Annotated in this window: 112 protein-coding genes (1 of these 112 running past the window's edge); 41 read left to right on the top strand and 71 right to left on the bottom strand. The window is 46.6% G+C overall.

From position 1 onward, the window contains the following. Positions 1–786: the 5' portion of an FAD-binding oxidoreductase gene (locus tag OEZ43_10025; protein ID MDH5545921.1), read on the bottom strand. 186 nt of this gene lie to the left of the window's left edge; 786 of the gene's 972 nt are visible here — the first part of the coding sequence; its start codon is at positions 784–786; its stop codon lies off the left edge, out of view. Positions 787–797: 11 nt separating this feature from the next. After that, on the bottom strand, positions 798–1,166 hold the full coding sequence (locus OEZ43_10020) for a group 1 truncated hemoglobin (GenBank protein MDH5545920.1): 369 nt from the start codon (positions 1,164–1,166) through the stop codon (positions 798–800). A gap of 194 nt (positions 1,167–1,360) precedes the next feature. Here OEZ43_10020 and OEZ43_10015 point away from each other — a divergent pair, with 194 nt between their 5' ends. Next, positions 1,361–1,816, top strand: coding sequence for an Rrf2 family transcriptional regulator (locus OEZ43_10015; GenBank protein ID MDH5545919.1), 456 nt, complete (start codon positions 1,361–1,363; stop codon positions 1,814–1,816). Here the strand turns inward: OEZ43_10015 and cobS are convergent. The 9 genes from cobS to OEZ43_09970 all read right to left on the bottom strand — a co-directional run bounded on the left by cobS (position 1,813) and on the right by OEZ43_09970 (position 12,398). Next, positions 1,813–2,571, bottom strand: coding sequence for an adenosylcobinamide-GDP ribazoletransferase (cobS, locus tag OEZ43_10010; protein MDH5545918.1), 759 nt, complete (start codon positions 2,569–2,571; stop codon positions 1,813–1,815). The genes OEZ43_10015 and cobS overlap by 4 nt on opposite strands. Before the next feature lie 58 nt (positions 2,572–2,629). Then, positions 2,630–3,247, bottom strand: a complete 618-nt coding sequence (lexA, locus tag OEZ43_10005; GenBank protein ID MDH5545917.1) for a transcriptional repressor LexA — start codon at positions 3,245–3,247, stop codon at positions 2,630–2,632. Between the two features lie 95 nt (positions 3,248–3,342). Further along, a complete protein-coding gene (locus OEZ43_10000; protein ID MDH5545916.1) occupies positions 3,343–4,797 on the bottom strand; it encodes an O-antigen ligase family protein in 1,455 nt (484 codons plus the stop codon). A 7-nt stretch (positions 4,798–4,804) separates the two neighbouring features. Next, a complete protein-coding gene (locus OEZ43_09995; protein MDH5545915.1) occupies positions 4,805–5,545 on the bottom strand; it encodes a hypothetical protein in 741 nt (246 codons plus the stop codon). 8 nt (positions 5,546–5,553) lie between these two features. Beyond that, positions 5,554–7,764, bottom strand: coding sequence for a polysaccharide biosynthesis tyrosine autokinase (locus OEZ43_09990; GenBank protein ID MDH5545914.1), 2,211 nt, complete (start codon positions 7,762–7,764; stop codon positions 5,554–5,556). A 16-nt stretch (positions 7,765–7,780) separates the two neighbouring features. Next, entirely contained in the window at positions 7,781–8,326 is a 546-nt protein-coding gene (locus tag OEZ43_09985) for a polysaccharide export protein (protein ID MDH5545913.1), read from the bottom strand. Positions 8,327–8,609: 283 nt separating this feature from the next. Further along, positions 8,610–9,770, bottom strand: a complete 1,161-nt coding sequence (locus OEZ43_09980) for a glycosyltransferase family 4 protein (protein MDH5545912.1) — start codon at positions 9,768–9,770, stop codon at positions 8,610–8,612. Between the two features lie 142 nt (positions 9,771–9,912). Then, positions 9,913–11,148, bottom strand: coding sequence for a hypothetical protein (locus tag OEZ43_09975; protein ID MDH5545911.1), 1,236 nt, complete (start codon positions 11,146–11,148; stop codon positions 9,913–9,915). A gap of 35 nt (positions 11,149–11,183) precedes the next feature. Next, the gene (locus tag OEZ43_09970) at positions 11,184–12,398 is read right to left on the bottom strand and encodes a glycosyltransferase (protein ID MDH5545910.1); all 1,215 of its coding nucleotides are present in this window, start codon (positions 12,396–12,398) and stop codon (positions 11,184–11,186) included. 210 nt (positions 12,399–12,608) lie between these two features. Between OEZ43_09970 and OEZ43_09965 the strand changes: the two genes are divergently transcribed. Then, entirely contained in the window at positions 12,609–14,015 is a 1,407-nt protein-coding gene (locus OEZ43_09965; GenBank protein MDH5545909.1) for a hypothetical protein, read from the top strand. A gap of 196 nt (positions 14,016–14,211) precedes the next feature. Here OEZ43_09965 and asnB read toward each other — a convergent pair whose 3' ends face one another. From asnB to OEZ43_09950, 3 genes are all read right to left on the bottom strand, one after another. Next, complete coding sequence (gene asnB / locus OEZ43_09960; GenBank protein MDH5545908.1) at positions 14,212–16,179, bottom strand: asparagine synthase (glutamine-hydrolyzing); 1,968 nt, start codon at positions 16,177–16,179, stop codon at positions 14,212–14,214. Between the two features lie 206 nt (positions 16,180–16,385). After that, positions 16,386–17,063, bottom strand: coding sequence for a sugar phosphate nucleotidyltransferase (locus OEZ43_09955; protein ID MDH5545907.1), 678 nt, complete (start codon positions 17,061–17,063; stop codon positions 16,386–16,388). Beyond that, entirely contained in the window at positions 17,064–18,017 is a 954-nt protein-coding gene (locus tag OEZ43_09950) for an SDR family NAD(P)-dependent oxidoreductase (GenBank protein MDH5545906.1), read from the bottom strand. It abuts the gene before it with no gap. A gap of 111 nt (positions 18,018–18,128) precedes the next feature. Between OEZ43_09950 and OEZ43_09945 the strand changes: the two genes are divergently transcribed. Continuing rightward, positions 18,129–19,616: an oligosaccharide flippase family protein gene (locus tag OEZ43_09945; GenBank protein ID MDH5545905.1), complete on the top strand. Its 1,488-nt coding sequence runs from the start codon at positions 18,129–18,131 to the stop codon at positions 19,614–19,616. Here the strand turns inward: OEZ43_09945 and OEZ43_09940 are convergent. The 7 genes from OEZ43_09940 to OEZ43_09910 form a co-directional block, all read right to left on the bottom strand. Then, positions 19,588–20,526, bottom strand: a complete 939-nt coding sequence (locus OEZ43_09940; GenBank protein ID MDH5545904.1) for a glycosyltransferase — start codon at positions 20,524–20,526, stop codon at positions 19,588–19,590. The genes OEZ43_09945 and OEZ43_09940 overlap by 29 nt on opposite strands. 197 nt (positions 20,527–20,723) lie before the next feature. Next, entirely contained in the window at positions 20,724–21,938 is a 1,215-nt protein-coding gene (locus tag OEZ43_09935; GenBank protein MDH5545903.1) for a hypothetical protein, read from the bottom strand. Positions 21,939–22,309: 371 nt separating this feature from the next. Beyond that, positions 22,310–22,720 (bottom strand): hypothetical protein, encoded by a 411-nt coding sequence (locus OEZ43_09930; protein ID MDH5545902.1) that lies wholly within the window; start codon positions 22,718–22,720, stop codon positions 22,310–22,312. A 29-nt stretch (positions 22,721–22,749) separates the two neighbouring features. After that, positions 22,750–22,902 carry a hypothetical protein gene (locus OEZ43_09925; GenBank protein ID MDH5545901.1) on the bottom strand — a complete coding sequence of 51 codons (153 nt, stop codon included), beginning with the start codon at positions 22,900–22,902 and terminating at the stop codon, positions 22,750–22,752. Positions 22,903–22,958: 56 nt separating this feature from the next. Continuing rightward, a complete protein-coding gene (locus tag OEZ43_09920) occupies positions 22,959–24,386 on the bottom strand; it encodes a coproporphyrinogen III oxidase family protein (protein MDH5545900.1) in 1,428 nt (475 codons plus the stop codon). 46 nt (positions 24,387–24,432) lie between these two features. Next, positions 24,433–25,548, bottom strand: a complete 1,116-nt coding sequence (locus OEZ43_09915) for a hypothetical protein (protein ID MDH5545899.1) — start codon at positions 25,546–25,548, stop codon at positions 24,433–24,435. 2 nt (positions 25,549–25,550) lie between these two features. After that, positions 25,551–26,588, bottom strand: a complete 1,038-nt coding sequence (locus tag OEZ43_09910; GenBank protein ID MDH5545898.1) for a GGDEF domain-containing protein — start codon at positions 26,586–26,588, stop codon at positions 25,551–25,553. 348 nt (positions 26,589–26,936) lie between these two features. Here OEZ43_09910 and OEZ43_09905 point away from each other — a divergent pair, with 348 nt between their 5' ends. Together OEZ43_09905 and OEZ43_09900 are read left to right on the top strand one after the other, a co-directional pair. Then, a complete protein-coding gene (locus tag OEZ43_09905; protein ID MDH5545897.1) occupies positions 26,937–27,302 on the top strand; it encodes a hypothetical protein in 366 nt (121 codons plus the stop codon). Positions 27,303–27,522: 220 nt separating this feature from the next. Continuing rightward, positions 27,523–28,155 (top strand): hypothetical protein, encoded by a 633-nt coding sequence (locus OEZ43_09900; protein ID MDH5545896.1) that lies wholly within the window; start codon positions 27,523–27,525, stop codon positions 28,153–28,155. Here OEZ43_09900 and OEZ43_09895 read toward each other — a convergent pair. From OEZ43_09895 to OEZ43_09845, 11 genes are all read right to left on the bottom strand, one after another. Continuing rightward, entirely contained in the window at positions 28,152–28,757 is a 606-nt protein-coding gene (locus OEZ43_09895; GenBank protein MDH5545895.1) for a hypothetical protein, read from the bottom strand. The two genes, OEZ43_09900 and OEZ43_09895, sit on opposite strands and share 4 nt — an antisense overlap. Positions 28,758–28,903: 146 nt before the next feature. After that, positions 28,904–32,080, bottom strand: coding sequence for a hypothetical protein (locus OEZ43_09890; protein ID MDH5545894.1), 3,177 nt, complete (start codon positions 32,078–32,080; stop codon positions 28,904–28,906). 181 nt (positions 32,081–32,261) lie between these two features. After that, entirely contained in the window at positions 32,262–32,615 is a 354-nt protein-coding gene (locus OEZ43_09885) for an Hpt domain-containing protein (protein MDH5545893.1), read from the bottom strand. 137 nt (positions 32,616–32,752) lie between these two features. Further along, positions 32,753–33,607 carry a pseudouridine synthase gene (locus tag OEZ43_09880; GenBank protein MDH5545892.1) on the bottom strand — a complete coding sequence of 285 codons (855 nt, stop codon included), beginning with the start codon at positions 33,605–33,607 and terminating at the stop codon, positions 32,753–32,755. Positions 33,608–33,618: 11 nt separating this feature from the next. Then, positions 33,619–33,978, bottom strand: coding sequence for a DUF6488 family protein (locus tag OEZ43_09875; GenBank protein ID MDH5545891.1), 360 nt, complete (start codon positions 33,976–33,978; stop codon positions 33,619–33,621). A 172-nt stretch (positions 33,979–34,150) separates the two neighbouring features. Then, a complete protein-coding gene (locus OEZ43_09870) occupies positions 34,151–34,927 on the bottom strand; it encodes a DUF4395 family protein (protein MDH5545890.1) in 777 nt (258 codons plus the stop codon). Positions 34,928–35,054: 127 nt separating this feature from the next. Next, a complete protein-coding gene (locus OEZ43_09865) occupies positions 35,055–36,374 on the bottom strand; it encodes a SpoIIE family protein phosphatase (GenBank protein ID MDH5545889.1) in 1,320 nt (439 codons plus the stop codon). A gap of 24 nt (positions 36,375–36,398) precedes the next feature. Continuing rightward, on the bottom strand, positions 36,399–37,652 hold the full coding sequence (locus OEZ43_09860) for a ribonuclease H-like domain-containing protein (protein MDH5545888.1): 1,254 nt from the start codon (positions 37,650–37,652) through the stop codon (positions 36,399–36,401). Further along, positions 37,636–40,071: a DEAD/DEAH box helicase gene (locus OEZ43_09855; GenBank protein MDH5545887.1), complete on the bottom strand. Its 2,436-nt coding sequence runs from the start codon at positions 40,069–40,071 to the stop codon at positions 37,636–37,638. The genes OEZ43_09860 and OEZ43_09855 overlap by 17 nt, the downstream gene beginning before the upstream one ends. Before the next feature lie 116 nt (positions 40,072–40,187). Beyond that, on the bottom strand, positions 40,188–40,421 hold the full coding sequence (locus OEZ43_09850) for an ATP-binding protein (protein ID MDH5545886.1): 234 nt from the start codon (positions 40,419–40,421) through the stop codon (positions 40,188–40,190). 96 nt (positions 40,422–40,517) lie between these two features. Next, entirely contained in the window at positions 40,518–40,988 is a 471-nt protein-coding gene (locus tag OEZ43_09845) for a hypothetical protein (GenBank protein ID MDH5545885.1), read from the bottom strand. 261 nt (positions 40,989–41,249) lie between these two features. Between OEZ43_09845 and OEZ43_09840 the strand changes: the two genes are divergently transcribed. Continuing rightward, the gene (locus OEZ43_09840) at positions 41,250–41,612 is read left to right on the top strand and encodes a PilZ domain-containing protein (GenBank protein ID MDH5545884.1); all 363 of its coding nucleotides are present in this window, start codon (positions 41,250–41,252) and stop codon (positions 41,610–41,612) included. A gap of 7 nt (positions 41,613–41,619) precedes the next feature. Here OEZ43_09840 and OEZ43_09835 read toward each other — a convergent pair whose 3' ends face one another. The 4 genes from OEZ43_09835 to OEZ43_09820 are packed head-to-tail and all read right to left on the bottom strand — an operon-like array spanning position 41,620 to position 43,902. Beyond that, positions 41,620–42,021 (bottom strand): CBS domain-containing protein, encoded by a 402-nt coding sequence (locus OEZ43_09835; protein ID MDH5545883.1) that lies wholly within the window; start codon positions 42,019–42,021, stop codon positions 41,620–41,622. Further along, positions 42,018–42,368: a P-II family nitrogen regulator gene (locus tag OEZ43_09830; protein MDH5545882.1), complete on the bottom strand. Its 351-nt coding sequence runs from the start codon at positions 42,366–42,368 to the stop codon at positions 42,018–42,020. Before OEZ43_09830 ends, OEZ43_09835 begins: the two co-directional genes overlap by 4 nt. Further along, a complete protein-coding gene (locus OEZ43_09825) occupies positions 42,368–43,162 on the bottom strand; it encodes a DUF1538 domain-containing protein (protein MDH5545881.1) in 795 nt (264 codons plus the stop codon). Before OEZ43_09825 ends, OEZ43_09830 begins: the two co-directional genes overlap by 1 nt. Next, positions 43,162–43,902 (bottom strand): DUF1538 domain-containing protein, encoded by a 741-nt coding sequence (locus OEZ43_09820; GenBank protein MDH5545880.1) that lies wholly within the window; start codon positions 43,900–43,902, stop codon positions 43,162–43,164. Before OEZ43_09820 ends, OEZ43_09825 begins: the two co-directional genes overlap by 1 nt. A 214-nt stretch (positions 43,903–44,116) precedes the next feature. On the opposite strand from OEZ43_09820, the gene OEZ43_09815 reads away from it, so the two are divergent. Both OEZ43_09815 and OEZ43_09810 read left to right on the top strand, forming a co-directional pair. Further along, complete coding sequence (locus OEZ43_09815; protein ID MDH5545879.1) at positions 44,117–44,503, top strand: hypothetical protein; 387 nt, start codon at positions 44,117–44,119, stop codon at positions 44,501–44,503. Between the two features lie 171 nt (positions 44,504–44,674). Next, complete coding sequence (locus OEZ43_09810; protein MDH5545878.1) at positions 44,675–45,241, top strand: hypothetical protein; 567 nt, start codon at positions 44,675–44,677, stop codon at positions 45,239–45,241. 55 nt (positions 45,242–45,296) lie between these two features. Here the strand turns inward: OEZ43_09810 and OEZ43_09805 are convergent, their stop codons facing one another. From OEZ43_09805 to OEZ43_09780, 6 genes are read right to left on the bottom strand one after another with little or no spacing between them, the layout of a single operon-like run. Beyond that, positions 45,297–47,405: a hypothetical protein gene (locus OEZ43_09805; protein ID MDH5545877.1), complete on the bottom strand. Its 2,109-nt coding sequence runs from the start codon at positions 47,403–47,405 to the stop codon at positions 45,297–45,299. A gap of 24 nt (positions 47,406–47,429) precedes the next feature. Then, positions 47,430–48,119: a tetratricopeptide repeat protein gene (locus OEZ43_09800; GenBank protein MDH5545876.1), complete on the bottom strand. Its 690-nt coding sequence runs from the start codon at positions 48,117–48,119 to the stop codon at positions 47,430–47,432. A 10-nt stretch (positions 48,120–48,129) separates the two neighbouring features. After that, on the bottom strand, positions 48,130–49,248 hold the full coding sequence (locus OEZ43_09795) for a hypothetical protein (GenBank protein ID MDH5545875.1): 1,119 nt from the start codon (positions 49,246–49,248) through the stop codon (positions 48,130–48,132). A 15-nt stretch (positions 49,249–49,263) separates the two neighbouring features. After that, positions 49,264–49,944 (bottom strand): OmpA family protein, encoded by a 681-nt coding sequence (locus OEZ43_09790; GenBank protein MDH5545874.1) that lies wholly within the window; start codon positions 49,942–49,944, stop codon positions 49,264–49,266. Positions 49,945–49,950: 6 nt separating this feature from the next. Then, positions 49,951–50,790 carry a MotA/TolQ/ExbB proton channel family protein gene (locus tag OEZ43_09785; GenBank protein ID MDH5545873.1) on the bottom strand — a complete coding sequence of 280 codons (840 nt, stop codon included), beginning with the start codon at positions 50,788–50,790 and terminating at the stop codon, positions 49,951–49,953. Beyond that, positions 50,787–52,334, bottom strand: coding sequence for an SPOR domain-containing protein (locus OEZ43_09780; GenBank protein ID MDH5545872.1), 1,548 nt, complete (start codon positions 52,332–52,334; stop codon positions 50,787–50,789). Before OEZ43_09780 ends, OEZ43_09785 begins: the two co-directional genes overlap by 4 nt. A 318-nt stretch (positions 52,335–52,652) precedes the next feature. On the opposite strand from OEZ43_09780, the gene OEZ43_09775 reads away from it, so the two are divergent. Continuing rightward, entirely contained in the window at positions 52,653–53,528 is an 876-nt protein-coding gene (locus OEZ43_09775; protein ID MDH5545871.1) for a diiron oxygenase, read from the top strand. Here OEZ43_09775 and OEZ43_09770 read toward each other — a convergent pair. The 3 genes from OEZ43_09770 to OEZ43_09760 are packed head-to-tail and all read right to left on the bottom strand — an operon-like array spanning position 53,515 to position 56,485. Next, positions 53,515–54,402 carry an NAD-dependent epimerase/dehydratase family protein gene (locus OEZ43_09770; GenBank protein MDH5545870.1) on the bottom strand — a complete coding sequence of 296 codons (888 nt, stop codon included), beginning with the start codon at positions 54,400–54,402 and terminating at the stop codon, positions 53,515–53,517. The genes OEZ43_09775 and OEZ43_09770 overlap by 14 nt on opposite strands. A gap of 1 nt (position 54,403) precedes the next feature. Continuing rightward, positions 54,404–55,453 (bottom strand): LLM class flavin-dependent oxidoreductase, encoded by a 1,050-nt coding sequence (locus OEZ43_09765; protein ID MDH5545869.1) that lies wholly within the window; start codon positions 55,451–55,453, stop codon positions 54,404–54,406. A gap of 6 nt (positions 55,454–55,459) precedes the next feature. Next, positions 55,460–56,485, bottom strand: coding sequence for a hypothetical protein (locus tag OEZ43_09760; protein ID MDH5545868.1), 1,026 nt, complete (start codon positions 56,483–56,485; stop codon positions 55,460–55,462). Positions 56,486–56,549: 64 nt separating this feature from the next. Between OEZ43_09760 and OEZ43_09755 the strand changes: the two genes are divergently transcribed. Continuing rightward, positions 56,550–57,551, top strand: coding sequence for a DUF3445 domain-containing protein (locus OEZ43_09755; protein ID MDH5545867.1), 1,002 nt, complete (start codon positions 56,550–56,552; stop codon positions 57,549–57,551). After that, positions 57,548–58,516: a D-2-hydroxyacid dehydrogenase gene (locus tag OEZ43_09750; protein ID MDH5545866.1), complete on the top strand. Its 969-nt coding sequence runs from the start codon at positions 57,548–57,550 to the stop codon at positions 58,514–58,516. The genes OEZ43_09755 and OEZ43_09750 overlap by 4 nt, the downstream gene beginning before the upstream one ends. Here the strand turns inward: OEZ43_09750 and OEZ43_09745 are convergent. Further along, the gene (locus tag OEZ43_09745) at positions 58,513–59,001 is read right to left on the bottom strand and encodes a peroxiredoxin family protein (protein MDH5545865.1); all 489 of its coding nucleotides are present in this window, start codon (positions 58,999–59,001) and stop codon (positions 58,513–58,515) included. The two genes, OEZ43_09750 and OEZ43_09745, sit on opposite strands and share 4 nt — an antisense overlap. 320 nt (positions 59,002–59,321) lie before the next feature. On the opposite strand from OEZ43_09745, the gene OEZ43_09740 reads away from it, so the two are divergent. Both OEZ43_09740 and OEZ43_09735 read left to right on the top strand, forming a co-directional pair. Next, on the top strand, positions 59,322–62,300 hold the full coding sequence (locus tag OEZ43_09740; protein MDH5545864.1) for an Ig-like domain-containing protein: 2,979 nt from the start codon (positions 59,322–59,324) through the stop codon (positions 62,298–62,300). 183 nt (positions 62,301–62,483) lie between these two features. Further along, a complete protein-coding gene (locus OEZ43_09735) occupies positions 62,484–62,858 on the top strand; it encodes a PilZ domain-containing protein (protein MDH5545863.1) in 375 nt (124 codons plus the stop codon). Positions 62,859–62,884: 26 nt separating this feature from the next. Here OEZ43_09735 and OEZ43_09730 read toward each other — a convergent pair whose 3' ends face one another. Beyond that, positions 62,885–64,153, bottom strand: a complete 1,269-nt coding sequence (locus OEZ43_09730) for a TIGR04013 family B12-binding domain/radical SAM domain-containing protein (GenBank protein MDH5545862.1) — start codon at positions 64,151–64,153, stop codon at positions 62,885–62,887. A gap of 16 nt (positions 64,154–64,169) precedes the next feature. Next, a complete protein-coding gene (trxC, locus tag OEZ43_09725) occupies positions 64,170–64,601 on the bottom strand; it encodes a thioredoxin TrxC (GenBank protein ID MDH5545861.1) in 432 nt (143 codons plus the stop codon). A gap of 208 nt (positions 64,602–64,809) precedes the next feature. On the opposite strand from trxC, the gene OEZ43_09720 reads away from it, so the two are divergent. Further along, a complete protein-coding gene (locus OEZ43_09720) occupies positions 64,810–65,133 on the top strand; it encodes a c-type cytochrome (GenBank protein MDH5545860.1) in 324 nt (107 codons plus the stop codon). 44 nt (positions 65,134–65,177) lie between these two features. On the opposite strand, the gene OEZ43_09715 is transcribed toward OEZ43_09720, so the two are convergent. Next, positions 65,178–65,627, bottom strand: a complete 450-nt coding sequence (locus OEZ43_09715) for a secondary thiamine-phosphate synthase enzyme YjbQ (GenBank protein ID MDH5545859.1) — start codon at positions 65,625–65,627, stop codon at positions 65,178–65,180. Between the two features lie 115 nt (positions 65,628–65,742). Between OEZ43_09715 and OEZ43_09710 the strand changes: the two genes are divergently transcribed. Continuing rightward, the gene (locus tag OEZ43_09710) at positions 65,743–67,497 is read left to right on the top strand and encodes an HD domain-containing protein (protein MDH5545858.1); all 1,755 of its coding nucleotides are present in this window, start codon (positions 65,743–65,745) and stop codon (positions 67,495–67,497) included. Here OEZ43_09710 and OEZ43_09705 read toward each other — a convergent pair. Continuing rightward, positions 67,478–69,175 (bottom strand): Na+/H+ antiporter NhaC family protein, encoded by a 1,698-nt coding sequence (locus OEZ43_09705; protein ID MDH5545857.1) that lies wholly within the window; start codon positions 69,173–69,175, stop codon positions 67,478–67,480. The genes OEZ43_09710 and OEZ43_09705 overlap by 20 nt on opposite strands. Positions 69,176–69,439: 264 nt before the next feature. Here OEZ43_09705 and pbpG point away from each other — a divergent pair, with 264 nt between their 5' ends. The 3 genes from pbpG to OEZ43_09690 all read left to right on the top strand — a co-directional run bounded on the left by pbpG (position 69,440) and on the right by OEZ43_09690 (position 74,522). Further along, the gene (gene pbpG / locus OEZ43_09700; GenBank protein MDH5545856.1) at positions 69,440–70,393 is read left to right on the top strand and encodes a D-alanyl-D-alanine endopeptidase; all 954 of its coding nucleotides are present in this window, start codon (positions 69,440–69,442) and stop codon (positions 70,391–70,393) included. Positions 70,394–70,510: 117 nt separating this feature from the next. After that, complete coding sequence (locus tag OEZ43_09695) at positions 70,511–71,653, top strand: response regulator (GenBank protein MDH5545855.1); 1,143 nt, start codon at positions 70,511–70,513, stop codon at positions 71,651–71,653. Beyond that, positions 71,559–74,522: an ATP-binding protein gene (locus OEZ43_09690; protein MDH5545854.1), complete on the top strand. Its 2,964-nt coding sequence runs from the start codon at positions 71,559–71,561 to the stop codon at positions 74,520–74,522. The genes OEZ43_09695 and OEZ43_09690 overlap by 95 nt, the downstream gene beginning before the upstream one ends. Before the next feature lie 26 nt (positions 74,523–74,548). Here OEZ43_09690 and OEZ43_09685 read toward each other — a convergent pair whose 3' ends face one another. After that, positions 74,549–75,199 (bottom strand): class I SAM-dependent methyltransferase, encoded by a 651-nt coding sequence (locus tag OEZ43_09685; GenBank protein MDH5545853.1) that lies wholly within the window; start codon positions 75,197–75,199, stop codon positions 74,549–74,551. Between the two features lie 46 nt (positions 75,200–75,245). On the opposite strand from OEZ43_09685, the gene OEZ43_09680 reads away from it, so the two are divergent. The 5 genes from OEZ43_09680 (at position 75,246) to OEZ43_09660 (ending at position 81,028) form a co-directional block, all read left to right on the top strand. Beyond that, positions 75,246–75,473 (top strand): EexN family lipoprotein, encoded by a 228-nt coding sequence (locus OEZ43_09680; protein MDH5545852.1) that lies wholly within the window; start codon positions 75,246–75,248, stop codon positions 75,471–75,473. A gap of 170 nt (positions 75,474–75,643) precedes the next feature. Continuing rightward, on the top strand, positions 75,644–77,119 hold the full coding sequence (locus OEZ43_09675; GenBank protein MDH5545851.1) for a hypothetical protein: 1,476 nt from the start codon (positions 75,644–75,646) through the stop codon (positions 77,117–77,119). A 19-nt stretch (positions 77,120–77,138) separates the two neighbouring features. Then, on the top strand, positions 77,139–77,789 hold the full coding sequence (locus tag OEZ43_09670) for a VWA domain-containing protein (GenBank protein MDH5545850.1): 651 nt from the start codon (positions 77,139–77,141) through the stop codon (positions 77,787–77,789). Positions 77,790–78,599: 810 nt separating this feature from the next. Continuing rightward, positions 78,600–79,397: a response regulator gene (locus OEZ43_09665; protein ID MDH5545849.1), complete on the top strand. Its 798-nt coding sequence runs from the start codon at positions 78,600–78,602 to the stop codon at positions 79,395–79,397. A gap of 8 nt (positions 79,398–79,405) precedes the next feature. Further along, positions 79,406–81,028 carry an ATP-binding protein gene (locus OEZ43_09660; GenBank protein ID MDH5545848.1) on the top strand — a complete coding sequence of 541 codons (1,623 nt, stop codon included), beginning with the start codon at positions 79,406–79,408 and terminating at the stop codon, positions 81,026–81,028. A 48-nt stretch (positions 81,029–81,076) separates the two neighbouring features. Here OEZ43_09660 and OEZ43_09655 read toward each other — a convergent pair whose 3' ends face one another. Continuing rightward, positions 81,077–81,436 (bottom strand): hypothetical protein, encoded by a 360-nt coding sequence (locus tag OEZ43_09655; protein ID MDH5545847.1) that lies wholly within the window; start codon positions 81,434–81,436, stop codon positions 81,077–81,079. 268 nt (positions 81,437–81,704) lie between these two features. Between OEZ43_09655 and OEZ43_09650 the strand changes: the two genes are divergently transcribed. Continuing rightward, positions 81,705–82,166, top strand: coding sequence for a hypothetical protein (locus OEZ43_09650; GenBank protein MDH5545846.1), 462 nt, complete (start codon positions 81,705–81,707; stop codon positions 82,164–82,166). Between the two features lie 9 nt (positions 82,167–82,175). On the opposite strand, the gene OEZ43_09645 is transcribed toward OEZ43_09650, so the two are convergent. Continuing rightward, positions 82,176–82,433: a zinc ribbon domain-containing protein gene (locus OEZ43_09645; GenBank protein ID MDH5545845.1), complete on the bottom strand. Its 258-nt coding sequence runs from the start codon at positions 82,431–82,433 to the stop codon at positions 82,176–82,178. A gap of 78 nt (positions 82,434–82,511) precedes the next feature. On the opposite strand from OEZ43_09645, the gene OEZ43_09640 reads away from it, so the two are divergent. Both OEZ43_09640 and OEZ43_09635 read left to right on the top strand, forming a co-directional pair. Next, positions 82,512–83,024 (top strand): TlpA family protein disulfide reductase, encoded by a 513-nt coding sequence (locus tag OEZ43_09640; protein MDH5545844.1) that lies wholly within the window; start codon positions 82,512–82,514, stop codon positions 83,022–83,024. A 167-nt stretch (positions 83,025–83,191) separates the two neighbouring features. Further along, positions 83,192–83,599: a hypothetical protein gene (locus OEZ43_09635; GenBank protein MDH5545843.1), complete on the top strand. Its 408-nt coding sequence runs from the start codon at positions 83,192–83,194 to the stop codon at positions 83,597–83,599. A 40-nt stretch (positions 83,600–83,639) separates the two neighbouring features. Here the strand turns inward: OEZ43_09635 and OEZ43_09630 are convergent, their stop codons facing one another. Further along, the gene (locus OEZ43_09630) at positions 83,640–84,023 is read right to left on the bottom strand and encodes a DUF3135 domain-containing protein (protein ID MDH5545842.1); all 384 of its coding nucleotides are present in this window, start codon (positions 84,021–84,023) and stop codon (positions 83,640–83,642) included. 168 nt (positions 84,024–84,191) lie between these two features. On the opposite strand from OEZ43_09630, the gene OEZ43_09625 reads away from it, so the two are divergent. Next, on the top strand, positions 84,192–85,055 hold the full coding sequence (locus OEZ43_09625) for a DUF3025 domain-containing protein (protein MDH5545841.1): 864 nt from the start codon (positions 84,192–84,194) through the stop codon (positions 85,053–85,055). 64 nt (positions 85,056–85,119) lie between these two features. Further along, positions 85,120–85,482: a hypothetical protein gene (locus OEZ43_09620; protein ID MDH5545840.1), complete on the top strand. Its 363-nt coding sequence runs from the start codon at positions 85,120–85,122 to the stop codon at positions 85,480–85,482. A 1-nt stretch (position 85,483) separates the two neighbouring features. Here OEZ43_09620 and OEZ43_09615 read toward each other — a convergent pair whose 3' ends face one another. After that, the gene (locus tag OEZ43_09615; protein ID MDH5545839.1) at positions 85,484–85,741 is read right to left on the bottom strand and encodes a hypothetical protein; all 258 of its coding nucleotides are present in this window, start codon (positions 85,739–85,741) and stop codon (positions 85,484–85,486) included. Between OEZ43_09615 and OEZ43_09610 the strand changes: the two genes are divergently transcribed. The 5 genes from OEZ43_09610 (at position 85,736) to OEZ43_09590 (ending at position 88,844) form a co-directional block, all read left to right on the top strand. Beyond that, positions 85,736–86,068: a hypothetical protein gene (locus tag OEZ43_09610; protein ID MDH5545838.1), complete on the top strand. Its 333-nt coding sequence runs from the start codon at positions 85,736–85,738 to the stop codon at positions 86,066–86,068. The genes OEZ43_09615 and OEZ43_09610 overlap by 6 nt on opposite strands. Positions 86,069–86,081: 13 nt before the next feature. After that, entirely contained in the window at positions 86,082–87,086 is a 1,005-nt protein-coding gene (locus tag OEZ43_09605; protein ID MDH5545837.1) for a sulfite exporter TauE/SafE family protein, read from the top strand. Positions 87,087–87,096: 10 nt separating this feature from the next. Beyond that, a complete protein-coding gene (locus OEZ43_09600; GenBank protein MDH5545836.1) occupies positions 87,097–87,525 on the top strand; it encodes a hypothetical protein in 429 nt (142 codons plus the stop codon). Between the two features lie 2 nt (positions 87,526–87,527). Beyond that, a complete protein-coding gene (locus OEZ43_09595; GenBank protein ID MDH5545835.1) occupies positions 87,528–87,911 on the top strand; it encodes a DUF6164 family protein in 384 nt (127 codons plus the stop codon). Between the two features lie 123 nt (positions 87,912–88,034). Beyond that, the gene (locus OEZ43_09590; GenBank protein MDH5545834.1) at positions 88,035–88,844 is read left to right on the top strand and encodes a 2OG-Fe(II) oxygenase; all 810 of its coding nucleotides are present in this window, start codon (positions 88,035–88,037) and stop codon (positions 88,842–88,844) included. A gap of 36 nt (positions 88,845–88,880) precedes the next feature. On the opposite strand, the gene OEZ43_09585 is transcribed toward OEZ43_09590, so the two are convergent. After that, positions 88,881–90,089 carry an SEC-C domain-containing protein gene (locus OEZ43_09585; protein MDH5545833.1) on the bottom strand — a complete coding sequence of 403 codons (1,209 nt, stop codon included), beginning with the start codon at positions 90,087–90,089 and terminating at the stop codon, positions 88,881–88,883. 404 nt (positions 90,090–90,493) lie between these two features. Continuing rightward, positions 90,494–90,898: a hypothetical protein gene (locus OEZ43_09580; protein ID MDH5545832.1), complete on the bottom strand. Its 405-nt coding sequence runs from the start codon at positions 90,896–90,898 to the stop codon at positions 90,494–90,496. A gap of 11 nt (positions 90,899–90,909) precedes the next feature. On the opposite strand from OEZ43_09580, the gene OEZ43_09575 reads away from it, so the two are divergent. From OEZ43_09575 to OEZ43_09560, 4 genes are all read left to right on the top strand, one after another. Next, positions 90,910–91,503: a hypothetical protein gene (locus OEZ43_09575; protein ID MDH5545831.1), complete on the top strand. Its 594-nt coding sequence runs from the start codon at positions 90,910–90,912 to the stop codon at positions 91,501–91,503. Positions 91,504–92,025: 522 nt separating this feature from the next. Beyond that, positions 92,026–92,490: a chemotaxis protein CheX gene (locus OEZ43_09570; GenBank protein MDH5545830.1), complete on the top strand. Its 465-nt coding sequence runs from the start codon at positions 92,026–92,028 to the stop codon at positions 92,488–92,490. A gap of 38 nt (positions 92,491–92,528) precedes the next feature. Continuing rightward, positions 92,529–92,891: a response regulator gene (locus OEZ43_09565; GenBank protein ID MDH5545829.1), complete on the top strand. Its 363-nt coding sequence runs from the start codon at positions 92,529–92,531 to the stop codon at positions 92,889–92,891. A 459-nt stretch (positions 92,892–93,350) separates the two neighbouring features. Continuing rightward, on the top strand, positions 93,351–95,960 hold the full coding sequence (locus OEZ43_09560) for a PKD domain-containing protein (GenBank protein ID MDH5545828.1): 2,610 nt from the start codon (positions 93,351–93,353) through the stop codon (positions 95,958–95,960). 61 nt (positions 95,961–96,021) lie between these two features. On the opposite strand, the gene OEZ43_09555 is transcribed toward OEZ43_09560, so the two are convergent. Next, positions 96,022–96,951: a DMT family transporter gene (locus OEZ43_09555; GenBank protein ID MDH5545827.1), complete on the bottom strand. Its 930-nt coding sequence runs from the start codon at positions 96,949–96,951 to the stop codon at positions 96,022–96,024. A 293-nt stretch (positions 96,952–97,244) separates the two neighbouring features. Here OEZ43_09555 and OEZ43_09550 point away from each other — a divergent pair, with 293 nt between their 5' ends. Continuing rightward, positions 97,245–98,708: a type VI secretion system contractile sheath large subunit gene (locus OEZ43_09550; protein ID MDH5545826.1), complete on the top strand. Its 1,464-nt coding sequence runs from the start codon at positions 97,245–97,247 to the stop codon at positions 98,706–98,708. Here the strand turns inward: OEZ43_09550 and OEZ43_09545 are convergent. The 13 genes from OEZ43_09545 to OEZ43_09485 form a co-directional block, all read right to left on the bottom strand. After that, on the bottom strand, positions 98,702–100,459 hold the full coding sequence (locus tag OEZ43_09545; GenBank protein MDH5545825.1) for a multicopper oxidase family protein: 1,758 nt from the start codon (positions 100,457–100,459) through the stop codon (positions 98,702–98,704). The two genes, OEZ43_09550 and OEZ43_09545, sit on opposite strands and share 7 nt — an antisense overlap. Positions 100,460–100,508: 49 nt before the next feature. Then, positions 100,509–102,449 carry an ATP-binding protein gene (locus OEZ43_09540; GenBank protein MDH5545824.1) on the bottom strand — a complete coding sequence of 647 codons (1,941 nt, stop codon included), beginning with the start codon at positions 102,447–102,449 and terminating at the stop codon, positions 100,509–100,511. Positions 102,450–102,563: 114 nt separating this feature from the next. Further along, the gene (locus OEZ43_09535; GenBank protein MDH5545823.1) at positions 102,564–103,397 is read right to left on the bottom strand and encodes a phosphate/phosphite/phosphonate ABC transporter substrate-binding protein; all 834 of its coding nucleotides are present in this window, start codon (positions 103,395–103,397) and stop codon (positions 102,564–102,566) included. Between the two features lie 87 nt (positions 103,398–103,484). Beyond that, entirely contained in the window at positions 103,485–104,246 is a 762-nt protein-coding gene (locus tag OEZ43_09530) for a hypothetical protein (protein MDH5545822.1), read from the bottom strand. Next, entirely contained in the window at positions 104,246–104,764 is a 519-nt protein-coding gene (locus OEZ43_09525) for a TlpA family protein disulfide reductase (protein MDH5545821.1), read from the bottom strand. Before OEZ43_09525 ends, OEZ43_09530 begins: the two co-directional genes overlap by 1 nt. Beyond that, positions 104,764–105,324: a hypothetical protein gene (locus OEZ43_09520; GenBank protein MDH5545820.1), complete on the bottom strand. Its 561-nt coding sequence runs from the start codon at positions 105,322–105,324 to the stop codon at positions 104,764–104,766. The genes OEZ43_09525 and OEZ43_09520 overlap by 1 nt, the downstream gene beginning before the upstream one ends. Positions 105,325–105,370: 46 nt before the next feature. Next, a complete protein-coding gene (locus OEZ43_09515) occupies positions 105,371–106,945 on the bottom strand; it encodes an amidase family protein (GenBank protein MDH5545819.1) in 1,575 nt (524 codons plus the stop codon). A 197-nt stretch (positions 106,946–107,142) separates the two neighbouring features. Continuing rightward, positions 107,143–107,700 carry an archaemetzincin gene (locus tag OEZ43_09510; GenBank protein MDH5545818.1) on the bottom strand — a complete coding sequence of 186 codons (558 nt, stop codon included), beginning with the start codon at positions 107,698–107,700 and terminating at the stop codon, positions 107,143–107,145. Positions 107,701–107,905: 205 nt separating this feature from the next. Beyond that, complete coding sequence (locus OEZ43_09505) at positions 107,906–108,922, bottom strand: methyltransferase domain-containing protein (protein MDH5545817.1); 1,017 nt, start codon at positions 108,920–108,922, stop codon at positions 107,906–107,908. A 56-nt stretch (positions 108,923–108,978) separates the two neighbouring features. Continuing rightward, positions 108,979–110,073, bottom strand: a complete 1,095-nt coding sequence (locus OEZ43_09500) for a hypothetical protein (GenBank protein MDH5545816.1) — start codon at positions 110,071–110,073, stop codon at positions 108,979–108,981. Between the two features lie 155 nt (positions 110,074–110,228). Continuing rightward, the gene (locus OEZ43_09495; protein ID MDH5545815.1) at positions 110,229–111,362 is read right to left on the bottom strand and encodes a VWA-like domain-containing protein; all 1,134 of its coding nucleotides are present in this window, start codon (positions 111,360–111,362) and stop codon (positions 110,229–110,231) included. An 8-nt stretch (positions 111,363–111,370) separates the two neighbouring features. Next, positions 111,371–112,414 carry a MoxR family ATPase gene (locus OEZ43_09490; GenBank protein ID MDH5545814.1) on the bottom strand — a complete coding sequence of 348 codons (1,044 nt, stop codon included), beginning with the start codon at positions 112,412–112,414 and terminating at the stop codon, positions 111,371–111,373. A 155-nt stretch (positions 112,415–112,569) separates the two neighbouring features. Next, on the bottom strand, positions 112,570–112,920 hold the full coding sequence (locus OEZ43_09485) for a nucleotide pyrophosphohydrolase (GenBank protein MDH5545813.1): 351 nt from the start codon (positions 112,918–112,920) through the stop codon (positions 112,570–112,572). 67 nt (positions 112,921–112,987) lie between these two features. Between OEZ43_09485 and lepB the strand changes: the two genes are divergently transcribed. The 3 genes from lepB to OEZ43_09470 form a co-directional block, all read left to right on the top strand. Beyond that, positions 112,988–113,617: a signal peptidase I gene (lepB, locus tag OEZ43_09480; protein MDH5545812.1), complete on the top strand. Its 630-nt coding sequence runs from the start codon at positions 112,988–112,990 to the stop codon at positions 113,615–113,617. Positions 113,618–113,663: 46 nt separating this feature from the next. Next, a complete protein-coding gene (locus tag OEZ43_09475) occupies positions 113,664–114,584 on the top strand; it encodes a TIGR01777 family oxidoreductase (protein MDH5545811.1) in 921 nt (306 codons plus the stop codon). A gap of 521 nt (positions 114,585–115,105) precedes the next feature. Beyond that, positions 115,106–115,343 (top strand): transposase (locus tag OEZ43_09470; GenBank protein MDH5545810.1); only part of this gene is annotated, 238 nt, incomplete at its 3' end.

The following is a 115,343-nucleotide window of genomic DNA, read 5'->3' as shown; positions in this document are numbered from 1 at the left end:
ATTTGATTCTCCGGAAACACACGCAGTATATTCGAAATTACTCACGTCATCAGCAAACTTCCGTAACTCACGATCCAGATAAAGTCCGTTTCGGGTCCTGCTACCGTGAAACAATTTGATCTGCCCTGTATGCCCCGACGCCACAGCTGAACGGGCGATCCCGTACAGTGGCGACAATCCTGTTCCAGTGCCGACAAGAAGCAGATTTTGATCCAGTTTTTCCGCTAGGTAAAAACTACTTCCAAGGGCATCACCGATTACAATTTCGTCACCTGGTTTTAGGTCTTGTGCAAGCCAATCACTAACTTGTCCGCCCTTAACATGTTTTATATGTAGCTCGAGGAAGGCTTCAGAATCGCCCATGCTCGCAAGAGAATAAGATCGAGTTATGACAGGTGTTTTGTAGAGGTTGATGAATTGACCAGGACGATAGCTAAAACCATCGGGAACATCTAGCCTAAGACGAATCACATCGTCAGCGATGTGATCTTTTTGCAATACACTTACCGTGTGCTGTTGACCACTCACGTCAGGTAGTAATACCGTCATATCGGCGCTTGGACGACAGGAGCACGATAGAAAAAGACCCTGCGCTTTTTCGGTATCCTTTAATCCACGTTGAGACTCTTCAGGAACCACTCCCTCTGTCACTTTTAGTGTGCAGGTATGGCAAGTACCTTTCTTGCAACTATGGGGAACTTCAACACCGTGCCGCAGCAAGCAATCTAAAACAGATTCCTCGCCCTCAGTGGTATAGAACTTTTCTCTAAATTGGAGCTGCGGCATGGCGTGAAAACTTAGCGGCCTAACACATCGTTACGAGTGCTTTCTGCAATGGCCGCTGCCTCAGCGATCATGTCTTGCGGTACATTCAGCTCCTGCAAGGTAGCCCCTAAATTCTCGATAACCGCATCGAAGTCTACGTCACCTAAGCCTTTCGCAACGAGGTGAGCGTGTCCGTCGCGCATATCTTTGCCGGTATAGCTATGTGGGCCACCAAACGCCATGGTAAGAAAGGCTTTCTGCTTGGCCGCTTGCTTTTCCATGTTTGTATTTTCGAACCAATGATTGATACGATCATCCGCAAGAACTTTACGATAGAAGATGTCCACAGCTGCATTTACAGCCGCTTCCCCACCCAGGCGATCATACAATGTTTCACTCATTTACTTTTTCTCCGTGGTTATTGACATACAAAACTCAATCTAAAAAAGTGTCCCTACCATATCGTCCTTTAAAGATGCATCTTAAATGCATTAAATATCGGGTTATTGAATTTGTCAATAAATATATATCCTGAATACATGTTTTTGAACGTGAACTGAATACGGAGTAAACTGGGCTACAACCGAGGTGACCCATGCAACTTACCCTTTACACCGATTATTCTCTCAGAACTCTGATTTATCTGGAAATTCATGGTGACAAACTGAGCACAATCGGTGAAATAGCCGAGTTTTATCAAATCTCACGCAATCATTTAGTCAAGGTCGTCCATAACCTGGTTTTGAAAGGCTATATAATTTCCACAAGGGGAAAAGGGGGTGGCTTGAGTTTATCGGGCAAGGCAATAGACATCAATATCGCCGATGTCGTTATGGACACAGAGCCTCATTTCAATGTTGTTGAATGTTTCGATGCGGAAAGCCCAGCATGTACCGTGGAACCCGTTTGTCGACTAAAAGCCGTACTAGGCCGGGCAACTGATGCGTTTTTAGCCGAGTTGAGACGATATACGCTGGCTGACATGGTTTCATGCGCGGTAGAAGAAGGGGCAGAGACAGCGGTAAAATGGTTCCCTCGCAAGCCATCTTAAACTAGCCAAGCCACGGCGACGACGAGCATAAGACACTCCGTTATTTCCACGTATGCCCCAATAATATCACCGGTATATCCTCCGAGCAGGAGTCGCCAATAGAAATAAAAAATTACAAAACTTGCTACTGCTGCCGCAAACATGAGAATGCCTAGCCAGGCAGCAAGCGCTATCACGACAAGAAATGTGAGCAGTAAAATTGCGGCAAGAGTCGTATGAGAAATCGCATCGCTATATCCAGAGGCCAAACCACCTTCACTTCGTAGATATTGCATAGAGGTAAAAAATAGCAACATTGTTGCGCGTGGGACTATGGGAACCAGAAAAAAAACGAGCAGGTTGTCGCCAGGTAACAAAGCCGAGACCGCAGACCATTTGACTAACAATGTGAGCACCACGACACTCACAGCGGCAGCCCCGGTGTGCGGATCCTTCATAATAGCGAGAATACGATCCTTTTGCCCTCTACCACCTGCCCAGGCATCAGCCGTATCCGCTAAGCCGTCCATGTGCAGATTACCCGTTAACGCGACCCATACGATCAAAACTAGGGCAGCCTGGAGATAATCCGGAAGAGCTTGTGTAAGGACAATAAAACACGCCAGTACAAAACCAATAACCGCGCCTGCAATAGGAAAGGCTTTTACCGAGCTCGCCAACTCGTGATCTGTGGGAACGGTTGGCGATGATTTCACCGGGAGACGAGTTAAAAACTGAAGTGCTAGGCGAATTGCCGAGATTGACTTACGTATCAACGGAAATCAGCCTCTTGCCACAAGATCTTTTATAAACGTCTCGCAATCCAAACAAGACTTACAATGAAACATTGTTCCTTATAATACCCACGGCGAGACCTTCAATTTGAAAATCGCTATGATTTTTGGGGTTCACTTCAATAATGTCAAAGTCTGGATTTTCGGGTTCCAGGAATACGACACGGCCCTTTTTGCGATATCTCTTGACGGTGACTTCACCGTCTATTCGTGCAACGACTACCTGCCCACTGCGCACTCTTTCAGTTTTATGAACAGCAAGCAGATCTCCTTCATAAATACCGGCGTCCCGCATACTCATGCCTTGCACCTGTAGAAGATAATTTGCCTGGGGTTCAAACAAATACGGATCTATCTTGTAATAGGTCTCGACATATTCTTCCGACAAAATCGGGCTACCAGCTGCTACACGCCCAACAACAGGCAGTCCTTCACGCTCGCCTTCCTGCTCGATCAAGCGTAACCCACGAGAAGCTCCGGGCAAAATTTCTACATAGCCCTTTCTCTCAAGTGCTCTCAAATGATCTTCCGCTGCATTTGGAGATCTGAAGCCAAGAATTTCTGCAATCTCCGCTCTGGTTGGCGGAAACCCGGTATCTTCGATATATTCCTTTATAACGTCCAGAATTAACGCCTGGCGGTCGGTTAACGCCGTCATAATACACCCCTGTTGTCAAGCACAGCACTGTTCAAGCATACAGGACGTAATTTTTAAATTCAACCTAAAATATTTTGACTGGATAAACGAATTGATCAGGCTTGTGGCTCGGAAAGCGTAAACGCGGGTCTTTCTAATACTTGTTCGTCGATGGCGGTTTGACTTGTTCTCGTCCTTGCCCTAGTCGCCTTTTTTACTTTATCGATATTCGCAACAGAGAGTCCCAGGAAGACAAAAAAATAAGCGGCATTTGAGGGAATATAGAAATTGAAATCCACCAGAGCGTGCACTAGCATGCTCACCACCCCAAACATCCCCACGCTGGTAGCAACAAGCACATGGACATTGGAGGACGCACGTAAAATGCGGAAGGCCGCACCGATACATAACAGTATCAAAATAGCCATTATTGCAAAGCCGCTAATCCCCTGCTCGACTAGTACCTGAATATAGTCATTGTGCACGTGATTGACGAACACTGACATGTGCCGACTTTCATATACTGGAAAAACCGTGGCGAAATTGCCCGCTCCTACTCCGAATAGAGGAAAATCTTTAAATATTTGTAAGGAAATTTCCCATATCTCCATACGCGTGAGCATATCGGTGTCAACATTCTTTAACTCATCAATAATGATTTTGTTTCCAAATAGAAAAATCATAAATAGCAGCAGCAGCGCCAAACCAACCATGCGACGGCCGAACCATTCTTTTCCTTTATCGTTTATGTTGATTAACACAAATACCGATAGAAAGGCGACAACAAAGGCGATACCAGCACCACGTGACTGGGCCAACAAAAGGGCCACGATACACAATATCAAGTAAACGGTAACAGAAAATTGCTGAGTTCCAAAACTACGTATAAAACCTACGGTGCCACTTCGATTACTGTAGGTCGCCAACAGCAAAAGACCCAGGACGCTACCAACCACCATATTTAGGTAGGCAGCAAAATGATTATTGTTGACAAATGTTCCATGCAATATGGTAAAGGCACTGGTGGCTGCGTAATTGTAAATCAGTTCTCCGATTCCATAGATACTCTGCAATACGCCGGACACAGACATCGCTAGTAATAGCCAGACTAGCCGACTATTTCCATTTACGAGTAAAACAGTTAGTAGGAACACAGAGATATAGGAAATGAAACGAATCAGATATTCTATAGTTTGATTGCGATCGACACTTATAGACAAGGCTTCAGCACCTACATAGATGTCCTGCAAAGATAGTTTTCCTAAGTGTTGAGGTGAATACTGTTTGATGATATCAATTGGTATGAGGACGACTTGCGCTATTTGTAAAGATACCAGGGCTATAAACATCAGATAAACGAGCTTAAGCCTGAAGAAGCTTTTTGTAAGCGTCATTCTACGAACCGAAAGCAAAGCGGCAGACCAGGCAAGCAAAATTGTCGATGCAGTAGACAACAGCGTCCAACCGATATCCCTGTTACTGCCTAGCGGAATAGGTGCCCAGACCAGCAATATCAGAAATAGTGCAAAAATTATCTTTTCTTGAAGATTACTATAAACTACTTCATTCATCGTATTTTCAACACTTCCTTGCCTGCTGCTTGCGTAAGTATTCGTTCAACTCATTTCCATTCTTTTCTATTCGTCTTATAATCTCCCAGTGTTCTTTACGCGTAACGAGCTTTTTCAGTTCACCTTCCCATTTTTGCCTGTAGGCGAGTACTATAAGCCCATAAACACGGTAGTCTTGTTCCAGCGTTTGGCGAACGACTGCGCGAATCTCATCTTTCAGATCCACAGGCAACACGCTCCACATTCCTACCCCAAGCCAAATCAGACGCTGTTGCACCTTCTCTTGCCACCTGCCATATTGAAACGCTTTTCGCATCGCATCGAATGTCTCTTTGTCAATCTGCTGATTTAACAACCGTGCCTGCGCAACGTTCACCCAGGCCAGCGCCCAGGTTGGACGCTGAGTTGTCGCCTCTTGATAATAGTCTAGCGACTGCTTTCGACTGATTTTGGCGTCATCGCTCCATATAGGCTTTGATAGCGCACGAAATTCATGCAATCGACCCAAATCAAGAGATACATTTGCATCAAATTGTTCTATCTTTTTCGCTTGATTCAGATTCTCCGCCTGTGTCTGCCATTCCCCATCATCGCTGACAGTTCCACGACATTCCCATTGATCTAGATTGTATTCCGCTATCAAGGTTAGAAAAGATGAATAAGTGAGAGCACCTGTGCCTAATAAGACCGCGAACAAAGCCGGGAAGATGAAGAGAAATGTGAATCGTATCCTGGACAGTCGCATCATGCACCTGTTCAGGCTAATTTGGGCATCTTGCCATCACTCTGGTATTTCTCGTAACCGTAATAGTAATGGTCACCATAGGAATGAATGGTGCGAATATTAGCCATAGACAGAACTGTGCCCAAGACCCTGGCTCCTGCACGATTTAGTCGGTCTAAGGCGCCATACACTGCTTTTTTATGAGTACTTTCTGCACCCACGACCAGCACGACACCGTCGCATTTGGAAGATATCACTATTGAATCGCTAACAGGTAATACTGGTGGTGAATCGATTACAATGTATTCAAACTTTTTACTGAGTTTTTTCAAAACTTCGTCAAAACGCTTACTTGAGAACATTTCGAGTGGATTAGCAGGCATTGTCTTTACTGGCATAACATAGAGGTTCTCCGCCGCGTCGTCCTTTACTACACAATCTTTCAATTTATGCTTACCTGCAACATACTCAAAAATTCCACCCAAGACTTTCCCTTTCATAAACTCTCCTACGCGAGGTCGACGCGTATCGGCCTCTATCAAAAGTGTCGGGCCAAGCATGGACATTGAAATGGCAAGATTGCTGCTGACGGTAGTTTTTCCCTCTGATGCAACAGCCGATGTGACCAGGGTAATTTTTGGCGCCCTGTCACTCGAACTGAATATCACATTCGTTCGAATATTATTTATCGCTTCAGCAGCAGAGGATCGTGATTTCCCGACCGCAATCTTCTCAGCCGAATATTTTCGAATTTCTCGACGTGACAACTGAGGCATAATACCCAGTACCGGTACGCCGGGGATTGAAAGTAAGTCCTCGGCGGTCTTGAAGGTTGGATCATTGGCTTCTCGAATGACAGCCATGCCTAGACTTAAGCCGAATCCGATCAGAAACGAGAAGAGCATAATCTTAGTTCGATTGGGCTTATAGGGCGCACTGGGAACCGCTGCTGGGTCTAGCACTCTAACATCGGCAACATTGTCCGCGCGATTGATATCGGCCTCTTTCAAACGCATCAATAATAAATCATAAAGTTCTCTATTGGTGGAAACATCCATTTCCATTTTGGCGAGTTCAAATTGTTTGTCTTTTGTCGAAGCTAATTCCTGTTGTAGCTGCTTGTATAGTGCATCTGTTTCTTTTTCCTGCTCCAACGCCAAATCCAATGATCTTTTCACACGGCGAAAAACTCGCTGAGCCTCTGCTTTTGCCTGAGCAGAGAGTTGCTGGTATCGAGACCGGGCAGCCTTCATTTTCGGATGTTTCTCCCCATATCGTTTGGATAACAGGCTTACTTCTCGATTTGCGTCACTTTCACGCAACTTTGCTTCGAGCAGTTGGTCGTCGTCTACGATTGAAGAAATCGCCTTGACTCCAGAGGCGGAGACGATTTTCTTTGCCTCGTTGTAGACGGCTTCCGCGTCCGCGCGCATCGCCCTGGCCTTAACAATCTGCGATGTAATCCCGCCTAGTTTGCTGCTTCTGACGCTATTTTCATCATTACTATCCACGATGCTTTTTTCCACTTGAAAGGCCTTTAACCTTGCCTCAGACTGCACCAGTGTTTTCCGCACTTCCTCTAACCTGGCACTCAACCAACCCGCCGTATTCACATCCGATTCATTTTTTACCTTCTTCAATACTTCCAAGTATACTGCCACTATTTCGTTGGCTACTTTGGCTGCGATCACCTTGTCTGTGGATTCGTACGATATTCTGATGATAGATTTGGCGCTCTCGTACGCCACATCAAGTCTCTGTGCAAAAGCTTTTATATAGATGGGTATTTCTTCCAGCCCCTCATCTCTTTCTTCACGACTGATTTTTGCTTCTTGGTTTGCACCCGTCACTTTGCTAATTACAATATCAAGCATCCCCTTTTTCTGAGGAAGAAAATCAGCATGCTTCTTCAGCCCAAGGTTAGAGATAACGGCTTCTGCAACCGCTCGGCTTCGTATTAATTCAATTTGCGCCTGTTCGTAGTTCAGACTTCTGGTCAGACCGACCGGTGTGTGTATGGAATATTGCGCGGATTTATTAGAATCGACCACAAGTGTTACTGAAGTACGATAGGCCGGTGGTATATTGGCTGCCCAAAAATAACCTATAACAGTAGACAAGATTGAAAAGCTTATAATGGTAAGAAGATTACGACGCAAAACGGCAAAATAATTTCCCATACCCTCAGCCTTACCATGCGTGGTTAATCTGCTGTTGTGGGATGAGTTCCTGTTGCGAGACATCTACCAATACTTCCTGTTAAAAGAGGCTTTCGCCCACTGTTAAAATATCTCCTGGCCCCATTTCCTGGTCCAGATCGATTACCTTAATCTCTGATATGCCATTTTCCTTTTTTAATAATATTTTCTCGTGGGAAGCACGATCCGTCATGCCGCCAGAAATTGAAATCGCTTTTCTTACGGTTAGTCCCTCTACAAAGGTATATGCCCCTGGACTTCTCAACTGCCCGTTTGTAAAAAAATTTCGATAGCTCCTAATTGCTACCGTAATTTTCGGTTCTTTTAGATACCCATCGCGATACATGGCGGTTACATCCTGCTCAATTTCGGTCACAGTCCTACCAACCGCTTTTACAGAACCCACCAGGGGTAGAGTTATTTCCCCGCTCTTTTGAATTCGTACAACGTCCAGACTTAAGTCCGGTTCGTCATAAACAGTTACCGACAAAACCTCTCCAAAACCGAGCTTATACTCTTTCGCAAACGCAACGCCTGTATATAGTACTGAAAGCACAAGCAGTGCTATCAACAACCATATTTGTCGCTCGCTGGTAGGTAAATACATATTCGCGCCCAATCTTTTATATAAACCTCCCTGTTTTTTCCGAAAATACATTACGTTATGATCATTAGACCGTACATAGTAATGTTATTTATCAAAGGGAACCTCGAACTGTGACGGTGGCCTCACTATTTAACAACAAATTTGTTGAGTAATCGTCAAGTCCGTTTATGTTCTTAAAACAGGTACAGTTTCTGGAATTCCACTTACCAGTAGTTTTATCGACAGGGAAATATTGATTCTTTAACAAAAGCTAAATTAACTTGTTGCGAGATAAGGTATTTTTTCAAGACATGGGACAGGACAAACTCAGCGCACGGACAACATCGAGCGTTTGGTGATTTATGATTCTTTCGTCGAAATATTGCAAGGCAATTTGGCGGCTATTTTTACCGAAGTCACTTCTTAGTTCTGGTTGACTAATGAGTAGCTCCAGTGCCTGTGCAAGTCGTCGTACATCTTTTACAGGAACGAGAATGCCATTAATCCCATCTTGGACTATACCGCGGCAGCCCGCAATGTCTGACGCAATAATAGGCTTCCCGCAAGCGGCAGCCTCCAGCAATATTTTCGGTGTCCCTTCACGGTACGAAGGTAGAACAACGATATCGGATTGTAGTATTAGCGAGGGCATGTCTTCTACATGCCCTAGGTATCGTACCCACAATCCGTCGTCGAGTTGCTCTGCTTCGCTGCGACTAAGTGAGGATGGATTTTCTGTATAAATATCTCCAGCGATCAATATTTCACAGTTTACCGAGCTGTTTTTCAGTAATTCTTTCGCTTCAAGCAATTCACATATGCCTTTTTCTTTTAACAGCCGAGAGGCAAATAATACCTTAACTCGCTTCTGCCCCCGACGCTCTTTTCTCGGCTTGAACAATTCACAATTCACCCCCGAACCGCGCACAATATTCGCCTGACGAGAGGTCACCAATTTCTCACCGACAAATACCTCTCTGTCGTCTTCATTTTGAAAGATGACCTGCACTGCGGGTGAAGATAGGATCATGCGATAGAGTAATTTCACAAAGCCTCGTATTACCCACGCCTTTACTCCTGGCGCAGTGAAAACATGACCGAGGCCAGTTATGCCATTGACTATCTGAACTCCACCCATTAAACGTGCGATGAGCGAACCATATAGTGCTGGTTTGATCGTAAAGTTGTGAAGCAGAACAGGCTTGTGCCGGCGAAATATTGAGAATAGTTGCATCAATACGCGAAACTCGCGATACGGGTTCATGCTTTTCGTGATTAAGGGGATCTTTATCCAGTTAAATCCTTCGTCAAGTAGCTTGGCGGCGTAATATTCGCCTGGCGACAGCAGCACGACCTCAAAACCGTGTCTCTGATATTCTCTGATTAAAGAGCGGCGAAAGTTGTACAAGTACCAGTCGGTATTTGCAAACATAATTATTGTCTGTTTCTTGTCCGTAGCGCGCATCACATCCGCCAGTTCGGTGATCGTATACTGCTATATCGGACAACGCCTATTCCCTCTGAAATTCAATTTAATTTGACTATATCCACATTTCTTATAGAGCAGATTAATTCTGTCTATAGGCGGCGCTACGACTCATTTCCTATTAGACGCGCTTTCTGGAAAGATATAGAACGACCATTAATAGCACCGGAAGTATTTGAAGACGAAATCGAACGGCTGCGCCCATGTTTTGGTACGATGCTATCGAGTAAAACAATGCCCAAACCACTATTAATGATATCGCCCAAATCAGAATCGGGTGTTGCAATTCGCTAAAGCGTGTTCGCATGAATGCAAGAATAGTGAGTATGAATATGATCAAATTCTCGAATCCCGAAAGCGTGCCAAACAAATTCAATACTTCTCCTGGAAATGGGCGGAACAAGGCGGTGAATGCGCCAAGTGGAATAAACTTCATAGTCGCATCCAGGCTGTTCAAACCTCCCTCAATAGTCTGCCCGGACCCACCGCGATCAGCCCAACTGTGTGAAATACTATCAGACGTGAGAATGAGGTCTGCTAGACTGCCTATATTGAATCCGCTGAATAACTCTTGCGATGTGAAATAGACCCCGACAGCGGAAGCTGCGATTATGAGAAACCGGTTCAGCAGAGGTAGCGGAAAAAGAAGAAAATAGGGTATTAGCGGAATCGTAAGTATTAGGCCATACCAAAATCGAATATATGAAGCGATATAGATTCCAAATGCAATTAAGATAATATAATGCAAACGCCTATCCGCATAAAATCCTACTACACCAACGATATAAATCGCAATACCGATAAAATTAATCGGATCTTTACCAAGGATAGACGTCCAAAACAATATACTTGGAAAAAATGAAAGAACGTAGAACACTTTAACGTCGCAATTCAAATAGACCTTTTTTGCAGCAGTATATATCAAATACACACCTAAAAACCCTATAAGCGCCCATATTACTTTCATCGCATGATAAGAATCCGGCAAGTAAACCTGATAGAGTCGCGCCAGATTGATTATATTGGCAGTGCCAGCGCCTTGTATAAAGTCTTCAGCACGAAACTCGCCATGTCGCGATTCAGCATAGTAATTAAAGGCATCTAGCCCGATCTGTCCGTAATGGTACTCATATACCAGCATCCCCCCTAGAACAACTAAAGATTTTACTACCCAAACATTAAATAGTGGCAACTTGTCTTGATTCGGTACTGGCCAGATACTAATGCTGATTCCGATAATGATCGCTGTGACGAAACCTATATAGTAATCACTAAAAATATCACCATCATGTATAACCGAGCCTGCCACTTCCACCCACTGAACGAAAAGAGGAATCAATAGGATAAGTCCAATCATGATTATTGCTGGTAAATATTTTTGCTGGGTAAACACTAATTTTTTCCTTCGATACTCAATAATCGTTTATAGATATCGTGATACTTTTTGGCACCGTCAGACACGGAAAATTTCTCCTCTGCGACTCGTCTACACCTGTCATGTAAATCACTATCGCTTAAAAATGTCTCTAGCTTTTCGATAACCAGGTCCATTTCCCTAATGTTATCTACATTGAGTATCAAGCCAACATTTGAGTCCGTTAAGACCTCAGCAACATCCCCAATTCCGTCATTCGTTATGCAAGGTATGCCGCAAGCGAGAATCTCCCCAAGTTTGGTTGGCATGGATGCAATCTTTGAGAACGCTGGTTTTATGAAAAACACCGAAATATCCACTGAGGAAATTTCCTCAGGCATTTCCTCATAGCGTTTTTCATCCAAGGTGTATTGAGAATTCCGTATACCGTTTTCAAACAGCATACATTCTACTTTCTTATGATCTCCACGATTGACAATTTTTAATACAGAGTCAGGATATCGTAAAAGTAGATGACGAAAAAACAGAATCGTTTTGTCAAATTGATACCAGGTGCTAACATTTCCAAAATATCCAATGGTAATTTTTTTCTTGTTATTACTTTTTTTCTTCTTGTCGACAACTGGATGAAAAGCATCCAAATTAACGCAGGTTGGTATGACCTCATGTATGAGCGATTCTCTTGCCATACCGCTTTTGATTAGCCATAGTTTCACTTTATGCGTGAGAGAAACCAGTGCAGATGCACGATTCACTAAATGTCTTTCTATATTTTTCGCTACTCTAAATTTCCGACTATGCGGCTTCCAAATTCCGCCGTCGACACGTTCGTCCACCCATAACCCGCGCATATCGAACAAATAGGGAATTCGCAGAAGCTTTTTCAACAAAAGTGCAATGGTCGCTGCTACGTAACTTCTGGCATGTACCAGATCTATGCCATGCCGCAGATGTGTTCTGAACCCAACGTAGACTCCCTGCGAGATGTCCCAGGTAGTAGACACCAATGAGAGGCGTTTGTGATAGCGTAAGCGTATCCATTCAATACTGGCCAGTCGCAGTGACTCTTCCGCGTTACGAACATTCTCCGTGTCCTCTAAGTCACTCTGGCGTTCGTAACTAAGCAGTACAATCCTGTACTGCTTTGCAAGTAACAACAAATATTGCTTGACCTGCGAGCTACCAAGAGGTTCGAGGAGGCCATCATAGCTGATATAGAATATCGTTTTCATTTCTGCGAGCTATCGACTTCGCTCTTTCATTTCAAACATAACATTTTGAATACACTTTCGTTTTGCCAATACCCCACCCTAGCAATTTGTCTGCCGTAGAAGCATCTGCCATCCCTCAGCGGTATATCTATCAAATAACTAAAGAATTTTCGCCATCTAACCGATGAAACGTTTAGCGGTCGAATCTTCTTTATAGGGGTCTAAACGTAATTGGACAAAAAAATCATACTCTTCGAGTGCAATGAGATACCGTGGCGTATCCTCGATTTCTATTGTGATCGCTATCCTCAATCAACTTTGGCGCATTTGCTCACACAGAGTCGACAATATGAAACCTATACAGAAGATGAAACCTCATTGAGTCCGTGGAAAACATGGCCCTCACTTCACCGAGGAGTGAATGACAGGACACATCTGATATCCGATTTAGGGGATGATCTGACAGAGGCTAACCGTGCCTATCGCCCCGTATGGCAAATACTTGCGGAAAGCGGTATTCGGACCGGCGTATTTGGCAGTCTGCATTCATATCCACTGCCGACCAATATCGATGACTACGATTTTTATGTTCCCGATACATTTTCCAAAGGTGTCGATTGTCACCCCAAAAGTCTAAACACATTTCAAGCCTTCAACTTACGCATGGTACAATCCTCATCAATGAACGTATCGCGTGGCATTCCAATCTCCGCAGCGGCACACGTTGTCGCGAAACTTCCTTCCCTGGGCATCACCACCAGGTCTCTTGCCAAAGTAGGATCACAGTTAGCAACAGAAATGTTAAACAGCAGAAGAAAAGTACGTCGGCGCACCATGCAGAGTGTACTTGCCTTTGATATTTTTATGAAACAACTCAAATCAAATAAACCGGATTTTGTTACATTCTTTACAAATCATGTTGCCTCAACCATGCATCGGTTCTGGGCAGCGGCCTTTCCCGAAGACTATGAGCAATCCGTTTACCCTAACGAATGGCAGCATCACTATGCCCGTGAAATAGAATTTGTCATGCACACGTTAGATGGTTTTTTAAGATCTCTGATGAATTTTGTGCATCAAAACCCCGGATACAGCCTATGGCTTACATCAAGCATGGGACAGGCCGCGACTACACCGCGACGGATAGAAACGCAGCTCCTATTACACGACCCAAAAAAACTATTTAATGTGTTAGGACTAAATGCGGAGGATTGGAGCCGTGCGCCTGCGATGAGCCCTAATTACAGCTTTAAGGTTGCCGCAGACAAAGCCAACAAACTCGAAAGATCACTTTTACAATTTCTCATTAACGGTGAACCATTGTCATTTCGCCGCTCGTCTGAAAATCTGTTCAGCCTGGATTTTGGTCACCCTAACCTAGATCTAAGTAAGAGCGCTTTGTCTATTAACAAACAGTCTTATAGTTTCGATGCAATAGGACTGAAAAATACGAAAATTGAGGAGATGTGCAACGCAAATGCCTATCATATACCGCAAGGAAGCCTCGCTATATACGAACCTAACAGCCCTGGAACAAAAGAACGCCCTCAAATTTCCACATTAGATATCGCTCCTGCTTTACTGGCTAACTACGCAATAAAACCGCCAGCCTATATGCACAGAGCTGTTAACATCTAAGAATTTCGACGTACATTTTCTGGTGTGCTAGCCGAGACAGTTGCTGACTGAGGTTTTGTTCGAAACCGTTTCTCTATGTATCGGTACATAAATGCCGTGAGTAGCAAAGTAAAGGACGTTGCAACTGCAAACGCTGCCAACCCTCTAACGGACTCTATCGGTAAATTTTTTTCGCTTTTCAATTACTTTCATGCCATTATTGAAACGTAGCCGTATTAGAATTCTGGCGTTCTTCCAGCCAGCTTTGAAACATTAATATGCTCCATATGTCCAGATAGTGATTCGCCTTACCTGAAAGATGTGTCTTCCACACTTTCTGAACCGGTACAGGGTCTATAAAACCCTGTTGTTGCAATTTGACAGGATCGAGTAATGACTCAGCCCAATCTCTCAACTCGGAACGCAACCATTGTTCTACAGGTACGCCAAAACCCATTTTGGGCCTTTCGAAGAGGTTTAGCGGCACATACTTTTGCAAAACTTTTCTCAACAACCATTTACCCTGACCGCGAGACACTTTCAAATCCATACGAATGTTATTTGCATATTCAATTATACGGTGATCGAGCAATGGCACTCTAGCCTCCAAACTGAAAGCCATGCTTGCGCGGTCAACCTTCGTCAACACATCCCCCGGCAAATAAGTCAGCAAATCCATTCTCATCATAGCCTCGCCTATCGTACCGCTATCTGCGAATATCGAATGCTGGTCGGCCATTACTTCGGGATTTCCCATTCCTGAGACTAGCTGCACGGGATTGTGCCACTGAGAAACGAGAGATTGATACATCTCCCATGGAGTACTGGTTGACAACACTCGAGAAAGTTTGTGTAACTTATCTCCGGGCGAATTAAATCTGGCTCTCATCGGAAGCACGCCGTCAAAAATATCTCCCAGACTATTATAGGTCTGGGGGGATATACTGCTTAAACCTCGCGCGATAACCTGCCTAAATGTGCTAGGTATTCTATTTTTTAGTCGCCACAAATCGTCTCCAACGATATGCCGGTTATATCCACCGAATAGTTCATCCCCCCCATCACCCGATAGACACACAGAAACACTGTCACTCGCCAGTTTTGACACCAAATACATCCCAATCTGAGACGTATCCGCGAAAGGTTCGTCGTATATGCCAGTTAGAGATGGAATCACATCAATCGCATCCTGCACACTCACATAAGCCTCAGTGTGATCCGTACCAAGTACATTCGCGATTATCGCGGCCTGTTCAGCTTCGTTAAACCGACTATCTTCAAACCCGATGGAAAACGTTTTCACAGAGTGGTGGCTATGTTTCTGCATCTGTGCAACCACTACAGAGGAATCTATACCTCCTGACAGAAAAGCACCTACAGGTACATCAGAAAGCATCTGCTTGGCGACGGCGTCGCCTAGTAGCTCATCTAGCTGGGTTACAGCTATCTCAGCACTCACGTTTTCGCATGTTTGTTCATCCCGTTTTGGCAAATTCCAGTAGCATTCCGGCACACTCATTGTCGACTGCGTATCGCTTTGACGCAGAGTGAGCACCCTACCCGGTAATAACTTGTGAATGTTTTCATAAATCGAGTATGGATCGGGAACATAGTTGAATCTGAAAAACAGCCCTAGAGCGCCATGATCGATTTCAGCTCCAAATGACGGTATCGACTCAATCGCACTTAAAACAGAAGCGAAAAGAAAAACATCATTTACCCACCCATAATAGAGAGGCTTAATCCCAACTCTGTCTCGTGCTAACGATAGTGTTTTGTTGTGGCTATCCCAGAGGGCGAAGGCGAACATTCCATTGACAAGTTCCAGCGTGCGCCTTAATCCGTAGACCTCAACAAGAGCAAGTATAACCTCCGTATCCGAGCGCCCTCGAAATTGCATACCGGATTTCAACAAATCGTCACGGAGTTCCGGTGCGTTGTAAATCTCTCCATTATAGGTGATCGTGTATCGCTGCGAGGTGGAATGCATAGGTTGATGGCCCTGTGCGCTTACATCCTGAATAGAAAGTCGAGTATGAGAAAAACCTACTCCGGATGCTTTTTCGAACCAGACTCCACGATCGTCAGGCCCACGGTAATTCATGCGGGACGCCATCGTTTCCAGCACACTTTCTGGATGTTTGTATGATAGTCGTCTATCTAAAAATCCAGCTATACCACACATTTCAAACTCAGCTGTTTCGATACTCGACACATTGATCTGTTTTGGATCATTTTAATTATAAATAGTCGGCGAGGAAATACAGACAATTTTCTATCCGAGATATGCTTCTCGAATGTCTCGAAAAACTGACTTTGTTCTATAGCGAACTTAGGCATACTCACTATTTTACTCATGCTTTCACGTCTCTAGATTCTCTTACCCAAAGTTCAACCAGAAGTACGTTTTCCCTGTACACTTTCCAGTTGCTCAACAGTATCAATTGATATCCACTCCTTCGGATATACGTCTGAGACATAAAGCTGTTTTTTGCTAATCAGTGCTCGCCAAACATCATTAAAATCACCCTCATTCTTTACGAACTCACCAACCTTTCTTGGATGTACAATTTGTACGCCGGAACAATAGATTGGAGTTGGAGTTGACCTATCGAGACCCGTGACTATATTGTTTGCGTGGGAAATGTAGTCTCCCTCCAAACCAGAAATGGGCTTGACGGGTACCAGCATACAAGCTGGCTCACCGAGCGCATAGTAGCTTCGCTCCAGCAATGAGAAATCGAGTTCAATGATATTGTCTGATGTCAAAACAAATATCGGTTCATCAATATTCGAAAGCAATGTGTTGAAAATCCACCAGGAGTTTGATTTTCCCTCTGTATTGATCACGGAAGAAACGCCAAGTTCGATGACATGCTTGGCAAGCATAGACTTTTTGTATCCAACAGTGATATGTACATGCGGAATATACTTCAAAATATTTTCTATACCTTTTGCGATCAGCGTCGTACCATCGATCGGAGCCATGGGTTTTGGGACAACTTCAGTTAGTGGGAACATACGTTTCCCTCTACCCGCAGCCAATATGACCGCATGTTGGATTTTCATTTACACAATCTCTTCTGGAACGGCGTTCAAAATGTGTAGGATATCGTCCCTGTTCATACGTGGTGCATTATCTGATGTCACAACATCTTCGAGGGCAGTATCGGATTTATCATTAAATGAAATGACATAATGCATAATATTATTTAACTTAATTTTTCGGGTATATGCCAATTCAAGCTCACCTACTAGATATTCATTATTTCTTTCACCCGGTCTGCCTTGAATTTTTTCCCATCTGCCACCGTATTCCTCCATCCAGACATTGAGAATATCTTCAACTTTGGCAGCTTTCATCTCTCTTGATAATACCATCCCTCCAAATCTATCAATGTTTTCCATAGCAGTTTTCACTAGATTCACGGCGTCATTTACGGTGAAAAAAAATCGAGTCATTTCCGGGCCAGTGGAACCAATAAGCTTTTCCTTTTCCCACATGCTTTTCCAAATCGGTAACACAGATCCTGTTGACCAGGCGACGTTTCCATAACGTACGCACATCATCTTAGTTGCAGTTTTACCATGCATAGAACAGAAAGCCCTTTCCATCAGCGCCTTACTCATTCCATATGTATTCCTTACTGGAGGTGCTGCCTTGTCCGTCGAAACAGCAATGACTGACTTTACACCTTTATCAACCGCTACCCGAATCACATTTTGCGATCCGGTTACGTTAACATCGATACACTCCATGGGAAACTTTTCGGAGAGATCCACAAATTTTGTCGCTGCAGCGTGTATGATAATATCAGGCCTGGACTCTATAACAGCATCACGCACAGATTCCATATTGCATATATCGAGTGGCATGACTTCACAACCCGTTATACGAGCCGCAACAGAGTTTTGTTTATTGTTTCTCGCGCCTAAAAACACCTCATAATCATTCTTGAGCGCATGCGCAAGATGCCTTCCCAGAAAGCCTGTGCCTCCCGTTATCAAAACCCGCTGTTTCATAAAGCACTCCTCTTGCGCCGTGCGACTATATTTTCACAAAATTCTAAAGTATTAATCATTTTAGTCGTCAAGATATTTCATATTACCGCCCGTATTTTTCACAAGGAAGACATGAAAACAACAAGAACCAATAAGGTGTTGTTGCTTACCACTGCCAATATCGGCATGGGTATAATTCATGTACTAACTGTTCCTTTCCTTGTCCGCTATATGAGCGTCGTCGATTACGGTATCTATGGACAAGGACTACTAATTACCACCTCAGTTGCCAGCTTTTTCTATCTTGGGCTTTCCTCGGTGATATATATCTTCTATTCCCGCAACGAGACTTTGGGTGCTTCGATTTTCAAAACCAGTATCAGCATATGCTTTATATCAGGAATGCTGGCGACGCTTACCGTGTTCCTAGTATCTGATCTCGTCTCAGTGCATTTTGACAACCCTCAACTCTCCTATTTATTGAAGATATACTGCGCCTGTCTACTGTTTGATATTCCGTTCTCAGTAGTCTACGCCACTCTAATCAATTATGGATTAATCAAAAGAGCGGTTATATCCAACTTCCTACCAGCAGTGCTTCGAATCGTACTGCTTTTTGTAGCCATACATGTTTTCTATTCACTCACTACAATATTCGTATTGCTACTTGCCTGGTCAGTCGTACATTTTGTATTCGCGTTTCTACTACTGCCAAAGGAAGTATTGCAGCCTTCACGATTTGATCCTGACTTAGCCAGAAGAATGCTCAAAATCGGTATTCCTTATGCAATCTCCGGCTTATTCAGCTATCTTTTTCTCACTTCAGATGAGGTAATGGTAAGTCTGATGTCTTCGGTCAGGAATTATGCCTACTATCATGCCGGTGCAATATTCATCCCCTTTGTTGCCAATGTGTATGCATCTATAGCAACAGTACTTTTACCGGAGTTATCGAGCCTCTATGCAGAAAGCAAACTTCGGACCATTGTAGACTTGAAGCGCCGTGCCATCCTAACCACAGCGGCGCTGGTCTATCCCGGCGTAATATTTATTCTAATCTTCTCAACGCCGATCATTACTGCATATTTAACATCAAAGTACGAGCAGTCTGTTCCGGTATTTTTCGTATACAATTTGCTGATACTTCTCAAAATAAACGAATTTTCCGACATTTTACTGGTCGCTTCCCGTACTAAGCGAATTAGCCTGGTCGTGTTTTCCTGCCTCCTGCTAAACATCATCCTTAACTACTTTCTCATCAAGGAGATCGGCATCGTAGGTTCAGCAATTGCAACCGTAATTTCCGGAACCGTGCAAATTGCCGTTTTGCTTTATCTATCGTGCAAAACGTTGGAATGTCGTATTTTGGAATACTTTGATGTGAAGAGAATTACGCTAATCGCACTAGCGTCTGCGATAGCACCGGCTTCGCTCTATTCGATACTGCCGATTTCGGGTAACATCTTTGTGTTGTTCTTACAGGGAGTAGTTTGTTTGTGTATTTCTTATTACATACTAATCAAGACGCGGCTGCTCGACATAGAGGTAATACGCCCGATTACGAGGCAGATACCTTATCTCAACGGACTAACTAATAGACTTTTTCCTTCTGCCAAATAATGTGACTTAATGAAAATGCCTTAGCGACTATAACCAGAAACCGCTTGGTAAAAATCATTCTCCAGTCCTTTAACGCCGCCTTCAGCAAACTAGCTAAAGCAACGTTAACTTCATGATTGTCGTTTGCAAGACTCGCCGCATACAAATATGTACACGCGTACATCCGATCAAGATAACTGCCATAGGTTTCGTGAAGATTCCGATCAGCTACGATTTTCGCAATCACAGTATTTTTCTTTGCTAGAACTGAGTTTGCAAGTCCAATGTCTCTAACCGTTCTATCGGCATGATCAATAATAAAGGAATTTACCTCTTCTATCCGGCCCAGTGGATATACAGCCAAAATTCGCAACCAGAAATCCCAGTCTTCGACGCCAGTTATATCATTCTCAACATCAAACCGATAAAAACTATATATTTTCTTTGAAATGAACACACCTATACAAGAAAGAAAATTACCTTCTGCTATACTTGGTATGGCCTTTTCGACCGGAGGAAAAGAATATTTATAGATAATTTCGTCCCGTCCATTCATCATCACGTATAGGTTATGAAAAATATCATAAGAATTGTTTACAATGTAGTTTGCAGCACTCTGTAGAAAATTATCACTCACTAAATCATCTGAATCCAACAACGTCAGGTAGTCACCCGTTGCGACACTCATTCCAACATTGCGCGAATAGCCGCGTTCATAGTTTCTATCATTTCGAATGTATCTAAATCGTTTATCTTCCAGAAAAGGCAACAAGACCTCATGAGTATTGTCCGTAGAACAATTGTCAACGATAATTGCTTCAAAATTCGAGTAGCTCTGATTTTTTACGCTACGTAATGTTTTTGCGATTAGTTGTGCACGATTATATGTGGGGATGACGATACTAAACTTGATATCCTGATGTTGTTCCAAAGTACCTTCCTTTCGATCCGGATACCTATGAGTAGATAGCTATCCCAGTTAAACAGCAATCCACAGGCCAGTTTATCCACTGGGATATAAGAAAGCGAAGAATTGTGCGGCTACCTATTTTGGGACCACCGGGTTATACCCGAATGAGAAAACAGGACTTGTGTACGGCAATATTGTGGATACTACTTCCTGTCTTGTTATATAGACAGTCTAGCCTCAAGCGCAATTTTGTACGCTGTGAAATGTCTTGTCGGATCAAACTTCCAGGAAAGTAAGTCAGTTATCCCGAGGCGATAATAGAAACTCGTACGAATTCCAAATCCAATCCAAGTCCTGTCATAGCCCGTTCTAACCGAGAACTCGCCACCTATCTCTCTAACAAAAAACTCGCCACCTAACTTTCTTGGCTTATCAAGAGCTTCTAGCATATAAAGTGTCGAACCCGCATCCAGGCCCCAGTGATTTGTCAATTTATGAATCCAATTGCCTGTGATATCGGACTTTACTAAGTAGCCGACTCCAAATAGTTCACTGCTTTGTGATTCACGTTTTAGTTTGAGCACAACCGTACTGAAACTTTTTCGTCTCCATTGTGCGGCTACGTCAATTTTGAACTTGCCGGAATTGTCATCTCGACCATTAGCATCATTATACGCATGAGCAAATTCATATCCTATCAACGCATGACTTTGCGATTTACCCGTTGCTAACCACCTAGCACCTATATACCCGGATTGAGAAAAGAGGTTTAAATTAGTCACTGGTGCTTGATCAAGCATTTTGACATCATTGATCCTGTAGCCGAACACAGCCGAGGTTTTCCCCGAATACCGATAGCGCAACTCAGGTTCGACGAAAACTTGATTACGATTTCTGCTTGTAGTTATTGCACCGAAGTAGCGTTTTTCAGCATAGCCACCACCTAAATGCAAGTCATAACTATCTTTATATATAGGAAATGATAATTTACCTGACCCAATTTGCGTGAACTCGTATTCAAGTGGTGCGGTTGGCGGCAAAAAAGCTTCCAGGGTACCACGCGGAATATGAGCGTCTGAATACAAATATTCGATCGTCATGCCATGATAACGATTCGCTTTCCAAGCCAGCGCTCCAGTAGCCGCTAAATCCTCATAATCATCCCCTGAGCCCAATTGGTCATAAGCGAAGACACCATGACCGGCAGCCGTAAGCGAAAATTTACCGATATCAAGTTGCAATCCGACAGTGGGCTTGGCCAACAAGATCAGCGCTTCTTCTTTGTTCGTATTGACTCGTTTAATATTGTTGTCATAGGCATATTCTGAAGCTACTCCCAGTCCAATACCGCTTTTGGCGAAGGTAGAAGTCGTTCCACAAATGAGACAGATAATCATCAGATTGTGAAGTAGTATCCTGTGCAAATCTTTCATAGCTGCGATTTGTTAGCGCTTTCCTCTGATATGCCATTTCATAACCTGAACATCTAAACTGACCACACCACGACCCATAGCCGGCCATAAATCGAGAAGATAGATGCCAATATCACGCCATTTTGCGTCAGTGTTCAATGCTGAACACCGAATAAGGGGTAAGGTGATCTTTTGTTGAGTAAGAGCGAGATAAGAACTAAAGAAAAAGTGCACTTTATCTGAAAGAAACGAGCATAGCGCAGCTACTTTTTACATGGAAATAAGATGGGTTGTGGTATTTGTGAAAACTTGGGCAGCCATCCAGAACAAGAATGGCTGCTCAAATTCTAGGTAATGTGTCGTTTGGTAGCGATGTAAGGCGTTGGCCAGCCCTAACAGGCGCTTTTTCCCTGGCTAATCCAATCACCAAGCAGTTTGACAAACTCTTCGGCCTTTCTTGAGCTATGGTACGAAGTAATCCTGGATTCCCCGTTACTAACAGCCTCAACATCGACCAACATGAAGACGTTTCTTTCTGCCATGCTCCAGATTTCGGCTATAACAATTTCCCCCGACTTCACGCGATTATTTCTGTTTCCAACAACGGTAAATTGCGTTTCGATGGGGCGATTAAGAAAACACTGGCGGGAACTATCCAGCAAATTTTGAAATACCTGCTGATAAGGCTGTTCTATGGTAAAGGTGCGCACACCTGCCGCCTCCTGCCGCAACGAGCTTTCGGTCACCGGAGCACAGCCAACTAAGCTAAAAATCACCATGAAAGCAAATACAATATACTTCATTGTAATACCTCTTATACTCTGGCTTAACTTTAACGAGTTTCGCGACTCATCTCTTCCATGGCTTTATCTGAGCGCTTTTGTGCGGTCTCAGGATCAGAATATCGTGTATTTGAAGGCTTGCTTGGACAAGCACTAAGCAAAAACATGGCCAATATTGAAACGATAACAGCCAGACGCCGCATGATGATCTCCTTTTTTAATCTGGAAGCATTTTACACGCGGACATCCTGAATGAAAACTATAATCCAGGCGGTCTGGCGACTTCGGGAAACGGCAAATACGCCGGGTCGAAAAATTGAGTAGCCACTTCGTCCGCAAAAAATCCGCCCTTTTCAGTCAGCCAAATTTGGGATGCACTCTCTTCTATCATTCCCAAAGATTTCAGCCAATCCATTTCAACGCCAAACCTTTGACTCACATCACAGCCCGTTAAACGCCGGAATTCTGACTTTTCGACAACACGGTTTTTGAGCGGCAGTAAAAAAGCACGACGCTGCTCATCGTCCGCTGTACGTATCTTGCCCCGATTAACTGAAACCTTTCCAGCATCAATCAAATCGTAATAGCTACTCAAATTCTGGTCGCCAATATTTTGCGTAAATACGCCACGCAAGTTCGACCATGATGAGACACCTACCCCTACCACATCATAAAGATTCGCGGTCCAGTCACGGAGGTAATGTGATATCCCATCGGCAGTTTTGCCGAATACACGCCGGAGGTGCTCTCCATAGCCATTCTTTACCGACATCAGCATACCTAGGGCCTTCATCTGTAGAATTTCCTCGGCTGAACTGAAACGTTCCGGACGCTTTTCAAATTCGCGAATAATGTTCCCGGGCCTGTCGCCATGTTGGCGAATACGCAGACGATATAGTTGCCACCCCTCGATATCCAAATTGATCGCAATATTCAAGTTGTTAATCCAGTTGTCCACGGTTTGCCCAGGATAACCATAAATCAGATCAATAGAAATGTTATCTATTCCAGCGAGACGAATGTTTTTTATCGCGGCTATTGTTTGCTCATTGTCGTGAGCTCTCGCCATATACCGCAACACATCATCATCGAATGACTGGACGCCCAAACTAATACGATCCACTCCATAGTCTTTCAACACCTTTAGCCTCGCCATACCCTCGTCACCTAATAGGGTCGTTGGCTCTGCTTCTACTGAAAACTGTGTGCAGCCACTTAAATCAAAATAGCTAACGTATGCCTTCAGTAGTTTCTCGAGTTGATTCGCATCGGGATATGTCGGTGTCCCTCCACCCCACAATACGGATTTGAGCGGAATGCTGGACACCCCCATTTTCTGTGCGTAAAGCGCCATTTCACGGATTAGATAATCAATATAGACATCTACTTCTTCCGCCTTGCTTTTGGTTTTGGTTATCCAATGGCAAAAAGTACATCGAGTTGGACAAAATGGAATGTGTAGATAACCAGCTGTAGGATTTACATTGCGGGATACAATATTTTCAAACAGTGGCGACTCGTCCATGGACGAAAACATCGTTAGTGGCGGATATCCTATCACCGGAAAGAACTTATTACCGCTTGCAGGCAAGATTCCCGTTTGCCTAACTTCATGCAAGCCAACCACGTCATATAAATAGGATTCCGCTTGCTGTCGCCAATAAGCGGTGTCTTTATTGGTCTTCATTTCATCCCCACAATAATTTTCTGTTATACACTGGTCCTTGATCTCATCAATGCCAGATTTGTTTATTTATAATCACATCTCTAAAATTTTCAATCGGTATAACCGATTTTATTGCATACGTTGATACGCTTGTTTTTCTGGACACAGGAGTACGCCACTCACTCCCATCTTGCGCAAATATCACTTTTACAATTGGCGTAGTGGACGTGTCGCCATGCGCTGTAACCACGCCTACTTCGTCGTTCTCTAACAAAACCACCGAACCAAATGGATACCAACCTGTTATCGTTAAAAGCGCATCCATAGTAAGTCTGGCCTTAGGGTTTACTAGTGTCTTATCCAGAGACCCAAGTATGTCATGTGCATTCATAACTTGATTCTCATATAGACCGACGAGTTGGGAACAAAATATGTCAGCGAGAGATAGTATATGACATCCCCAGGGTAATTTCTCTTGTGTATCTCTTTCCTGAACATCGTCTCCGTGATGGCCACAAACATAGTCCAACCACTTATCATCAGTTACTCCTAAACCAGACAAAACGCCCCTACTCATTAAAGGGTGTCTATTGTATCGATCATCGATCACCAGTTGTTCAGAGTCCTCATGTTCGGATACAAGTGAAATATCCATTGTTAGCGCGGCAGAGACCAGACTATCGCGTTCCGATTTTTTCCATTCCAGTTGCTCACCCAACAAACAACATAGCGCTGCGCAGCACAAATCGTGGCTTATAACATCTCGTTGCTGATTCATCACAATATAGGCAATAACCGCCGTTGACGATATGCTGACTACCTGTAAAAGCTGGGATCTAACACGCTCAATACGCTGCACAAACGCTCCAGATTCGACACGAAAAGCGGAATAAAGTTGCGACTCTAATTGTTCCATGCGTTCAAAAATATGCGGTACAGAGCTATTTTTATTATTGCTATGAACTTCAGCAAACCCCGATCCCATTGCCGCAACATAGTCATCCTTATTGGTGTAAATATCACCATGCTGCAATACTTTAATCACTTGTTTGCTATCTAGAATGACGCCTTTGTTTGCTAATAATTCGCCACAACTATTGAACAACGGTACCAATAGAGGAATATCGGAGTGTATCAATTGTCGCACGACTTTAACGTGATTTGTTGACTTTTTTAAATCCATGTTTATTTCGAAACCACTATTTTGGTTTTTTCTGCTTGCTTTGCTTGCAATAGTGCCTTATCAACTTTTTTAATAAAATCGATTAGCTTCTTACTTCCATCCAGGAGTGTAACGCCCTGACTGATGCTCACTTTAATTTTTCCTTGGCCAATATCGAACTCTTCCTTACAAACTTTTCGATAGATATTTTTCATTTTTTCAACGGCCTGATCGAGACCAACTCCTTTTAGCAACAAGAGAAATTCATCGCCTCCGTAACGTCCAAGTACATCGTGTTTTTCCAATTCGCTTCTAATTCTATCGACAACACCCTTGATCAAATGATCTCCAACGAGATGTCCCTGTTCGTCATTAATGCTGCGGAGATTATCTATATCAATCATAACTAAAGCATAGGATTCAGCGTCACTACTACCGGAAATAATTTGCTTGATTCTTTGTAAAATAGCACTTCGATTTTCCACACCTGTCAGCGGATCTATACTGGCATAGTGCTTCATCTTTTCTTCCTGGCTAAAAAGCTGCCGTATCTCGTCCTTAAACCCTTTAAAACTTTCCAAGTTGTAACTGTCTATTGCCAAAGAAATATCAAGCGCAACAACTTTGCGAATAATGTCTTGTAAGCCTGCAAACAACTTCTCATTGAGCTCCGCAGGAATTTCATTTAACAATAGCGATTGGAGTTTGTGATAGGCACACTCATATAGCATCAAAGACATTCCAATACGATGGTGTGCGATACCGACTCTAAGCCGGTCATTAAAATAATCGATGGATTCGTAGTTCTTGCCGAGAGTATCCAGGTAATCATGAAACGTATGAGTGAGCTTTGCGATAGTTGAGGCGTCACTTGCAAACTCCCTGAACTGAGGGTGGGCCAGAACATACTCATAAAAGCGATCCACCAGTGTGGCAAGATTGGGCTGAATAACGAACATGTGCATTTTTTCCACCAACGCACGATCGGCTCCTGAAAATTCGAGCAAATGCAGCCTTTCGTAGATGGCCTTAGTATCAAGCCCAAGTGCCTTACACAACATGTGGTCGCGCACAAATTACCTCAGTATATTTATCAATTAGTTGTCCCCTCATCACCCTCAAAAACAATGTGAGTCAAAATTCACGGTTGAAATGCCTGAGCAGCACTTCTCATCATTTCAATGTTCGCAGTAGAATTACCCCAAAAAACCATTTCTCCACCCTACTTAAACAATTTAGGGAAAAGCAATCTCATATTAGGAAAGTATCGGCAAAGTTAGAGAGAATACTTAAGTTTACATAGACTGTATGTGTGTCCCCTGTTACATTAAGCTGTACTGTGTCTAGGGGAAAGGTTTTTCTCTTCACGGGGAGCAACAAGACTAAATAATGCGCAGAGGGTACTCACCATGAATCTCATACAGATTGCAATGATCCGATTTTCACAGGCTCTCGTCGGCTTGTTTTTTATACTCGTAGTGTCCTCCTTTTTCGGTATATTACTTTTGTTACCACTGGCAGTTTTATACCACTCGACAAGCATAATTAGCACTACTGGTATAAACGGAATCGTCGCTCTGCTTATGGCCTTACCGATTTGCGGCGGCCTGTTTTATTATGGCTATAAAATTGAGGGTTTATACTCCACCATACTGGAGACAGGGCTCAAGCTGATTAAACTCTCAAAAACCCAGATCAACGCCTTTGAAAAGCTACTACCCCACGGCCAGGATAAATCACCCGACAATGACACAGGTGTAGCAACCCCGCCCTGAGTCTGTTTTCATCTTGACAACTGTTCTGACACAGGGGGTACACAACAATGGGAAGACTCAATAAATCATATACAGTCGTAATTTACCCGTTTAAAACTGTTCGTTTAGAGAAAAATATGAAGTCGGTCACATTTTCTACTTTTGCACAGTTCACCCACCTCTAATTCAGCTTCCCATCGTCCGACATCTAAAGGAGTTTGGAAACTATGGGTAGCAATTCATGAAAATTGATGGGAAAAATATCAATAGAGTGAATCAGTCTGGAAATATGTCCAGCCCTAAGTCTGTTTCGGAACCTTCAACAGGGAAAAGTGAATCCGGCAACAACGTCCAATTATCCAACGCCAGCCAGTTTGCTTTACACCAAAGCGGCATGAACCAGCAGCTCAGGCGTGCAAACGACACAATTACCAACCTCCAGTCCAGAAAAGAACTTCTACGTACGGTCAGTGATACGCTGAAGCAGCTTGGTGGACAAGCAACGGACGAACAGGTATCAGAAATGCGTGCCACACTTAGTGGTTTGCTAACGCAACATCCAGAGTTTGCCAGTAACGGCACCTATCAAAATTTGCGCCGACTATTAGCCGAGGAAGCTGGTAGCACAGCTTTCTCAGAAAGCCTTAGCCTATCCACTCAGAATATACACAATGAGTCGGTTAAATTGGGGAAAGAAATCGATAACCAATTGATTGGGATTATCGGCGAGCAAAAGGAAAATCGTATCGATGATGTAGTTAGCAGGTTACAGGCAAATCTGGGGGATAACCCCTCGGCCTTGCTCAACGCCCACGGGCAGATAAGCGGTTCAAACGCTTATGGACTACTTGGGGAAGCCCAAACGGCCAACTAGCCGTATACCAGCATAGTCTCCTTTCGACGTTCTGACTGGCTATTCAATTCATCCACTTTCAGTTGATTTCCTCGCGTTAGGTAATATTGAGAAAGATAGTGACGCGCTCGTCTCTTAAAGTAGGGATTACGACTTTGTGTGATCAAAAACTCACACGTTTTTGCCAGTGGCTGTAATTCCGCCGCATTTTCACTCCGTAGAATAGAAACCAGAGCAAATCGTGCGACAGTCACGTTTGCAGCCGTTGGCAGTGATGGAAAAACCGGATATCGTTCACGAAGCTCGTCGAGTTTTCCCAGCCACTCAGATAGTTCGCCTTGGTCAATCCAACCTTCTCGACAAGCATCAACCATCAGAGACCAACAGTTATATGCTCCCTCTACATCACCACATTTGTAGCACTGAGAAAAATGTTCTCTGAGGCAGGCTCGGAAATTGAGTTGGTCAGTACCAAGCTCCTCCAGACATTGATTGATACGCTGGTACCAATGAGGGGGTTCTTTGGAAGAGTGACTAAGAAGATAGCTGGTGAGGAAGTTACGAGCACTGTCATCCTGATCCGGCTCCTGAAGGGAAGTGGAAATCAATTGTTGATCGACCATTACTAATACCCCGCCTGAGACTCTATGCAACTAGGCGGAACGATAGCAAAGTGGCGTCACAGCCTACTTACACGCCCCAAACGAGACATATATTCTTATTTTTCAACACATTACAAACACTCACCTTAGTGATATTGCAAACGGCATTATGCATCCAATAGTGTCTGAAGCTTAGGCGAAGGATCGCAGCCAATTTCAGAACGTACGAGTTGCGAATAACGTTGCAATAATGCCGCAGCTTCTGACCGACGCCCTTGGGCGACGTAACATTCAATCAAAGCCTGGTAGAGCGGTTCAGCGAGCGGATCAACCTTGGTCGATTCCCAAAACATATCCACCACCTCAACAGATAAGCCCTTGGATTCAAGTAACTTTCCATAATCCACGCATAACCGTATAAATTTATTGTGCAGGCGTTCCTGCAGCGCAACAGCGCTAAAATCTTCCAGCTCTTCGCGAAAGAATCTACCCCTGTAGAGCTCCCAAGCGCGTTGCATCCTACTCATCTGAAAATAATCATGCCTTGTATCCATAGTCAAAGCATCAAAAGCCCAGGCATCAACCCAACACAACCTTTCATTGAGAGACACTTGTCCGGACTCCCATATGACAGTTTCTTCCCCGCCAAGTAATTTTCTCAGGCGATAGAGATTGGTGTGAAACAGCTGTTGAGCCTTATCATCTTCCTCTGCACAAAAATTTTCTAACAAATGGTCGACGCGTACATTTCGCCCACCCAGTGAGATCAGATTTCGTAATAAATCCATAGGGCGCCCTTGGATTTTAGCCGGTGCACCGCCACCACCACCGACGATTTCAAAACGCCCAAGCGTATATATGCGAGTCTTCCATGGCCATTCTTCGATATGTACCGGAGCCTTGACAGGTTCAAGCTTCAGACTATTCACTACACGAGTTACAAACTCAGGCTCTATTCCCTGCTCCAAAGCAAACACAAACAAATCGGCCAGCTGTTCGCGACGCAACCATACCACATTCAAATAACCCTGATGATTTCCCACGCTCAAAGCACGTCGCAATAACACTTTGCAACGCCGATATTTTCGTTTTTCGAAAGCAAACTGAGCAGAAATCAAATACGCGATATACAGATTATTCCGACTCTTCATAGCACGGGCCATGTGTTTGGCTCGCGCTAAATAACGCCACGCATTAGACGCTTCTCCCAAAGACATGGAAATCTGCGCCATCCCTAGAAAACTACGCACCTGGGTTGATGGAACCCCACATTGCTCCATGATTTCCAGTGAGGCACTGACATGGGCCAAGGCATCGGACCATTTTTTATCCAGCCAGTACTCCCACGCCATATATTGATGATAAAGAGATAGGTCTACACGCCTGTTACTATTTAGAGCATCTCGCGCGCCGCGTATAAACTCATGCCCTTTCTCCAACTGACCGTCCATAAATGCCGTACATGCGCCAACAATTAAGGCCAGCGAATCGGCAATGTGAATGCCATGATGCCTCGCTAGTTCCAGCGTGCGATCAATATCGCCATATATATCTTGCCGTTTATCTGAAAACCAACACTTGTAAGACGCTTGGTGCGCAATCCACATAGTTTGTAGAAGAGGTTCTATTTCCGAACTGGTATCGATGTTTGCCGGCATGCTTTCGATAACTAGCGTCGCCTTACCTCGGTTTCCGCTATACCAGATAAAATGGAATAGTAGCGTGTTTGCAATATTAAGCTTTATCGAAAGTGGAAGACTTTGTTGCAGCATACCAAGCAAGCGATCTTCCCAATATCCCATTTTTTCGTGCTCTGGACAGCGCAGAAACATCGCGGTAAACACACCCAAAGCGACACCGGCTTCTAAATCACTATTACCTATAGAGACGTCGGGTTTGTACATATCGAAAAACGTTGCCAACCAGTTATCCAACTGATGGACATCGCCCCACTCGTAAAAAAAGGTTTCGACGATTCCAATCCAAGAAACAAGTTGCCCGTGATAATCCTGTCTATTGGTGAACAAATTAAAACTTTTTTCAAGATGATTTCTAGCAAGCTTGATATCCCGATAAAGAATACTCTTGGCAAACCAATATCCTGCCCACGGAGATTGTTCAACAAAACTTTCCGGCGCCTTATTCAGCCATTTATGTAGCGTTTGATGTCGGCCCTGCGAAACGAACATAGGCGCCAGGCGCAGAGTTTCTCTCAAAAGGTAGGACCAGTCCTGCGTGTCAGCCATTAAATCAAACGCTAGCTCGCTCATGCCCTGTTTAACCAAAAGCCGCGACGCCAGTTTGCGAATCTCATCCAAGGTTTCGGAACTATAGTGCTTCACCGATTCGTTCTGTAAAAACTGCCTGAACAAGGCGTGAAAACGGTAAACGGTTTCGCCGGTTCTATGTCTTTCGATAAAGAAATTACTGTTTACCAAGCCGGTCAAAATACTTTCTGCGTCAGAGTATCCGCTTAATTCCATGGCCATGGATGACGTCATCAATGGTAGCCAGGAGGTCCGCAACAGAAATTCACGAACTTCTTCTCCTGCACTGGCAAAATACTCGCTGGCAAAATAGCTGAATGTTGTGTCAGTCAACTCTGCCAACGCATCACCTAATTGGATTGCACTCTTACCGGATTTAAGCTGATCAATTAGCAACACAAGACCTGACGCCCAACCGTCAATTTGATCGATCAATGTCGCAAGCTGGGAGCTTTCCACTTCACCGAGCTGAGTCTTAGCAAATTCAAAAGCCTCTTCACGATTAAAACGTAATTCCGAACTATGAATGGCTTCAATCGAGTAGCGCATTTTCAAATGTGATATTTGCGGCGGTAATTCGTTGCGGCTGGTAAACAACAAATTCATTTTTTCCGGAAGAACAGAAATGGCAATGGCCAGAATTTCGAATATGACAGAATCTGCTGGAATTTCCTGACAATTTTCAAAAACCAGAGTAGTTGGTTGCGGCAGAATACTGTAAAGTTTTTCAAAATATCGCCGCGCAAAGATATTGATCTTGGGAAGATACTCTGGGGCCAGGTGCGGCAAAACTGCTTCAGTTTCACCTAACAGGCCTCGCGCTGCCGTACTGAGGTAGTAAAAAAAAGTTGCTGCGTCGGTATCGCCTTCATCGAAGTTATACCATAGTGCTTTAGTGCGACGACGTTTTAAATAGCTACTCACCAGGCTGCTCTTACCTGAACCAGCAGGCCCACTTAGCCAAACGCATGCCGAACCGTCAACGGATTCAGTCAAGCGCTTGAAGAGTCGCTCTCTTGGCATGATCCGGTTGGCCCTGGGCGGACTGAGTTTAGCCAGGTTTGATGAGTCTCGCATGTCTTTGCCACATTAAAATACTTATACGCTAGAAAGGGATTCTAACCGATAAATATCGGAAAACGTATCAGTAATGCCTTATAAAGGCCGATTTTCTACCTTATTTTTCAGACGGAAACTTAGATGACCTAGATGAAATAATGATTATCAGAAAGGACAAGTCCAGTTTATCGTAGATGACTTAATTGCCCGCGTTTTGATCTACGACCTGTCGCAAAGCCTCAAGCCGGACATTGATCTCTTCAACCAGCGATGCCCCGGGTTCTTGTGCGCAGATTTGTTGCCAGTCTTTGATTGCGTTTAACAATTGGCGGGCAGAGTCTCCCACTTCAGGCAAACCAAACGTACCAGATGAGCCAGCCATGCTATGTACACTTCGATACAGTTCTTTTTGAATATCGCCGTTCTGCGCATCCTGTACGGCCTGACGCAAATTTTCTTCCACTGCATCAAATCGTTCGCGAAGATTCGAACGGAATTTATCTTGTAACACCTTGACGCTAGCGAGAATTTTTTCCTGGGTTGCACTATCCATAACGATATCTTTCTACTCAGCTACTATGAAATGCACGATACGAAACCGTGTTAATTTGTTATCGGTTATATCGTCGACCAGTTAACACAGTGAGATTGTGTAAATCCAACGCCCAAGAACTATTTACGCACTTTCACCTACAAATACTGATGTTTTTCATCCAGTGCGAACATCATATCCTTCTTCAATATAGGGCATTCAAAGCTTAACTCTACTCCAAGCATAGACCCCTCGGTGTCAGCTACCACGCCGTCCGGTGCTAAATTATCCACCACCGGGTGGCCGATTGACGCAAAATGTATATCGAACTGGCTTTCACGTAAATTGTTAACCTTGACCTCGACTGTAGACACATCTCGATCATGATCATAGTGCTGCACGCAGTAGCTCGTTTTTGCCGGCTTACCCTCAATATCGGTGTCTATAGTGCCGTTTTGATCGTCCTTTGAGAACTCGCCTTCCACTAAAATGCGATAAGTGGTCTGAATTCGATGTCGCGCCGCCAGCACGCCCAATTTAGTCGCCGCCGAATTGGAATGAGCAACCACAAGCAATCCTGAATGCCTGTAATCAAGACTCTGCACGAAATGAACTTCACGAAACGGATCGAAAAAAACTTCTACCTGACGCCGAAGGGAAAGGTGATCGCCATATTTACCGCCTTCCATGCCCAGCCCCATTGGCTTGAACCAAACACTGTAGTGTTTCATGTCAGCCACGCACAGGGCTCTGGGAATACTACGGCTAAGAAAGGCTTCATCATAGAATAATGACACTTGATCATTTGGTCGTAGCATGAAATTTGCGCGACGTACGCGGCGAGGTGCACTTCTACCGCGCTTGATCCAGACTGCGCCTTTACTGATGGCATCCTTGATGCGCCGCTTGGCGATTTCGGTGTGATTGACTAGGAAGTCGCTTAGCAAACCGACATCCTCGGGATTCACTTTTATAGTAATTTCTGGAACTTGTGTTTCAGGTGGTTCGAACATAGCGTGGTGTATTACTCACCTGTGTAGTTGATCCCCAAAAACTCGCCATATGTGGATAGAAACACATATAGCACCTGTTTTGATTCCTCTTTGATCGACACATTCTTGTAGCTGACCACCCACTCAGGCTGGTCTTTGAACACCTTTTGCGTGGCCCCTAGAAATCCGGCATTGCGCCACGATTCAGATATCTTCTTCTTTTCCACCAACCGATCAATGACTGACTTGGCAAAAGTCTCTGCGTCTTTCTGCTCGATGGGTATATCGAAGTCCTTATACGGATTGCCGCTGCCATGACCTTTGTGTCCTTCATGTGCAAACACAGAGGTGGCTAATAAACCGGCAACCAACAAGACCAATACTTTTTTCATTTTCTCCCCGCCTTAATACTACCGGCTCCAGGGCTATGACCTGGCCGAGTGGCTGAATTGCCCCCCATTGTAGGTAGACGTCTTCAAATTTCAAGCCGTTCTTTGGCCTTAAAAAGGAAAAAGGCCGGTGAATATCACCAGCCTTTGGCTCCATGGGATTCTCGCTACTGACTTAAGCTTCTTCTAACACATCTTTGGCACGTGTCAGGCTACCCAGATCATACACATCGACACCGTATTGCTTTAACTTTTGGCTGGCAATCTGACTACGAGTGCCACTAGCGCAATAGACCAGTATCGGCTTTCCCTTTAATGCGTCAATACAGTGATCCAGTTTTTCCAGAGGAAGATTGGTTGCGCTGTACAAATGCTCTGCCGCGAATTCATCAGGACCACGAACGTCAACTAACATCGCGTCCAGGGATAGCAGGGCTTTCGCTTTTTCAGGTTCTACGGGTACCGACCAGCGTCCTAGCAAGCGCATAAGGCCTTCGTACATCCACGACAAAGTGCAAAAATGCGTAAATATAACAATAAGTTGAAGAGCCACCAGCATACCACCAGTCACTATAGCGGCGACCGGCATCTCCAGTAGGAAAAATACTGCTGCGGTGGTGTTCATAATTCCCGCTGCGAAACATGCCAAACGACGCTGAAAGGGATTAGGTGGTAGTGCGACAGCATCGAACAGTTTACGTACCCCGTGGTTGTATATTAAATCCATTGGGTGACCGGCAGGAAAAAAGAAGGCCCACATGCCCAGGAAGGCTACGAGGAACAGTAGTATTGGTGATTGTGTAAACAAGGCATAAATAGTTATAAGCGTACACACCGCAGGGGTAAAACGCAGTCCCCATTGTATCTGCTTGAGCTCAGCAGGTGTATATGATTGATATCCCTGTTGAAATAGATTTTTTTGTTGAAAAGACAAATCGCATTTATTGGTCATGGCAAACGCTCCCAAATACCCTTAAGTGTGAATCGCCAGGTTTTGAGAGAACCCCGGCGAGTAGAAAAATACCGGGCGGGGATTATACGCCGATATGGATTAGCATTTAATTATTTTATCCGTTTTTTCAAATGTCACTGGTGGCAAGGGTTTGGCCTGAGCCAGGCCAACGGCCTATTGCGAGTAAAGTAAGGTCGTCCTGCTGCTTCCATCCCTGCACAAAATTATCCAAAGCGGTACTGACCGTATGTAAAACTTTGGTCGCCCCGTTTTGTGCGGTACGGACAATTTCAGGTAATTGCTGGTGCCCAAAATGTTCGCCACGTATGTTGCGGGCCTGTGTTAAGCCATCTGTGTAGGCAAACAACACGTCTCCCGGGTCGAGGCAATCTTTTCCGATTTGATAGTTTGCTTGTTGATACAAACCCAGTACCGGACTCGTTGTCGAGAGGATTGTTACCTCACCATCAAAACGACGGATAAGCGGCGCTGGATGTCCGGCATTAACATATACAAACGCGCCCGATTCTATGTCAAAAACGGCAAAGAACAGCGAGGTAAACTTTCCATTATGGGCATGCGTCTTGACTACATATTGGTTAATCTGGTGGATGATATCCAGTAATAACACCTTATCTGATGGTAAAGTCTGATCTAGACTTGCTGTATTTTTCGAGGAATAATTCAACTCGTCATAAAATTCACAGCCAAAATGTAGCAGGCTACGAAACAAGCTCATAAACAAAGCGGCGCCGACACCACTATCACCTACGTCGCCAATAAAAGCAGCAATTCTATTTCTGGTTTCCAGCCGAAAGTAATCATAGAAATCACTGGCTGCTTCATGCGCCGGAACAAAATCACTTTCGATTTGCCAACTATCAATTTTCAATGGCTCATCGGGCAGAAATTTTTTTTGAATTTGTTGACCTAGTTCCAGTTCGCGTTGTAACAGCTTTACTTTCACTGCCGCCTCCGTTGCTTCTTTTACAAGCCGGGTCTCATGATCGCAAAGTCCCTGTATTACCCAGCGAGCTGCCTGTGGATGAGCATAGAGGCAACGATAAAAATCTTTTTCTTTAACTACGAAAAGCCGACTCGCCGTGACTGTTGTGATCGACGCAGTGCGCTTTTGTGGCGATAAGGCCGCAATCTCGCCGAACATTGCGCCTTTGGATAAACGTGTAATCTCGACATTCCCATCGTGAACCTTGACCTCCCCTTCGGCAATAAAACATAAGCTATCGCCTTGTTCACCTTTTTCAACAACCGTAATGCCAGCGGGCACATCAATGGCCTGTACCGTCTGGGCAAGTTCTTCTATAAACTCATCTGATGCAAACTGAAGAAAACGGGTACGCCGTAGAAAGCGGCGTTTGGTATTGAATAGCTGATCGGATATGACAACCCCAACTGGAACATCATACTCACTGATATTCGTATCCATATAGTCTTCCTTGACACGTGTGTCTTAGACGAGTTGCAAATGTCTTAGGTGAAGCTTCTGCTGCAATCTAATAAAACGATGTTGGTAGGCACTGTTATGCCGATCACTACACATAAGACGTTTAGTACTACTCAGGGCGGACTCAAAGTCACGCAGCCGATGTTCGTAATATTTGGCCAATTGTTCTTCAGATGTAAGACACCCGTCCGTGGCAAGCACTTTCCAGATCTCGGCCGCCTGTTCCCACTGTCGCTGTCGTCGGTAGGAAGCGGCTAACGCCAGCAAACCTTCATGATCAAGTATAGTTCGGTTTTTCTCCAATACCGCGTGGGATACGTCAAACAAACCGGTATCTCTGTACCACTTGGCCAACGCCGACAACGATATCTGCGAAGCCGATGGCGCCGCTATCAGTGTGGACAAGCGATTGAGTGCTACGAGTAAACTTAGTAAATCCCAGTAATTGTGTCGTAATACAGCGTCCAGTCGCTGATACCTGCCGAATCGCATCCACTCAAACCACACCTCTGGCGCTTGTGAACCGGGTAAGTCGTCTGTTCGCTGGAATCCTAATAATTCGCTTTCCACGCGCGCCAGGCGACAATCTTTCCAAAGCTGTCTGAATAAACGACGAACAGGGTGCAATAAATCCAGATGTTGCAAATGAGAAAACGGGTCTTTTTCACCCTGCATTCGATACCGTGTTGCCAATAAGGGAGAATCAAACGATTTGCCGTTATAACTGACCAACACGTCATGCTGATTTACGATCTCGGCGACGAAACGCAACATGAGTTGTTCACCACAAAACGCTGTCAACAAAAACTGCGATACGTCAACATGTCCGGCTTGTTGATCGAGTGACGCCAACCCAATGATAAAGGCTTGTGTCCCGGTACCCCCTGAAAGCCCGCTGGTTTCGGTATCAAAAAAAAGAAGGCGCTGCATACTCAAACCATCAAGCTCGGGCAAACCCAATGCTCTTTGACTCACTGGCTCTATACGAAACATTCCATGTTGACGACCCAATGGCACAACTGTACGACGCAATATAACGCCTCGGCCAAGCACCTCTGCGCCCAATATTCCCGCAAGTTGCTCGTCGTCTGGTTTATTCTGATTGATAGCTGCCTTGCGCGAAGAAGCCTGTAAACGTCGTCGCAAGTCATCTGCGATCGTCTCCGTCGAAGTAGTATTCTGCGAACTTCGACCTTTCAAAACCGCCAGCTTATCTTTAAGCCCGCTTTGGACCGACGGAAGATTAGCCATTGAGCGCATACCTTTCTCTGCGCTTTTCTTCCATCATCGACAAACCTTCCTGCGCTTGTCCAAGAAACAGCGCCAACACCATGCGCGCAGATGTCTTTGGAGAATAGCCTCGCGCCTCTTCACTGGCGAGGATAGGACCGATACAGGCCGGGCATCCAGAAGTACAATCGCAATCTTCGATCAGCGAAGACGCACGCTGCAGAATCAACTCACGTTTATCAAACAACGGCGCGCTCAGACCTATACCACCGGGAAAGTTGTCGTAGAGAAACAGCGTTGGCGTAAACTCCGCGACGTTCGATGAGTCGCTGATTTCGGTTCCAGCAAAGGATTTCATTTGTCCACGCCCGTTTGCGCCAACAGTTGCCAACCACTCAGCATCGCTATTACCCACTGCGCGCCCCAGATCCTGAGGCTGCGACATCAACAACAGACTGGCAATGTGATGCATGGCATAGGCAGCGCCAAGAAAACCATCCAGGGCCTGCCAACGGTTTTGGAAGGCATTGTCGAGACTCTCAGGCTTTGCCTGCCACCAAACCGCGGTGGTATGCATTTCCTGATCGGGAAGATTGACCTTGCCGAATCCAATATTATCGTGAGTGTAATAGCGTATCTTCTTATATCCCGCGACACGCCTCACCAGATGAACCTCTCCCATCGCGACTTTACATTCACCCAGTGATGCAGACTCAAACTGATCCAGCGTCTTGAGTTTGGTGTAGTCGATGGCATCGGTATAGTAGTCGGCGCGGGTTTGCGTTACGAAGGCTTTGCGTCCTTCCCAGTCCAGATGTTCAACCTGCCACGGGCGTGCTTGTATCATATAGATTGCACCTTCATACAGCGTCAGTGGTGCAGCGGAATAATCCACTTCGGCGATGATCTCCTGCTTGCCTCCAGTGGTGTCTATGACGACGAAGTTGCCTTCCGCCACGGAACGCAAACTTACACTATTGGCAGGGTAGGCATCGGTCATCCAGTGCCATTGATCACCCTCGTGATGCAAAATCCCCTCGTCCTCCAGATAGTCCAGAAAATCCTCCACCCCTCGATCACAAAAGCGCTCACCTTCACGAAATGGCAATTCGAACGCGGCGCAACGGACATGATCGAGTAAAATCAGCAACTGATCGGGATCGATCTGCGCATGCTCCGGTGAGGCATCGAGAAAAAACTCCGGATTGCGAACAATATATTGATCCAGTGCCTGACTACTGGCCACCAGAACCCCCAACGAAGGACGATTGCGTCTACCTGCCCGGCCGATACGCTGCCAGGTCGCTGCGATAGTGCCGGGGTATCCGTTCAAAATACAGACATCCAGAGCACCGATATCCACACCCAGTTCCAGCGCCGAGGTCGCCACAACACAGTCCACTTCGCCACGTCGCATGCGTTGCTCTGCATCCCTGCGTTCGCTAGGCAAATAACCACCGCGATAGGCATGTACGCGCGCACGATGACGAGGATCTTTGTCGAATTTGTCTTTTAAATATTTGGTGAGTACCTCAACCATTAGTCTGGATTGGGCAAAGATAATATTCTTCAAACCCATCCCCGTAGCCTCTTTGGCTATTCGGGTAGACTGCGATCGTGCCGAAGCGCGAATCCCAAGATCGGGATTGATTACCGGCGGATTCCACAACAATACCCGGCGTTCCCCTCGTGGCGCCCCACTCCTGGTAATTGTCACTACTTCGTGTCCAATCAAGCGCGTGGCCAATTCCTCAGGATTGGCGATAGTGGCGGAACATAAAATGAATTGTGGAGAGCTTCCATAAAAACGACAGATGCGTTGCAGACGGCGCAATACATTGGCCATATGCGAGCCGAAAACGCCGCGATAAATATGCATTTCGTCGATAACGATATAACGCAGTGTTTCGAAAAACTGCGCCCATTTGGTGTGATGCGGCAATATGCCCTGGTGCAACATATCGGGATTGGAAACAACGATGTCGCCATGCACGCGTACCGCCTTGCGCGCATCCCCTGGCGTGTCTCCATCGAAAGTATAGGCGCGCACGCCTAAGCCGCCGGAATCGTTCAACTCCAGAATTTCGGCTACCTGATCCTGAGACAATGCCTTGGTGGGAAAAAGATAGAGTGCCCTCGCGCGATCACGCAATACACTATTGAGTACGGGCAGATTATAACAAAGCGTCTTACCAGAGGCCGTTGGCGTTACGAGCACGGTGTGTAGACCCTGGTTTATATATTCCAGTGCCTGGCGTTGATGACTGTACAGGCGCGTAAGACCACGCGACTCTAGCGCCCGTACAAGACTCGGATCGAGGTACTCTGGAAAGTCCGCATATTCGCCACGATTGGCGGGTTGTATTAATTCAGCAGTAATACAATTTGCGGACTGTTTACGTAAGCGCTCCAGTAAATGCGTAATCGCACCATCGGAAGCCTGTGGCATGACTCAACACCTATCAGCAGTTTCGACGAACCACTGATTATACATACACCTGTTTATATGTACAGTCTTTCTTTTACCGAATCAGCCTGGATGCGTTAAATCCATACATCCCTGGACTAGAGTCCGATCAGCTCCGCATGCACGCCACTACTTTTCACTACCTCAAGAATTTCACTGGAATTTATGACGTCCGGATCATACTCAATAATGAAAAGATGGGCACGTTCCTTGCGATGACCGACGCCGACAACTCCATTCGCCTCACGTATCATGGTTTCGATTTCATTCTGCTGATCTAAAGTCAGAGTTTCATCAATGTGAATGGTTACATCAACAAGATTAGCGCTCATCAATACTCCTCTCATACAAATTGCCGTTTCACATTTTTAGTTTGCTACTGTATGACGACAGGTGCAAGTGTTTCCTGCTAAAGCGTAGTAACACACTCAATTAATAGAGGCGCCGTGTTCACTATTCGCGTGAGCATATGGCTGACAAAATTCCTGAACGACTTCTTCCGTGCTTTGCAATACCTGACTAATATCTTCGAGGATAGCCTCACAATTTATCAATTTGCTGGAAAGCAAAGAAAATTCCGCATCACACTGTATGCGAAAATTCTCAATTCGTAGCAAACGCTCGTACGATTCAAAAGTTAACAACCCATATCGGTAAAGTGTCTCTGTGTGGCCGATTAACCCTTCCGACTGATTGATAACGTCGGGTGCCGGTAGCAGTCCTTTTGTACGTGCTGTAATCGTCAGTGACACCAGTGACAATTCCACCAGTTTAAACCCAAACATCACCGACATCAGCCGCGTTGAGCTGGCCAAAGCACCGTGTACAGGTTTAGGGCTTAGATTTTCCAGTTGCGACAACAAACGATCTAGTTGCGGTGCCATATTCATCTCAGACATATTTAGCTCATTAAAAGTGTGACCTGGTTCCAGTTTCAGCACGCACTGTGCCACTCTCGTTACCAAGCCATTTTTCTCTTATTAAACATTTAGTTATATATATTCGAACAACTTAGAATGGTTTTTTTGGGGCAGTAAATTTCCGCTCAGGCAAGGGCTTGCAGCGAACGCCTAGCACTTCACAATTTGATACATTTGGACTCTTATTTTGGTGGCGTATACCGAAATAGAGACATACATTTTTTGTGGAAAACCTGGAATATGTCTGGCGCAACACAACAACAATTACCGGTACCTGTAAATCGCACGGCACATCTTTATTCAAAAGACGGTACACATTTTCGCAGCGATTTGACAAATATTTCGATGAAAAGAATTGGCATACTCCACCAGGTTCCGTTGACAACCGGAACACCTTATAAGGTGCAATTTTCTTTGCATCTGGGAAATGCAATCAAGAAGATTTGTGTCCTGGCTACGGTGACTCACAAGCATATACGTAATAATCAACACTACATCGTATTGCGAATTGTAAAAGTGGACCCTCAACATTTAAACGCCATACAACAATACTACAACGACAAACGGGCCGGATTGCAGGCTCCTCGCGCCAGCACCGCCTGATCAACACCTATTTCCGACACAATCCTTTCAATACCAAATCGGTATAACTTACGATGCCAATGACTTTGCGGTTTTCCACAACTGGCGCACGCGACAAATCAAAGCGATCGAGAAAACGCGCGCAGTAACGTATATCCATTTCCGGGTCCACATGTAAGACTGGCTTGGCCATGATTTCGTAGACATTGACTCGATCCATAGCAAGATCTCTGGCCAATACCTTACGCGCAATATCTGACAACAGAAGAATGCCGTACTCGTCGTTTTCGTGTCGTTTGTCGACAATTAAACATTTAGTATCGACATGCTGCATACGTTCCACTGCCTGATCAATCGTCGCCATACCATCGACTACATCGAACTCTGCCTTCATCACATCTCTGACTTTGATCGGCGCTTTCTCACTCATAGATTATCCTCCACCAATTTTGACAATTGACTGACCTGATGAGACACCCCCACTGCATCTTCAACATTTATCTGAAAGGCGATTCCCGCCCCCGAATCCACATCGAATCTTGCGACTTCCGCAATCGTCTCAAGAATTTTTCGGCACAAATGTTCCTCGACCAGAAACATCAACATGTCCCGCTGAGTTTCCAATGACAAGCCCAGGAATGTCTTGGTTGGAACCAAGCCCTCGCCACGCGTGTGATTGATAATCGTGGCCCCAGTCGCGCCCTGCTTGCGGGCAGCTTCGAGCACGGCCTCAGTTTTGTCGTCCTCGATCAGTGCAATAATTAATTTAAAATGCATTACTTCCCTCCTTCCGTATATCGTTTCCTGTTTTGTTTGGAACGCCAGTCTGAAAACTGCGCGTAGCCCATGACTGTCATCATGGGGAATAAACTGGCAAAGGCAATTAGACCAAATCCGTCCAGCAGCGGGCTGCGCCCCGGCACGGTATTGGCCAAACCCAATCCCAGCGCAGCTACTAATGGTACCGTCACAGTCGACGTTGTAACCCCGCCAGAGTCGTATGCCAAGGCGATTATCATGCGCGGTGCGTAAAAGGTCTGGATGACGACCACGATATAGCCGGAAATAATATAAAAGTGCAAAGGTGTACCCGTTACGATACGGAAGGTACCCAGGGCAATCCCTATGGCCACTCCCAGACCTACGGCTATGCGCAAACCCCACACACTTATGGTTCCACCGGACACTTCCTGTGCCTTAATGGCTACCGCAATCAAAGATGGCTCGGCAATCGTGGTGGAAAATCCGATGGCAAAGGCAAAAATGTATACCCATTTGTAGTCCTGCCAGGACAACGCTGTTGTAACTACGTCCATTCCTCTTGAAATAAATTCAGGATCTGTCAATTGTTGCGCCATTAACTTGCCGAGTGGGAACAAGGCCTTTTCCAATCCAACAAGGAAAAGCGCTAAGCCAAGCAGGACATAGACAAATCCCACCAGGACGCGTTTTAGTTGAGGAACGGGTTTGCGTATAACCAGAAATTGAAAGCCAAAGATGATGGCTGCGATCGGTAACACATCACCGATAGTGGCGAGTAAAGTCGATAGTATTTGTAATATCAGTTCCATCAGAACAACATCCCGTACCCCATGACAAATATCATGGGTAATAAGGAAGCAAAGGCGATAAGCCCAAATCCATCGATCATGGGATTACGCCCCTTAATGCTGGAGGCCAGGCCAACACCGAGTGCTGTCACTAAAGGTACGGTAATAGTCGAAGTGGTAACACCGCCAGAATCATAAGCAATACCAATGATCTCTTTAGGCGCAAATGCTGTCATGATGACGACACCTATGTATCCGACGACTATCATGTAGTGGATAGGCCAGCCCTTAAGTATGCGCCACACCCCGAGCACAATCGCCACGCCGACTGACAAGGCCACTGTAAGCCGAAGTCCATAGGCATAATCACTCTTCGCCTCGTCTGTATTTTCAATGACACCGCCGCCGGCTGCGACTGCAGCAGCTTCTTTAGCCACGGCGATTAACGCAGGTTCCGCTACGGTAGTGCCAAATCCCAGAGCGAAAGCGAATGCCAGTAACCAAAAGAGACTGCCCTTACGCGCAAAGGCGTAGGCCATACTTTCTCCGATGGGAAACAAACCCTGCTCAAGGCCCTGAATAAATAGCGTGAGACCAACTGCCACGAGTAACGCGCCGATGATGATATCGGTCATATTAGGAATGGGTTGCTGCAACACCAGCAACTGAAAAAAGGCGACAACTAAAATGATGGGGGCGAGATCACGAAAGCTGCCAAACAAGGCAAATAATAGAGCAAATTTCCTGCGCCCGCCTGCCATCCGTAATTCCCAGTCGTTTGTTGTGACAACATTAAACCACATTGCGACACCCAACCCAAACTAGAGTCTGAGGCAGTACTGAGTCTTTTGGGAACTTATTGCAAAAAAATTCGTGTTCCTTGTGAAGAAACTCACAGCTTTCCAACAAACCTGGCTCTATGCTTGAACTATAGATGAGCTCTATCGGGATATGTGCACAAACGAGGTACATGAAATGACAACAATGGAAGACACCGATTTCAGGCAACGAGAGCAGGAAACTGCAAGATATCTGGCTCAGATCAGCCCGTTGGATAACAATAGTGTTTGCGAACTAGCCGACAAAGCCTTAAACGACAACGATCCGCTCATGCGAAGCATATGCTTTGACATTATTGGTATGTTAGGTGAACAGGCATCGCCAGCCCTACCGGCCTTGGTGCATACCCTTAGAGACGGTGAAACTGCGTTACGTATCGCCGCCGCGCGCGCGCTGCGTAATATCGCACCTATTGCCCAGCTTTGCCGACCGGCCTTGATCCAGGCATTGAGTGACACGAGTCAGAAAGTACGTATCTACGCCTCTGAGGCCTTGGAAAGGCTGTCACCTCAGATGGGTTAGTTTCACCTAGCAAGCGGCAGCACCTTGCCTTCTCCCTCCTCCTCTCTCGCTGGCGAGGTGCTGCTTACATTCTTTATCCCATTGTAATCACTAGACATATCACCATCCTCAGAAATGGCATAAGTGCTGCTATTACACTACTAACGTAGCTGCAAACTTTGCGAGGATGTCATGATTACCGTTGATGAAAACACTCTTGATACAAAGCCACGATACGAATACACACAAAACCCCCTCGCCTTTGTCAATCAAACCTTCGTAGCGCTTTCACATGCCCAAAGTGCGGAAGATCTGGCTGACCTGGTTGAAGACCTGTTGCAGGCGAACACTCTTACTCTGTTAGAAGACAATGCTCAATTGTATCTCCCACTGAGTTATGCCATTTCCTTCTCTATCCGTCGTGTGGTTTTTATGCCTGCGGAAATTCGATTCCCGAACCTACTGCTGCTACTTCCACCGATCTTTCATACACTCGGTTGGTGTCACGACTCAAATGAGGAGTGGGATGAAGTCCATGAAGAGACCTTGAAACGATTCGAACAATTTCCTGGCATACACGATGCTATCATGTTGCTATTTATAGAGGGAATGAAATTTAATCCGCTGGAAGCCATGATGATGTTTCAATCACGCACCTGTTTAATGCGTAGTTTGCGCGAACGCCACCAGGCGCAGGCTTTGGAAAAAGAGTTACGCGAATATGACTGGCCTGAAGTGTCGCGGCGATATATTGCCTGAAAGGGATTAATGCGTTTCGATTAAAAGATTGGAATGCACCCGATGGCTTTGCCTGTTAGGCGCTTTTCTTCTCGTTTGGCGTCGTCTTTTTATTGGGCTTTCCACTCGGCATCTCAAATACACCCGCCTTTAACATCGCCCGAGCCTGTCGTGACACTTTGCGTTTCGCATCGTTCACCGCATCTGGCTCCGGTACGCCCAAAGCCTTAATTGACGACTGCAGCATTGCCCGAGGCCTTTCCAGCATAGTGCCGAAGATTACGCCACGGTAGCTTTCGTCTGCGTCATACAAGGCCAAGGCAAGCACTTCACGATCAAGTTCGCGAATAACATTTTTAAGTCCAAGCGTAGGTATCTGTACGATATCGTCGAAGCTGACATATACCTGGCGTATTGCATAGTAGAGATCTGGATTTTCTCGCTGCAGGGATTTGAGCAGGGCCGTTTCTTCCGCAGAATTCATATGGTCCAACATATCTGTCAGCAAATCGATGCCCTCGACTTCCAGATTTTCGTAACTCGGAACGTGAACCGCCTTTTTTGCGAGCCTGTTAGCGATATCCCGAAACGCGGATACCGGTAGCTTGGCGAACTGGCTGATCTCCATCGCGATCTTACTACGACTGGCAATGTTGAAACGTTTCAGTAAGGACGCACCTCGATTAGAGGACAACTGCGACATTACCAAAGCCTTGACTTTGAGCGGCTCTTCTTTCAACAGATATAGAATCTGATCGTCATTGAGTTTTTCAAGAAAGGCGAACGGTTTATTCTCGTCGCGCAAATCGTGTTGTTGCTGATAGCGGCGTTGCATCATGGCCTGAAACACATTTTCCGCCAGTGCCAGTTTCTCATCGGGAGACATCATCTCTTCGATTTCGAGTATCTTACCGACGACGGCAATTTGCTTTTCCGGTGTCAACACGGGATGCGCCAAGCCGCGATATAAGCCTTCACCCAACATTTGATAAAGTAAGCCAGACTTGTTTTTGTCATCCTCAGAGGCACTACCAAGCCATTCCTTGATTTGCTCGCTGACCATTTCCTGATCTGTTACGGCGAGACTAACAATTTCTTCCTTAATCGCCCCAAGACGGTTTTCGTTTACCGTATCGACTTTCTCGTGCATTTTTCGGATTAATTCTTCAAGCTTGCGCGAGGCCTCAGACTCCACCACCATGGGTTCGGTATTCACAGGCGCCTTTTCTCTACGTCTGACAAAAAGCCACAGCAATAGCAGCGCTAGAATGGCACCGGCCGCGAGCACGTATTGCCAATTTTCCTCCCACCATGTGGGAGGTTCTTCCGCCGGAGTTTCAGCCGCCTCCTCCGGTACTTCTTCTGGCTTGGGCTCTTCTTCTACTGGCTCATCCAGTACTGATGCCGCAGGAAACTTGGAACGCAAAATACGTAGTTCGTCTCCACGCAAAAAAGAGAGATCGGCCTTCTCTATCACCAGATTGCGAATAAACACTTCCTGCTCCGGAGAGACGTGTTCATCCAGCATCACCTTTGCATTCAGTTTACGGATCGCTTCCTGTTTACTGAGTAGTTTTTCTACCTTTTCCTTTTTTGTTTGCACCTGAGGCACTGGTGGAGGTGGCGCTGGTGGTTCCGCTTTCGGCGGCTCTTCCAGTTTTTGCTTCAGTTCCTGTTTGAGTTGCTCCAACTCAACCAAACGTTTTCGTTCTTCCTCGATAAATTCATCGGACAAAGGTACACCGGGCAAAGCCGTATCAACACCGATACTTTTTTCCAGAATACTACTATTGATTCCGTCTTTGGTATCGAGCTCCATCTGCGATAATATCGTTTTCTTCTTTTCATCTATCGCGGGTACCGGTGGTGGAGCTTGAGGTGCAGCCTGTGGTGGAGCTTGAGGAGGCGGCTCAACCGGCACCACAACTTCGCTGATATCCCACTTCTCGATATTTTCCAGTTGCGCATTTATTTGTACGATAAAGAATTCGTGATTGAGATAGGCTTTGATATCGCGGGAAAGTCGCTGCTCCAGATCCTTCTCGAATGTACTGCGTGCCAGATCACTGACCTTACTACGTCGCTCGATCTCCTCTGCAAGGCCGACCGGGAACGCAATGAGATAGCACAACACCAGCGCTAGTGCTCTGATTATCAATTTGCGTTTATGACCCGATTCAAACATTATGCAGATTCCCGGTACAAGCAACTATTTTTGATCCAACTGACCTAACATTTTCTTAACATTGTCGAGACTTTCATCGAGTTCCAATGCCCGTGTCCAAGCGTTGCGAGCCTGTTCTTTTTCGCCCAGCTTGTAAAATATAGAACCGCGCAATGAATGCGCTACCGCAGATCCTGGCGAGTAGCCTACGGCACGGTTAACCTCTTCTAATGCGCGTGCATATTTCTTTTCCAGAAAATAGGTTTGCGCATACAAAATGTATTTGCTCGCGCGAGTATCGTCGACTTCCGGCTCTACGGTTGCAGCCTCTTCTACCGGCGCAGGCTTTTCTTCTTCGACTGCGTTCTCTTCCTCTGGCGGTGGCTCAGGGATAACTTGCTCCGGTTCTGGAAGCGGTGGCTCTTCAACCGGTACGGGTTCCTGAATCTTTTCCTCTTCCTGCGGCAAATCCATCACGAAATAGATATTTTCGTCACTGGCATCGAGGACCATGCTGATCGAATACTCTTCTGTCTGGCGTTGAATATGAATCATCCCGGGCTCATTAATCATCTTGACTCGTTGCCCTTTTTGCTGCATTTCGTTCTGCACGTCTTCCAGAGCTACGTCGCGAGTCTGAGTCTGATTGGTAGGAATACGCGGCATACAAGCGGAGATCGCCACTACCACCAGTGAGATGTAAACTAATTTCAATCGACCAGAATATTTACCCATGTCAATTCACCTAAAAACGAAAACCGATAGTGACGTCGTAACCAAGGTTACTAAGCGAAGACACATCACTGTAATTTGCCAAAGCTGATCCGTTGCTAAATGTCGTCGTAGGAATGAACACGCCACCAATCTCAATAAAATTACGCCTGTTTATACGTATCTCCAGACCACCCCGAATCAATAACACAGGATTGTTTTTCAAGAACGCCTGACCAACGGAAAGATACATCAGCCAATTGCCATAGTTCTTCATTTCCAGCCCAAGCATACTATCCATTTCGACGCCCACACGGGCATTCAGACTCAAGCCGTAAAGATCCACCTGGGTGCGATACATCGTATTGAAGAAGGCTTCGACGCCGTAGCCATAATAAATTTTGTCCGAAATAGTTGAGCGCGACAGGGTTCTGAGACCTATGTCGAGAATGGGCGATACGCTGATATCCGAACCACTACCCGAAGTTCTTGCCCTTATCGCCTTTATTCCCCACAGTGAGCTATACATCTCCCACTCAAATTCATAGGCAGGTTCACTCAGGTATTGTTTCGACCATCGGACCTGACCATCTGCTGCCGAGACGACGCGTATATTAAGCATAGGGTCACCCTTATACATATAGGCTTCCCACAAAACAAAGCTGTCGACGCCAATTTTCTTCCCCACTTCGTTGAGTGCCTCGTTCGAATCAAGTTGGCGCAAAACGGAAAACTGCTTTTCCTTTAACAGTACGCGTGTCGTTTTACATTCAAAACATTCATGTACTGCGAAACGTTTGGCCCGAATAAAACGGTCCATTAGTCTTTGTTCAATCGAGTCGTAGAATATGCGTGGAAACTTTTTGTACTGTCTGTCGTTGAAGCGATAAAAGGCAATATTTCTTACTTCAAAATCTATATCCTTTAATACTTCCTCTGTTAACACACCCGGCGAATCAAGCAACTTAACGAATTTTTCCTGAGCATCTATATACTGAATCATCTCTGCATCGCGATAACTCAACTTGAAGCGTTCGACTTGTGGTGTAGCTGACGGATCAGCAGCCATCACTGCGTCTGGTGAAATCACGAAAAAAGACATGAGCAAGAACAGCGCCTTCCGTTTGCTACCATTTCTGACAAGTGAAGTCATTTCCATTACCTGCCCCTAATCCTCTTTTCTCACCACGTGAATCACCACGCGTCGGTTGATAGCCTGATTACCAGGGATTGCATTTCCAGCTACGTCCTGGTTCGGTACTTTTGGACGCGTATCGGCATAACCTGCGACCTTGATACGATCGTTATCGATGCCACTCTGCAGAAAATGGCGCACGACGTTCGTTGCCCGGTGCACAGACAACTCCCAATTCGAGGGATAGCGCTCGGTATTGATTGCCACATTGTCCGTATGCCCCTCAATCTCCACCTGGTAATTGTCATAGTCAAAACCTTTTATCGACGACGCCACATCACTCAAGGCCGCCAGTGCCGCATCCTGTATGTCTGCAGAACCCACGGTATACAAACTGGACGATGCCAACTCTATCGTCAGCCCTTTTGGTTGGCGCGTCACGGTCATGTTTTTTTCCATATCATGTTCTTTGGCAACATCATTCAATTTTTCCTGTAGCGTCTCGAACGGCGATACATACTGCTTGTCCTGATCCAGGCCTTTCTCTTTAATCGACTCTACAACCTGCTCATATTTCGCCTGATCGATAGTCGATACGGACAACATCAAAACTAAAAACGTCATCAACAATGTCACCGCATCCGAGTATGTCAGCAACCAGTCTTCGCTATCTTCGTCCGACACCGCAGACCGTTTTCGGTATCTGGTAGCCATGGCGTTTTACCTTTTCTTGCCCTTTTCGTTTGTTGCAAGCAAGTCAAAGTGAACTGCGGGATCTAGAAAGCTGTTCAACTTGTCCTGCATTTTGAGTGGATCCACTTTTTCACTCAGCATCACAAACCCTTCAGATAACAACGTGTTTCGAAAGCGCATAACATTGTTTTTTTGATCCGTTTTCAGTGCCGCTGGCTTAAACACGAGATTCGCGGCAATTACACCGTAGAGTGTTGTTATCAATGCTAAGGCAAGTCCTTGCCCCAACTGGCTTACATCTGCCTTCAAGTTATCCAGCATGATGACCAGACCGACCAAGGTGCCTATCATGCCGAATGCTGGCGCAAACTGCGCCATCGTTTTCAGAACACCCACCTGCACTTGAGAACGATCAAACATCGTCTCTGTCAGTTCCATTAACAACTCCCGCAGTTCCTCGCCCTTATAGCCGCTGGAAAGCATGTTGAGTCCGTGCACCGTAAATTTATCCAGCTTATTCGCGGCGGCATTTTCCAACTGATCGTCTAATATTGCCGGACCTTTTTCCCGTACGTCACGACTCCATTCAAGCAGCCGTCCCACATCGGCAAATAAAGATCCAGCACTAACACGCGTGGGAATTAGAATGCCAAACAATGCCTTAATCGTCTTCATGACATAGGCGGATTGATATGAAATCAGCGTAGCTGCAAATGTACCGCCGATAACCATAGACAAACTCGCTACACTCCAAAACACCAACGCATTGTCTGTCGATGTCCATACCGCAAAAACGAACAAACCGAATCCGGCAAGTATGCCGAATACGGTGTCCCATGAAATAAATCCGCCCTGCCGTGCTCTCATATATTGACAATTTTATTACGGATACTTTTTACATCACGTATCCATGGCTCAAAATTCTTTCGCGTCTTCGACATATCTTTCGCTGCTTTTTCCGCCTCTTCACGACTGTCAAAATAGCCGTATTGAACAACATGCAAAGGTCGTTTATTGGATCGATCGATATAGTGCAAATAGTTTTTTCGCTTTAACCTGTGCTTTGAAAGAAATGCATCGACACTACGGGGATTCGCGGCAGACAGTACCTGCAAAGTGTATCCTTTGGTCGGAAGGTTGAGAAACCAGTCTGCGCCGTTTACTGTTTCAACTTTCCGAGTATTCGTAACCGTCGCTTTTTTGCTGGTCTTAGGTTTTGTTGCACTCGGTGTTGCATCGGCAACCCGAACCAGCGTTGGTTGGACTGAAGTGTCTTGTTGAATAAATCCCGTCGATTTCTCCACGCCGTCTCTTGCCGCGGATCGGAACCAGCGTTCTGCCATCTGGGCATCCGGTTCAGTGCCCATTCCATATAAATACGTTAAGGCGAGATTGTGCATCGCCTTCGACATACCGCGATCAGCGGCGGCCTTAAACCAACGATGGGCTTCATATTCATTTTTACTCACGCCCTCACCGAGGACGTAACGAACACCAAGGGAGTACTGCGCATCCACATTTCCCTGCTCTGCGGCCATGCGGTAATAGAAAATACCCTTATCCGCATCTTTGTCTGTACCTTGACCGGTCAGATAGATAATGCCGAGTTGATATTGCGCCTCAGCCTTACCCGGTTGTGCGGCCTTTTCCAGCATACGAATAGCGTTTTGACGTTGTTCGTCACTAATGGCAGGACTGGAAAAATACGACATGGCCAATTGGTATTGTGCTTCCTGAGAGCCAAGTTGCGCGGCTCTATGCCACCAATTCTGCGCAACATCTTTTTTGTCCTCGCCCAGAAAGCCGTTCTGATAAATACCCGCCAACTTTTCCTGTGCGGAGACGACGTTTTCTTCTGCCAGTTCGCGTAAGAGTTTTTCTGCCTCATCGTATTGTGCCTGCTCTAGCTGCGACACCGACTCCAGCATCATGGTGTGATTCAAGGCCTCAGTTTCCTGAGACACTATGGCGGCATCGCCGTTTACTGCTGCCCGTTTAAGCCAATGACGCGCCTTGCCATAGTCTACCGGCGTAAAAATTCCTTCACGAAAAGCATTGGATACCACCAGCTGCGCATGCCAATTTCCATTATTGGCTGCGAAGTAGAGATAACGATAACCACTCTTTTGCTGTTGCTGAGTTGACTCATGGGCCAAAATATTTCCAAGGGCGACCTGGGCATCAACGACGCCGCCCTCAGCCATCGGTTGTAGTGCACGTATCGCATCGGAGTTTTTGCCCTCAACCATAAGCTTTATCGATTGATTAAAAAGGGGTTTCTCATCATCGAGCAACTCCCTTGCAGACGGTATTGGTAATTGTTCTAACCTATCCCATGCATATACAGGCGCTGTCATCAACACTGATAACAGACTCAATCTCACCAATTGAATGAGGGTTCCGCTGTACATATTTTCCCTTATCTATTTAGCCATATACGCTATTTCGACAGGACATGATTTTTTCTTAAATTTCAAACGCAAAGACTTGGCTTTATATTGAGTCAGCGCAAGAGTCAGAGACACGCCGTACCGATATACAAAGTTAGTATCGACTTGCTACGCAACACGCGACATCGTGGGGTGGAAATATTTTCAGCGGCTGACAAGTGCCGCGGCGCACTATAGGTGAGCTGAACTGGCCAATACCGCGGTTTCAGAATCGCGAAAGATAGTGCTATATTGCGGATTATCTAAGCATTTTCTCCCTTGTAAAACAGGAGTATTCGTTTGCCCGTAGCCAACCGTCGTGCCTTAGCCGAGCATCTGTCCCATAACAGCAGCCGATATGCCGATCCTCTCACGACCATTGAATGGGATGCGCTTTCAATCCATGACTATTGGCTACCAGCGGACGCAATTTCGCTATCAGGATTGGCAGAATTTGAGTCTTTGCCTGAATTTCAAAGAAAACGTCTCAGTCAATACGAATTTATCAGCATCATTCAGGCAGGGGTATGGCTGGAGCAAATCTTTCTCAAACGTCTTATTGAGGCCACGCGCAAAGAAAATAGAACGCTTGCAGAACACCGCTATATCTTGCATGAGATACGCGAAGAAGCGGGACATAGCCTGATGTTTCTCGAACTCATGCATCGGGCAAAACTTGCCATACCCAGTATAGAAAATCAGTGGCCAGGTTTAGCAAATTTCGTCGGACTTCATCTGCCGTTTAACAGCGCATTATTTTGGCTAGTCGTTACTATCGGTGAAGAAGTACCTGACAAAATGAACCGGTTTATACGCAAAGAGTCTTCTTCCTCAGTCAATCCGGTGATTCAACAAATGTGTACACGACATATCAAGGATGAAGCTCGGCATATTGCGTTTGCACGCGAACAATTAGATCGCGCCATGGCGCGCACCTCACGTTTTTCACGTTATATCTCCCAAGCCCTGATCAATCGAATCTTCAATGAATTTGTGACTGCGTTCTATCTGCCGCATGAAAAGATTTATGAATACGCAGGATTGTCAAATGGACGGTTGTGGCGACAGCGTGCGCGTTGCAATCCCAAACGAGTACACCTCGTTGAAAAATGCGTATTGCCAACTATGCGCCAGCTTCAACGCTACGATATTCGCCTGGATCTCAACAGCTTTTAATGACTTGCTCTGTCGTATAGATAGGCTGCCAACCCAATACAGTTTTTGCACGCCCATTATCACAGGTCAGACTGTTGTTTGCGCCCTGCACCCAGGCAGTCTCGCCGCCCCATCCCGTAAGCCTCCATGCCAGATTTACCAGTGTGGACGCCAACTCTGGCGTTATGCCAATATTGAAGTTACGGCGTAAATACATCATGTCGTAAAAGCTCAAGCTATCATCCGGTGCAAGATTAAAAGCGCCCTGCCCTGTCGTCCGCAAGGCAAGCATAATGGCATTAGCAACATCGGATTCATGTACCGCCTGCAACCGGGGCTGTGGATCAGCCAGTTTTATGTAAAAAGGTAATCGTAACAGCTGTTTTAGTAAGGGTTGGGCACAGGGGCCGAGAATGATATGCGGACGCAGTTGAATAATATGTGGCGCAATTTTTTTCAATCGCCGTTCAACGTCTACCTTGTGTGCTGCATACAGAAAATCGGGAAGCGGGTTGAACACGGCCTCTTCTTTCAGCATGGTACCGCTTCCGTAGACTGCCGCACTGGAAAGGTTGATTAACCGCGATATACCGACTTCCCGTGCCGTTGAAAACAACTGTAAAGTGCCATCAACATTGACTGAGCGCATGGTCTGTTCGGACATTCTTCCTCGCAGTACAACATAGGCCATATGAATAAGCGCATCGTGACCAAGTAGTCTCGCCTGCAGCCGGCGGCTACGAATATCTTCGATGACCGGAAAGAATTTTGGATGGTGAAAACGTGAAGGTCGGATGTCCAGACCGGATACCCGCTCGATATCTTTGTCATTGCACAAGCGCGGCAACAAGGCCTGTGCGAGATGTGAGCTACTGCCCGTAATAAAAACTTTCATCTTATCTAAACGCAGGCATAACCTTTTCGCTAATACACTTCATACTCTCTTTTACTAACTCCGTAGGCATGGCACCAGCCCCAATCGCGCATAACAAATGACTTACGCCTGCGCGTTGATACTTGCGTAAACGTTTTATACATTGCTCCGGTGTACCCACCACGGCCATGCCAAAGGTTTCAAGCATCCGCAAATTAATGCCCATTTTGATCAATTTGCGAAATCTACCCAGACCATGAAAGTGTTCGTATCCCGGATACAAACTCTCCAATACTGGCAACGTTGTGCGATACAGCTCTTTATAAAACCAGGTGAGCGAAGTTTCCGCCCATTTTCGCGCCAAATCGCCATCTTCAAGACAAACTATTCCAACTGTCATCCCAGTTTTTGGCGGCGTTTCGTCACTCCACAACTCGCGAAATCGCGCGATATCCTGTTTCACCATAAACCAGGGTTTGAATGGTCCGGCGAGCACGCCCAATCGTTGTAGTGCGGCCCACTCAAAACTTTCGGGGCTAACCGCCGCGGTCCATAACGGCGGACCTTCTGGCTGAACGGTATGCGGTACGATGTCACACGTTTTCGCAGTCCCCTGTTTATCCAGAAAGCTAAGCGGCTGTCCTTCAAAACTATTGCGTATCGTTTGTAGCGAAAATTCCACTTGTTGACGGCTTTGAGACATATCGGCACCAAACACCGAAAACTCCAGTGGGGAGAAACCGCGCCCGATACCAACCTCTATACGCCCTTGCGACAATATATCCAGCGTCGCAATGCGTTCGGCGATATGCACCGGGTGATGCAAGGGAAGAGGAATAATTGCGTGACCGAGTCGTATTTTGCGCGTGAGCTGCGACAATGCGCCCAGGAAAATCTCAGGTTTGGACAGGTGCGAATATTCTCGCATGAAATGGTGTTCCACCACCCAGGCACAGCCAAAACCCAATTCATCCGCATAGGCGATTTCCGAAAGCGCTTCGCGATAGGTTTCGCTTTCACTGCGCTCAAGATGGCCTGGCACAGCCAGCTCGTAGAAAAGATCGAATTGCATAATTCCCTATGCGGCTAAAAGCCAACGTTCCAATAAGACTATCAGTAGTGGTATGTAAATCATACCGGCCAACACGGACAAGGACGCCATAGTCGCCGCGAGATCCTGATCCAGATCTTCGCGTATGGCGAATACCAGCGTATTGAAACCAATCGGCGCCGCGCCCGCAACGATTACCACGGCGCGAGAAAGCGGGTCCAAGGGTAACAAAAACGCCAACAGTGAGGATAACAAAAGACCACCAATAACACGCACAGCAATTGTCCGCCAGATCCAGGGATGTAATCCCATGCGTATATTGACATGAAGCCCCAGCGCGAGAAAGACCAGCACCACAATCCACTTACCTAATTCAAGACAGAAACGCGACAGCGATTCCGGAAAATACCAGTCAAACCCGTTAATCAGTAAACCCAGCCACAATGCCCAGAACGGCAGGAACCGCAACATCAGTATCAATGAGGATGCAACACTGCCCTGCCCCCGGCCATGCCATGAGGCTATCATTACCACCACGCTAAAGGCGATCACACCATTCCCGAAATCCACCAATGCAAGACGCGCTACGGCTTCGTCTCCCCATGCCCAGGACAAGAATGGATAAAGCGTAGATAGATTCATTATCATCACGCCGACAATCACAACACCACGACTTTTTTGCTCAAGCACCGTGCTGTGTCTGGTAAAAAAATAGGCCACGGCTCCCAGCGATAACATCACCGTTGCCGCGATGAATGGAAACCAGGAGTAATATCCGGCCAGTTTGACTTGCGTGACCGATCCCAATATGAGCAATGGCAAGCCGAAATTGACGACAATATTGAGTAATGACGCGGCAATTCCTTTGTCCGCAAGCCGGGTCTGGCGTAGAATAAGCCCGGTGACAAACAGCAAGAGAAACATAGCGAGTTGCAGATACAGAGTATTCACCGTTTTTGTTTGAACCGCTGCCCACAAATAGAGACAGCCCAGGCAGAGATTTCGGTCGATATGAATTATGTCGACCAGACTAAGCGCATTTATTATAGCCATCGCATAGCTTCATACGATAGTCTCAAGACAAAACGCTCTCACCTACGCGAATTGGAACCCCCACATGTTTAAACCTGCTCACTATTGTCCCTATAACAGTGGTCGCTTTGAGATCAAGGCCGGTTTATCTGCGCTGGACAAAAATTTTGGCAATCCCCAGGATCACCATGTCTTTCAGATAGACGAACGTTGGTCTGAATATTTTCAGACCAAACAGCGATCAAGAGAGGAGTCACTGGAAAAGTACTATCTCTACCGCGATTTTCGCGATGACACGCGCAGGGCAGTCATCACGCTATTACTGAACCAGCTGAATACCGAATACCCAGATCTGTATAAAACCTATCGTGAAAAAGATGGCACGTTTACGCTGGAATGCGATCTCGATCAGTCACGCGCGCGTTTCAGCGAAGACTATACGCTGATCGAAACGATAGACGGCAGCCCAGGCGCATTACGTCCCTATGCAGATCTATTCGACTATATTTGCACGCATTTGCAGGAAGACGTATCCCTGGTGCAACTCGACGGCAAACATGACGTGGTTGCCGCTTTGCACTTATGTTTTCCCAATCACTGGTCCGCAGAGGAAAAAGTCGGAAAATGTTTTGCCGGCGCCCATATTCCCGTACCTCACATGGAAAAAATCAACCGCGGTATCGACACATTGTCACGCCAATTCCTGCAGAAAGGTCCCTTTGTGCGCTTCGCCTGGGGAATCGCGACAGATGGGCGACTCAATCACCACCCACAGCCGCCGGAAGGAACCGATCCTGTATCGTGGAAAGGTCGTCAGTTCAATCCGGAGAAACCGGAATTGTATGTACGCATCGAGCGTCAGTGCCTCGTAGGAATCCCGAAAGTTGAAGCCTATCTGTTCATGATACGGACCTATATTGAAAACGTGAAAATGCTTACGTCGGAGGAAATCGGCAATTTGATTAATGCTATCGAGTCGATGAGTGACGAAGTTTTAAAATACAAGGGTCTGCTTAAGTCCAAAGACGCCATATTGCAGTATCTCCATGATCTCGCCAATAGACCCAGCGCAGGAACAACAAAATGAAAGGTGTGTTTTTAGATCTGGACAGCATGCATCCGCAGGATCTCGACTTGTCAGACTTAGAAAAATCACTCACGAAATGCGTACTACATGCGACAACAACTCCCGACGAGCTAGTGCCGCGTATCGCGGATGCCGATGTCATCATCAGTAACAAAGTCGTCATCAACGAAATCCACATGCAGGCCGCAAAGAATTTGAAACTCATTTGTGTCGCTGCAACCGGCTATAACAATATCGACATAAACGCGGCTACTCGTCTGGGAATAACCGTCGCCAATGCACGCGGATACGCGACGGCATCGGTAGTCGAACACGTATTCGGTTTGATGCTGGCGTTAACACGCAATCTTTTTCAACATCACCGGGCCGCGCACGATGGTCAGTGGCAGCGCAGTCCTTATTTTTGTGTACTCGATTATCCTATGGTCGAGTTGAATGCGCTGACGCTGGGAATAGTCGGTTATGGGGAGCTGGGACGAGGCGTTGCGCAAATGGCCGGCGCCTTCGGCATGAAGGTTCTGGTCGCTCAATCGCTACAGACCACGAATATCCAACCATCATCATCCGGCGATCGAGTCCCACTGGATGATTTGTTGCGCATTGCAGACATTGTCACTCTGCATTGCCCGCTTAGTGAATTCACGCAAAACCTGATTTCGACTCGCGAACTGACATTAATGAAAAAAAGCGCCTTTCTGATTAATACCGCCCGTGGGGGGATAGTAGACGAGAGTGCTTTAGCATCGGCGCTGCGTGCAGGTCAAATTGCCGGTGCTGGAATCGATGTCTTGAGCAAGGAACCGCCGATTGCCAGCAATCCTTTGCTGGCAAACGATATCCCCAATCTCATCCTGACACCTCACGTCGCCTGGGCCGGTCAACGGGCAAGACAGGAATTGTTAAACGAGATCACCCGCAACATTAACGCCTTCGCAAATGGCACCCCTCGTAATTGCGTGCGCTAGGGATTATTGACCATAAACTGTTCGATCAATTTAGGGGGTACTGCGCCGACCTGTTGCGCCATAATCTCCCCTTTGGGATTAAAGAATAGAAACGTCGGCGTACCAAACCAGGAAACCCCGGTCAAGTTTTCGAACGCCTCAGCCAATGCTTCGGGCTCGCCATAGAGATTGTCAAAATTCAGTTTGTGGCGCTGAACAAAACTCTCCGCTTCCTTCTTTTTTTCCAATCCATCCATAGAGATTCCCAGCACGATTGCGTCCCTGTCTTTATGCGCCGTGTGAAATTTCACATACTGATGGGCCTCCTGATTGCACACATGACAGTCATGCGCCCACATCATTACCACCGTCCACTTACCTTTGCCGGTATAATCCGTCAGGCTTTTGATATTTCCCTGGAAGTCTTTCAAAAATTGAAATGCCTGCCCTGTCGCGGGCAATAGGGCAAACATCAAAACGAATACCGTCGCCAATTGTCTGTTCATGGATGATCCTTTCTTCACATACCACCACTACTTTAGAAATCAAACCCTGGATTTTGTTACACCACTACCTTGCCTTAAGAATGTCTAAGACCACTAGTCGTCAATCGAATTCCCGCGCCAGATGAGCTTATGTAAGCACTGGCCAGGCACTCAGAAGAATCCAATCATATTTACTCTTTAAATACAACAAGATATACAAACAAGCGAATTAATTCATGCTTCAGCCCCCATGACTAGCATAACCAGTTCGTTAACGGCGATGCATCACCTCAAGAAAGCCATTAGAATAACGCCAATACCCGAGGGAAAAATATAAGGCCATGGCCCCTGCCCGCAAAATTTCAACATTGATCCTCTGTGCATGTCTACTCGTGCTAACGAGTTGTGGCGGGGGTAATCAGGCAAATCCCTTCGGCGCTCAACCTAAACTCACCGGTATACGAATTTATTCTTCTGAACTCACCTATACGATAGGCAACTCAGACCGGCTATACGCCTATGGTATTTATGATGAAAAAATCGAAAAAGATATCAGCGACAAAGTTAACTGGGTTAGTAGTGACGAGAAAATCGCGCGCATCACGCGTAACGGGGAACTTACGACTCACGAACCTGGCGAAGTTGTCATCAGAGTCTACTTTGAAAAAATGGAACAAGAACTCCCGCTATTGATAAAACCTCTCCCCGAAATCACCGCTGTTTTCCCTTCTGTCGGCATTTCAAAAATTACTCAAGGAGATACCATACGCGTAGATGCACTCGGCAATTTGGGAGAAGGCCGATTTCGACGCATCGAAGAAGGACTTGAGTGGTCTACCAGCAATGAGAACATCGCCGTCATAAATGAGGGGGGAATTCTTGAAGCGACGGGATACGGTGACGTCACCATATACGTAAAATTTGGACAACTTACAGGGGAAGTCGCGATAAACATACTACCTGAACTCGTCGACTTCGAGATCACGCCACCGGGTAAGGTTGTTGTTACCGGCAAGCGCATCAAACTGATCAGTGACGGCGTTTTTAGCGATGGCAATCATGGTGAAGTCAATCGCCGCCTCAAGTGGTCAAGCGTTGATGCAAATACAGCCACCGTCGAAGGCACGACGGGAATAGTCACAGCCAAACGCCCTGGCACCGTAACGATCCGCGCCTTATTCAAAAATATCGAGCGCGAGATTGGAGTAAGCATCATTGCTGGCATTAATGTAAAACAAGTGGACAGCGATGGTATTGCACTATTCTGGGAAGACATGGATGCGAGCGGCTACAATTTGTTCTGGAGCAAGCAACCCGGAGTCACCGATCAAAGTGCCAGAATTTCCCTAAACAAAATTGTAAGCTATCAACACCAACAACTGACGCCGGGAACTACCTATTACTACCGTCTTCAAGCCATTTATGATTCTCCCTTGCCATTGGGTGATGAACTCGCCGTGTATTTCCCGGAAAACACGCGTCTGTTTAACCTAGCGTTTGAACACGGCCTGAAGGATGCAGCAACCTTCAGATACAAAAATACGATTTACGTTCACGGTGGACAGACACCCGACGGCAAAACGTCGATAGAAATGGCTACCTATAATTTCGACAACAATCGCTTCGATGGCACCCGGTCTGCCAACAGTTATCGACATGGACATAGCGTTTGCGTCTCAGGCGACTATGCCTATGTGCTTGGCGGAATCTCCAGCTATATATCGAAGATACAAACAAACATTGACATTCTAAACCTCAAACAAGAGCAGTTGGAGCCACCGAATTCGTCTGCCGTCATCGACACGCCTCGCGCCTATGGTGGATGTGTTACCAGTAGTGATGGAAAATATATTTTCTATTTTGGTGGCGAAGATATCGATGGCAACCCGCTAGATTCCGTATCTGTCTTTCTTGTATCGCCCGGACAAATCGAACTAGTCGGTGGGCAGGGTCCAAGTTTAAGCATTGCAAGAAGTCGTTTCGCTCTCACGCAGACCGGGAACAAAATAATTATTGCTGGCGGCCGTACCCCGGATGGTATAACCGATAATATCGCTGTCTACGACTTAAGCAATAACAGTTGGACATCCGGTAGCGAAGTTTCACCACTGTCCAAGCCCATGGAACATGCGCAAATTATTTACGCGGACAATAATTTGTACCGGATAAATGGTTATGACGTTGAACAAAAATTGCTCAATAACTTCGAAGTGATGGAGAATTTTAGCCTATCCGGTGTAAGCGAAAACAGTTCCTGGGTGAATGTCGCGCAAATGATCGATCAGCGAGAGCATTACCATAGCTATTTATTGAATGGTCACCTGTTTATTCTTGGTGGGTTGATTGGCGATATCCCTGTCAAACAGAGCGCCAACTTTTCGTTTAAAGAAAATCTCTGGTATCCGCGAAAGAACCCCGCTGCGATACACTTACTTTCGACAAACGCGCAAGTCGGTGAGTCCGTCTATTTAATTGGGGGCATAACGGCGGACACACGTGAAATTACCAATGCGGTTCAGTCGTACAGTATTCCAGCCGACCAGTGGCGCACTCACGTCTCGCTACCCTTCGTTAGATATGCGAGCGCTAGCGCAGTACTCGGCACTGACATTTACGTGATTGGTGGAGTTACCAGGAAAGATACCGTGTTAACCGATGTCGATATATTTGAAACGACGAGCAACTCATGGCGTAAAGGGCCCTCGTTGCCATACACGCTCTACGGTGCCAGTGCTACGGCATTGGATGGAAAGATTTACGTGGTTGGCGGCGACCGACAAACAATTGTGGATACGCAAACCGAGACGATAGACGATTCCGATATCCCTACGAGTTCAGATGCCACCCATACGCATAACATCCTGGTCCTCGACCCGGAGACCGATTCATGGCAAAAAGGCGCGGAAGTTTTGCAAAACCGGCGCTACGCCGCCTTACTTGCCCAGGACGACTCTCTCTACTATATCGGCGGTCAGATAAATTCCGAGAACTCTCAAGATTTTGTTCGCTCAGTTCACCGCTATGACATTCTTCTGGATAGCTGGGAAACTTTGCGCCCGCTAAATACTGGCGGATACCTGATGGGCGCGACTGTCTACAATCGACGTCTCCATGTTTTTGGTGGCTTATGGGGTGGACCAGATGGGCAGCAACTCGATCAAATTCAAATTTATGACCCACTCAGCGGCATCTGGACACACGGCGGGGCATTATCAAACCCGACTCGTCAATTGTCCGTAGGCCAAACCAATGGTATTTTGACATTACTCGGTGGTCTGTCTTTAACCAACGAAATCAGACCCGCTGAAATCATCAAATAGAGAACGCTTCCTCTCAGATACGATTTGCGCGGCATGTTCTTAACACGCTCAATCTCGTATGTTTTTGTACACCAATGCGGCAAATTGTGACCCCAGTGCAACGACGACTGGAATTACATCACATAAATCCAGGTATGAAACCCGATATAGTAACCAAGAGTTGATTGCTAAGGAATCCAAGTCATGAGTCTGCTAATAACACAAGACGACGCAAAATTTCTTGACCATGCGCACAACGTACGGAAGACCGCAGCCAATCGCCCTGTCTTTATTCGTATGAGTAATGGCAAGGGTGTTACTGCAAAAATTGTTAGCGTTTCTGCGGTGAGCATTGGTATCGTTTTTCAGGCCCCTGGCCAGATCGGCGCCATACTCAATGTGCGCTTCCTGCTACCTGTGTGTCATCGTCTGTTTGAGGTAAATGCCAAAACGCGCATCATCCATACCCACCTCAAAGGGGATGTATATTACTCAACCCTGGAATTCGTTGATATCAGTAACGATGACTTGAGTGTTGTTGAATCCTTTATCGAGGAAAAACCCGTTAGCATAGACTAAACCGGAATTCGAGCCGGACGGCAGTCCTACTCAATCCGATTGTCTCTGAGTTGAACCAGGCGATGTGCCGTCTCAGCATGTTTTTTCCACTTACCATACGCTTTGCCACTGGATTCGAGTCGATAAATAAACTGACTGGATTTTTCATCGACATCGCCCGCCGCCTCTCGCTGAAAAGGCGTACCGGGCAAGGGCATAAAAGTATGACAATGTATCTTTGCCCCTTTGTCGATTAAGGTCGTAATCAATGCCTGTGTCGCTTCCACATCTCTTTCACTTTCACCCGGTAAGCCAAACAGAAAATCGACATTAGGAAGAAACCCCTCAGCCACACATAGCTCCACCGCACTGACGATAGCCTGCACCGAATGTCCTCTTTTGCTCAAGTCTAAAACATTTTGAGACCCGGATTGCCCGCCAATAATCAGATTATCATTGTCCGCGTATTTTTTAATGAGCTCGAGAGCGTCTCTTGATACATGTTCAGGGCGTATCTCAGACGGAAACGTCCCGAAGAACACACGCGCGTCATGACCCACGGCAAGCCGGACCCCGGACAGCAAGTTTTCGATGGCATCCAGATTTACCTCCTCCCCAACCGCACCGTAAGACAACGATGTTGGCGTAATAAATCGATAGTCCTTAAAACCCTCTTTACGCATTCTTCGCGCATATTCGACTATATTTTCTATACTGCGATGACGGAAGCGTGCCTTGCTTACATAGGGAGTTTGACAAAAGCGGCAAGCGTATACGCATCCACGTGTAATCTCTATTGCGCCAAACATATGGTAACGGGGTGAAAATGGCGGATAATCATTCAGGTCGATCAAAGGTCCGCGTCCACGTCGTTGCATATTGCCATTTTCGAGATACGCTAGTCCCTGTAGATCTTGTAAGGACTGCTGAGCCAGGAGTCTTTGCACAAGTTCGACCAATACCTGCTCACCCTCGCCTATGACCACATAGTCGAAACCCGCTCTCAAGGTTTGAAGTGGCTCAGCAGAGGCATGAACGCCACCGGCAACATGAATAATATCGTCGCGATCTATCAGAGTTTTGACTTCGTTAAGATGACAGCTTGCTGCCTCGAAGCCAGGCGAATAAAACGACCAAAGCACAACGGTAAAATCCGATAGATTTTCACGAAGAAGTTCAGGCAAATCCTGACGCCGACGCGCGGCGCATATACTCAGACGCGGGTCGCTTATATGACTATCCAACGCTCCTACCAGCGCGTTAAAGGCGTAACGTGCACTCTTGGAAAAATTGACGATGACCCGAACAGTAGCCATTTCCCGGTAAACCGACTTAGTGGCTTCGCGCCCAATTCACTATATCTGATGTCCCCATTGCACCGGCCTGTCTCGCCACTTCCCTCCCCCCTTTAAATAGCACCAATGTGGGAATACTTCGGATTGAAAACTTTGCCGATAAGGCCTGCTCGACCTCTGTATTGACTTTGACCAGCCTCAACTTGGGTTCGAGCAGCGCTGCTGCTTGTTGAAATTGTGGCGCCATCATTTTACATGGTCCACACCAGGGAGCCCAAAAATCTACCAGGATTGGAATATCGCTACGTTGCAGATGCTGCTGAAAACGCGCCGTGTTTAACTCCAGAACCTGTCCTAAGAACAACTCCTTGTGACACTTTCCACATTTCGGTGCGTCCATTAACCGGCTCGATGCGATGCGGTTGACAGCTTCGCAATGCGGACAGACGATATGAAGTGAATCAGTCATACCAATTGACCCCCCTGAAAATTACTCGCCAAATTGTAACCATAATTGGGGATTATTGTTTAGTCTGCAAGATCGAAATAATACGTCATTATTTTCCTAAAACTGGAAAGGAATACCTGTGCAAATCATTCAGAAAAATAAAGTCCTTTCCTGTCTTGTTGATTTGATCTATAGTCAAATCGAGAGTTGAAAATAGTGAGGTGGGTCGATGAAAATACGGAATTTAGTTTGTGCCCTATCCGGTGCACTAGCACTGGCAGTCGTTTCCAGCAATGTCTTGGCGGATGGCAACGCGGTTTATGACAAGGCATGCAAAATGTGTCACGGTACTGGAATGGCAGGTGCGCCGAAAGTCGGTGACACAGCATCATGGAAGGAACGTATAGCCAAGGGTGAAGACGCATTGGTTAAGAACGCGATCAACGGAGTACAAGGCGCGAAGGGATTTATGCCTCCAAAAGGCGGTAACCCATCTTTAAGCGATGCAGACGTTACAGCAGCCGTAAAGTATATGGTTAGCTCCTCTAAATAGATTTGAACGGGGCTTTTTCCCAACCGAGAAAAGCCCCTTCCTTCCTACTGACTCCCCAGAATCTGTACTGCAACTGAACGCCGTCTTGGACCATCCAGTTCAACAAGGAATATAGACTGCCATTTACCAAGCACAATTTTTCCATTGGTAACGGCCAACGATTCGCTATTGCCAAACATCATGGCTAGCAAATGGGCATGAGCATTTTCCGGTTCATCCGGTGGGCAGTCGCGTAGATGAATATCGTTGTGCAAATAATGCGCATCGCTCGGGGCAATTCTCTCTACAAACTTTTCGATATCCTGCATAAGTCGTGACTCGTTTTCATTGATGGTAATTGCGGTCGTGGTATGCAAGCCTTGAACAGAGACCATGCCCTGCCTGACACCTGATTTATGCACGGCCTGCTGAATGGCTGCTCCAATATCAATAAATTGAAGACGATGATCTGTACCAATACTAAGTTCTTCAAAAATGACCTGCATGTTTTTCATTACCTCCCCATACCGAAACCACCTGGCATCATTCAAGATAAATTAACTCTCAGACGATAGCCTGAACTGTCTCACCAGGGCCGAAGATTTCTAACTTATTTCAACAAGATCTGCAATGTTTCTTAAGAGAGCCACGCAACAGACTGGACTGTTCGAACAACCCGAAGCGCTTTTGCGCTATCTTTTCGCACGCCCCCTGTTCGTTGCAATTGCCATCGCCCTGTTTATACACTTTCTAAAAGCATTTAATTACCAATGGAATTCGGGCGCCAACTATTTACTAAGTCTGTCCCAATCGCTTGGCAAAAGCCCAGTCATTGTCATGGGGGAAATTATACTACCCTTTTTGATTCCCCTTTTGGTGATCGTATCTGGTCGCAAGGTGATAGCCATACGCCAACAAAACTCACTGGCAATATTTCCGGAACTGAATCCAGACATTGTGATCAAGACCAGTCTTAGTGGCCATATTGAATATATCAATCCGGCAGCCAGACAATTTCTCAATGACACTTCGATTTCGGTCCAGGATGCTAATCGACTCTTGCCGGCAGAGTTTGCTGAAATTATCGGTTCGGCAATACGGAACAACAAAAACAAACTCGGTATAGAACATCATATCGAAGGCCATGTCATTGACTACACCATCAATAGCGCGCCCAATCTGGATGCTGTTTTTATTGCTGGGAGAGATATCACTCATCGACGTGGTATTGAGCGCCGCCTGCACGACAGCCAGAATCTGATACGCGAGATGAGTGAACTAGTGGACCAGATTTTCAATGAATACGATCCACTGAGTTTTAATCTGGAGGACCATTTCACCCAGATTGTAAAAACCTTTCTACACAATGATCATATGGGCAACGCGGCTACGCCGAAATTTGTATATCTCGCCTCACTCAGCAAAAATGACGCCTTTGTGGGCCATATCTATTTCGGCGAGGAAGATGCCGTAAAAATCAGCGCCGACATATTTGAAACTTTGTGGAAACCCTTGCCCTCAAATGAACAGCGGCAACAAAACGCCGTCTACTTCAATATCGAAGACAGCCAACAGACACCCGAAGAGTTTCAACAAGACATCGATCCCAAAATAAGGGAATTTACAGGAAATGTTCATCGGTATGCGATGTACCGAAGTGGTCATGTCGCTATTATTGCGTTTTACGAAGGCGATCGAATCAATCAGTTCGATGCCATGGTGCTTAAAACCCTGGCGATATACTCCAATGCCCTATTGCGTATTTCCCTTGAAAACAAGGCAACTGAAGAAGCCTTTATTTATGCCATTGAAGCACTGGCCCGCGCTTCGGAAACCAATGACCAGGACACCGGCTCCCATATCAACCGTATAAATGAATACTGTCGTGTTCTCGCACGCGAACTCAATCAACCGGACAACTTCGTCAACACAATTGCCTACTCCGCGCAAATGCATGATGTTGGAAAGATCCACACGCCAGCCAATATTCTGAAAAAGCCCGGCATACTCAATGAAGACGAATACAATGTCATGAAACAACACACTATCGCTGGCGCGCGAATTTTAGGAAATTCACCGCGCTTGAAAATGGCAGCAGAAATTGCGCGTTATCATCACGAAAAATTTGATGGGAGTGGCTATCCCTGCGGACTTTCTGGCGAAGAAATCCCGCTTGCCGCCAGAATAGTCGCCATCGTCGATGTCTATGATGCCTTGCGCCAGCGTCGTGTGTATAAAGATGCAATGAGTCATAATGAAGCGGTGCACATTATCTGCAATGGTGATGAACGCACCAAGCCTCATCATTTTGATCCGCAAATACTGGAGGCTTTTCTCAGAGTGCAGGACCAGTTTGATTCCATTTTTAGCCGTTATCAGGACTAGCCCCTACCCGGGAATACGCACGGGGAGAGAAATACAATATCGCCCAAAGTACAAAAAAGCCTGTCACATAGGACAGCAGTGGCGAGAATTCCAAAGCAACTGGTATATAACCACATAGGGCTGCCGTGAGAGCAACCGTCAAACTATAAGGTATCTGTGTGCGCACGTGTTCCAGATGATCACACCCACTGGCTATTGAACTCATAATCGTTGTATCGGAAATCGGTGAGCAATGATCGCCAAAGATTGCACCGTCCAGCACAGCCCCCAAGCTAATCATAGTAATTAATCCGTACTGGTTTCCATCCAGTGCGTAGGCAACAGGTATGGCCGTGGGAATCAAAATCGCCATGGTTCCCCAACTCGTTCCTGTTCCAAACGAAGTCAACGCGGCTGCCGCAAACAACAATAACGGAAACCAAAAAGGCTGCAACACTTGTCCAATGCTGTGTGCCAAAAACTCTCCTGTGCCCAGCGCGTCACACGCAGATTTCAACGACCAGGCTAACACGAGTATTCCCACGGGCAGCAAACTGCTTCTCACACCAACATAGGCAGCGCGTGCTATCGCGGCCCAGGAAACGTGCGCGATAAAAGTCGCGCAAGCCGCGGCAGCGATCAATCCAACGCTCGCCGATAGTAATAGAATTGTACTGCTGTTTTTAGCCTGCGTTATCACGTCCATCCACATCCAGGGCAATAGCGGTGCAAATAGACTTTGTTGAAACAGACTTAGCCCTTTTCCATCTATCCACAAGCCACCTAACAACGTGAACATCATCAAGCCCAGAGGCAAAATAGCGCTCCAGGCCGAAATTCGCGCGTCTGCCGAAGCGTCTACCATTGAGAACCCGGAATGACTATGTTGGACAATTTGAGGCGAAACACTATTGGAGCCGAGAGACGAAGACGAGATCCGATGCATTGCGCCAAACTCACGCTGCATAATGATATTCAGAAAGACGAACAACAACATCAATACGCAATAAAAACGAAAGGCCAGCGCATCAAAAAACATACTGTAGCCATCAAGCCCTATCTGCAAAGACTCAGACACTTTGGTAAACAGTCCTGTTTCGTATCCGATCCAGGTGCTGATGACCGCCAGACCCGCTACCGGCGCGCTCGTCGCATCAATAATAAAGGCCAGTTTTTCTCGACTAACGCGATGACTGTCTGTGACTGGCCGCATGGCCGATCCGACTATCATGGTGTTTGCATAGTCATCAATAAACACTAACAACCCTAGCACCGCCGTCATTAACTGACTTGAACGCGCGCCATGAGAATACCGCTGCAGATAAGTCACAATGCCTTTCAGACCGCCTGACAAAATGATCACGGAAATCATCGAAAGAATACAAAAGACGAAGCCCAGAATTTTCAGGCTCCACGGGTCGAGTAATGCCTTATAGGCGTAGGTAAACGCCAGCCCTATGCCTGTCGGAAAAAACGTAGACGCAGTCTCACCTTGCTCAATCGCGACCAGCAATGCCCCCAACAGCATCGCCGCCAATAGACTCCACAGCAAACGACGTGTGACAAAGGCCAGAACCACCCCCGCCAGCGGGGGAACCACGCTATACCACACCCCGGACTGCTGAGATCCAAATATTGCGAATAGGGATAACACAGCCGCAAAGATGGCAAATCCAGTCAAAATTCGAAAAATCGACACTGCGGCTGGCTCCTTTTGCCTTTCTGTATCGAGTCAGAAGCAATAGTCACACCGTTACCAACTTCCAGCTCAACGCACATCCATTAAAATCAATATGTTAGATAATAACAAACAAGAGTATCCTATAAAAATCAGTTTTTTTGGCCGAAAAAAACTAAATAATTTCCCAATTCTTGTCGAATTAATTTGGACATAAAAAAATGCTGGAATGATCCTTGTATTCCCATAGAATAGTGTCCCTTTAATTCTGGTTTTTGTGGAGAAATGATGTCGTTTACTAACCGTTTTTGTTTTTCGTTGCTGTTTTCGCTCGTATTCACCGTGAATACCTACGCGGAGAGCGTATCAGACAATGAATTCAATAGTGAAACGACAAGCTCCAGCACTTATGTTCCCGCCGAATTTCTGGCGGAACACCTGGACCCCAAAAAACTGTTTCTACGCTCTAGTGCCGCCATCGTCATGGATCAACGAGATGGAGTGGTACTTTTTGAACGGGACAGCAATGAGAAAAGACCCATAGCCTCGCTCACCAAGCTCATGACGGCGATGGTCATTCTTGATTCAAAGTTGCCGATGAATGAAATCTTGAAAATCAAGCGCGCTGACAGAGATCGTTTACGCGGATCGAAGTCGCGTCTTTCCTATGGGACACAACTTACACGGGAAGACATGTTACTAATAGCCCTTGCCGCTTCAGAAAATCGCGCGGCGGCAGCACTCGCCAGAACATTTCCGGGTGGCAAAAAAGCCTTTGTAGCCGCAATGAATATCAAAGCCGATGCATTGGGGTTGAAAAATACGCATTTTACTGACTCCACTGGTTTACATAGCGGCAATATCTCCACAGCCAGTGAACTGGCGAAAATCGTCGACGCCGCCTATTCCTACCCTTTAATACGCGACATGACGACCAGTGGCAAAGATTATGTAATCGACCACCGTAGTGGCTGGAAAGTAGAGTTTTTCAATACGAATCGGTTAGTTCGCAGGAAAAGTTGGGATATCAACCTTAGCAAAACCGGTTATATTGCAGACGCTGGTTACTGCATGGTTATGCATACCAACATTAATGAACGCCCGGTCATCATCGTATTACTAAACTCCTGGGGTAAATACTCCAAATTCGGTGATTCGAACCGAATTCGCCACTGGATAGATAGCGCCGAAAAACGCGCAAAACGCAGCTATGCGGGCTTGGCGAGCGCACAAAGCTAATCGGCTGTTTTTCTATCTCGTAATCCGCTTCTTCTTTGCTCATAAACTCAAGCATGTTGCCGTTGAGGTCGAAAACCTATGTGGATGTTTACATTGACCATATAGAACTGGACTGTTATGAGCGAAAAACCCACCATACTTGTCGTAGACGATGAAGACCTCAATTTTGATCTGGTTAAAAGCGCCCTAAGACAAAACTACCAGCTCGACTACGTCGATAATGGCGAAAAATGCCTGGCCTATCTGAAAGACAAGTTAGTCGATGTCGTCATTCTTGATGTAAAAATGCCCAATATGACCGGATACGAGGTTTGTCGCCGCATTAAAGACACACCTGAAACCAAAGACATTCCAGTTATCTTTGTTTCTGGCCTGGACAGCATTGAGGAACGAATTGAGGGATACGAAGCAGGTGGCGAAGACTATCTGGTAAAACCATTTCAGCCCAATGAACTGCAAAAAAAGGTCGAGGTCGCAGTAAAGCTAGGCAAAAAATTGCAATCCCTGAAAAACAACACGTCTAATGCCACAAAAGCGGTTATGGAAGCCTTGACCAATACCGGTGAAATTGGCGTGGTATTGAACTTCTTTACCCGAAGCTTTCGCTGCGATACCTATGACGACCTTGCTGATACTTTGATGAAGGCACTTCAGGAATACGGTTTGAATAGTGCGGTACAAATTCGTATCGAAAACAACGAATACCTGGACTACGACAGCAGTGGAGTAGTCAGACCGCTAGAATCGACGTTGCTATACAAACTTAAAGACGCAAAACGAATCTATGATTTCGAATCACGAACTGCGTTTAATTTTCCAGTGATGACGGTTCTGATCAAGAACATGCCGATTGACGACAGTCTGAAATACGGACGATACAAAGATCATCTAGCCACGCTCGCCGAAGGTGCGGCATCGCGGGTTCAGAGCCTGCAAAATGCGATCTCACTTTCTAAACAAAAAGTTGCCCTCGTAGAACTTCTAAACAATACACATGACGCAGTTGAAGCCATAAGCACGGCGCAAGAAGCCAACAAACTGGAAATCACTCAAGTCTTCGAAGCCTTGATTATTCGCGTAGAAGAAGAATTTCTGACGGCGGATTTAACGGAAGACCAGGAAAAAAGATTGCTGAGACTGGTTACCGATACCTCGGACAGAATGAATGGCATCTATGACCGTGGCCGTGCCATCGAAGATAGGTTTCATGCGATCACCCAGCAAATCGAACGCAGCCTGGGTGCCGACAGCAAAGATTAAATCCATGACCGAGCTTCAACAACGGAATGACAAGTCTATACTTCTTCTTGATAGAAGTCTCAATATTGTCGATTTTCAAATAGATCAGAGCAGTCCTGTACACACAGAAATCACAGACAGTGCTTCGATAACAGATCTGTTTAACTTGCCAAAGAATGTATTGAAATGGCTTGCCTCACCCGAATCCTCGTTCCTGGAAACATCCGTCGACTTTAAAGACCAACTTCTAAATATAGAGTTTACCTTTCAGCCATCAGTGAACATGTTCTCTGTTACCATATCACGACTGAGCGACACAGCTGTCTATCTGTCCGATCGGGAACTAAAGGAAAACGGAATTCTTCTACTAGACAAATCCCATCGACTGCTAAGCGGCAATAAGGCGTGCGATGAATTTTTCGGTGTCGATCTATCCTCACAACAAGGAATCCTTATTTGGGACGCGATTCCTGAACTGATGAGTGGATTGTACAAACCGCTAAACAACTTTGATAAAAATCAAAACAACAATCGTACAACCATTTACTTTCCGCCAAAGGATCGTTGGCTAAATATTCAATTTCTCAAACGAAACAGCAATGATCTTATTTTGATCACAGACATTACAGACAATAAACGTCTTGAAAAAAAGGCTAAGGATGGAGAGACATACTTAAAGAATATATTAAACAATGTCTACGACGGCATCATCACCACCGATATACATGGCACAATCCTACTGGCCAATAAGACTATCGAGAGAATTTCCGGCTATTCTAATGAAGAGCTTACTGGAAAGCCCGTCGAGATACTCATGGACAGCACACATAGTTCACGACACTCATCGTACATGGTGCCCGGCAGCCGTTACGCCAAGAGTCGCGTTGTCAATATGCGTCGTGAGCTTCAACTCAAGCAAAAAAGCGGCAATATGATTCCTATCGATCTTGCCGTTACGGAAATGATGCTAAACGATCAGATCATATTCATTGGAAGTATCCACGACATTTCACAGCGGCTTGAACAGGAAAAGCAGATACGCGAACTGGCAAGATTTCCAGAGGAAACCTGGAATGCCGTACTTAAAATTGAGAAAAATGGAAAGTTATCCTACGCCAATTCACGCACAGATATTTTGCTATTCCACTGGAATATAAACGTCGGTGATATCGTGCCGGATGATATTTTAGCTGTTGTTACCAAGACGATTGAAAGCGGAGACCCCGAGAGACTGGAAATCGATTGCGGCGATGTCATTTATAGCGTTCTTTTTGCACCAGCACTGAATAGTGTTTATGTTTATGGCACGGATATCACCTACAACAAACGCATCGAAGCCGAATTGAGAGAGCATCGCACGCGTCTTGAGGAGATGGTCGAAAGTCGTACCCGTGAACTTGCGGTCGCTAAGGATGACGCCATGGCTGCGAGTCAGGCCAAGAGCGAATTCCTCGCCAATATGAGTCACGAAATGCGCACGCCATTGACCGCTATCATTGGCTATGCAGACTCGCTACTCGACTCTGGCATTAGTGATGTAGAGCGAAAAAAGTTCATCAACACCATCATTCGCAGCAGTACACATTTGAAAGATATCATCAATGATCTGCTGGATATTTCCAAAATCGAAGCTAACAAACTGGAAATAGAATCTCTGGAAACCGATGTCGCCAGTCTACTCACCGATATTTACACTGTTATGCAGCAACAAGCTAACACGAAGTCGCTCAAATTCACGATAGAGTTTGATACACCCATCCCTGCACGCTTGAAAACAGACCCTACTCGACTAAAACAAATACTCATTAATCTATTGAGTAATTCCATCAAATTCACACAAGAGGGTAGTGTTACTATCCACATTTCTCACGACAAGTTCTCAGAAAAACTTGCGTTTGCTGTATCAGATACCGGCATAGGAATAGAAGATGCGCATCTCGTCAAGATTTTCGAGAAATTCTCTCAGGCTGATTCAACTACAACCCGCAAGTATGGAGGGACCGGACTGGGACTTCCACTCTCCAGACAACTTGCGCGTATGTTGGGTGGCGATCTCGTTGTGAAAAGCACGCCAGGCAAAGGCAGTTGTTTCACACTAACCATCTCAGCTGCTGAAATACACGATGACGCCGGCTATCTTCAGCAATATGACGCAGGATATACACAAGAGAATGGCAATCAAGAAACCAAACGTACACTACAGGGTCGCATACTTATCGTTGAAGACACGCCCGCCCTGCAGGAACTTGCACTGCATTTCTTGAGACGAGCAGGACTCTCTGCCGAACTTGCGAGAAATGGACGCGACGGTGTCGAGAAGGCAATTGACGGTGAATTTGATGTAATCCTCATGGACATACAAATGCCCGAAATGGACGGATACCAGGCAACGCAATTACTACGTGAAAAGGGATATGACAAACCTATAATTGCGATGACGGCGAATGCCACCGCTGATGATCAAAAACGCTGCCTGGCCTCCGGTTTTGATGCCTTCATCCCCAAGCCGATTAACAAGGATGGGCTCTATAACACACTAGATGGTTATCTTGTACAACAAGGCAATGTCGTTTTGAAACCTGTGTTTTCCACCATTCTCCGTGAAGAACCTGACATGCAGGACTTGGTAGAAAGATTTGTCGATAGTTTGCCGACAATTCTTGGCACGATCAAGCGGGCCATAGCAGACAAAAGCTGGGATGAACTCCGCGATATTCTTCACAAGTTGAAAGGTATCGGCGGTGGGTATGGATACGATGTATTGTCAGAGCTCGCCGCAGAAATGGAGCTCTACGTTCATGACCAGCAATATGCAATGCTCCCTAAAACCTTCGAAACCCTGGATCAGGCAGTTCAGCAAATAGCCATCGGCATAAAGAAATCCGATTAACGCGCAAGATCTCAAATCGGAAAGCATCATCCTTTCTCAAATATAAAAACATCCGGCTCAATAAGCTCCAGACTGGCCTGCCAATGATTAGCTAGATATTTCATCGTGGCCTTGGAAAAAAACACGATATGGGTTGGGTCGTTCTTATAATGCCATTGAGAAAAGCGCTCACGTCCCTCGTGGGTTTTTGTCATTACGGCCAAGATGCCTCCCGTAGTCAACAGACCCCAAAGCGTATCTAAGTCTTGGCCAACATTCACGAGATGTTCAACCACTTCTGTGCATGTAATAAAGTCATACTCATAACGTAGCACTGCCGTATCCGGGGCATAGAATTTGTCATAGAGAGTTACCTGATGCCCCATTTCTTCCAACATTACCGACACGGTCGGACCGGGTCCACTACCAAAATCCAGTCCTTTGCTCCTGTCCGGCAGCCTTCGACGTAGTGGATTTACAAGCCGGGATAAGAACTGCCGATAGCGCGTATCATTGGGCGAATTTTGATGCATGTCGTACTGCTTCTTCTCCTGTGTCGGGCTGATATGTTCTGCAACAGGTACAAACACCAGTTCGCATTGCGAACAGATAACATAGTTCCGCCGCTTGTCCCGCCAGAAATGCGCGCTCTGCGTTGAATTGCAAAGAGGACATTGCAAGTGCTCGTAGGATTCCATGTTATTCCAGGTATAATTGGTGCCATCAACATAAGGAAGGCACACTATGAAATCAAGTCTCACTATCAAGTTCCTGATGCTCTCTTTGGCACTCAGCCTTAGCGCCTGCGGCTATTCAGTTGAACAACTGGTTCGTAACGATGATTTACGACACAAGGTATTAAAGGAATGCGTAGTCATGGGCAAAAAGGCTGTGGATGCCGACAAATGCAAAAAGGCCACAGAGGCACAGGCGCGCGTCACGGGAAATGCGATAAAAAATATTTTTGAGTAATATTGCGTAAATTCATATACATAGAAACGTTCTCGGCCCATACAAGAGTACCTAGACAGGCTTTTTACCGAATTTTCACACCTCCGGCCAACAATATCTCTGAGCAGCAAATGCGGGCCCTCTCCCAGGCCCGTAAATAGAGAAATTATTCTTACAAATCGAGGTGTAATATGACGGTCGAAAATGTGTTTTACCTTTGGTCAAATAACGCCGGCGTGTCCGTCGTTATTTGGTTTGTATTAATCGTCCTGGCAATGTATCTGGGACGCACCCCAGCCCACCAGCTTCTAAGCTCTATGGGCAGATCAGTACGCGCGGCAGCGCGCCTGAGTGCACGTTCGCTAAGTCGCTTTGAGCAACGGCTCACTGAACGCAATAAAGAAGTCGTTCTGGCTGCCGGCCTAAACAACGTCGAAAAGCAAATCGAACGCGAATTTCATCGCGTAAACGCTGTTGTTTCCCGTGACCTGAGTGGCTACCCTGCACTGCATCGCAAGATCAGCGATGCCTTGAGCAAGATCGAGGAAGACTATCGCAGCGCCACCGAAACACCGCCCTCTCCTCCTGCCTGGTTGGACGCGGTCGATACCATTGCACGTATTCCTCGCCATGGTGACCCTACAGTAGCCAAAATTCTCGACGGCCTACATGAGACTATCGAAACTGCGCACAAAGAAACCATCGACAGCTATCGCAAGAACAGTCTCCAGCGTCATCAGCTATTAAAGCGTATGCTGCCTTCCTGGCGTACGGTCTCTCAAACCTTAAACGAGGTAAATAATCGCTTTAATGATCTTGAGTCACGCTCTAACAAAATTGACAACCAGATCAAAACTTATGAAGCTATTCGCGCAGCTGAAGATCACGCAGCGCGTTCACTAACTTCATCTTCCCTCACGCAGTTCTTTATTGCCGGTTTTGTTTTACTGATTGCCTTGTTCGGCGCCGTTATCAACTTTCAGTTGATTGCCCTGCCGATGTCTGAAATGGTCGGCGGTACATCACAACTGGGTCCAATGAAGACTGCAGACGTAGCAGCATTAGTGATTATTATGGTGGAAATGGCCATGGGTCTATTCCTGCTGGAATCACTGCGCATCACCCATCTATTCCCCGTTATACATTCGATGGATGACCACATGCGCCGCAAGATGCTGATCATCACCCTGACTATTCTGACCATATTGGCTACCGTAGAAGCCTCGCTTGCCTATATGCGCGATCTGCTGGCTATGGACCGTGAAGCACTTGCGCAATCACTATCGGGCTTAGGTGTTGTTGATGCGGAGTTTCGTTGGATTCCGTCCATGGGTCAGATGATCATGGGTTTTATACTGCCCTTCACATTGGCCTTTGTTGCGATTCCACTCGAATCCTTCATTCACTCTTTACGTACGGTACTGGGTTTGATGGGACTGGGCGTGCTGCGCACACTGTCTTTCATGATTCGTTTTTGCGGCAACCTTTTCAACAATCTGACTAAGGTCTGTGTTGGTCTCTATGATGTCTTGATCTTTCTACCACTACACATTGAAAAGGTAGTTATCAACCATCGCAAACACGTTGTTCAGGACGATGTTGAGAAACTACCAAAAGGTGAAAACATTCACTTTCTTGAAGCCGCTGAAATCGATCAAGTCAAATAAGACTTTGGAGAAATTCATTATGAAACGCATATCAATTTTATTGTTCGCAGCATGCATGACACTGTTGGCCGGTTGTTCTGAACAGGGTCCACGCACGAAAGCGGTGTTTATGTTACTGGATACCTCCGGCACCTATACGGAAGAACTACAAAAGGCGCAGAAGATCATCAACTATCTACTGGCCAATCTGAGCAGCGGAGACTCCCTGGCTGTAGCGCGTATCGACAGTGGCAGCTTTAGTGAGAAGGACATCGTATCGAAGATAACATTCGATCCTCGTCCAAGCGCCACAAATGAGCAGAAACGTCAGTTTAAACGTCAGATTGATAACTTCATCTCTGGTGTTAAAAGCAGTTCGTTTACGGATATCACGGGTGGTGTACTACAGGCTTCGGAGTATCTCAATGAGACAGGCGCATCGGAAAAATATGTTCTGGTGTTCTCGGATCTCGAAGAAGATCTCATCAAAGGCCATATCCGCGATTTTCAGATTCCATTGGTGGGCATCAAAGTTGTTGCCCTGAACGTAACCAAGCTACGCTCGGATAATGTCGACCCCCGCGAGTATCTGAATCGCTTGGACCTTTGGGAGAAGCGGGTTAGCGATGGTGGTGGAACATGGACCGTCGTCAATGACCTCGACCGCCTTGAAAAGCTCTTGCGCAGTTAACCCGCGGTGTAGGGGCCAACTTTCGAGTTGGCCCTTTTTTTGTATTGATTATATTGTGATTGCCGGTGTGGAGTGTGCACCGGTTTTGGCGTTTGTGAAGCGTGTGTTCGAAGTTTTACGAACCAATTGGTTAAGAATTCGGGTTTTCGGGTAGTTGGGTCCGGGGCGCGGCGTCGCTCTTTCAGCCTGGGGTCGGTGTCGCTTGGCAAAACTCGCTGTGAACACGTCCGTGTGCGCTCTGCGGCCGCGTCCATGCGGCCGAAGGTTTTGCCAAGCGACACCGACCCCAGGCTTACGAGCTCGCATTGTGCAAAGGTTTGGATCGTGGATTCGTGGATTCGTGGATTCGTGGATTCGTGGATTCGTGGATTCGTGGATTCGTGGATTCGTGGATTCGTGGATTCGCCAAATGGTGACTCAAAGAATCTCTTTTAATGAATACAAACAATTTAGTTTTTACGCTGACTCGAATGTCGGCATGAAACCCAAATTCAAGCACGAGCGGCGCGCCCGATACCTATCCCTAGGGGGTATAGGAGAGAGGATGGGACTTACAAGACCTTCGGCCGCACGGACGCGGCCGCAGAGCGTACAGGGAAGTATTTGCAGCGAGTCTTGTAAGTCCCATCCTCTCTCCTGTTCCCCCTAGGCCCCAAACCCCAAACAGCCGCGAAGCCCAAAAAGGAAACCGCACCAGAATTCTGGAAAAACGCACTGAAAGCCTGAATGAGACACAGATAGCAGACTAACTTGTAAAACTTGCACAAAATTGCATATATAGACAACTGACACGAAACGACAGAAACCACTATGGCGAGAATATTCTGGGTAGAAGACCAATCCCACTGGATAAACAAATTCAAACACGTCCTAGAAGAGACGTCATTCGACGACAGTAATAACATCGTCGAAGTATTCAAATTCCCCGAGGCCGCATGCCAACGCATTAACCTCGCAAAAGACGACGAGCGCCCCGACGTTGCTATACTTGACGCACGCATGAATGGTTTCGACCAGGCAGGTTTTTCTGTATCCCGCGCCCTACAGACAAAGTGGAAAGACGTACCCGTGATCTTTCTGTCGGAGCATAACGGCACCGATATTGAACGCGATGCACTGGTAGAACACAATGCGGCGGATTTTATCTCCAAACACCAGCGCAATATCGAAGAGGTTCTGGTGTGGCGCATCCGTGCCATTTTGCGGCAGGCCGTGGTTCGCCAGAGTTCACCAACACAGACCACAGACAAAGTCATCAATAGTGGTGAGCTTAAACTCGATCTCGATACATGGGAAGTGTACTGGAAGGATCAGAAAGTAATGAACCCGGACAATCCGAAACGCCCGCTGGCACCAACACCGCGCAAAATCCTACGCTGTCTTGTTGAACGCTCTCCTCGTCCAGTTACCACCGCCCAAATGGCCGAGTATCTCAATATTGAACCAGAGGACTACGCGGCCGCAACCTATCGCCAACATATAAAAACCTTGCGTCGTGCAATCGACGTAGCTGGAGGCGGGCAAGGTGATTTTCTCGAAACCTGTAAAAATGGAAAAGGCATCGTCGCCGGCGGTGCCGATGGCGCATATTACTGGAAAAAACCCTGAACATACCCATGACCGAAGAATACACGGAAAAAAAACCAAAGCGGTTCAAGCGCGCCCCACTACCCTTCGCCTGGTTCGGCTTTGCCATCGCCGCAGTTTGTCTGGGCTACTTTTACCTTATTAGCAATCAACAACGGATGCTGGACTGGAATATAGATCCAAGCATGGCCGCCACGACAACACAACTCTGGATATTATTTGCATTTATTCTGGCCATAATATTGGAAGCCGTACGTTTCCAACGCCAAAAACGCTATTTCGATCGACAGGTGGAAAACTATGAGGCACGTCTGAATGATTTGCTACTAGGCAAAAACAAGCTACAGAACAAAGTACACAAATATGCCGACCATGCAGACAAGCTAAAAATGTTCATCAGTGATCGATTGTTGGAATATATCGAATATGACGAAAAGTTTCTCCACTTCCGCCATATCGCCTCCGAGGTCCGACACAACGGCGTTATCAGTTACGATAAAGTCAATACGGCGCTTAGACGCGCCATGCGTGAGTTAAAAACTGAAGATACCGTCACCTACGAAGAAGCATTGCGGGCCATGAGCTATTTATGGGATTTATTGGATCTTTCCACCACCGATAATATTGCAATGTATATTGCGAACAAAATTTACGAAAGCGAAGAACACTATTATCGACAACTGCTCGATGATCAACAGGAAAACCCCTACTCTCCAACCTTCTCCACCCGTCTGGCGGTAATACATAGTCTGGATGCATTCATCATTAATCGCGACAGCGCACTACCGCCAGAAGGTAAACGCAGCGAAGTGTACCAATACCAGGACCAATATTTCTGGGTCAAACTCGACTATGCTGGCGAATTACTCGGCAATGAAAATTATATAATTCTATTGCTTGAAAATCTGATCAACAATGCACTCTACTATCACAACAGCAAACGTTATGGGCACAAATATTCTCGTATTGCGGTAAGACTAACCCGCAACGGAAAGTATGCAAAACTATCGGTGTATAATAGCGGCCCAAACATCGAACCAGAAATTCAGGATGAGATTTTCAAACTTGGATTTTCCACCAAACGTACCAAGGGTCATCATGGCAAAGGACTCGGCCTCTATTTCGTAAACGAGATTGTGACCGGCTATGAAGGCGAACTAAAAATTCGCAATTACGTCAACAAACCGGAAACCTACGTCATACGCTTTGAACAAAATAATGGCGAAACCATGAACCAGATTATTAATGTCATTTTAGATGAACGGAAGAAGCCACAATGCTCGATCAAAGGTGACGAAGAGGATACCACTGAAGTCGTCTACAAGCTGGCGCACAAAGTACAGAGTCTCGAAATATCTGTTCAATCAAGCCAGAAAACCTTTCTCGCCAATCGACTAGGAAAAGATGGCAAGACGGTTCTACTTGATCCCCAAAATCCAGACAAACCTAGATGGTGTATTGAAGTCCATCATCTCAAGGCCGGAGACCGTATACACTTTCGTCCCCTCGATGTCACCGGTGTTGAATTCAATATTCTCATTCCAACTGCGGACTCGCGACTTGATGCTGACTATCATGAATTAGATGAAGCAAAAATAGATGAGCTCGAAAATCCCAGTATCGAGTTCATAGACACCAATCCTTTCCAATAAAAAAATGGGCGCCTAAGCGCCCTTCAAGCCCATTACAGGAGGTAATTTTTACAAAGGCAATTCGATGGTGAAGTATCCTGTTGTTGTATCTCGTACGACTTTTACACCTACCGAATCATCGTTAATAACAGCATACAATTCACTTTTACTACTGAATTCCACTGGCAGACACATTTCGCCCTGCGCGCCATCGAACCACTGGACTCTTTCATCATTTACCAGCCACAGTTCGGCCATTGCAGGCTCCCCAGTGCTCTGGTTACGGATTTCGACACAGACATCCCCTACGACAGCGTATGCGCCCCAAACCGGTATGACGGCGCGTGGTGGCTTCTCACTCGCGATGACTAGAGGTGTCAGTGAATAAAGAGTAAAGGCAATAATCCATACGGTAAGAATGCTTTTCATTGTGGGCCTCCGGTTCTCAACAAGTCATGGTTTCAATATAGGCCTCGGGTGTAAAAAAGCTGTGAAAAGTAATTTTTACCGAAAACTTTCCAAATTCCCTTATTCATTAAGCAGTTACCTATCATTTAGCCTACAGAATGTGACCTAATTCCCGCTATAAATCCGGACTTGATCGCAATTTCCACAAATTACCTCCCCTTAAATAAAGTACTGGAAGTACGAGGCCGATAAAGATAGTGAGAAAATATTGCGAGTTTAGTCTTTAGACATGACGACCGTACTGTTTATAGTTTTTGTTCTATTCATTATTGCGGGCTGGGTTACTGCAGAGCTCAACTTTCGCACGGAAAAGAAGTCCGGCGAAAAAAACAACCGTCAATTGCTAACACTGCGGCAAAAAACAGAAAAACAGGAATCCATTATCGAGCACCTCAATGCTCAATTAGCAGAGCTCAACGAAGCATATGAATACTCAAAACGTCTGAGTGATAAAGCGCGTGTCTTTGAAGCCGAAGCCAAAAAGCTCAAAGAGGATAACGAACGTTATTCAACAAGCCTTGCCTGGTTAGATAAGAAGGTAAGAAGTAAGGAATACTCAGGAAATTCGCTCGCACGCGTCATAAAAGCGCATCTGGACCATGCTTTCCCTAACTCAGAAGCTCAGGAACAAAAACAGATTGAGGAGTCGAAAGACACCTTCCGCCGCATTAAAAAAACAATGGGAAGCTGATCTGCCCCACTATCCGTTAAAGCCGCACGCTCCTCCAGAACAACCACCACCAGCACCGCAAGGGGGAACCTTATTTCCCAGGCTCTTGCTGCTGACGACATTTCCACCTGTAGCCAACTTTGTTACCGGTGAGTCGCCTGGTACATTGCCAACTTCGCGTCCACTAATCTCACAAAGCTCCGACCAGGTAGTAATACTTTCGTTCATGCTATGACGCACTTCAAAAATTTCCCCTGTCGTCTCGCAGCGATAATCATAGGTTGGCATACTAACTCCTAAATAAGTTTTGCGGGTATTATAAAAACTGACCCACTAGAATGCCAGTACCGCGCCCGGGAGAAATGAATGACACCTTATTTTCCGTTTTTGTTTCGAATGATCGGATTGGCTTTAGTCTTATTGTCAACATCGGTCTACTCAGCGGATACGAAGCAACTATTCGGAAAACAACAGCCAGGTTTCACCTTGACCAACCTGGAAGGACAAGTACAGAGTGAAAGTGACTGGCAGAACAAAGTCTTGGTGATCAACTTCTGGGCCAGCTGGTGCACCCCATGTCGTAAGGAAATCCCGTTGTTTAATCGCCTTCAGAAAGAATACGGGCCAGATGGTGTCCAGTTTATCGGGATTGCAGTTGATACTCGGGACGCAGTGCTTAAATTCATACAAAAAACACCTATTGACTATCCTGTGTTTTTTGGAACTCAGGAAGCAACCCGTCTCACGCAAGACTATGGAAACACGGCTGGTGTGCTCCCTTACACAGTCTTTGTTGACCGCCGCGGCCGGATACAAACCTTAGCGCCTGGCCAGCTAAATGAGACCTATACGCGTAAACACCTGGAAAAATTACTTTAATTCTTTTCATTATTATCAACCAGTTACTACACCCCACAGGTTATACGGAAAAGATTTGAAACAATTCACATAAAAATATCGGGTATTGAGTAAAGTAAAGCCACAACTAGCCGACAAAAGTCGAGTACATATAATAATCTAGGGCTGACTGTAAGAGTCAAACAAACATGGTAACTGAAGTCATAACGTATGCATTTTGTATTGCGATAGCTATAGGCGCACTATTCGCGTGGGCAAACGCCGAATCTAAGTACAAAGCGCAACGAAATAAGATTTTTGAGCTAGCTGCTCAATTGAAATACGCGCATCGTGACCTTCGTGAATTACGCGACAAGTCAGGAAATACGGACTCTCGCAGCCAGCGTTACTACGATGCACTGATAAAAGTTGGCGCTATTGTCGGGACCGATAATACTAAAAGCGAAACCAATGATAAAATTAATACCGTGTTGAGTGCGGTAATTCCTGAAGCCGTTACGATATCCAAACAGCCGAAGGGCAAGGGAAAACGGGATGGAACCGAAACAGAAGAGATGTTCCGTCGCATGAAGGAAAAACTAGGCGGTCAATCATAACGATAAATGGCAATTTCAGCAGATTCGACGCATTAAACCACTATTCCTCAGAATCCCGCTTTCGAAAAGGCATAATAGCTGCCGATTTCACTACCCCATCCGAGTTTGTTTTGGACCCGTCTCCACAGAAGATATTTATTAGCCGTTTTTGTTCGCTATTGAGTGTCATTAGTTCATCCCACATTAAACGGCTAATACGATTCAATGAATCGACAGGATTTCGCGCCAGTTTGCGGGCTTGATCGACACGCCACTGGACTCTCTGTAAGCGAATTCGTTTTTCTTCGGGCGCCGTATTTAGGAATTCAGCTATCATTTGCGACCTCAGACGTTCAAACCTTTCTGGATTACGTCTGGCGAGCCGAGCCCAAAAATCGAAATCATCCTGATATTTCAGTATGCGGTTTGACTTGGCCTTGGTCATAAACACCTCTTCGCTCAATTTGAGCAGAATTCATGAATCTCTAGCTGAATACCACAGCCCGATCCGTTGACTACCTTATAATTCATACTAAAATACCTTCAAGCCGCATAATGCGATCTGACTCACGGATTCGAATTTTCACCTAATTTTGTACTTTTGATTTAGTCCATGCCTAAAACCATCATCTCGCCGTGGCAGCCGCAACACATGCGTGATTCACTGCTTTTTCAACCTTTACTGGCCTTCAGCCAACGACTGGAAGATCGGACAACCTGGCCAAGCGTCGAGGACATGAATACGGCATTGTTCAGCTCGCGGGATGTCATAAGTGGCGGGGGTAAACCTATTTGTCTGGTCGAGCAGTCGACAAAACCAAATTGCTTCGAACATCGTTATGCACCCCGAATCTACCTCGAAGGTGAAATTCAGACACGCGAAAACAATTGGCATGACTACTTTCAAGCCATAAGTTGGCGGATGTTTCCTATCACTAAAGTCACCACTAACTCTCTACACTTTTCAGCGGCTCAAAAAGCCTATTCAGAAGAACGTCCAAGCGGTACCCGAAGCCCAATGGAGAATGCGTTATCGCAGTTTGATGAATGTGGCGTCATTGTCGTGAGTGATCGCCAGGATTTGCTCGACCACATTCGACGTTTTGAGTGGCATACCTTGTTCTGGGAGAAACGTTCCCTATTAGCGAAACATTTGAGATGCGTGGTGTTTGGACATGCCATCTACGAGAAGGCCATTCATCCATATATTGGTCTGACGGCCAAGGCATTATTATTCGAAACCCCTGACACAACGCTTCAACTACCTATTCCGAAACTGGTGAACGCTATTGATAAGCTATGCGCAGAGTATTTTCACCCCGTTTCTCAGTTGACCTCACCACGGCAACTACAGCCTTTTCCTATTCTTGGCATGCCCGGCTTTTCTATCGATAATGAAAACGAGACTTATTACCTCAACGCGGATTATTTCCGCCCTGCCCCCACACCCCGAAAGCTTCAATCGATACCAGTATAAAACTTAATAAAACAGGAACTTGTGCCGAAATAAAGAACAGGAACAGCAATGCAACAAGACCGACATGTCCAATTTTTCGTTTCAGATTACAACGCTGATTCAAAACAAGGCCATTAACTCTAAAAATTTCAAAGAGTTACTAGACTTTGCCGCTTCACTGGGATTTCATTCGGTGACCACTCCCTCATGTGCCGAAAAAACGCTCCTTCACATCGGTAAACGTGAAACCGGCCTATTAGAGGTCACGGACCTCCTGATCGCCTTACACTTGTTCGCTACCCAGCGACATGAGGACTTAACCCTGGTCGGAAAAATGGACGAACACAAGTTTTCGCACCGTTTATTTGGCACCTTGTCGATTGAAAAACTGCACAACTGGTCCAACCATCTGCATGATGTGATGCGCAAGACGCAAATTGTTGCCTGATTCAATCCCCGCGACGACTGGTGCTGCGTATGCTGTCAAATAATTGTTCGTAAGGAATCTGCTCAAACTCACCGTAACGGCCGATACAGGCATTCAGCACCTGCTGAATATCAGGAACGCCCTGTGAGGGAATACCAAGAAGTCGCCGCAGTCCGTTCGCTGCACCGACCTGGAGTCGCACTGCTTTGGCGTAAGGTATAGGCTGATCTGGATGTTCGATACGCAATACAAAGGCTGCCTTGAATTTCAAAATATGCATAAAGGACTCGCACATTTTATACCCCTCGATAGAGGCGCAGCCTATGATTTCTCGTTCGGCCAGATATACTCGGCGACTGGACTGGCAGGCGCACCGCCCCTGCAATACCGAACGCTGAAATACACACGCCCGATCTCTGACGTCACCAAGAGTCTGCCTAAAAGCCTGTTCATCCATATGTTCGCACCACTAAACCTGTATTCGTTGAAATCAAAACAGCGTAAACGCACACGCGTCGCAGAATTGAAAAATCCTCATCATTTTGCGCAGTTGTTTATGTTAAGATTGCGCCCGCTGTCGGAAAAAGCCATTTTGTATCAAACATGAAGGGTTGCCAATTGTGTCTATTTTTAAAAATATACCAGAACTGACCTTACTCATCGTCCTTACCATTATTGCTTACATTGCCATGGCATTACTCAATAATGTAGAGAGTAATGAAATTCTAACGTCTAGCGGTGCATGGGGAATCATAGTTGGTTCCTTCCTGCTGAGCTTTGTCATCGCGATTATTGCCGTACTCGGCGGCGTAGGTGGTGGCGTATTGTTCACTCCGGTGATGCTCGGTTTTACCTCCATCGATAGTTTATTAGTACGCTCGACTGGTTTGGTGGTCGCCATGTTTAGCGGGCTTGTGTCTTCTGGCCCGTTTATGCGCAAGGGACTGGCCAATATCAAGGTTGTTCTTTATTGCTCGATTCCTATTATTCTGGGCGCCATGATGGGCGCGCAAGTTGCCATTAGTATGGCCGAGAATATGGGAGAACTGGGCGATGCCATAGTGCGATTTATGCTCGGCGTTATCCTTGTCGGCATCGCCATACTGTTTATCTCTGGCGGTTCCAATACGGAATATCCGGTACCCAAGAGGCGCGATACTCTTGCAGAGAAACTTCGGCTGAATGCTTCTTATTGGGAAGAGTCTCTCGGTAAAATCGTACATTATCGAGTCATACGCATAATTCCAGGCGCTATCCTATTTTTCGTCGTCGGTTTTACTGGTGGCTTTTTTGGACTCGGCGGTGGCTGGGCAGTTGTTCCCGTACTCAACCTGGTAATGGCCGTACCGCTGAAAATTTCTGCCGCATCCAGCGGCGTGTTGTTAGCTATCGGAAACGCTGCCGCTATCTGGCCTTACATTGTCAAAGGCGCGCTTATCGCGGTGTTTGCTGCGCCCTGGATGATCGGCCAGGTTATTGGTGGAATTCTTGGCGCACATATTCTGGCGAAGATTAAAGCAGGCTTTGTACGCAATATCCTTATCGGCCTATTGCTGCTAACCAGCATCAAGCTCCTCTCACGCGGTTTCGAGGGGATCTTTGGCATAGACATACCGTTGCTTTGAGGAGATTCCCATGCAGGAAAAAGAAATCATCTATGACGGCGAGCAAAAACCTGAAATTTCCACAGCAGGTATTGTTTACGGTGACACTATTTATTGGATTACGATAGTCGCCACAATCATCGTTATCGTAGGCTCAGTATTAAGCTTTATCACCAAAGCCAACTATATTGACCCCGGTTATATGCTGACTTCGATATGGGAAGGCAAGACTGTAGAACAAATTTGGCAAGGCGCTGTTGGTTCGACACCTGATGGGCACTGGTATATGGGTCACATAGCCACAGGTGATGGTTTAACCATGTTTGGTATCGCGCTTGGTGTTTTCTCTGTAATACCAGCCATATTCGGCGCTGGTGTTTTTCTGTTCAAGGAAAAAGAAAATCTCTTTGCCGTATTAGCCGTGATTGCGGCATTCATCACCATTGGCGCCATGTTTTAGGTATGCCCAGGCGATTATTTTCATATGCCGCCGAAAATCTGCGTCAAGCTGAAGAAGTTTCGGCAATATTGGATAAACACCATATCGAATTTTACGAAACACCAGCCAATCACTGGGGCTTTACCAAAGCCGCGATCTGGATAAAAGATGACCAGGACTTCGAAAAAGCGAAGTCCTTGTTTGAAGAACATGTCGAAGACTATGCGCAACGCGCACGTAGAGCCTACCAGGAACAGACAGGGTACAACCCAGATGCACCACTGGCTGAACGCATCCGTTTTAATCTCACATTCATATACCAGCGTAAAAATATCCTACCTGTAGTACTCGCAGGCATAGGTCTGCTGGTTCTGTATTTATATCTGTTCATGCAAATATTTGCATGAGAGTATGACTTGAACAAAGTCGAAGTCTAGATTCAGACTAGTCCAAACGGGTTTGCCGACTGCCGTAATTTTGTACGGAACCCGAAAAAATCAAAACATCCAGATGTGGGAGAGGTAACTGTCATGCTTGGCTCACTGTTACAAAAACTACGAGGAATTCCTGAAGACATTCCACAGGAATTGCGCCCACCATTAGTGTTGGAACCCAGTAAGAATGCCCCGGATGCCACGCCTGACCTGGCCGAGCCCTGTTTTTGTGGTAGCCAGAAGTTTTTCAAATCATGTTGCGGATCCCTTGAGTCCCGACGTAAAGCCCCTTACGGTCTATTTGTGGTTGAAAATTACCTGAGCGCAAAAAAAATCGCCGAAATTCGTAGCTATGCCGACAGCTGTGAAGGAAAACGTCTAATGGTTATCGACGCAAAATCGTCGACCAAGGATGAATTAAAGCTAATGGAAGATGAGCGACGCGTATCGGAACTGGTAAATCTCGGGAGTTACCAGACGCAAATTAATGAACTGGTCGGCAATGCCTTTGTTGAACTGTGCCAGCGTTTTACGCCCTATGAGCTGGAATGGTACGAAAGACCGCAAATGTTACGCTATCGCCCCGGTGGTTTTTACATTCGACACTCCGACAGCGAAAATATGGATCCACAAACCCGCACCTGGACCAAATCGATTGATAGAGATTTCAGCATGCTGATTTATCTCAATGACGATTTCGAAGGGGGAGAACTGTTTTTCTCTAAATTCAATTACCGTCTGAAACCAAAGGCAGGAATGGCGGTATTGTTTCCATCTGATCACCGATACATACACGAAGCATGTAACGTCACCAAAGGAATCCGTTATGCATTGGTAAGTTGGGGTGCAGCGCGCGGTGTGAAAAAAGTGATGACACGGCCGCCAGAAAGTATCATTAGGTGCTGAAGCTGGCCGTGTTTAATGTGTGGGACAAATTCGGTACTACTTTCTAAATACGCTAGACAATCGCGATAAAAACCCTGATTTATTTGGTTCGCCCACTGGAGGAACCGTGGCCTCAATAGACAGTGGCTGCGATAATGAATCACCCGGATACGCCTCCCCCATCATCTCTTTCGCATATTGCTCAGCCTGTGAAATTTCTGTTTTGTATTGCGTCTGCCACTTCTGGATATCTTGTCGGCGCTGTTCAGGACTATAGGCCTGGGCACCCTTTGAATATACGTTCATCACCGAACTCAGCTCACTTCGTATATCAATTCCCGGTTTGGGTTTCAATTGGAACCAATCCGCGCAAGACTGTATCGTTTCCAGTGGATTGTCCAGCATGACATTGAAATTCAAACTCCGCATCTGTTCTGGATGTTCACGACACGCCTGCTCATATAAATTTACGTTGTAACACCAGTAGTGGGCCGCCATGCTCGCGTATTCATCGTCATTGAGATGGCCAGTTTTGTTTATATAACGGTATCGGTCGCGTATCCAGGCTTTACGGTTTTCTGCACGAAGACATGCCACAACAAACTCTGCCAGCGGCACAAACATGAACAAAATGGGTACTGGCTTCCATTGCTGCAAAGGTGACATCAAGGCATTGGAATGATCGTTGGCCTTTAGTACGGCAATCTGATACGGATTATAACGACGACTAAGCAAAGCCATAGCAGTATGAGCCATACGTGTATCAACAGCTAAACCCTGTTTAATAGCCGCCGCCAGATTTCCCATGACGTCGGGTTCACGCAAAGGCAGGCAATCATAAAGTGAGGCCAAGGCCTTGGACATTAAGGTTGAACCACAGAACGCTGTGTGAAAAATACAGGGCGCGAATTGCCACTCGATTCCACTCGCTTTATCCAGCATCCAATTAATGTCGGTTTTAACAAAATATCGTCCCAGAATTCGATTGGCATCTAGAAAATCACTTCCTTCGTACCAAAATGGCGACATTTTCACCCACTGTACTTCATTGCGCGCTGAAACTATTTTTACGGGAAAGAAATCTGGCGAAGAAATGACATCATTGATTGCCGCTTGTACACCTGAAGGCAATTGCGTTAACAGCTTGGGGTCCTGGACGAGATCAAGTTCATGTTCATTTGCCGCTTGACCAGATGAGGCGCAGCAGTGGCTGTAATCCAACCCACTTTCACAAGGACAAGGGTTATTCGTATTCGAAAAACTCACGTTGATACTTCCCTTTCGTTTGGCGAGACAATTTCCTTATTGTATTTGTCTTATTCAGCAGGTCAACGATACTTCCTTTTTATCCTGATTCCAAAAACTATTAATCCCCTGATCAGATTATTTTTTTATCTTACTGCTTTGCCATACGAAAAACCTAGGTCTATACTTGGGTAGAGTTCGGGTACATAGTAATAATAAAAAACCGTATAATTTACGTGGGAAGAGGGACACCGCTATGAGTCGCAAAGTATTTTTGCTTGGATTCTTGTGCAGCCATTGTTTTAAGAAATTCAAATATATCCTATCCAGTATAATTGCGTTTGCAGTTGCCAGCTGTGGAGAAGCAATTCCACCATCAAATGGTCAATATGACGTTTATATAGGGCCAAATGGGTTATCCAGTGTCAAAGCAAGAGAGGATGTCGCACCAGCACCGGGAACAGCACCAGCGCCTGCAACTGGTCCTGCGCCGACTCCCGCCCCAGCACCTGCTCCCGCACCTGGACCAGCCCCCACAGATGATGACACAGCTGCAGCTCCTGCACCTGCTCCGGCGCCAGCGCCAGCACCAGCGCCAGCGCCAGCTGTAGATGATGATCCTGCTCCAGCGCCCGGACCAGCTCCTGCACCGGCGCCAGCCCCTGCACCAGCACCGGCCCCCGCCACTGACGTCGAGGATCCGGATCCTGCACCGGCACCTGGACCGGCACCAGCGCCTGCGCCGGCCCCCGCTCCTGCTCCTGCTCCTGCTCCTGGCGCTCCTGCACCTGCGCCGGCCCCTGCTCCAGCTCCTGGCGCAGATCTAACACCGGTAGGTAATGTGGTCAGCAGTATTCCTGGTGTTGCTACAGTCAACGATCTAGTCACTGCGGCTGTGTGGAATCCGTCAGGCTTAACTCTGAGAGTTTCCTTGAATCTGCTCGATATCGATAAACAAGTCACCATTTGGGATTTGACCACTGGCGAATTGATTGCCCAACTTGATATAGGCGCAAATGGCGTAGTAAATGGCGAGGTAAGCTCTCCAATACTGGCGCAAACTCCTTGCGAAGTCGCCGTGTTTACCAATGGCCGTTTCCAGATAGCAACTGTGGCAGACACGGGACTTACCTGTGATACCCAAAACAATAAACTGGGATTTATCGAGAATCAGTTCCCAAGGGCATCGATACTTTCACCTGGAAGTAATCAACGGATTACTGTCGGCACCGCCGTATTCTTTACCGCACCGACAAAAACCGGGGTTACCTATGATTGGTCTTTCGGTGGCGTTGTTGCGGATAGTCAGGTACAAACGCCAGGTTATGTCATGTTTACGCAGCCAGGCACGTTTGTCATAACGCTTGATGTAGTATCCGCCAAAGGGCTACGCAGTCTATCACCTGCAACTGTCTCGATAGAGGTAGTGCCCTGATCGTTAGTAAGTGTTGCACTGTCGGACGAATTCGACATTTTATTTTTGTAACGGCGCTGGTAATACTCTTTGCAGCTATTACCGGCGCCTGTGACAAACAAGGCCGCTCAAAAGACACTCTTCCCTCTGCTGGTTTTATTGGCAACAGCCTGCTGGGCGAATCGCTTTATAAACAACATTGCGCTAGTTGTCACGGGCGCGCGCTCCAGGGAAGCGACAAAGGCCCTTCATTTCGACTGCCTGAATTTTCAGAAAACCAAATGCGTGACCTGGCTTATTACGTCGCTGTAAGAAAAGGAGTAGAACAAAACAGATTCAAATTTGGCGACATGCCGGCTTTAACCAATATTGACGCCAAACAAGTTGCCCATATCGTCGCTTACATAAGAAAAACCCAGCGTCATCATTAATTCCTTTGTTTTAACGACAAATCTATCTTCATTTTAAGTTTTCCTGCAACATGCCGCTAATAAAGGGCATGTTGGCTATTCCTCGCATTCTTCAACACAAAATATGGCGAATATGAAGACACTGTTTCACGAGACGCTTATCGATTCTCTCAATAACGTGTTCACGTTAATGATGAAAATTGAGCCTAAGTTTGGACAGTGGCAAGAAAAGGCTGATGACAAAACGCTTGGCGACATTACGGGTGTCATCACAGTAGGTGGAAATGGTGTCCAGGGTTCTCTCGCTGTCAGCCTTTCCCAGTCACTTATTCTTGAATTGACCAAGCGAATGCTTTTTGTACAAACCGATAGAATCGATGAAACCGCTACTGACCTTGCTGGCGAAATAACCAATATGGTTATAGGCGGCGCAAAATCTCTTGTGGATGACCGCGGATTTCGTACCGACATGTCTGTACCCTCAATGATTAGCGGCATGCGAAAATCATTACAACACCATATCAATGCACCAATTACTTATATCCCAGTGGAAACAGAGATCGGCCCACTGTGGATAGAGACCTGTTTTCAGGAATAAGGATCCCAACTAACTTAATCAAACAGGAAAGAGACCTCATGGCTAAAATTCTCACAATTGATGACTCGGTTACTATGTGCAAGATGATTGAAAAGATTTTGCAGTCACACGGACATGAAGTGGTTATAGCAGATAGTCCGCGTAAAGCTTTGGACATAGCGCGAGACCAAACCTTCGATCTCATACTGTGCGATGTCAACATGCCTGAAATGAGCGGTATAAGTCTCGTGAGTAAATTAAGACGCTTAGCTGGCTATAACTTCACACCCATAATTATGGTTACTACAGAAGGCAGCGACTACAAAAAAGAGAAAGCACGTTCCACTGGTGCTACTGGCTGGTTACAGAAACCCGTCACCGAAGATCGCCTCATCAAGGCCGTACAAAAGCTGACTGGATAATTTTCAGCCTCGATTCATTTCTCCAAGCATTGCAAAGAGATGAGCCGATGAATTAAAAATGAAAAATAATAATTAAACTTATTATCTGAAAATATTCACAATTCTTTTCTTTTTTCTCTTGCCAAAACACTAATCTCTTTCTATTCTTTCCTTAAAATAGCATGCATGATCATATTGATGCATTCATAACAAATTTAAAATAAACGAAAAATAAAAATAACTGGTAAATCCAGATGCAATGTTTTGTGGGGAAGGGAAAATTCGTCTTTCTGATTTTCAGCATCATACTTACCAACAATCCATCGCAGTGGAACACGGAATAGCCACAAGAAAAAACCATCCGTTACCGACAACGCATCTCTTCACACACTTACGCGGCAGAATTTGGATTTGTTCAGGCATTTCACATGCGTGAACAGATAAACATTGCTATCCACCAACCAGGAGGAGATGTCAAAAATGACGTCGCGAATAAACCGAAAAATATTAAGCCCCGGTAAATACCCGGGCAGTCTATTTATAGCCGTTTTACTACTTTTACTTTTTTCCTGTAGTCCTGTACACGAAACCATCGATCACAACATAACAGCTGTTTGGGATGTTGAAACATCGACATTAAACATAAGTGGACACGACCCCGACAACCGAGCTTACGTGGAAATCCATGATTCAGGCACTATGGAACTGTTGGGCGCGGCCGTCGTAGACGACGAAAACAACTGGCAGGCTTCTGCATCAACGCCAGCTTGTGAAATTCACGTCACGCTATCTAAGGGAGTCGCGGTAGTACCGGTACAAAACGCACCAGCGAATTGTTCTGCAAATGCATTAACTGGTCGTGTAGCTGAAGAAAATGCGATACCTGTGAATGTACAGAGTGATGAAAATCCGAACGCACTGAGTAATGCGCCGAATGCTATTATTCTTAGTCCACCTAGCAATATCACAATCAGTGCAGGACAGGCCGTCAACTTTGCTGGTACTGCAACTGGAGGTTCAATAACGCCTCCGTTGGGTTTCTATTGGAACTTTGGTGGTGCTGCAGCCAATACCTCAGTACAAAATCCAGGTCAGGTATATTTTTATCAGCCTGGCGTCTATTTTGTTCAGTTAACCGCAACAGATAGTCTGGGCATTCCTGATCCAACGCCGGCCGTACGCACCATAACGGTTACAGAAAATAGTAACTCACCGGTGGCAACAACGCCCATACCTGTCATTACCTCGCCTGCATCTAATAATGGTGTCGTGTCAGTTAATATTGGTCAAAGCCTATACTTTACCGGCACAGCAAGTGATACCACCGGCTCGACAACTTTTTACTACGAGTGGAATTTTGCCGGTGCCGCTCCGCCGTACTATGGTCCTACGCCGGGAAACATCACTTTTTACAACGCAGGCACTTATCGCGTAACGCTATATGCGACAAATGTTATTGGTACGCGTAGTGTCACGCCAGATACATTAACCGTCATCGTTGGTGGTATCGGTGGAGTGGGTGGAAATCAGGCACCAGACGGCGCAATAGTGTCGCCTCCACAAGATGTAACGGTTAATCTGGGAGACACGCTGAACTTCCGCGCGCGCGGATTCGATCCCGACAACAGTCAACCTCTGTACTACTCCTGGGAGTTTAACGGAGTGTCGCCGGACATTTATATGAGCCAAAGTCCGAACGCGGGCAATATTACGTTCAACACACCAGGCGTGTACTACATCAAAATGACCGTAAGTGATGCGCAAGGAATTGCAGACCCGACGCCTGCTGTACGTCGTATTACAGTGCAATACTTTGGTGGTGGTGGCGGTGGTACTAATGGCACTTTATCAGGCCAAATCGTTTCTCCGCCAACTGATGTCACTATTTCTCCAGGACAATCTGTATTCTTCAGCGCTCAATCGTTTTCAGGCGTGCCTGGTCAATTGCGTTTCTTGTGGACATTTGATGGCGCTGCGCCTAACTCTTTTCTACAGACTCCTGGCGATATTTCATTCCCAACACCCGGACAGTTTATCGTGCAAATGCAGGTTGCCGATCAGAATGGCAATATACTCGGCCCACCTGATACCCGCACGATCAACGTTACAGGAAGTGGTGGGGGAACGTCTCTTATCATTGCCGATATCACCTCGCCCACCGCCAACAGCACTGCTCAAGTGGGTGAACCGATATACTTGGCGGGTCAGGCAAACAGCACAGCGAACCTGATCGACATTCAGTACAAGTGGAGAGTCAGTTTGCAAGGTTCAACCACGGATGTCTTTACGTCAAACCAGCTTATCGGTGGAAATTTCATTCCCACCGTCCCGGGTACTTATCGAATCCGTTTCCGCGTATCCGGACTGGACACATTAAGCAATACGCGTGTCAGCACTGTGGTTCGACGCGATATCACTGTTGGTAGTCCATTCATTAACAGTACGCCGATTATTGCGTCACCTGCACAGGATATGTTTGTCTCAGTAGGTCAGACTGTTTATTTCCAGGCGGGAAATGTACCGGGGCTAAACGTAAGCTATCGTTGGAACTTCGGTTCAGTTGCACCTATCAGTCTGCAGGCAAACCCACCACCGGTAACGTTTAATCAACCGGGCAGCTATGTTGTTCAACTGCGCGTACGTGGAACCGCGTTTACGGGAGCACCGCTTGATATCACGGAACAGCGTATCATTACGGTGTCATTTGGCGGCGGTATTCCACCGTTCCCTGGCCCAGTTCCGGGACCAATTCCAGGCCCGTTCCCTGGTCCATTCCCTGGACCTATACCACAGCCACCAGTCACTGGAGCTGCAGCACCTGAAGGTATCATTGATCAGCCTGCAACAAATCTGACGGTCAGAGTCGGTACGCCAGTAAGTTTCACCGGACGGGGATTTGACCCACTCGGAGGTGGCCAGTTGTCCTTTATCTGGAGTTTTGGCGGAGCTGCACCCAATATTGTTTCGCAGTATCCCGGTACGGTTACATTCAACCGGGTTGGCAACTTTGTGGTGAGCCTGCTTGTTGTAAACTCACGCGGACAAATAGATCCGACACCTGACACGGTCGTGATAACGGTTACGCCGTAAACGCTTTGACACTGACTGAGAGGGGGCCATGCCCCCTCTTTTTTTTCATCCGTGAAAACTACTATGCCGGCGACTTTTTGCGTGATGCTGCCAGATAGACGCCGGAAATTATCAACACACCGCCAATACTCTGCAGAATACCAATGCGCTCTTGTAAAATGAAATAGGCTATACCCAGTGTAATCACTGGGCCAGCCATCGATATTAGCGAAGCACTGGTAGCACCTATGCGCTTGATTCCTTCCGCCATAAACAACAGTGGCAACACCGTGGAAAACACAGACATAGGCAAAACCAGAGCATACACCTCTATCGAATAATCAAACACGGCAAAGCCATGTATAGATATAGCGTGTACCAATGTGACGATAGTCGCTGCAATAGATGCGTATACCGTAAAACGCACCGAACCCAGACGCTTGATCGGCGATACGCTTGCGACTGTATACACCGCAAAAACGATCGCGGCGCCTAATACCATCGCACAGCCAAGAAAAATTTCGCTGTTAAGCGCCGGAATTTGCTCCGCGAAAACCGCCACCATGCCGGTATAACTCAAAAGCAGAGCAAATGAAGTTGCGCGGGTAATTTTTCCACGCCCAGTGACATGTGCAATCAATACCACGAAGCTCGGGTATAAAAATAAAATCAATCTTTCTACGCCGGCGGGTATATGTTTAAGTGCGGCAAAATCGAGTATGGCCGAAAGATAGTATCCGGCAATACCTAACAGTCCTATTTGGAACGTGTTGATATAGGGAAATGTTTGTTTGGCAGTTCGGTCTCCAAAATAAATCAAACACAAAATGAAAAAAGGCAGCGCCAGGACGAATCGAATCGCAAGCATGGACACCGCGTCAATATGTGGATCGACGAGATAGACCAGTTTGATAAAAATGGCTTTTAGTGAAAGCCCAAGCGTGGCCAGCGCCACGCACACAATACCGAACAAGACATCATTACGTTCGAATCTTCGCAAAGCTAGTAACATGAGATAGTTCCCTTTTTTGTGGCGCAGATCTCATGCAGGCAAAACGAAAAAGGCCGTGGATGAGATCCACGGCCTTGTTGCTTGAATAATTAATCGAATAACGTCAACAACGACCGTGGCTGGCATTTAGCCACCACAGCGGTTTATTCTGACTAATCTGATTCGAGTGAAAGTTGTCCATAGGCCAAAATAATGGGTGAAGAACGGATTTGTGTCAACCACTCTTTATCCGGTTTGAGCCGGATGCGCTATTCATTGTATATTGCTCTCAATCCATCAAGGGAATGAATACTATGAGCAAACCAGGCATACAGATTAGCGGCTTCGACATGACTTTCGAGGATGACAGAAAGATAGGTCCAAAAGACCCTGAATCACCGTTTACTATTTTGATTTTGGGTAATTTTTCTGGTGCCAGAACCGCGCCGGGCAAAACCTGTATCGATATCGACCGGGACAATTTTGAGTCTGTTTTGCATAAGTTGTCGCCTGAGCTTGCTTTACCCCTGGGTGGCGACCGCAACACTTTGCTTGAAATGCATTTCCAGAATCTGGAGGATTTTGAGCCGGATGCAATCTATGAAAAACTTCCCCTTTTTTCACGGCTTCGCGATATACGCGATCGATTACAACATGCTGACACTTTTACACAGGCGGCCGCAGAGTTGGGGTTTCGTGATGAAACCGATACAACACCGCAGTTTAGCCCCCCGGACGATAGCGGTGATTTGCTAGAGGCTGTTGTCAGCCAAACTCAAGTCTCCACCGGCGTCGGCCTGCAAAACGATTTGGAGGCCTATATCAAAAACATAGTGGCTCCCTACTCCATGCCCAAGGCTCACCCCAAAACTGAAGAACTGTTGGCCCTGGTCGACGAGGCCATTGCTGGACAAATGCGCGCCATTCTCCATCATCCCGATTTCCAGGAGTTAGAATCACACTGGCGCAGCCTTTACATGGTAATTCGCCAGCTCGACACCGGTGCCCGCTTACGCGTGCAAATATTAAATATCACTAAAAAAGATTTACTACAGGACTTAATCACCAACGAAGACATCGAACTTAGTCCAGTCTATAAACGTGTGGTTAGCGATGCAAGCATTCCTGGCAATCATCCAAAGTCTCTACTCATAGGTCTTTACGCATTCGCGAACAACACCGTGGACATTACGCTGCTCTCCTTGATGGGCCTGTTGGCGCAGACTGCTCAAGCACCGTTCATTGCCGCAGCTAATAATCGGCTTATACACGAGGGAGATCTATTAGCAACTACCGACGATGATGACTGGCAGTCTACGTGGACAGAAGAACAACAACAGCAATGGCAACAACTACGCCTAAGCAGTTTCGCGGAAAACATCGCCCTGGTTTTACCACGATTTTTATTGCGTTTGCCGTATGGGAAAAACACCCTACCTATTGAACAGTTTGAGTTCGACGAAATAACCGACGACATTTCTGACAGGCAATTTTTATGGGGCAACCCTGCCATGCTGGCTGCCATTGTCTACGGACAAGGATTTAGTCGGGATGGATGGAATATGCGTTTGCCACCCACTCAATTACTCGACGGTTTTCCAGTTTTTGCCTATCAGGAAGACGACGAATATCTCGCCCTTTCCTGTGCAGAAACACTGCTAAACGAACAAGGCGTACAAAAAATTCGCGAACTTGGGTTGAGCGATTTACGTTGGGTCAAGAATACGGATCAGTTACTGATATCGCTTCGCTCAATACGAGACAATAGACTTCAATAACTCAGTTCCAGGAAGGTTCCCATGCCTCGGGCAGAGTGTTCCAGGATGTGACAATGGACAAACCAACCGCCAGATCCGTTGCTATCCGGCACTTTTCCTGAGGCGGCAACCTGGCCTTCCCTTCCGGTATCATCAAAGCGTACAGCGAGTCGCATGATGGTCCGGCTTTGTCCCATTTCTCCACTGCGCCCCGGCACACGAATCGTATCCTTCCATTCGCGCACATTTGCGGTTTCTACTCGATTCTTATCCGGAAAATCGATGTCTTCATACCGCGTTTCCAGCCACTGAAACCGGAAACCATGAGGATGAAATGGGTGATCTCCCTGGGTGAGATTGCTTACCTCCCAGATATAGGTTTGCCCAATCTTTGCTTTTAATGCCAGTTCAGGAGTGACCTGATCGAATGGTACGCCCGACCCATTATTCATGGTTGCGAAAAATGTAATATCGCCATTCGCGTCAGGCATAGAATGACCAAATACGACAGGCAGTGTAGTTGCAGCACTGGTATCCAGGATTTCAATCGTTCGCAATTTCTGCGGCGGAAGATATTCATCTGCCAGCCAATCACTATCATCAGTAAATGTAAAACGAATCAAACGAGAAAACCATATCAAGGAACTGGTGTCATGTTCATGTGACAACATAATCTGGCCGGTGTCGTCATACATCGCCTTATGTGCGCCTCTATCGTGGTAAAACCATTCCAGGAATTTACTATCGCCTGGATAGCCAATCGGTGTAAAAACAACGTCGCCACGCTCACCGGGCACCAACATAAGACCTTTACTCAGATCGGGATTGGCTCTATAAGTGATGCCGTCTATATGCCGAGGATTTGGTTTCGCTTTTTGAGTCTGTACCGCTTCAAGCACATCGATCGGCGGCCTTGTCTGCGGCGTTTCCAGCAAACCACCATCGCCACCTATTTGATATAAATTGTAATCCGGCATAGCGACACGGAAAAAACGCGCATTCGCCGCATTGATCAGCCGCAGGCGTACTGGTACACCTGACCTTACATTCAAGTTGGGCAAGGAGAAAGCATTATCCTGGACCGGAAAGACTTTTCCGTTGATCGCAAACCAATTGCCTTCGCGACCATTAGCCTGTTGCGTCGCCTTTTGTAGAGGGTCGCTCGATGGGTTGAATACAATCTGACCGGCATCATCTAAAAGAATGTCATCCAGTATGACGACAACTTCACTACTGACGGGTAAACCCAGCTCACGCTCATATTGCGTATCACGTACCACCAAAGCCCCATACAAACCGCGTTCGACCTGTTCATAAGCCTGAATATGTGGATGGTACCAATAGGTTGCGGCATGGTTTAATTTGAACTGATAGGTGAAACTCTCTCCGGGTTTCACCGCAAGTTGGGAGATATGACTGCCATCCATAGTTGCGGGAAGTTCCAGGCCGTGCCAGTGTATGGTAGTGTCTTCGGGCAAAGAATTAGTGAGGTGTACAATCAGTGTGTCTCCCAGCTTTGCATCAATTTGAGGACCGGGAAACTGACCATTATACGTCCACATGCGCGTTTGAACGCCGGGAATCAACTCGACATCTGTTTCTTTGGCCTCAAGATATACTTCAACAATATCACTGGCCGGATTAACATCTATTGCCGCAGGAACTCGTAGTTCTACATCCCAGTTTTCCGGGTGGGTAATCGGTGTTTCATTTTTGTGCCAACAGGCACTTAAGCTCAAACAAACGGGCAAGATCAACTTAATGATTTTCACACATACGTCTCACGTGAAAGATTCGTAATTGTATCCTGGGCAAGCTGGATCAGGGATTAAAATTGATAACATTGTCTGACTGACCGCTCGCCAAAGGAAATTCAACTGAAAATGTGGTTCCTTCACCTAAAACACTATTTACCTTGATGCGACCACCAAGTAGTTCAACCAGGCTTCGAGTAACGGTTAAACCGATACCAGTGCCTTCAACCACATACTCTTGTCCCAGACGTTCAAATGGCTCGAATACCTTATTGATATTTTCGTCAGCGATTCCTATACCTGTATCGCTTACCTCAAATCTCACCCAACCCATACCGGTAGGATAGACATTGACATCAATCGAACCATTACTGCGATTATATTTGACGGCGTTGCCAATCAAATTAATCAAAATCTGTTTAAATTTAACCGGATCGGTTCTAAACCGCGCTGAATTCAATTCCCGAAAAACAAAATGCATGGTTAACCCATCCTTGGCAACCATATTGCGCATCATCGTCACCACCTCGCGCGTCACTTCCACAGGCGAAATCAATTCCTGTTGAATAGCTTGGCCACTCGCTTCAATTCTTGTAAGATCAAGAACCTCGTTTATGAGATTGAGCAGGTGCGTTCCCGCCGATACAATTTCAGTGACGTTTTCCAATTGCTCGGTACTAAGCCCGCGATCCAGTTTTAACAATTCACCAAACCCCAAAATGGCATTTAAGGGCGTCCTCAATTCGTGACTCATGCGGGAAAGAAATGACGACTTGGCGTTACTGGCCTCTTCAGCCTGTTTCTTCGCGATCTCAAGATCTCTAGTGCGTTCACGCACTCTGACTTCCAGACTGGTGTTCGCCTCGCGCAGGGCTTGCTCTATATTGAGCCGTTGAAAATACACGCCCAGCCTCGCACCAATTTCATTTATCAGACTACGTTCTTCCTGAAGAAATGGACCTTCATCAAGAGCCGGCATTTCTTCCAAGTAGACAACCTCTACCGAGCCCACAATCTCACCATCGCATTCAATATTACTTTTAATTACGTGTTCCGTTTCCCGAAACGTGCGCGATACGAAATGCTGACCAAGATAAATCAGACGCGAACAACTGATCTCAGGATATAAAAATGATGGCGGAATGGCTTCTACAACGGCTTGCAACTTCTTTTCGACAGCTTGGCTATTGTCGCTGAGTATGCGCGACAAATTATAAATACAATTTAGCTCTTTGATCCGTTCCTTTAATCGTGCGTTGCTGCTTTCAACCTGCTCTGTTCTCTTGATTAAACGACTTTCTTGTTCTGCCAGTTTTTTTGATGCCAAATTCAAAGATTCAACTAGCCTGTTTAGCTCGAGCGTCCCCATAGTAATAGGTAATTCTTTGCCGCGATTAACGGACAAACCTTGGGCAAATTCGGTCGCCACGCCTAAGGCCTTCATTTTTCTGGCGAGGAAAAGTTGTATTGCGAAGAATCCCAGAAAAAAAATAATCGTGCCCGCCACTACTGTTTGCTGCCAAATTTCACTCTGCTGTTGTCTCACAAAGTCGAGATCGGCAGTCACAAATGCCCAGCCACGCATCTCACCGGCAAACAGAATTGGAGACCAGGAATTAAAGCCTTTATCATCTATCAAATCGCCAGGCTCAACCAGCACGGGTAAATCAATCTTTCTCCCGCTGTATACGATCGCGACTTCCCCATCTTTTCGAGCAACCTCAGCGACAATGGTTCCTGTCGGATCGGTTACAATAATCGAATTGATGTCAGGAAAGCCGGTTGACTTCTGCAACAAGTTCTCTAACGCGACGTAGTCTTCCTCCACTAAGAAAAACATCGACGAGGCCGCAATATTCCTGACTAATGCGTCAACCTCACGATGTTTTTGTTGGATAAGCTTATCGGACTGTACGTTTACTTGAAAAGAACCATACAGCAAGGTGCCGATAAACATGCAAATCGACACGAGTACGGATATTTGTAAACTAAGCGAAAGATTCTTCATTTTTTATATCAATTAGCAACCACGTTATTATCAGTACCATAAATTCTGGTATCGCATAAACTGCGAAAAACACCTATCATCAGCCTTTAAACCTGGCAAGAACACGCGTGATAATTATTCCACCTTCTCTAACAAAGTAGAATAAATCGACAGTCCCAGCTTCTCCACTGGGCCATAATCCCTGTCATAGTCCGCCGCTACCGGCTTCTTGATTTTGACGTCTTTTAGCAGCTTTTCACCTTCCTCGGTTCCAGGCATTTGCAGTATGCTTACTCTCACTGCCTTCGCTACTTTTGCAGGGACAGAGGGATGTATCCCTACGGGATGGGGCGCCATTCCCGGTGTTTCATAAACTACCCGCAATCGCTCTCTTAGCCCCTTGCTCTCTCTCTCCAGCGTCCGATAAACCCCGCCACCGGCGGCATAGCGTTTGGTGGCTATCGCGCGATAGACATTATCGTGGCCTTTCAGGTAAACCGGTTTTATGTCCAGCTTCAATTCGTCCTTCAACAAGGAGCGTATATACAATGACGCCGCAAATGCATTCTCATCAGGAAATGCCACAGACATACCCTGAAGTTGTTCGACTTGAGTGATATTGGAATCGTCAGCGACGACCAGTATACCCTTTAACTGTTTACCGCTACTGCGAACCAATGGACTGTAACCATGTAACTTTCGCGCGACGATTAAATAACCTGGATTACCGTAAAAAAAATCCAGTTTACCTTGAATAACATCCAGCTCAAATTCTTCTCGCGTTTGATAGACTTTGAGCTTTATCTGATAACCCGAAGTCTTGCTTAGATGCTCAATGAATGGAGTCCACACCTTCGCCATGGTAATGGCCGACAACTGAGGGGCGCGGCCGAATACGTAAGTCTTTTCGGCGCTCGCTGGTGCTATATATGCCAAACAGACCATAATCAATATCACCAGTTGTTTCACCTTGTGTCTCCTTATCACTTTGCTTAAACACTAGAGAAGAAACAAGTTTAATACCAGAAATACAAAAAGGTGACACTTACTTTGCGGCTATCTTCGACCACCAGCATAGGATGCCACGCTAAAATTTAATCGCTTTTGATTAAACGGCTTGGCTAAAAAGCGGTGTTGACGAATGTGTTTGCGAAAAGTCGCTGCCTGGCAAGACTGTCTGGAGCAAAAAAGAATATGGTTATCCAGCGAACGCTGGCGCAATACAAAGGCTGAGACAAACCCCGTCCGCGGCGGCGGAAAACGGTTAAAAACCGATGCTTTCAGCTCATCCCTATCTCCGAAATTGAGCACCAGTGCGCCATCATGTCTAAGATTTCTGGCAAGTAAGTTAGCCCAGTTTCTATCAGCCGAAACAGCGCGACGGGGTATTCCATCGGCATGACTAAACAAGTCGTCGATTATCAAATCAAACTTGGCTCCGGCATAACTTTCCATCCATGCCACAGCATCCTGTTTACAAATATTTACATTCCGCTGATTCAGATCGAAGAATTTTCGCGCCACTGAAATATGAATTGCATCCCGTTCCACTACGACAATCTCATCCGGCGCAACAAAATGTCGCAACATGTGCACAACGGCACCGCCGCCCAATCCCAGTAGCAGAACTCGTTTGATCGAATTTTTTGGATGAAAAAATACCGGTAATGCCAACATGTCCCAGACACTGCCGGAAACGATATGTTGCGGGTGGTACTGGGTATGACAAACCCCATTGGCATAAAGACGACGGGATCGCCCCGCGCTTCTGACTTCATAATCGACGCCGTTAACCGTTTTCTGCCAGATAAGCGCCATTACGGTGTTTTCGGTGCAGCGAGCTCACGCAGGAAATTGAGATACTCTATTTCATTCCAGGGACGACCACCGAGGGCAATGAAACGGATTTTATTTTCCGGATCAACCAAATAAGTCGACGGTAACCCCCTGGGCTGCCATTGTTCGGAAATAACGCCATCTTTATCGAGCAAGGGAATCAAATCAGGAGTTACGATACTGGCGAAACTGAATACGGTATCTTCGTCTTCCGCGGTGTTGATCAATACTATTTGCCACTTGTCGCTTCCCAGTTGCGTGCTGATTTCCTGTATCGTCGGCATTTCCTTGCGACAGGGTCCGCACCAACTAGCCCAGAAATGGACGAACTTCCATTTTTTTTCCACTTTGCTAAGGTCAAAGTCATCGCCGTCAAGATTCTTGAGGCGAATCGTCGGCGCCATGCGACCGTCTTGTACGATGATGCCTTTTGGTGGAGTCGCAGCCTCAAGCATAACGCTGTAGAAAATACCTATCAGCAACAGGAATAACGCGCGCATTATGACGCCTCACATTTCAGATTGTCGAAACGCAATACCTTTTCACCCGCCGCTTTGTCCTGACCGACACGAAATCTCAGCTCCATTGAAAACGGCTGTCGGGTGTCCACCAAGGTGATGCTACCGCCTACTGGCTCATCATGGTGTAAGTCTCGTTGCTCAGGCAGAAGATACCAGCCAAACGTCGACTGATAAGAGAGAGCCAGCCCCAGACGGCTCCATTGATCTTTCCAGTATTTTCGATCGAGTCGCTTAAACGCTTTGTCGTCACTGAAAAACCGCCAGTTGTCCAATTCCAGCCAATGGACTTTTTCACTATGGTTGCGCATCAACACCGTCACATAACAAACTTTGGCGATTTCATCGAGGGCAAACTGTGGGAAACCACGCCCCTGGTGAAAGGCGGAAATATTTTCCTTACCGCGCGGAATCACCCGAACAGTGACATCCGCGTCTTCGTATTTCAGGTTACTCTCACCTTCTGCTGCCTGCGCCTGCCCTAAGGTGTAAGAACACATAAGCACGCAGCAAAACCTGACTAAACTCGATTTACCGCTCAATATGTCTCTATCCTCTTAACAAAAAACCTCGTACCCCGTAAAACTTTCAGGGAAAGTTTTTCGGTTCACGCCTATGCAGCGTTCCTCGTTCATAGGCGTAGGCCAATTGATATAACAATGCTTCGGAGTAGGGCCGTCCTAATATCTGTAAACCCGCGGGTAAACCTTCCGAGGTAAAACCCATTGGTACCGTTATCGCCGGTTGTCCGCTATGTGGTGCAATTATCGGGCTGTTATTACCGTGAGGACTATCAAGATCGCCAATTTCCCGTGGTGGATTGTTCCAGCTTGGATATACCAAGGCGTCTATCCCGCTTTTATCCATGGCGTTGATGACGGCGTCGAGTAACCGTTTACGTCGTGGATCTCCCTCGACATCCACGCAGGGTGGATTCTGTTTCTCGGGAGCGACATCGACAGACATGGCCCATTTCATGGCGCCGTCATTACCGGGCAAGAACTTACCCGAGGCGGCCACTTCGCCAAGGTTTTTTACTGGAGAACGATCACCCAGGCTTTGAAAATAGTGATCGATATCGTAACGAAAACGGCTGCAAAAGCCGGTGGCTTCCGTTAACGCCTTCAATCCGTCAATATCCAGAGGATCGACGATTTCCGCGCCTAATCGTTTTAAATCCTTAATCGCCTGTTCAAACAGGGTTTCGATATCCGGATCTGTCGTCGGCGTATCAGAAAGCGCGCGTAACACGCCTATACGTTTGCCCTGCAAGGCCTCATGGCTTAACTGACTATGGAAGTCCTTGGGCAGTTTTTTTTCTGCATCCCTGGTTACCGGATCGGTCGGATCTACGCCGGCGACAACGCTAAACACGCGCGCGTTGTCTTCTACCGTTCGCGTCATCGGACCACCGATATCGCGATTCAACACCAAAGGCACAATCCCATCCCTACTGGTCGCGCCTATAGTAGAACGCATACCCACCAGGGCGGTATGCGAAGAAGGACCGCGTATCGAATTGCCGGTATCACTACCCATACCGACCAAACCAAAATTGGCGGCAACCGCCGCGGCAGTGCCGCCACTCGATCCTGCCGGCACGCGATTCAAATCATATGGATTGCGTGTTTCGCCATGGGTGGAACTAATCGAGTGGTAAGGACTAAACGCCCATTCGGCCATATTTGACTTGGCTAGCATTATCGCCTCCTCTTCGCGCAAGCGTCGCACCATGAACGCGTCATCGGGAGGTATCACACCCTTTAATACCATCGAACCGGCTTCCGTCGGCATGTCTGCGGTATCGAAATTGTCCTTGAGAATTACTGGTACGCAATGCAGTGCGCGCATCGGTGCGCCACTTTCACGCTGACGATCCAGCGACTGCGCTTTTTCCTTCGCCCGGGGATTGATCAAAATGATTGCGTTAAGCTTACTACTCTGGTCGAAGTGTTCGATACGTTGTAAGTAGGCATCAACCACGCCAACACAAGTCTGCTTTCCAGCCTTCAAAGACTGTTGCAATTCCGATATCGTCAGTTCACCTAAGGCAAAGTGTTGTGCTTGTTGCGGTACTGTTGCGCAAGCAGAGAGTGTTAAAAAGACAAAAAACAAAACAGCGCGAGTGCGCCAGAAAATTTGGAAATGAGATGGCTTTTTCATCCGGCCATTGTTAATGAAAGCCCGCAGGATTGCAAAAGGATTTTAGCGATACTCCGCCGGGATAGGCATTGACTGAATTCACTGGCGCATGTGAACAAGGCGAAAACAAAAGAGAAAACTCATTTTACTTAAGAATGTGAGTATTTCGTTTTTGCGTTTGAATACTTTCCTCACTCGCGATGGTTAACGCATCATCCCTACAGATATTGGAGATAAGGACCACGTTGTAACCGCCGACAACAATCCCAGCAGAATTCGTCGCTGGCCCGATCCCATTGCTGAAAACCGCGCCCATCGTGCATAACGCAAAAGGTGTTATCACAATGTTCCAAACCGTAGGTGTGTCCCAATTCGTGTAACGCGAGTTTACACAGTCTTTTGCGTATCAGCCCGGCGTCAGCGGATACGCATAACTGACATACCGAAATTACCGCTGCCCGGCCGACAAAATCGGCCATCCCTTTGATGCCGTCGACAACATAGCGATAAAGATCCTCCGACATCACGCCGAGTATCCGACCGCCCTGGTGATCACGCAAAAAATCGAGCATACCGTCGGCAAAAACTTTTTGTTTACGTGGATGCAGGACCGAGGTAGGCGCCTGTTCCTGTTGTTCAAGTTGTGCGCAAAAACCCGAGGCATTCAAATCACAGGCAAGCTGCGACAGCAATAAACCATCGACACCGCTAAACGGTACGATGTGTATATCCCGTGCCTGACTCGATAACATCCCGGCGAGTGTACGTGAGACCATGCCAATCCCCCTACACAATCAGATAATAAGCGTCTTCTGCATAAGCCTACTGGCGAGTGATAACGGGATTAAAAACAAATTCAAAACGCTAAATTACTAACCGTAAACAGCGCTCATTCGATTATGTTTGCCCGGTTCTCACTCACCTGCTAACTCAATCAAAGTATACTTAAGTGTAGTAAGGGATTTAGCAAACACAAGTCGCTTAGTGTTTTCTGCCTACGACGACCACTTCTTTACCCTCGCCGAATAGATATACCTCGGGTTCCATATCGACTTCACGGAAGGCCTCGGATATCTCATTCGAGGTCAAAAAGTGATTACCCTGAATATGTTCGCTGAGATTCTGAAACGCCATTGCGCGATAGCCGGGATCACGCAGCAAACGTCTATCGCTCGGCCAGTTCGGTTCCCAGATTACCGCGCTGCCACCTGGACGCAGATTTTCGCTGAGTATGCGAAACACATTGTCTTTGTCGTCCCACACATGGTGTAACGCGCGATTCATCGCAATCAAATCCACCGGTTCATCGACAGTAAACTGGTGAATATCACCGGTACGGAACGACACCCGTTCCGCAACGCCATCCGCGACGGCGGCACTGGACGCCTGATTGATGTTTTCTTCAAAACCATCGAGACCAATACCACGCAAATGTGGGTAGCGTTTGGCCATGCGCCGCAGATACCAGCCGTTGCCGCAACCCAGGTCAACCGCTAGTCCCTGACGACGGTTGATTTCGGCGTAAACCGGCACCTTGGGCAGTATTTGCTGTTCAAGGAAGGGACCAAATAAGGCCTCAAGCATGGGACCAAACCACGGCAGAATCATTGATCGTTCCGCCAAAACCTTTTCACCCGGACGTTCGCCACTGCGCATCAGTTCGGCGGCACGATCGGCCATGTGCGCCGACAAAATCGACTGTATGGCGAAAGGCATAAGCGAACCCACGGTGTCCGGTACAAAGGCGCGGCCAAGCTCGGTCAGGCTGAATCGACCTTGATCGTCTTCCTCAAGTAATTCGAAACCATAGGCCGCATCACACCAACGACGTGTATAGCCCACATCAATTGTTGCGGCTTCGGCTAAATCCTCGACGCCTGCCCGTCCCATAGAAGAAAGCTTTTCGAAAAGGTAGTTGGTGACGCCTATATAGGCGACATTGAGCATTAAAGAGCCCTGCACTTTCTGCAGCAGACTCTGCATGAGTTGTTGATTCATAATCTTCCCTTGTGTTTTATCAGTATAGTTATTATTTTTTGGTATTCGAGTTCAAATTATTTGTTAATCAGCACCTCCAGTCGTTGTTGTATGTTTTGTGTCACTGGCAATAACCGTTTGCGCATTACCGTCCCAACCGAATCTGTTTGCGACAATATAGGGTTCAATATATTTTGCGACACCAGTGCAAGTTCACTAATCGCATTCCATTGTGCTTGATTCGTCGCGCTCATACACGCCACATTAATTCCAAAAGTCTCGTTCAAACGCTGCGCAAATACCGGCACGGCTTCCCAACTTGCTGGCGCCAATCCTAACGGGTTCGCCCACTGAAAATAACGATGGATGGTGTCGCACATAAATATCGCGGCATCCTGATTGGGAATTCGGTCTAACACCTCCAGCATCCCCTTGATAAATTTCTGTCCGCTCTCGCCAAATAAGTGTTCGATACCTGCGCGTAGATTGTTATCGTCTAATTCTTCAAGTAATTTCGGCTTTTTTTCGACCGTAATGTCTTCCGGCACGATAGTCGGGTTTGCGGCCAAAAAACCCAGACGTATGCCTGCACGACGTTTACCCTTTTGCCACAAACTCTTTAACTCTTCTTCCTGCATTACCCCGGCACGTACCGCCTGTTGCGCGGCCTTAATCATTGCCAAGGGGTCTTCCTCAAAGGGCAGAAATTCAATTAAAAAATTGACCAATTCCTTTGCCAGCTCACTATCACGCACCAGTTGATGCTCCAATAAGTGACAGGCGTTTTCCGAATTCGTCATACACCACCACGCACGGCGGGCGATGTCGTAAGTCAGGTTTTGCGATTGCACCACCGCCAAAACCGCCTCCGGTTCACCGATTTTTAACAGGCCTTCGAGCTTCTCACTCTTGATCTGCCCCATGCGATTCCAACGTTGCAGATAGACCGGAAATCCTTCCGGTGAGTTCAAGGCAAAACCGGACAATAACTGTCGAACCTGTCGCAAATAACGCTCGTCATTACAATTCGGTGACAAACGCATGTTCAGTTCGCGATCCGGGAGCAAGGCATATAAAGTCATGGTCGACTCATTGATACGCACCGCTTCTACCGGTTGTTGCATTAATACGTTTAGACGCAAGGCGTCTTCATTAGAGATATTCATATTCAATAGAAAATAAACCTAAGTGTCCTGCAATTGAACTCGCTAGCGAGTGAGAACAGGGTAAATTAATCGAATTCACGCAGTTTGCCGTTTATAAAAAAGCAATGCGGATTTGTTTTTAACGCTTATATCACTCCGTAGATGACTTAAGCAGAGGATACCTAATTCAACTGCACCCGCTGCCCCCACGGCACTTCCCGCTTCCCCTTCACCAACCAGATCACCGGAAAATTCGGCGCCAGTTTCGGAAATACACCTTCGGCATCGGTAAAATAAATCAACAAATCCGGTCGCAGGAATTCCTTTTCGATATATTCAAAAACTGGTTTAAACGATGTACCGCCACCACCTTGCAAGTCTTTGGGTATCTCCAGGGTTTCCCAGGCTTCAAACGTCAACGGCGTCGGCGGTGTGATTTCCGCATCACAGGCAAACAAGGTGATCCGCGCCCGCGCCTGTCCCTTGATCGCATCGATTTCGCTGATAAAGCGATTGAGTTCCGCATTTGTCACCGAACCACTGGTATCCAGTACCACAAACACATCCGCGTATTCGCTGCGCAGTGAGGGATAAATCACATCGCCACCGCGACGTGACGACGGCCGATGATACTTGTAATCGTCTCGCGCAATCTGGCTCATGTAATAGGCCAACATATTGCGCCACGGTAATTGCGCATCCAGCAGCGATTTAATCATGCGCTTCAGGTCGCCTTTCAACTTGCCGGCCTGCGCCGCCTGTTGTAGTGCATTGGTCAGTCGCGTCTGCCATTGCTTGTCGAGCAAACTGCTTTCCTGCGCGCTCATATTGTTTTTATCCCGTTGCTCGCTTTGACCTTCGCCACCCTCGTCGCCGAACATGTGATCGTCCTGGCGCTCCTTGTCCTCGTGTTCTTCCATGTAGGGGTAGATTTCTTCGGCGGTCATACCGTCGAAACTGGCTTCGTAAAGCGTTCCCGGTGGGCCGTTCATGCCTTCGGCCTTGAGGATGCTGTTGACCGCAAAATCACAGGCAAGATCCCAGCGGGTTTTGTCGCGTTGGCCCTTGCGCGCAAAGTGCGACAGACCACAATGCAAGGCCTCATGTGCCAACACATGCAGGGTTTCCGCAGGCGTTAACGCGTCGATATATTCTTCGTTGTAAAAGATCTTTTTGGCATTGGTCGCCGTTGTTTTGCACCAATCTCCCTGTGCGGGTTTCAGTTCCAGGTGTAAAACGAGCGATCCGATGAACGGATGATCGAGTACAAGTCGGGTGCGCGCGCGTGAGAGTTTCTGTTCGCGTTCAGTACTCATGTCACGCGTCAATCGCCAAACATCACATCGGCGACATCATTAGCCCATTGCGCAAATTCGGGCACGGCAAACAAGGGTTGACCAATGGCGCGATGCATATCGGACACCAGCATCACCGCCAATTCTTTCTTGGGAAAACGCGTGGCAAACTGCAGGATGTTGCCGTGAATACGCTCTGCCTCATCGTGTTCTTTTGCCCGTATCGCATGCCCAACCAGGGCCGAGGCGATGGCGTATTGCAAATCGATAGAGGACGGGATATCCACCGTACCACCCTGGGTGATGACTTCGATATCCGGCAACTCGTCGAGATTCTTGATAAACGCATGCAATTCAATTCCGGCGGTGTCACCGACACAGGCCTGAAGCGCGCCCAACAACAATTGATCGTAGTCGCCAAACTTATGCAAGGCACGATGGGCAAACTCCCAGGAACGCGGCGACGGAAAGGCCTGCAGGTTCACACTCGGGTCAAAGTCGAATAAACGCTCGGGACGAAAACGCAAAAAGGCAATCACGCGATCATCGATGCGATGCTGATAGGCCCAGGTCACCCAGTCTTCCAGATTGACCTCGACTTCGTAGTGAGAAAATCGATTTGCCAATGGTGCAGGCATGCTATAGGTCACACCGCGATCCCCCTGGCGATTACCGGCGGCGAACACCGCCCAACCGGGTGGTATCTCATATTCGCCGAGTTTGCGATCGAGGATTAATTGGTATGCGGCCGCAGAGACACTCGGTGGCGCCGAGGTAATCTCATCGAGAAACAAAATACCGACGGGCCCGTGTCTGTCCGCATGGGGCAAATTGGCCGGCACCGCCCACTCCACCTGACCGTCGCGCTGAAACGGGATACCGCGCAAATCGCTCGGCTCCATTTGTGATAAACGAATATCGATCACTGGCACCTGGTGTTGCTGCGCAATCTGCGCCACCATCTGGGACTTACCCACACCGGGCGGCCCCCACAACATCACCGGGGTATGAGTACCGCTGGCGGCACTCAGGAATTCACGTTCGAGGACTACAAGAATATCGCTAGGGCGCATCGTTCTTCCTGGGTCTGAGTCAGTTTTTATCCTATCGAATCAATGGGGAATGCTGTATACCCCATTGTGGGTAGTGGGATTAACGATAAGCGTCGGAAAATACTGATAAAAAACCTTGATCTATGGATAAGAATTTAGCCATGCCGGCTAAGAGGTTAATCGTATTCAGAATATTTACGCGCACTACCCTTTACCTTGTCGGCCGGGTATTTCTCGGCATTAATGCGCATTTTCTCCTCACATGCGGCCAAGATGTCGATATTGAGTATTTGCGCCAGACGCAGCAGATAGAGCTGCACATCGGCCATTTCCTGCTGGATTTCCGCGAGTTTCTTGTCCGACAAGCCCTCGCTCTGCTCCGGGGTCAGCCACTGGAAGTGCTCCAATAACTCCGCCGCCTCTACCGTCAGGGCCATGGCAATATTCTTAGGGGTATGGAACTGCTCCCAATCCCGCTCCCGTGCGAATTTCGCAAGCTGTTGTTGTAACGACTCAATACTCGACATCAATATTTCCTGTGAACTCTAGTAGGTAGCGTATGGTCATACGATTTACGCGTGAAAACAAGGAGCCATGATGCAAAACCGTAACTGGTTAGTCCAACAAATCAAATCATTTCCCTGGGTTTTCCTGAGTGCAGTGTTATTAGTCAGGGTGGGTGTGGCAGAAGCCAATTGGGTCCCCACTGGCTCTATGCAGCCCACTCTGCCTATTGGTGACTACCTCGTCATCAATAAAACCGCCTATGGCGTCAGCCTGCCCTTCGTCGATAAATCCCCGATACAGTGGGATACCCCTAAACGGGGCGACATCGTAACCTTTGACCCACAACATACCGAAGATCGACTCATCAAACGCGTGATCGGCGTCGCTGGCGATACCATCGAAGTACGCAATGGCCTGACCTTTCTCAATGGCAAACGACTTGCGCTACAACAACGTGGTGGTTTCATCGAAGAAGCGCTCGGTGAACAACACTATTTAACTACCCCCGCCTATCCCACCCACTTCGGCCCGGTGACCGTGCCCGAAGGTCACCTGTTTATGATGGGCGACAACCGCAGCAATAGCGCCGACTCCCGCTTCTGGGGATTTCTGCCCGTAGAACGGGTGCGCGGCAAGGCAGTGATGCGACTGTTCACCACCGCGTGGTTAAGCGGCGAAGATTTTGGCGCCAGTTTTGGTAGCCTGTATCCTAACTAATACATCAGGTATCCTCTGATTACGTCAGAGGATACCGAGCTCCCCCATGAATATTCTCATTACCGGCGCGACTGGGTTTCTTGGTCGCGCATTGTGTACGCAACTACATGCTCAGAATCATATTTTGTGGGTTTATACCCGCAATACTGCGAAGGCTCGCCAGTTACTTGGTGAAAAGGCCAAGCACTTTGTTTCACGCTTCGACGAAATTCCCGACGATGCATCCATCGATGCGATCGTAAATCTCGCCGGTGAACCGATACTATTCAAGCGCTGGACAAAAAAACGCAAACAACAACTGGAAAACAGCCGCATCGGCGTCACCGATCAATTGCTGGCACTAATACGTCGGCTGGATAAAAAACCCGAGTTACTCATTAGTGGATCTGCGGTTGGCTATTACGGCAATCGCGGCGACAGAAAACTCACCGAGGCCTCCCACGGCGAAGAAGACTTCGGACACCGCTTGTGTGCCGCATGGGAGAGTCGCGCGATTATGGCGCGTGCCTATGGTGTGCGCGTGTGTATCGTGCGAACCGGTGTCGTGCTCGACAAAGATGGTGGCATGTTACAAGGGTTGTTACCACCATTTAAACTTGGCCTCGGCGGACGCATCGGCAACGGTCGCCAATGGATGTCTTGGATACATCTTGAGGACTGGATTGGGATTGTGATGATGTTGATCGCGCGTAGAGATCTGGATGGAATTTTTAATGCGACTGCGCCGCTGCCGGTGACGAATGCCTACTTTACGGCGATGTTGGCGAAGTTGTTACATCGACCGGCGTTTTTTCATATTCCGGCGCCGGTTTTGCGGTTGTTACTGGGTGAGAATGCCGAGGTATTGCTCGGCGGACAGCGGGTGTTTCCCAAGGCGATTAGTGATGCGGGGTATGAGTTTCGGTTTGGGGATTTGAGGGGGGCTTTGGGGGCTGCGATTTCATCTTGTAATTCCGCTTCAGAATAGACGTAGACATATTTTCCTCCGATTCATATTTAAAACGGGGGATGACATCTATTCGAAGCGGAAGACAAGAGAACAGCGTTTACTAAATCAGCACTGCCTTGTTGCTATGATCTATTCTGTTTGTTTGATTATGGAAGGCGAATTAAAAAAAGCGAACCATGTTTTTGGTGATGGGGGGTGGCTGAGGTCTTCACCTTTTGGTGAATTGCGTTCACTTCTAGGGTTGGGTTGCGTTTGAGGTCTAGTGTTTTCTCTGATCGAATTAAAATTAACGATACCTATTAGAGTGGTAACAATAATTCCAACAATCATTGAAACGATTTTGAGATAGCGAAAAATTTTCATCTAGTGAGTCTTCCTTTTTCAAAAAAGAGCGATTTTTCATAGCACTCATTCTCCATCCCCCTCAGATAGTGTTGTGCTTTCCTTCCATTTTAATACGGCCTCCATGCGTAAGCTTCCCCAAAAAGTAGACAAGTCAAAAGTAGAGAATTCTGGCAAACTAGACCCAGGAGGCTCTAATGAAGAAGTCAAAATTTACAGAAACACAAATTGTATCGATACTGAAGGAAGCGGAGGCCGGAATCGGTGTTCAGGAGATCTGCCGCAAACACGGGATCAGTTCGCCAACCTATTACAAGTGGAAGTCCAAATACGGAGGACTGGAAGCGTCTGAGTTAAAGCGAATAAAAGACCTGGAGTCTGAAAATGCCAAGCTCAAACGTATGTATGCGGATATGGCATTGGAAAACACTGCGC

The organism is Gammaproteobacteria bacterium, assembly GCA_029881255.1.
Taxonomy (GTDB): Bacteria; Pseudomonadota; Gammaproteobacteria; order S012-40; family S012-40; genus JAOUMY01.
This window is presented reverse-complemented; position numbering and strand designations above follow the sequence as displayed.

Excerpts from the sequence above, each read along its gene's own strand:
- OEZ43_10020 (MDH5545920.1), bottom strand. The coding sequence starts at position 1,166 with ATGAGTGAAACATTGTATGATCGCCTGGGTGGGGAAGCGGCTGTAAAT.
- OEZ43_10015 (MDH5545919.1), top strand. The coding sequence starts at position 1,361 with ATGCAACTTACCCTTTACACCGATTATTCTCTCAGAACTCTGATTTAT.
- lexA (MDH5545917.1), bottom strand. The coding sequence starts at position 3,247 with ATGACGGCGTTAACCGACCGCCAGGCGTTAATTCTGGACGTTATAAAG.
- OEZ43_10000 (MDH5545916.1), bottom strand. The coding sequence starts at position 4,797 with ATGAATGAAGTAGTTTATAGTAATCTTCAAGAAAAGATAATTTTTGCA.
- OEZ43_09995 (MDH5545915.1), bottom strand. The coding sequence starts at position 5,545 with ATGATGCGACTGTCCAGGATACGATTCACATTTCTCTTCATCTTCCCG.
- OEZ43_09990 (MDH5545914.1), bottom strand. The coding sequence starts at position 7,764 with ATGTCTCGCAACAGGAACTCATCCCACAACAGCAGATTAACCACGCAT.
- OEZ43_09985 (MDH5545913.1), bottom strand. The coding sequence starts at position 8,326 with ATGTATTTACCTACCAGCGAGCGACAAATATGGTTGTTGATAGCACTG.
- OEZ43_09980 (MDH5545912.1), bottom strand. The coding sequence starts at position 9,770 with ATGCGCGCTACGGACAAGAAACAGACAATAATTATGTTTGCAAATACC.
- OEZ43_09975 (MDH5545911.1), bottom strand. The coding sequence starts at position 11,148 with ATGATTGGACTTATCCTATTGATTCCTCTTTTCGTTCAGTGGGTGGAA.
- OEZ43_09970 (MDH5545910.1), bottom strand. The coding sequence starts at position 12,398 with ATGAAAACGATATTCTATATCAGCTATGATGGCCTCCTCGAACCTCTT.
- asnB (MDH5545908.1), bottom strand. The coding sequence starts at position 16,179 with ATGTGTGGTATAGCTGGATTTTTAGATAGACGACTATCATACAAACAT.
- OEZ43_09955 (MDH5545907.1), bottom strand. The coding sequence starts at position 17,063 with ATGAAAATCCAACATGCGGTCATATTGGCTGCGGGTAGAGGGAAACGT.
- OEZ43_09950 (MDH5545906.1), bottom strand. The coding sequence starts at position 18,017 with ATGAAACAGCGGGTTTTGATAACGGGAGGCACAGGCTTTCTGGGAAGG.
- OEZ43_09945 (MDH5545905.1), top strand. The coding sequence starts at position 18,129 with ATGAAAACAACAAGAACCAATAAGGTGTTGTTGCTTACCACTGCCAAT.
- OEZ43_09935 (MDH5545903.1), bottom strand. The coding sequence starts at position 21,938 with ATGAAAGATTTGCACAGGATACTACTTCACAATCTGATGATTATCTGT.
- OEZ43_09930 (MDH5545902.1), bottom strand. The coding sequence starts at position 22,720 with ATGAAGTATATTGTATTTGCTTTCATGGTGATTTTTAGCTTAGTTGGC.
- OEZ43_09925 (MDH5545901.1), bottom strand. The coding sequence starts at position 22,902 with ATGCGGCGTCTGGCTGTTATCGTTTCAATATTGGCCATGTTTTTGCTT.
- OEZ43_09920 (MDH5545900.1), bottom strand. The coding sequence starts at position 24,386 with ATGAAGACCAATAAAGACACCGCTTATTGGCGACAGCAAGCGGAATCC.
- OEZ43_09915 (MDH5545899.1), bottom strand. The coding sequence starts at position 25,548 with ATGGATTTAAAAAAGTCAACAAATCACGTTAAAGTCGTGCGACAATTG.
- OEZ43_09910 (MDH5545898.1), bottom strand. The coding sequence starts at position 26,588 with ATGTTGTGTAAGGCACTTGGGCTTGATACTAAGGCCATCTACGAAAGG.
- OEZ43_09905 (MDH5545897.1), top strand. The coding sequence starts at position 26,937 with ATGAATCTCATACAGATTGCAATGATCCGATTTTCACAGGCTCTCGTC.
- OEZ43_09900 (MDH5545896.1), top strand. The coding sequence starts at position 27,523 with ATGAAAATTGATGGGAAAAATATCAATAGAGTGAATCAGTCTGGAAAT.
- OEZ43_09895 (MDH5545895.1), bottom strand. The coding sequence starts at position 28,757 with ATGGTCGATCAACAATTGATTTCCACTTCCCTTCAGGAGCCGGATCAG.
- OEZ43_09890 (MDH5545894.1), bottom strand. The coding sequence starts at position 32,080 with ATGCGAGACTCATCAAACCTGGCTAAACTCAGTCCGCCCAGGGCCAAC.
- OEZ43_09885 (MDH5545893.1), bottom strand. The coding sequence starts at position 32,615 with ATGGATAGTGCAACCCAGGAAAAAATTCTCGCTAGCGTCAAGGTGTTA.
- OEZ43_09880 (MDH5545892.1), bottom strand. The coding sequence starts at position 33,607 with ATGTTCGAACCACCTGAAACACAAGTTCCAGAAATTACTATAAAAGTG.
- OEZ43_09875 (MDH5545891.1), bottom strand. The coding sequence starts at position 33,978 with ATGAAAAAAGTATTGGTCTTGTTGGTTGCCGGTTTATTAGCCACCTCT.
- OEZ43_09870 (MDH5545890.1), bottom strand. The coding sequence starts at position 34,927 with ATGACCAATAAATGCGATTTGTCTTTTCAACAAAAAAATCTATTTCAA.
- OEZ43_09865 (MDH5545889.1), bottom strand. The coding sequence starts at position 36,374 with ATGGATACGAATATCAGTGAGTATGATGTTCCAGTTGGGGTTGTCATA.
- OEZ43_09860 (MDH5545888.1), bottom strand. The coding sequence starts at position 37,652 with ATGCGCTCAATGGCTAATCTTCCGTCGGTCCAAAGCGGGCTTAAAGAT.
- OEZ43_09855 (MDH5545887.1), bottom strand. The coding sequence starts at position 40,071 with ATGCCACAGGCTTCCGATGGTGCGATTACGCATTTACTGGAGCGCTTA.
- OEZ43_09850 (MDH5545886.1), bottom strand. The coding sequence starts at position 40,421 with ATGAGCGCTAATCTTGTTGATGTAACCATTCACATTGATGAAACTCTG.
- OEZ43_09845 (MDH5545885.1), bottom strand. The coding sequence starts at position 40,988 with ATGTCTGAGATGAATATGGCACCGCAACTAGATCGTTTGTTGTCGCAA.
- OEZ43_09840 (MDH5545884.1), top strand. The coding sequence starts at position 41,250 with ATGTCTGGCGCAACACAACAACAATTACCGGTACCTGTAAATCGCACG.
- OEZ43_09835 (MDH5545883.1), bottom strand. The coding sequence starts at position 42,021 with ATGAGTGAGAAAGCGCCGATCAAAGTCAGAGATGTGATGAAGGCAGAG.
- OEZ43_09830 (MDH5545882.1), bottom strand. The coding sequence starts at position 42,368 with ATGCATTTTAAATTAATTATTGCACTGATCGAGGACGACAAAACTGAG.
- OEZ43_09825 (MDH5545881.1), bottom strand. The coding sequence starts at position 43,162 with ATGGAACTGATATTACAAATACTATCGACTTTACTCGCCACTATCGGT.
- OEZ43_09820 (MDH5545880.1), bottom strand. The coding sequence starts at position 43,902 with ATGGCAGGCGGGCGCAGGAAATTTGCTCTATTATTTGCCTTGTTTGGC.
- OEZ43_09815 (MDH5545879.1), top strand. The coding sequence starts at position 44,117 with ATGACAACAATGGAAGACACCGATTTCAGGCAACGAGAGCAGGAAACT.
- OEZ43_09810 (MDH5545878.1), top strand. The coding sequence starts at position 44,675 with ATGATTACCGTTGATGAAAACACTCTTGATACAAAGCCACGATACGAA.
- OEZ43_09805 (MDH5545877.1), bottom strand. The coding sequence starts at position 47,405 with ATGTTTGAATCGGGTCATAAACGCAAATTGATAATCAGAGCACTAGCG.
- OEZ43_09800 (MDH5545876.1), bottom strand. The coding sequence starts at position 48,119 with ATGGGTAAATATTCTGGTCGATTGAAATTAGTTTACATCTCACTGGTG.
- OEZ43_09795 (MDH5545875.1), bottom strand. The coding sequence starts at position 49,248 with ATGACTTCACTTGTCAGAAATGGTAGCAAACGGAAGGCGCTGTTCTTG.
- OEZ43_09790 (MDH5545874.1), bottom strand. The coding sequence starts at position 49,944 with ATGGCTACCAGATACCGAAAACGGTCTGCGGTGTCGGACGAAGATAGC.
- OEZ43_09785 (MDH5545873.1), bottom strand. The coding sequence starts at position 50,790 with ATGAGAGCACGGCAGGGCGGATTTATTTCATGGGACACCGTATTCGGC.
- OEZ43_09780 (MDH5545872.1), bottom strand. The coding sequence starts at position 52,334 with ATGTACAGCGGAACCCTCATTCAATTGGTGAGATTGAGTCTGTTATCA.
- OEZ43_09770 (MDH5545870.1), bottom strand. The coding sequence starts at position 54,402 with ATGAAAGTTTTTATTACGGGCAGTAGCTCACATCTCGCACAGGCCTTG.
- OEZ43_09765 (MDH5545869.1), bottom strand. The coding sequence starts at position 55,453 with ATGCAATTCGATCTTTTCTACGAGCTGGCTGTGCCAGGCCATCTTGAG.
- OEZ43_09760 (MDH5545868.1), bottom strand. The coding sequence starts at position 56,485 with ATGGCTATAATAAATGCGCTTAGTCTGGTCGACATAATTCATATCGAC.
- OEZ43_09755 (MDH5545867.1), top strand. The coding sequence starts at position 56,550 with ATGTTTAAACCTGCTCACTATTGTCCCTATAACAGTGGTCGCTTTGAG.
- OEZ43_09750 (MDH5545866.1), top strand. The coding sequence starts at position 57,548 with ATGAAAGGTGTGTTTTTAGATCTGGACAGCATGCATCCGCAGGATCTC.
- OEZ43_09745 (MDH5545865.1), bottom strand. The coding sequence starts at position 59,001 with ATGAACAGACAATTGGCGACGGTATTCGTTTTGATGTTTGCCCTATTG.
- OEZ43_09740 (MDH5545864.1), top strand. The coding sequence starts at position 59,322 with ATGGCCCCTGCCCGCAAAATTTCAACATTGATCCTCTGTGCATGTCTA.
- OEZ43_09735 (MDH5545863.1), top strand. The coding sequence starts at position 62,484 with ATGAGTCTGCTAATAACACAAGACGACGCAAAATTTCTTGACCATGCG.
- OEZ43_09730 (MDH5545862.1), bottom strand. The coding sequence starts at position 64,153 with ATGGCTACTGTTCGGGTCATCGTCAATTTTTCCAAGAGTGCACGTTAC.
- trxC (MDH5545861.1), bottom strand. The coding sequence starts at position 64,601 with ATGACTGATTCACTTCATATCGTCTGTCCGCATTGCGAAGCTGTCAAC.
- OEZ43_09720 (MDH5545860.1), top strand. The coding sequence starts at position 64,810 with ATGAAAATACGGAATTTAGTTTGTGCCCTATCCGGTGCACTAGCACTG.
- OEZ43_09715 (MDH5545859.1), bottom strand. The coding sequence starts at position 65,627 with ATGAAAAACATGCAGGTCATTTTTGAAGAACTTAGTATTGGTACAGAT.
- OEZ43_09710 (MDH5545858.1), top strand. The coding sequence starts at position 65,743 with ATGTTTCTTAAGAGAGCCACGCAACAGACTGGACTGTTCGAACAACCC.
- pbpG (MDH5545856.1), top strand. The coding sequence starts at position 69,440 with ATGATGTCGTTTACTAACCGTTTTTGTTTTTCGTTGCTGTTTTCGCTC.
- OEZ43_09695 (MDH5545855.1), top strand. The coding sequence starts at position 70,511 with ATGAGCGAAAAACCCACCATACTTGTCGTAGACGATGAAGACCTCAAT.
- OEZ43_09690 (MDH5545854.1), top strand. The coding sequence starts at position 71,559 with ATGGCATCTATGACCGTGGCCGTGCCATCGAAGATAGGTTTCATGCGA.
- OEZ43_09685 (MDH5545853.1), bottom strand. The coding sequence starts at position 75,199 with ATGGAATCCTACGAGCACTTGCAATGTCCTCTTTGCAATTCAACGCAG.
- OEZ43_09680 (MDH5545852.1), top strand. The coding sequence starts at position 75,246 with ATGAAATCAAGTCTCACTATCAAGTTCCTGATGCTCTCTTTGGCACTC.
- OEZ43_09675 (MDH5545851.1), top strand. The coding sequence starts at position 75,644 with ATGACGGTCGAAAATGTGTTTTACCTTTGGTCAAATAACGCCGGCGTG.
- OEZ43_09670 (MDH5545850.1), top strand. The coding sequence starts at position 77,139 with ATGAAACGCATATCAATTTTATTGTTCGCAGCATGCATGACACTGTTG.
- OEZ43_09665 (MDH5545849.1), top strand. The coding sequence starts at position 78,600 with ATGGCGAGAATATTCTGGGTAGAAGACCAATCCCACTGGATAAACAAA.
- OEZ43_09660 (MDH5545848.1), top strand. The coding sequence starts at position 79,406 with ATGACCGAAGAATACACGGAAAAAAAACCAAAGCGGTTCAAGCGCGCC.
- OEZ43_09655 (MDH5545847.1), bottom strand. The coding sequence starts at position 81,436 with ATGAAAAGCATTCTTACCGTATGGATTATTGCCTTTACTCTTTATTCA.
- OEZ43_09650 (MDH5545846.1), top strand. The coding sequence starts at position 81,705 with ATGACGACCGTACTGTTTATAGTTTTTGTTCTATTCATTATTGCGGGC.
- OEZ43_09645 (MDH5545845.1), bottom strand. The coding sequence starts at position 82,433 with ATGCCAACCTATGATTATCGCTGCGAGACGACAGGGGAAATTTTTGAA.
- OEZ43_09640 (MDH5545844.1), top strand. The coding sequence starts at position 82,512 with ATGACACCTTATTTTCCGTTTTTGTTTCGAATGATCGGATTGGCTTTA.
- OEZ43_09635 (MDH5545843.1), top strand. The coding sequence starts at position 83,192 with ATGGTAACTGAAGTCATAACGTATGCATTTTGTATTGCGATAGCTATA.
- OEZ43_09630 (MDH5545842.1), bottom strand. The coding sequence starts at position 84,023 with ATGACCAAGGCCAAGTCAAACCGCATACTGAAATATCAGGATGATTTC.
- OEZ43_09625 (MDH5545841.1), top strand. The coding sequence starts at position 84,192 with ATGCCTAAAACCATCATCTCGCCGTGGCAGCCGCAACACATGCGTGAT.
- OEZ43_09620 (MDH5545840.1), top strand. The coding sequence starts at position 85,120 with ATGTCCAATTTTTCGTTTCAGATTACAACGCTGATTCAAAACAAGGCC.
- OEZ43_09610 (MDH5545838.1), top strand. The coding sequence starts at position 85,736 with ATGCATAAAGGACTCGCACATTTTATACCCCTCGATAGAGGCGCAGCC.
- OEZ43_09615 (MDH5545839.1), bottom strand. The coding sequence starts at position 85,741 with ATGCATATTTTGAAATTCAAGGCAGCCTTTGTATTGCGTATCGAACAT.
- OEZ43_09600 (MDH5545836.1), top strand. The coding sequence starts at position 87,097 with ATGCAGGAAAAAGAAATCATCTATGACGGCGAGCAAAAACCTGAAATT.
- OEZ43_09595 (MDH5545835.1), top strand. The coding sequence starts at position 87,528 with ATGCCCAGGCGATTATTTTCATATGCCGCCGAAAATCTGCGTCAAGCT.
- OEZ43_09590 (MDH5545834.1), top strand. The coding sequence starts at position 88,035 with ATGCTTGGCTCACTGTTACAAAAACTACGAGGAATTCCTGAAGACATT.
- OEZ43_09570 (MDH5545830.1), top strand. The coding sequence starts at position 92,026 with ATGAAGACACTGTTTCACGAGACGCTTATCGATTCTCTCAATAACGTG.
- OEZ43_09565 (MDH5545829.1), top strand. The coding sequence starts at position 92,529 with ATGGCTAAAATTCTCACAATTGATGACTCGGTTACTATGTGCAAGATG.
- OEZ43_09560 (MDH5545828.1), top strand. The coding sequence starts at position 93,351 with ATGACGTCGCGAATAAACCGAAAAATATTAAGCCCCGGTAAATACCCG.
- OEZ43_09555 (MDH5545827.1), bottom strand. The coding sequence starts at position 96,951 with ATGTTACTAGCTTTGCGAAGATTCGAACGTAATGATGTCTTGTTCGGT.
- OEZ43_09550 (MDH5545826.1), top strand. The coding sequence starts at position 97,245 with ATGAGCAAACCAGGCATACAGATTAGCGGCTTCGACATGACTTTCGAG.
- OEZ43_09540 (MDH5545824.1), bottom strand. The coding sequence starts at position 102,449 with ATGAAGAATCTTTCGCTTAGTTTACAAATATCCGTACTCGTGTCGATT.
- OEZ43_09530 (MDH5545822.1), bottom strand. The coding sequence starts at position 104,246 with ATGGCGCTTATCTGGCAGAAAACGGTTAACGGCGTCGATTATGAAGTC.
- OEZ43_09525 (MDH5545821.1), bottom strand. The coding sequence starts at position 104,764 with ATGCGCGCGTTATTCCTGTTGCTGATAGGTATTTTCTACAGCGTTATG.
- OEZ43_09515 (MDH5545819.1), bottom strand. The coding sequence starts at position 106,945 with ATGAAAAAGCCATCTCATTTCCAAATTTTCTGGCGCACTCGCGCTGTT.
- OEZ43_09510 (MDH5545818.1), bottom strand. The coding sequence starts at position 107,700 with ATGGTCTCACGTACACTCGCCGGGATGTTATCGAGTCAGGCACGGGAT.
- OEZ43_09505 (MDH5545817.1), bottom strand. The coding sequence starts at position 108,922 with ATGAATCAACAACTCATGCAGAGTCTGCTGCAGAAAGTGCAGGGCTCT.
- OEZ43_09495 (MDH5545815.1), bottom strand. The coding sequence starts at position 111,362 with ATGAGTACTGAACGCGAACAGAAACTCTCACGCGCGCGCACCCGACTT.
- OEZ43_09490 (MDH5545814.1), bottom strand. The coding sequence starts at position 112,414 with ATGCGCCCTAGCGATATTCTTGTAGTCCTCGAACGTGAATTCCTGAGT.
- OEZ43_09485 (MDH5545813.1), bottom strand. The coding sequence starts at position 112,920 with ATGTCGAGTATTGAGTCGTTACAACAACAGCTTGCGAAATTCGCACGG.
- lepB (MDH5545812.1), top strand. The coding sequence starts at position 112,988 with ATGATGCAAAACCGTAACTGGTTAGTCCAACAAATCAAATCATTTCCC.
- OEZ43_09475 (MDH5545811.1), top strand. The coding sequence starts at position 113,664 with ATGAATATTCTCATTACCGGCGCGACTGGGTTTCTTGGTCGCGCATTG.